At 70.6% G+C, this 115,343-nt stretch carries 83 protein-coding genes and 7 pseudogenes; 32 read left to right on the top strand and 58 right to left on the bottom strand.

Annotated elements, in window-relative coordinates; genetic code table 11:
- Positions 1-198, top strand: a 198-nt coding sequence (locus tag ABZ441_RS18720; protein ID WP_358974999.1) for a transposase, incomplete at its 5' end; no start/stop codon positions are given.
- 145 nt (positions 199-343) lie between these two features.
- Here the strand turns inward: ABZ441_RS18720 and ABZ441_RS18725 are convergent.
- From ABZ441_RS18725 to ABZ441_RS18740, 4 genes and pseudogenes are all read right to left on the bottom strand, one after another.
- On the bottom strand, positions 344-676 hold the full coding sequence (locus ABZ441_RS18725; RefSeq protein ID WP_358975002.1) for a hypothetical protein: 333 nt from the start codon (positions 674-676) through the stop codon (positions 344-346).
- A 174-nt stretch (positions 677-850) separates the two neighbouring features.
- On the bottom strand, positions 851-1,006 hold the full coding sequence (locus ABZ441_RS18730; RefSeq protein WP_358975004.1) for a hypothetical protein: 156 nt from the start codon (positions 1,004-1,006) through the stop codon (positions 851-853).
- 17 nt (positions 1,007-1,023) lie between these two features.
- Entirely contained in the window at positions 1,024-1,362 is a 339-nt protein-coding gene (locus ABZ441_RS18735; RefSeq protein ID WP_358975007.1) for a hypothetical protein, read from the bottom strand.
- Positions 1,363-1,582: 220 nt separating this feature from the next.
- Positions 1,583-2,230 (bottom strand): annotated as a pseudogene (locus ABZ441_RS18740) (recombinase family protein).
- Between the two features lie 375 nt (positions 2,231-2,605).
- On the opposite strand from ABZ441_RS18740, the gene ABZ441_RS18745 reads away from it, so the two are divergent.
- The 3 genes and pseudogenes from ABZ441_RS18745 to ABZ441_RS18755 form a co-directional block, all read left to right on the top strand.
- A complete protein-coding gene (locus tag ABZ441_RS18745; protein ID WP_358975009.1) occupies positions 2,606-4,096 on the top strand; it encodes a Mu transposase C-terminal domain-containing protein in 1,491 nt (496 codons plus the stop codon).
- A 59-nt stretch (positions 4,097-4,155) separates the two neighbouring features.
- Positions 4,156-4,560: pseudogene (locus ABZ441_RS18750) on the top strand (ATP-binding protein); the annotation flags it as partial.
- A 156-nt stretch (positions 4,561-4,716) separates the two neighbouring features.
- A pseudogene (locus tag ABZ441_RS18755) lies at positions 4,717-4,919 on the top strand (integrase core domain-containing protein); the annotation flags it as partial.
- Positions 4,920-4,965: 46 nt separating this feature from the next.
- Here the strand turns inward: ABZ441_RS18755 and ABZ441_RS18760 are convergent.
- Positions 4,966-5,133 (bottom strand): annotated as a pseudogene (locus ABZ441_RS18760) (IS5/IS1182 family transposase); the annotation flags it as partial.
- Positions 5,134-5,258: 125 nt separating this feature from the next.
- On the opposite strand from ABZ441_RS18760, the pseudogene ABZ441_RS18765 reads away from it, so the two are divergent.
- Positions 5,259-5,336: pseudogene (locus ABZ441_RS18765) on the top strand (anti-sigma factor antagonist); the annotation flags it as partial.
- Positions 5,337-5,487: 151 nt separating this feature from the next.
- Here the strand turns inward: ABZ441_RS18765 and ABZ441_RS18770 are convergent.
- The 3 genes from ABZ441_RS18770 to ABZ441_RS18780 all read right to left on the bottom strand — a co-directional run bounded on the left by ABZ441_RS18770 (position 5,488) and on the right by ABZ441_RS18780 (position 7,602).
- The gene (locus ABZ441_RS18770; RefSeq protein ID WP_358975012.1) at positions 5,488-6,504 is read right to left on the bottom strand and encodes a YihY/virulence factor BrkB family protein; all 1,017 of its coding nucleotides are present in this window, start codon (positions 6,502-6,504) and stop codon (positions 5,488-5,490) included.
- Positions 6,505-6,604: 100 nt separating this feature from the next.
- Positions 6,605-7,273, bottom strand: coding sequence for a DUF3618 domain-containing protein (locus ABZ441_RS18775; RefSeq protein ID WP_358975015.1), 669 nt, complete (start codon positions 7,271-7,273; stop codon positions 6,605-6,607).
- Positions 7,249-7,602: a phage holin family protein gene (locus tag ABZ441_RS18780; RefSeq protein ID WP_358975018.1), complete on the bottom strand. Its 354-nt coding sequence runs from the start codon at positions 7,600-7,602 to the stop codon at positions 7,249-7,251. Before ABZ441_RS18780 ends, ABZ441_RS18775 begins: the two co-directional genes overlap by 25 nt.
- Before the next feature lie 1,309 nt (positions 7,603-8,911).
- Here ABZ441_RS18780 and ABZ441_RS18785 point away from each other — a divergent pair.
- The 6 genes and pseudogenes from ABZ441_RS18785 to ABZ441_RS18810 form a co-directional block, all read left to right on the top strand.
- On the top strand, positions 8,912-10,303 hold the full coding sequence (locus tag ABZ441_RS18785) for a protein kinase (RefSeq protein ID WP_358975021.1): 1,392 nt from the start codon (positions 8,912-8,914) through the stop codon (positions 10,301-10,303).
- A gap of 391 nt (positions 10,304-10,694) precedes the next feature.
- Positions 10,695-11,087, top strand: coding sequence for a hypothetical protein (locus tag ABZ441_RS18790; RefSeq protein WP_358975024.1), 393 nt, complete (start codon positions 10,695-10,697; stop codon positions 11,085-11,087).
- Between the two features lie 145 nt (positions 11,088-11,232).
- Positions 11,233-12,789: an FAD-dependent oxidoreductase gene (locus ABZ441_RS18795; RefSeq protein ID WP_358975027.1), complete on the top strand. Its 1,557-nt coding sequence runs from the start codon at positions 11,233-11,235 to the stop codon at positions 12,787-12,789.
- Positions 12,790-13,112: 323 nt separating this feature from the next.
- Positions 13,113-13,439: a plasmid stabilization protein gene (locus ABZ441_RS18800; protein ID WP_358975030.1), complete on the top strand. Its 327-nt coding sequence runs from the start codon at positions 13,113-13,115 to the stop codon at positions 13,437-13,439.
- An 80-nt stretch (positions 13,440-13,519) separates the two neighbouring features.
- The gene (locus tag ABZ441_RS18805; protein ID WP_358975033.1) at positions 13,520-13,756 is read left to right on the top strand and encodes a hypothetical protein; all 237 of its coding nucleotides are present in this window, start codon (positions 13,520-13,522) and stop codon (positions 13,754-13,756) included.
- A pseudogene (locus ABZ441_RS18810) lies at positions 13,750-14,146 on the top strand (cytochrome P450); the annotation flags it as partial. The gene ABZ441_RS18805 and the pseudogene ABZ441_RS18810, both read left to right, overlap by 7 nt.
- Before the next feature lie 79 nt (positions 14,147-14,225).
- Here ABZ441_RS18810 and ABZ441_RS18815 read toward each other — a convergent pair.
- The 4 genes from ABZ441_RS18815 to ABZ441_RS18830 form a co-directional block, all read right to left on the bottom strand.
- Positions 14,226-15,410: a zinc-dependent alcohol dehydrogenase gene (locus ABZ441_RS18815; RefSeq protein WP_358975036.1), complete on the bottom strand. Its 1,185-nt coding sequence runs from the start codon at positions 15,408-15,410 to the stop codon at positions 14,226-14,228.
- 255 nt (positions 15,411-15,665) lie between these two features.
- The gene (locus ABZ441_RS18820; protein WP_358975039.1) at positions 15,666-16,190 is read right to left on the bottom strand and encodes a hypothetical protein; all 525 of its coding nucleotides are present in this window, start codon (positions 16,188-16,190) and stop codon (positions 15,666-15,668) included.
- 105 nt (positions 16,191-16,295) lie between these two features.
- Positions 16,296-16,832: an isochorismatase family cysteine hydrolase gene (locus ABZ441_RS18825; protein WP_358975042.1), complete on the bottom strand. Its 537-nt coding sequence runs from the start codon at positions 16,830-16,832 to the stop codon at positions 16,296-16,298.
- Positions 16,833-16,933: 101 nt separating this feature from the next.
- A complete protein-coding gene (locus ABZ441_RS18830) occupies positions 16,934-17,815 on the bottom strand; it encodes an SDR family oxidoreductase (protein ID WP_358975045.1) in 882 nt (293 codons plus the stop codon).
- Between the two features lie 959 nt (positions 17,816-18,774).
- Here ABZ441_RS18830 and ABZ441_RS18835 point away from each other — a divergent pair.
- Complete coding sequence (locus ABZ441_RS18835) at positions 18,775-23,940, top strand: DUF6531 domain-containing protein (protein WP_358975048.1); 5,166 nt, start codon at positions 18,775-18,777, stop codon at positions 23,938-23,940.
- Positions 23,941-24,068: 128 nt separating this feature from the next.
- Complete coding sequence (locus tag ABZ441_RS18840; RefSeq protein WP_358975051.1) at positions 24,069-24,473, top strand: hypothetical protein; 405 nt, start codon at positions 24,069-24,071, stop codon at positions 24,471-24,473.
- A gap of 248 nt (positions 24,474-24,721) precedes the next feature.
- Here the strand turns inward: ABZ441_RS18840 and ABZ441_RS18845 are convergent, their stop codons facing one another.
- The 4 genes from ABZ441_RS18845 to ABZ441_RS18860 form a co-directional block, all read right to left on the bottom strand.
- The gene (locus tag ABZ441_RS18845) at positions 24,722-25,582 is read right to left on the bottom strand and encodes a DUF3592 domain-containing protein (RefSeq protein WP_358975053.1); all 861 of its coding nucleotides are present in this window, start codon (positions 25,580-25,582) and stop codon (positions 24,722-24,724) included.
- A gap of 44 nt (positions 25,583-25,626) precedes the next feature.
- On the bottom strand, positions 25,627-26,724 hold the full coding sequence (locus ABZ441_RS18850; protein ID WP_358975055.1) for a DUF3592 domain-containing protein: 1,098 nt from the start codon (positions 26,722-26,724) through the stop codon (positions 25,627-25,629).
- A 308-nt stretch (positions 26,725-27,032) separates the two neighbouring features.
- A complete protein-coding gene (locus tag ABZ441_RS18855; RefSeq protein ID WP_358975057.1) occupies positions 27,033-27,251 on the bottom strand; it encodes an undecaprenyl diphosphate synthase family protein in 219 nt (72 codons plus the stop codon).
- A gap of 218 nt (positions 27,252-27,469) precedes the next feature.
- Positions 27,470-27,982, bottom strand: coding sequence for an SUKH-3 domain-containing protein (locus ABZ441_RS18860; protein ID WP_358975060.1), 513 nt, complete (start codon positions 27,980-27,982; stop codon positions 27,470-27,472).
- A 162-nt stretch (positions 27,983-28,144) separates the two neighbouring features.
- Between ABZ441_RS18860 and ABZ441_RS18865 the strand changes: the two genes are divergently transcribed.
- The 5 genes from ABZ441_RS18865 to ABZ441_RS18885 all read left to right on the top strand — a co-directional run bounded on the left by ABZ441_RS18865 (position 28,145) and on the right by ABZ441_RS18885 (position 34,745).
- Entirely contained in the window at positions 28,145-28,777 is a 633-nt protein-coding gene (locus tag ABZ441_RS18865) for a hypothetical protein (protein ID WP_358975062.1), read from the top strand.
- Positions 28,778-28,958: 181 nt separating this feature from the next.
- On the top strand, positions 28,959-31,010 hold the full coding sequence (locus tag ABZ441_RS18870) for an APC family permease (protein ID WP_358975065.1): 2,052 nt from the start codon (positions 28,959-28,961) through the stop codon (positions 31,008-31,010).
- 119 nt (positions 31,011-31,129) lie between these two features.
- Positions 31,130-31,354: a hypothetical protein gene (locus ABZ441_RS18875; protein ID WP_358975068.1), complete on the top strand. Its 225-nt coding sequence runs from the start codon at positions 31,130-31,132 to the stop codon at positions 31,352-31,354.
- 855 nt (positions 31,355-32,209) lie between these two features.
- Complete coding sequence (locus tag ABZ441_RS18880; protein ID WP_358975071.1) at positions 32,210-33,658, top strand: Gfo/Idh/MocA family oxidoreductase; 1,449 nt, start codon at positions 32,210-32,212, stop codon at positions 33,656-33,658.
- Positions 33,659-33,722: 64 nt separating this feature from the next.
- Positions 33,723-34,745, top strand: a complete 1,023-nt coding sequence (locus tag ABZ441_RS18885) for an NEW3 domain-containing protein (protein ID WP_358975074.1) — start codon at positions 33,723-33,725, stop codon at positions 34,743-34,745.
- 107 nt (positions 34,746-34,852) lie between these two features.
- Here the strand turns inward: ABZ441_RS18885 and ABZ441_RS18890 are convergent, their stop codons facing one another.
- Positions 34,853-35,602: a dienelactone hydrolase family protein gene (locus ABZ441_RS18890; protein ID WP_358975077.1), complete on the bottom strand. Its 750-nt coding sequence runs from the start codon at positions 35,600-35,602 to the stop codon at positions 34,853-34,855.
- Positions 35,603-35,711: 109 nt separating this feature from the next.
- Between ABZ441_RS18890 and ABZ441_RS18895 the strand changes: the two genes are divergently transcribed.
- Positions 35,712-36,194, top strand: coding sequence for a MarR family winged helix-turn-helix transcriptional regulator (locus ABZ441_RS18895; protein ID WP_358975080.1), 483 nt, complete (start codon positions 35,712-35,714; stop codon positions 36,192-36,194).
- A 42-nt stretch (positions 36,195-36,236) separates the two neighbouring features.
- Here the strand turns inward: ABZ441_RS18895 and ABZ441_RS18900 are convergent, their stop codons facing one another.
- The 13 genes from ABZ441_RS18900 to ABZ441_RS18960 form a co-directional block, all read right to left on the bottom strand.
- Positions 36,237-37,337 carry an alanine--glyoxylate aminotransferase family protein gene (locus ABZ441_RS18900; RefSeq protein WP_358975083.1) on the bottom strand — a complete coding sequence of 367 codons (1,101 nt, stop codon included), beginning with the start codon at positions 37,335-37,337 and terminating at the stop codon, positions 36,237-36,239.
- Positions 37,338-37,363: 26 nt separating this feature from the next.
- The gene (locus ABZ441_RS18905; protein WP_358975086.1) at positions 37,364-38,536 is read right to left on the bottom strand and encodes a phosphonoacetaldehyde reductase; all 1,173 of its coding nucleotides are present in this window, start codon (positions 38,534-38,536) and stop codon (positions 37,364-37,366) included.
- Positions 38,526-39,647: a phosphonopyruvate decarboxylase gene (gene aepY, locus ABZ441_RS18910; protein WP_358975089.1), complete on the bottom strand. Its 1,122-nt coding sequence runs from the start codon at positions 39,645-39,647 to the stop codon at positions 38,526-38,528. Before aepY ends, ABZ441_RS18905 begins: the two co-directional genes overlap by 11 nt.
- Positions 39,644-40,501, bottom strand: a complete 858-nt coding sequence (locus tag ABZ441_RS18915; RefSeq protein WP_358975091.1) for an isocitrate lyase/phosphoenolpyruvate mutase family protein — start codon at positions 40,499-40,501, stop codon at positions 39,644-39,646. Before ABZ441_RS18915 ends, aepY begins: the two co-directional genes overlap by 4 nt.
- On the bottom strand, positions 40,498-41,583 hold the full coding sequence (locus tag ABZ441_RS18920) for an Ldh family oxidoreductase (protein ID WP_358975094.1): 1,086 nt from the start codon (positions 41,581-41,583) through the stop codon (positions 40,498-40,500). The genes ABZ441_RS18915 and ABZ441_RS18920 overlap by 4 nt, the downstream gene beginning before the upstream one ends.
- Positions 41,583-42,695, bottom strand: a complete 1,113-nt coding sequence (locus ABZ441_RS18925) for a glycerate kinase (protein WP_358975097.1) — start codon at positions 42,693-42,695, stop codon at positions 41,583-41,585. The genes ABZ441_RS18920 and ABZ441_RS18925 overlap by 1 nt, the downstream gene beginning before the upstream one ends.
- 42 nt (positions 42,696-42,737) lie before the next feature.
- Complete coding sequence (locus ABZ441_RS18930; protein WP_358975101.1) at positions 42,738-43,622, bottom strand: TauD/TfdA family dioxygenase; 885 nt, start codon at positions 43,620-43,622, stop codon at positions 42,738-42,740.
- Between the two features lie 67 nt (positions 43,623-43,689).
- Entirely contained in the window at positions 43,690-44,739 is a 1,050-nt protein-coding gene (locus tag ABZ441_RS18935) for a FomB family phosphonate monophosphate kinase (RefSeq protein ID WP_358975104.1), read from the bottom strand.
- Positions 44,739-45,569 carry a hypothetical protein gene (locus ABZ441_RS18940; RefSeq protein ID WP_358975107.1) on the bottom strand — a complete coding sequence of 277 codons (831 nt, stop codon included), beginning with the start codon at positions 45,567-45,569 and terminating at the stop codon, positions 44,739-44,741. The genes ABZ441_RS18935 and ABZ441_RS18940 overlap by 1 nt, the downstream gene beginning before the upstream one ends.
- Before the next feature lie 50 nt (positions 45,570-45,619).
- Positions 45,620-46,423, bottom strand: a complete 804-nt coding sequence (locus ABZ441_RS18945; RefSeq protein WP_358975110.1) for an ABC transporter permease — start codon at positions 46,421-46,423, stop codon at positions 45,620-45,622.
- A gap of 11 nt (positions 46,424-46,434) precedes the next feature.
- Positions 46,435-47,235, bottom strand: a complete 801-nt coding sequence (locus tag ABZ441_RS18950; RefSeq protein ID WP_358975113.1) for an ABC transporter permease — start codon at positions 47,233-47,235, stop codon at positions 46,435-46,437.
- Positions 47,232-48,137, bottom strand: coding sequence for an ABC transporter ATP-binding protein (locus ABZ441_RS18955; protein WP_358975116.1), 906 nt, complete (start codon positions 48,135-48,137; stop codon positions 47,232-47,234). The genes ABZ441_RS18950 and ABZ441_RS18955 overlap by 4 nt, the downstream gene beginning before the upstream one ends.
- 361 nt (positions 48,138-48,498) lie before the next feature.
- Positions 48,499-49,581 (bottom strand): hypothetical protein, encoded by a 1,083-nt coding sequence (locus ABZ441_RS18960; RefSeq protein ID WP_358975118.1) that lies wholly within the window; start codon positions 49,579-49,581, stop codon positions 48,499-48,501.
- A 772-nt stretch (positions 49,582-50,353) separates the two neighbouring features.
- Here ABZ441_RS18960 and ABZ441_RS18965 point away from each other — a divergent pair.
- The gene (locus tag ABZ441_RS18965; protein ID WP_358975121.1) at positions 50,354-51,091 is read left to right on the top strand and encodes an SDR family oxidoreductase; all 738 of its coding nucleotides are present in this window, start codon (positions 50,354-50,356) and stop codon (positions 51,089-51,091) included.
- 200 nt (positions 51,092-51,291) lie between these two features.
- Here ABZ441_RS18965 and ABZ441_RS18970 read toward each other — a convergent pair whose 3' ends face one another.
- Positions 51,292-52,350, bottom strand: a complete 1,059-nt coding sequence (locus ABZ441_RS18970) for a vWA domain-containing protein (RefSeq protein WP_358975123.1) — start codon at positions 52,348-52,350, stop codon at positions 51,292-51,294.
- 88 nt (positions 52,351-52,438) lie between these two features.
- A complete protein-coding gene (locus tag ABZ441_RS18975; RefSeq protein WP_358975125.1) occupies positions 52,439-53,191 on the bottom strand; it encodes a class I SAM-dependent methyltransferase in 753 nt (250 codons plus the stop codon).
- Positions 53,192-53,462: 271 nt separating this feature from the next.
- Here ABZ441_RS18975 and ABZ441_RS18980 point away from each other — a divergent pair, with 271 nt between their 5' ends.
- Positions 53,463-54,185, top strand: coding sequence for a 4'-phosphopantetheinyl transferase superfamily protein (locus ABZ441_RS18980; RefSeq protein ID WP_358975128.1), 723 nt, complete (start codon positions 53,463-53,465; stop codon positions 54,183-54,185).
- A gap of 30 nt (positions 54,186-54,215) precedes the next feature.
- On the opposite strand, the gene ABZ441_RS18985 is transcribed toward ABZ441_RS18980, so the two are convergent.
- The 13 genes and pseudogenes from ABZ441_RS18985 to ABZ441_RS19045 form a co-directional block, all read right to left on the bottom strand.
- Positions 54,216-61,781 (bottom strand): amino acid adenylation domain-containing protein, encoded by a 7,566-nt coding sequence (locus ABZ441_RS18985; protein WP_358975131.1) that lies wholly within the window; start codon positions 61,779-61,781, stop codon positions 54,216-54,218.
- On the bottom strand, positions 61,778-76,318 hold the full coding sequence (locus tag ABZ441_RS18990; protein ID WP_358975134.1) for an amino acid adenylation domain-containing protein: 14,541 nt from the start codon (positions 76,316-76,318) through the stop codon (positions 61,778-61,780). Before ABZ441_RS18990 ends, ABZ441_RS18985 begins: the two co-directional genes overlap by 4 nt.
- A 392-nt stretch (positions 76,319-76,710) precedes the next feature.
- On the bottom strand, positions 76,711-76,929 hold the full coding sequence (locus ABZ441_RS18995; protein WP_358975137.1) for an MbtH family protein: 219 nt from the start codon (positions 76,927-76,929) through the stop codon (positions 76,711-76,713).
- Between the two features lie 531 nt (positions 76,930-77,460).
- A pseudogene (locus ABZ441_RS19000) lies at positions 77,461-77,697 on the bottom strand (MarR family transcriptional regulator); the annotation flags it as partial.
- Between the two features lie 182 nt (positions 77,698-77,879).
- Positions 77,880-78,374, bottom strand: a complete 495-nt coding sequence (locus tag ABZ441_RS19005; RefSeq protein WP_358975140.1) for a GNAT family N-acetyltransferase — start codon at positions 78,372-78,374, stop codon at positions 77,880-77,882.
- Between the two features lie 327 nt (positions 78,375-78,701).
- On the bottom strand, positions 78,702-81,497 hold the full coding sequence (locus tag ABZ441_RS19010) for a hypothetical protein (RefSeq protein ID WP_358975142.1): 2,796 nt from the start codon (positions 81,495-81,497) through the stop codon (positions 78,702-78,704).
- Positions 81,494-82,606, bottom strand: coding sequence for an AAA family ATPase (locus ABZ441_RS19015; RefSeq protein WP_358975145.1), 1,113 nt, complete (start codon positions 82,604-82,606; stop codon positions 81,494-81,496). The genes ABZ441_RS19010 and ABZ441_RS19015 overlap by 4 nt, the downstream gene beginning before the upstream one ends.
- A 52-nt stretch (positions 82,607-82,658) precedes the next feature.
- Entirely contained in the window at positions 82,659-84,077 is a 1,419-nt protein-coding gene (locus tag ABZ441_RS19020; RefSeq protein WP_358975148.1) for a VWA domain-containing protein, read from the bottom strand.
- Positions 84,074-85,465, bottom strand: coding sequence for a hypothetical protein (locus ABZ441_RS19025; protein ID WP_358975151.1), 1,392 nt, complete (start codon positions 85,463-85,465; stop codon positions 84,074-84,076). The genes ABZ441_RS19020 and ABZ441_RS19025 overlap by 4 nt, the downstream gene beginning before the upstream one ends.
- Entirely contained in the window at positions 85,465-85,983 is a 519-nt protein-coding gene (locus tag ABZ441_RS19030) for a hypothetical protein (protein ID WP_358975154.1), read from the bottom strand. Before ABZ441_RS19030 ends, ABZ441_RS19025 begins: the two co-directional genes overlap by 1 nt.
- A gap of 111 nt (positions 85,984-86,094) precedes the next feature.
- Positions 86,095-86,751, bottom strand: a complete 657-nt coding sequence (locus tag ABZ441_RS19035) for an alpha-ketoglutarate-dependent dioxygenase AlkB (protein ID WP_358975157.1) — start codon at positions 86,749-86,751, stop codon at positions 86,095-86,097.
- A 95-nt stretch (positions 86,752-86,846) separates the two neighbouring features.
- Positions 86,847-87,356 (bottom strand): methylated-DNA--[protein]-cysteine S-methyltransferase, encoded by a 510-nt coding sequence (locus ABZ441_RS19040; RefSeq protein WP_358975160.1) that lies wholly within the window; start codon positions 87,354-87,356, stop codon positions 86,847-86,849.
- Positions 87,357-87,383: 27 nt separating this feature from the next.
- Positions 87,384-88,880, bottom strand: coding sequence for an AlkA N-terminal domain-containing protein (locus tag ABZ441_RS19045; RefSeq protein WP_358975163.1), 1,497 nt, complete (start codon positions 88,878-88,880; stop codon positions 87,384-87,386).
- 132 nt (positions 88,881-89,012) lie between these two features.
- On the opposite strand from ABZ441_RS19045, the gene ABZ441_RS19050 reads away from it, so the two are divergent.
- Positions 89,013-89,492: a Fur family transcriptional regulator gene (locus tag ABZ441_RS19050; protein ID WP_358975166.1), complete on the top strand. Its 480-nt coding sequence runs from the start codon at positions 89,013-89,015 to the stop codon at positions 89,490-89,492.
- 13 nt (positions 89,493-89,505) lie between these two features.
- On the top strand, positions 89,506-90,951 hold the full coding sequence (locus ABZ441_RS19055) for a catalase (protein WP_358975169.1): 1,446 nt from the start codon (positions 89,506-89,508) through the stop codon (positions 90,949-90,951).
- 89 nt (positions 90,952-91,040) lie between these two features.
- On the opposite strand, the gene ABZ441_RS19060 is transcribed toward ABZ441_RS19055, so the two are convergent.
- Positions 91,041-91,418 (bottom strand): ankyrin repeat domain-containing protein, encoded by a 378-nt coding sequence (locus tag ABZ441_RS19060; RefSeq protein ID WP_358975172.1) that lies wholly within the window; start codon positions 91,416-91,418, stop codon positions 91,041-91,043.
- A 296-nt stretch (positions 91,419-91,714) separates the two neighbouring features.
- Here ABZ441_RS19060 and ABZ441_RS19065 point away from each other — a divergent pair, with 296 nt between their 5' ends.
- A complete protein-coding gene (locus ABZ441_RS19065; RefSeq protein WP_358975175.1) occupies positions 91,715-93,169 on the top strand; it encodes a sugar transferase in 1,455 nt (484 codons plus the stop codon).
- 72 nt (positions 93,170-93,241) lie between these two features.
- On the opposite strand, the gene ABZ441_RS19070 is transcribed toward ABZ441_RS19065, so the two are convergent.
- Positions 93,242-94,225 (bottom strand): GDP-L-fucose synthase, encoded by a 984-nt coding sequence (locus ABZ441_RS19070; protein ID WP_358975179.1) that lies wholly within the window; start codon positions 94,223-94,225, stop codon positions 93,242-93,244.
- Positions 94,226-94,336: 111 nt separating this feature from the next.
- On the opposite strand from ABZ441_RS19070, the gene gmd reads away from it, so the two are divergent.
- From gmd to ABZ441_RS19095, 5 genes are read left to right on the top strand one after another with little or no spacing between them, the layout of a single operon-like run.
- On the top strand, positions 94,337-95,350 hold the full coding sequence (gmd, locus tag ABZ441_RS19075; RefSeq protein ID WP_358975182.1) for a GDP-mannose 4,6-dehydratase: 1,014 nt from the start codon (positions 94,337-94,339) through the stop codon (positions 95,348-95,350).
- Complete coding sequence (locus tag ABZ441_RS19080) at positions 95,347-95,880, top strand: DNRLRE domain-containing protein (protein ID WP_358975185.1); 534 nt, start codon at positions 95,347-95,349, stop codon at positions 95,878-95,880. The genes gmd and ABZ441_RS19080 overlap by 4 nt, the downstream gene beginning before the upstream one ends.
- Positions 95,877-98,132, top strand: coding sequence for a LamG domain-containing protein (locus ABZ441_RS19085; RefSeq protein ID WP_358975188.1), 2,256 nt, complete (start codon positions 95,877-95,879; stop codon positions 98,130-98,132). Before ABZ441_RS19080 ends, ABZ441_RS19085 begins: the two co-directional genes overlap by 4 nt.
- The gene (locus tag ABZ441_RS19090) at positions 98,129-98,830 is read left to right on the top strand and encodes a hypothetical protein (protein WP_358975191.1); all 702 of its coding nucleotides are present in this window, start codon (positions 98,129-98,131) and stop codon (positions 98,828-98,830) included. Before ABZ441_RS19085 ends, ABZ441_RS19090 begins: the two co-directional genes overlap by 4 nt.
- Complete coding sequence (locus ABZ441_RS19095; protein WP_358975193.1) at positions 98,827-99,654, top strand: glycosyltransferase family 2 protein; 828 nt, start codon at positions 98,827-98,829, stop codon at positions 99,652-99,654. The genes ABZ441_RS19090 and ABZ441_RS19095 overlap by 4 nt, the downstream gene beginning before the upstream one ends.
- Before the next feature lie 12 nt (positions 99,655-99,666).
- On the opposite strand, the gene ABZ441_RS19100 is transcribed toward ABZ441_RS19095, so the two are convergent.
- Entirely contained in the window at positions 99,667-100,830 is a 1,164-nt protein-coding gene (locus ABZ441_RS19100; RefSeq protein WP_358975196.1) for a glycosyltransferase, read from the bottom strand.
- 108 nt (positions 100,831-100,938) lie between these two features.
- Between ABZ441_RS19100 and ABZ441_RS19105 the strand changes: the two genes are divergently transcribed.
- Positions 100,939-102,480, top strand: coding sequence for a hypothetical protein (locus ABZ441_RS19105; RefSeq protein WP_358975198.1), 1,542 nt, complete (start codon positions 100,939-100,941; stop codon positions 102,478-102,480).
- Here ABZ441_RS19105 and ABZ441_RS19110 read toward each other — a convergent pair.
- Genes ABZ441_RS19110 through ABZ441_RS19120 form a run of 3 tightly spaced genes read right to left on the bottom strand, consistent with a single transcriptional unit; the run spans position 102,449 to position 106,694 of the window.
- Entirely contained in the window at positions 102,449-103,693 is a 1,245-nt protein-coding gene (locus ABZ441_RS19110) for a hypothetical protein (RefSeq protein ID WP_358975201.1), read from the bottom strand. The genes ABZ441_RS19105 and ABZ441_RS19110 overlap by 32 nt on opposite strands.
- Positions 103,690-105,378 carry a lipopolysaccharide biosynthesis protein gene (locus ABZ441_RS19115; RefSeq protein WP_358975203.1) on the bottom strand — a complete coding sequence of 563 codons (1,689 nt, stop codon included), beginning with the start codon at positions 105,376-105,378 and terminating at the stop codon, positions 103,690-103,692. The genes ABZ441_RS19110 and ABZ441_RS19115 overlap by 4 nt, the downstream gene beginning before the upstream one ends.
- Positions 105,375-106,694, bottom strand: a complete 1,320-nt coding sequence (locus ABZ441_RS19120; RefSeq protein WP_358975206.1) for a glycosyltransferase — start codon at positions 106,692-106,694, stop codon at positions 105,375-105,377. Before ABZ441_RS19120 ends, ABZ441_RS19115 begins: the two co-directional genes overlap by 4 nt.
- 166 nt (positions 106,695-106,860) lie before the next feature.
- Here ABZ441_RS19120 and ABZ441_RS19125 point away from each other — a divergent pair, with 166 nt between their 5' ends.
- Entirely contained in the window at positions 106,861-107,310 is a 450-nt protein-coding gene (locus tag ABZ441_RS19125; protein ID WP_358975209.1) for an adenylyltransferase/cytidyltransferase family protein, read from the top strand.
- Here ABZ441_RS19125 and ABZ441_RS19130 read toward each other — a convergent pair.
- On the bottom strand, positions 107,279-108,010 hold the full coding sequence (locus ABZ441_RS19130) for a CDP-alcohol phosphatidyltransferase family protein (RefSeq protein ID WP_358975212.1): 732 nt from the start codon (positions 108,008-108,010) through the stop codon (positions 107,279-107,281). The genes ABZ441_RS19125 and ABZ441_RS19130 overlap by 32 nt on opposite strands.
- A 64-nt stretch (positions 108,011-108,074) precedes the next feature.
- Here ABZ441_RS19130 and ABZ441_RS19135 point away from each other — a divergent pair, with 64 nt between their 5' ends.
- A complete protein-coding gene (locus ABZ441_RS19135) occupies positions 108,075-108,803 on the top strand; it encodes a tyrosine-protein phosphatase (RefSeq protein WP_358975304.1) in 729 nt (242 codons plus the stop codon).
- A gap of 9 nt (positions 108,804-108,812) precedes the next feature.
- On the opposite strand, the gene mnhG is transcribed toward ABZ441_RS19135, so the two are convergent.
- Genes mnhG through ABZ441_RS19165 form a run of 6 tightly spaced genes read right to left on the bottom strand, consistent with a single transcriptional unit; the run spans position 108,813 to position 115,323 of the window.
- Positions 108,813-109,214, bottom strand: a complete 402-nt coding sequence (gene mnhG / locus ABZ441_RS19140; protein WP_358975214.1) for a monovalent cation/H(+) antiporter subunit G — start codon at positions 109,212-109,214, stop codon at positions 108,813-108,815.
- Complete coding sequence (locus ABZ441_RS19145; RefSeq protein WP_358975217.1) at positions 109,211-109,534, bottom strand: monovalent cation/H+ antiporter complex subunit F; 324 nt, start codon at positions 109,532-109,534, stop codon at positions 109,211-109,213. The genes mnhG and ABZ441_RS19145 overlap by 4 nt, the downstream gene beginning before the upstream one ends.
- On the bottom strand, positions 109,531-110,187 hold the full coding sequence (locus tag ABZ441_RS19150; RefSeq protein ID WP_358975220.1) for a Na+/H+ antiporter subunit E: 657 nt from the start codon (positions 110,185-110,187) through the stop codon (positions 109,531-109,533). The genes ABZ441_RS19145 and ABZ441_RS19150 overlap by 4 nt, the downstream gene beginning before the upstream one ends.
- On the bottom strand, positions 110,184-111,833 hold the full coding sequence (locus tag ABZ441_RS19155; RefSeq protein WP_358975222.1) for a Na+/H+ antiporter subunit D: 1,650 nt from the start codon (positions 111,831-111,833) through the stop codon (positions 110,184-110,186). The genes ABZ441_RS19150 and ABZ441_RS19155 overlap by 4 nt, the downstream gene beginning before the upstream one ends.
- Positions 111,830-112,423, bottom strand: a complete 594-nt coding sequence (locus ABZ441_RS19160) for a Na(+)/H(+) antiporter subunit C (protein WP_358975225.1) — start codon at positions 112,421-112,423, stop codon at positions 111,830-111,832. The genes ABZ441_RS19155 and ABZ441_RS19160 overlap by 4 nt, the downstream gene beginning before the upstream one ends.
- Entirely contained in the window at positions 112,420-115,323 is a 2,904-nt protein-coding gene (locus ABZ441_RS19165) for a Na+/H+ antiporter subunit A (protein ID WP_358975227.1), read from the bottom strand. The genes ABZ441_RS19160 and ABZ441_RS19165 overlap by 4 nt, the downstream gene beginning before the upstream one ends.
- Between the last annotated feature and the right edge of the window lie 20 nt (positions 115,324-115,343).

A 115,343-nucleotide genomic window follows, 5' to 3' on the forward strand; every position in this document is an offset into this window, starting at 1 on the left:
TGGATGCCGATGCTCGCCCTGACCGGCCAGGCCCGCCTCTGGGAACCCCGCCGACTACGGCTCCGCCTGTTCACCGCAGCCGGACAGCTCGTCACCACTGGCCGCCGGCGGATCCTCCGTCTGGCCCGGCACTGGCCCTGGACCGGCCACATCACCGCCGCCCTGGACCGGCTCACCCAACTGCCCGCCCCTGGCTGACCAGCAGATTCCCCGCCCCTTCGACAGCCACTCAACACCCGGAGCAGTGGAACCCGGCGCTACCCCGAGACGACACTCGGGCCCTCGGCCTGCACAGCTTCAGCCCACGGCACGAAAACGGTCCACCGACGCCGTCGGCGGACCGTCATGAAACTTCGAGGCTAAGCACCGGGCCGACCGGGTAGCCGCTCGGATATGCGCCGATCAGTTGGGGGAGAAAGGGACGTACGCGGCCTTCAAGACTGGCCATCCAGCCGCTGTTGCAGCCTGAACAGATCTTCAAGTAGACGGTGCCGATCCTGCCGCGCACCTCGTGCGTGGGCTCGCCGTCGTCGCCCAGGGCGACGTGGATACCGTCCGCGCCGGGCTCCAGATCTAAGCCGGCAATCTCGCCCTCCAGGGCGGCGCGGGTGAGCCATTGGGGGATGGCATCCTCCCTACTGTTGGCCGGATTGCCACAAAAGAAGCAGGCCGCCATCGTGGTCCTCTCTCAGGTTGGCTGGTGGATGAACGGGTTGCGCGCACAGTGTGCTAGCCGACCAAGATCAATCTCGCCGGGATTTCCTGTACCCCAACTACTCGCTCCCGGTCTCCTCGCGGCCGGGAGCGGCGGGGTCTTGGAGCGCGGACAGCACGGTTCACCACAGCATGGTCATCGACCCGTACGGTCGTCGGCCGGCGTGGCGTGCGCCTGGTCCTGCTCCTCGGCGTCGTCGCCGCCGTACGGCCCGAACGGTCCGATGTCCTCGGTGTCGCGGGAGCCCAGGACGAGCGCGCCGCCCTTCATGCGGTGCGGGTGCGGGATCACGAGTCACCTCCGATGGCCTAGTGGACGGACGCGGGTACCGGCGGCCGTCGGCTCGCCGCGGTGGTGCGGGGGAGGTGGAGTCCGGCGGCGGCGTCGGCGCAGGTGACGGCGCCGCCGTAGTCGGCGTCCGCGTACTCCTCCCTGGTGATCGGCTCGTAGTGCCGGGCCATCCAGGCGTGTGCCTGGGTTTCGGCCCGCCCCAGCGCCCGGTCGTCGGGGAGGCGTGCGGTGAGGTGGGCGTCGATGAGGCCGTACTGGTAGCGGTTCATCTCCCGCGGGTGCTGATCGATCCGCGTCCAGAGGTTCTCGGTGCGGCCGATCTTGACGCGCGGGTTGGGCCCGGCGATCTCCAGCACGTACAGCCGGTGCCCGACCGCGTGGCGAGGAGCTCGTCACCGATCCGGCTGCGGAGCCGGCGTTGCAGGCGTACGACGGGCGGGGGCAGCGGTGCCGGGGCGCCGGCCAGCAGGAGCGAGCGCGCTTCTGCCTGGAGACGCAGGAAGGAGGCACGGGCGGGCGCCCCCGGTGGCGGCAGGAGCCTCCTGTACTGGGCGGGCAGCGTGGGTGGCGAGGTCGTCATCGGCCGCCACCGGTGAGCTGCGCGGGAACGCGGGAGGTCCGCAGTTCCTTGAGGCCGGGGATGTGGTTGCAGAGGGTGCCGACGGAGACGCCGAGCAGGGCGGCGATGGTCTCGATGCTGTTCTCCGGGTTGGGCAGCATGTCGCGGGCGGCGCGCAGCAGCTTTTCGGTGACGACCGAAGGCCGGCCGCCGACGCGGCCGCGGGCCCGGGCTGCGGCCAGGCCCTCGTTGGTGCCCTGCACGATCAGCTCCCGGATGAACTCCGCGAGCGCTGCGAAGACGTGGAAGATGAGCCGGCCGCCGGGGGTGAGGGTGTCGAGCTTCTCGTGCAGCGAGGTGAACCCGATCCCGCGCGTGCGCAACTCGGCGACCATGTTCACCAGGTCCTGAAGCGAGCGCCCGTACCGGTCCAGCAACGGCACGACGAGAGTCTCCCCGGCCTCCAGGAAGGCGTGGCACGCCTTCAGCTCCGGCCGGGCGTCGTTCTTGCCCGACTTCTTCTCCTTGAAGATCCGCCGGCACCGCGCGAGGGTGAGCGCGTCGACCTACCGGTCCAGGTTCTGCCCGCCGGTCGACACCCGCGCGTAGCCGATGCGGATCTCACTCGGCCGCGCGGGGAAGGCGGCCAAGAGGTCGTCGTCCATGTCGAACACATCGGTCAGAGTAGTCACGCACGGCAGTGTGCCCTCAAGTAACCATCGTTTTCTGAGGAACGCCGGACGATCCCCCGAAGGGGCTCCAGAGCCTTCAACAACTCCCTCAGAAACCCCGGCCCGTCAGAAACTCCCGACCACCCTTTGATGAGGAAAACCGCCCCACTGCTAGCGCACCGACGGCCCATACGGGACCGGTTTGGGAGCGGTTCACCAGGTCGTGTGATGCGTCCAGGTGTTCGGGCATGAAGGGTTCTGCCATCACTGACACTTCCGGCATGGGACGGGTAACGGCGGAGACACGCCGGGTGGCGATCGAGCGGCTCCAGCAGCTGCGCGCGGACGAGGCACCTGACGGCCGCGCACGTGCGCACTGTCGCCGCGAGCCTGGATGTCTCGGAGCGCACCGTGTGGCGCTGGCTCTCCCCGCCGGGGACGGCCGGGCCCGCCGAGCGGCCCCGGTACATGCTGAGCGAGACCGACCGGGAGGCGTTCGCGTTCTACCGGGGCAACGTCGCCGCGGTGGTCCGCGCCCGCCGCGCGGTGACGGCGGGCGACGGCACGACGGCCGGGGCGCCAGTGCCCGAGTTCCTCGCCGCCGGGTGGGCGAGGGCGAGGACCGTTCCCGAGCGGACCTTGTACCGGGCATTCGCCACCGAGCTGCCTCCGGCCGAGCGGGCAGCGTGGAGGACCGGGGAGTCCGGCCGGCGCGCTGCCTCGGTGTACCTGCGCCGCCCCGACGCGCTGCGCGGCCGGTGCTGGGAGATGGACCACAAGCAGATTCCGCTGGTCGTGCTGCCGCCGAAGGGCAAGGCGATCTGCCCGTGGATAACGACCGTCGTCGACGACGGCACCCGGGCCCTGCTCGGCTGGGCCGTCGCCGTCACCCCGACGTCGGCGACGGTGTTCACCGCGATGCGCATGGCGATGCTGCACGAGCCGGACCTCTCACCGTTCGGCGCGGTGCCCGAGCGCGTACGGATCGACCGCGGCCTGGAGTTCGCCGCCGACGCGGTCAAGGCGTCACTCGGCACCCTGGCCGTTGTCGTGCACCGCCTGCCCGCCTTCACCCCCCACCGCAAGGGCAAGGTGGAGCGGCTGAACCTCACCATCGAACAGATGCTGATCTCCCAGCTCCCCGGCTTCACCGGCGGGCCGCGCGACACCGGCGGGAAGCTGTACGGGCCAGTGAAGGACTCGGTGGCCGCCAAGGAGGCGGCCGAGGGCCAGGACGACGGGCCGATGCGTATCGAGCGGTTCGTCGCCCGCTTTGTTGCCTGGGCCCGCTGGTACAACACCGAGCGCCCGCACCGGATGCTCGGGGGCCGTACCCCGCTCCAGGCGTGGACGGACGATCAGGCGCCGCTGCGGCGCATCGGTGCCGAGCAGCTGCGTCACCTCATGCTCGCCGGCACCGAGCGCGTCATCGCCAAGGACGGCATCAACTTCCGCTCCCTCGCGTACGTGGCGCCCGAGCTGTACGGGCGCGGAGGCCAACGGGTTCAGATCCGGTACATGCCGCACGACGACCGGACCATCGAGGTCTACGACGGGGCCAAGCACCTGTGCACGGCGTACCCGACTGGTCAGCTCACCCCCGCGCAGACCGATGAGTTCCGCGCGCACGCGTCCGCCGAGGCCAAGCGGCTGGGGGCGGAACGCAGCAAGGCGGCGAAGCGGGCCCGCCGTGAGCTCGCGGTGATGAACGGCGACGGCGCCGCCCCGGCGGAGTCCCGGCCGGTGACGGCGACCGACGGCCGGGCCCGCACCCAGCGCGACCGCGACCAGGCGCTCGCGGCCAGGGCGAGCACCACCCTGCTCGGACTGACCGACCCCACCGCCGACCCGGAGAGCTGATGCCGCGCCACTTCGTCGACCTGGACGGGGCCACCGCCCTGCCCACCGGCCACTTCCAGATGACCGCCCGCATCGTGGCCGACCTCATCAAGCACGCGGCGACCGGCGTCATCCACGGCCAGGCCGGCACCGGAAAGACCTTCGCCGTCGAATCCGCCCTGGAGGGCCTGGAGAACCTGCCGCCCGCGCAGCGGCCGAAGGTATGCCTGCTGACCTTCCCCTCCCGCCCGACCATGCGCCTGATCGCCGACCAACTCCTCAGCCAGCTCACCGGCACCGAGACACCCATGTCCCGCAACCGTTTCGACCTCACCACCAAGCTGACCAGCCTGCTCGCGGCCCCGATGCGCCTGGTCGTCGTGGACGAGGCCCAGCGGCTGAACGGCCACTGCATCGAGCTGCTGCGCCACCTGCACGACCACCCCAAGACCTGCTTCGCCCTGCTCTACGTCGGCGGTGACGGCTGCTGGGAAGTCCTCTCGCGCGAACCGATGCTCCGCTCGCGGGTCTTTCGCCGTCTGCCCTTCCAGCCGCTGAACCCGGCGAAGGTCCCCGCCCTCATGCGCCGCTACCACCCGATCTACCACGACGTCGACGACGAGCTGCTGCACTGCCGCACCGGTCAATGCTGGGACAACGCCTCGCTGAGTCGTTCTTCTCGACCATCAAACGCGAACTGCTCGGCACCTCCGCCTGGCCCAGACGGGCCGCCGCCCGCACCGCGATCTTCGATTTCATCGAGGGCTGGTACAACTTGCACCGACTGCACAGCAGCCTCGGCTACCTCAGCCCCGCCGACTACGAGAACGCACTCGCAGCCTGACCACCACACCAAAGGTGTCCGTCAAAGCGGAACAAGCTCAGAGGCAGGCGTAGGTGTCGCCGCAGCGCAGGTGGGCCAGGACGAGCAGGGCCTGTCGGCCGCAGGTCAGGCGCCGCCACCGGGAGCCGATCCGGCGGCGGTGACCTGCGAGAAGGCCGGAGAGGTGCTGCAGGGTGCGACTGGACAGATCGATGCCGGACGGGTAGACAAGCACGCGAAAGCTCCTGGCGGACTGGTGATCTTGGTCGTGAACCCGTCTACCAGGAGCTTTCTTCATGCCCGCCACCGGGGCTGCCAGTCCAACCCCTCGTCAAGTTGGAAGAGGCTCACTGTCTCACAGTGGACCTTTCGCAGGTCGGCTTCTGTGACTGCTCCGGGCTGAACGCGCTGCTTCTCGCCCGACAGCGTGCCGCCGACCAAGGCATCGCGATGACGGTGGCCGGGGTGTCCGCACCTGCCGTTGCCCGTGTCTTCGCCCCTCACCGGCGCTGGGCCGATCCTTGGCATTCCCGCGACAGCCTGAGCCGACCCCGCTTCGCAGCGCAGCGCCGCTCTCGCGTGGCCCCGCTCACTCACGCTGCGGCCGTTCGTCCGGCTCACCGCTTTCTGTGGCGGGGTGGGTGTGCTCTGCGGAGCGATGGTCCTCGTCGGTCCACTTCTTTGTGTCCCGCGGTTCGGCGTAGGGTTCCTTGTCGCTTGGGTGACCGCTGACGATGGCTCGTTCGCGTGCCATCTCGGCGTCGAACTCGAGACCCAGCAGGGCTGCCAGGTTCGTGATCCACAGCCAGACGAGGAAGATGATGACGCCGGCGAGGGCACCGTACGTCTTGTTGTAGGAGCCGAAGTTCGCGACGTAGATCGCGAAGCCGGCCGAGGCGACCATCCAGATAAGCAAGGCCAACAGGCTGCCCAGGGAGATGAACTTGAATCCGCGGCCCTTTGCGTTCGGTGCGGCCCAGTACAGGATGGCCAGCATGATGGCCACCAGCACCACGAGGACGGGCCACTTCGCGATGGACCAGACGGTCATGGCCGTATCCCCCACTCCCAACGCCGTGCCGATCTGGCGAGCCAGGCCCCCCGAGAGCACGACGATCAGCGCGCTGACACAGGCCAGGATCATCAGTACAAGAGTCAGGCCCACGCGCACGGGGAGGATCTTCCAGGCGGGGCGGCCCTCTGGCACGTCGTAGACGACGTTGGACGCGCGGATGAACGCGGCAATGTATCCAGAGGCTGACCACAGGGCGCCGAGCAAACCGACGATGGCCAGCACCGTGCTGGTCCCCCCGCTGGCCTGCAGCTGCGTGACCGCGTTGGTGATCACATCGCGTGCCGAGCCCGGCGCAAGCTTCTGAATGTTCTCCAGCACCGCTTTCGTGGCGGAGTCGCCTGCGATACCAAGCAAGGCCACCAGCACCAGCAGGGCGGGAAACAGAGCCAGGATGCCGTAGTACGTCAGCCCGGCCGCCCTGTCGGTGAGCTCGTCCCGCTTGAACTCCTTGACCGTGCGTTTGAGTACCTGCACCCAAGAGCTCTTACTGACCTGCGTCGGTGACTCGGGAGGTTTGCCGGACTGATGCATGACTGTGTACCCCTGTCCGAAGCGCTACTTACGGGACCCGCCCCGTCGGGCTCGAGCCGGCCTGATCCCCAGACGTCTGGGGGACCCGCTGCCCGCGGAATCACCCCTGGCTCGTTTGGTCGCGCGCCTCCCGGACGGCGTCGTGGCCGGCCTCGCGCAATCCTGTGGCAGCCTCCTGGCCGGACGTCTGAGCCTGCTCCTTGGTGGCTTCGGTGGCGTCTTGCGCCGTGCTCTTCACCGATTCCACGGCGTCCGTTGCCGGCTGGCGCATCCCTTCCTTCAAATCTTGGGCAACTTCCTGCGCTGTCTCCTTGGCGGGCTCGAGCAGTTCGTCGGAGTGCTCGCACAGCTGAGAGCCGATCCGCTTTTCTTCCTCCGACACCGGGAGCAGGGCTGCGGCAAGCATGCCGGCCCCGAACGCGATGATCCCAGCGGCCAGAGGGCTGCCTTGTGTCTGCTTGGTTACCTGACCTGGAGCTTCCTTCACGGACCGGCTGACCTCATCCGCGGTGTGACGGACCGTTTCTTGGGCATCACCGGCGCTCTGGGCGAGATCCTGCGCCTTCTGCCCGGGCTGTGCGCCCGTCGAGTGGTCGGCCGAGCCCATCACACGCTCCTTCACTCCAGTCAGCCGGTGTTGCGCAGCATGCGCCTTGCGTCGGGCTACCTTCTTCGGCGCCACCCTGTCCGCAAGGCGGTCCACGTCATGCGCCAGGCGCGCCCGGGTATCGTCCACGTCGGTCTTCAGTTCGTCCGGGTCCGTGCCCATCGGGCATCCTCCTTCAGCGTTTCCGCGGTCCTCTCCGGCTTCATCTGCACCGCGCGCAACCGTTTGCGGCCCATCACGAACAGGGCGCCGGCCACCAGTGCCCAGATCCCGGTCACGATGAGTGCGGCCCAGGCGAGGTCGACCACGTGCGCCAGGCCGAAGATCGCGGCCAGGCTGCCCATCAGCAGCGCCAGGTGCCCGACGTATCCGGAGCCGGCGAGCATGCCGCCGGCCTTGCCCGCGCGGGTCGCCTCCTGCTTGAGCTCGGCCTTCGCCAGTTCGATCTCCCCACGGACCAGCTGAGTCAGGTCGTCGCTGATATCGCCCACCAGTTCCCCGATCGAGGGGTCCGTTGACGGGGCCCGGTGGGACCCGGACCGAAAGCCGCCATGCTGGGTTGTTGCGTTGTTCGAAGGGAAGATGGCCACGAGATCGCCCCCTTACGGCTGTCGCGGATCGGGGTTCGGATACGGGTCCGTCACCGGAAGCGGTCCTGGCGGCGAAATAGACCCGCCATAGGACGGCGTGGGCTGCGCCTGCTCGAAGGAGTCGTCCGACGTGCTCGCCCCGCTTGTATACCCATCCGCGACAGCAGCGGACCGGCCATTGTCGCCAGCTGTCTCCGCGGATCGGTCACTCCGGTTCGCATCTGCGCCGTTACTCGCGGACTTCATACCTTTGCCAAGTCGAGCCGCCGCGAAACCCGCAAGAGCGGCCCCCGCAAGGAACACGCCGGGACGCCGGCGCGCGAAATCCTGGAGGTCACTGATGAGCCCTTGCGGACCCTGATCCTCCAGCCTTGCCGCCATGTCCTGGCCACGACCCGCTATCTGCCGTACTGCTTTCGTAGCGGGTGAACTTGGCTCACCGCTCTCCCCCATTGTGCGCAGCTCATCCGACAGCTGGCGGACGCTCCCTGCCAGGCGCCTCGTCTGGGTCTCCGCCTGATCTTGCAGTTGGTCACGCAGCTCGCCCGCCACATTCCGGACCTGCGACGAAGTTTCGCCCGCCACCTCATGCGCTCGCTCCTGGGCCACGCCGGCAACATCGGTGGCCTTGTCGCTCACGAGCCCGACGCCTTCACTTGCCTTCTTCTGGGCCGTCTGCCTCACTGCGGCAGTGTCATTGTCCGCACCATTCGTACCGCTGACGTCACTCAACGCTCCTCCTTGAATAGCATGCACCTGACAGCAATCTCTCAGGTTTTCCGCCATCACGTTCCATCATGACGAGCAATCCAGGATGCGCCACTGGCAGCGCCTTTGCGCTTGCCACCAAACCAATTGCGCATTCAATAAACACACCTGCCTCATTTCTGGGAATTCCCGCCTCAGACACGAAAGGCAGAGGCCAAACGTCCTTGAGCGCATAGCTGGGCCCTCCGGCTCGAGGGCAGGCGCAGCGGGAGGGCGGACAGCGCGCGAGCTTGTTGTGCCGGGCAAGAAGCCGGCATCGGCCGTTTCACCTGCTTCAAGCCGCATCACAGGGACGTGCGGATGACTGTTCAGTCGCTGCTGAGAGCGGCTGCGCCTGTGAATGCGCGAGGCTACTCCAGCTTCTGGCGGGTACCCGCGTCGCGGAGGCACGTTGTCACGGACTCACCAAGGGTGCGAGCCCTCCGATGCAGAGGGAGTGGGAATGAGGCTGCGCGACTTCGCTCAGGCCACGGCTTCCCGGTGTTCAGCAGAGGTGCTGAGCGGCCGGTACCGTTTGGACGACCGCCTCGGCTCGGGCGGCGCCGCGGACGTGCACCGCGGCTTCGATCTGCGGCTGAGACGACCGGTCGCAGTCAAGATTTTCCGGCCCGATGCGTACCTCGGCGGGAAGGAGGGCCTGGACAGCGAAGCGCTGATCTTGGCCCGGCTCCACCACCCCGGACTCGTTACCGCCTTCGACGCCGGGCAGCACGACGGGCGTGACTACCTGGTCATGCAACTGATCGAAGGCATCACGCTGAGGGAGCGCATCGCCCAGGGCCCGCTCACACCCAAGGTCGCTGCCTCACTCGGGGCCGCTGTCGCTCTGGCTCTGGGTCACGCACACGAAGCCGGGATCGTCCACCGCGACGTGAAACCCTCCAACATCCTCCTGGACCACGCCGACCACCCCCACCTGGCTGACTTCGGCATCTCACAGCTTCTGAACACCACCAGCCACACGGCAACCGACACACTCACCGGCACGCCCGCTTACCTTTCTCCCGAGCAGGTCCTCGGCCAGCCCATCGGCCGGCCCGTCGACATCTACGCCCTCGGCCTGGTACTCCTCGAATGCCTCACGGGAACGCTCGAGTACGAGGGCGTCCCCCTGGAGGCCGCGATCGCACGACTGCACCGTCCCCCCGTCCTGCCTCCTGAGCTCCCCGAACAACTGAGCCGCCTGCTGCGCAGAATGACGGCCCTGGACGAGCAGGACCGACCACCGGCCCGCGACTGCGCCCGCGAACTGCTCGCAGTGGCCGACACAGCAGCCGCCCCCCGTCCCCTCGTTCCATTGCCCCCCACCACGAGCCTCGTCGCTACACGACCGTCATCACGAACGGGCGGCCATACGCATCCCAACACCGGGCTACGCAAAGGGCACAACACCAGCCCACGCCCGCCCTCACGGAGGCGCACCGTCGCAGCCGGCACGGCCGTCGCACTCACCGCTGTCGTGGCGACCGCACTCGGCGTCACCGGCACCTCCGCACCGCAAGACGACGGTCGCACCGCAACCAGGGCCACGGGTACCCCCAGCGGCACGACGGACACTCCCGGCAACACGGGACAGAAAAGAGCGCCCGCCGCCTCGCCGACGACATCGTCCCTGGACCCCAGTGCCTCTGCCGACAAGCGCCCCGACGCATCCGCAGGCAACTCAGACAGGGCAACACAACCCGCACCAAGGAACAAGAACACTCCAAGGCCGCCAACGGCAAGTGACACGGCAACCCAACACCTTCCCCAGCCACCCGGGCAGGCAAAGAAGGCAGATACGGACGAGAGCAAGGCCCGAAAGAAGAACAAATCGGCGGCCCCGAAACGCTGACGCAACGCCCACCGAGAAAAAGCATCCCGACGAAGCCTTGAGGGATCGCCACCACCGTCTCGCTGGTCTGCCCCCTCGGCCGACAAGGGCTTCCGAGTGCCCCGTCGGCGGGCAAGGCGCTCCGGCACAGGCCGACGTGTACCTCTCCCCAGGATTAACAGATGCTCAGATCGCTTTCAGACCCGTACCGCCCTGGAGCGTTACGCCGTCGGCCCCTGCCCCGGTCGGGTAGAGCCAAAGCCCGGCCGGAAAGCGGGCAGCCAGTTGCACAGCGAGTACCGACCCGAGAAGCCTTAGAGTCCGGGCTACACGCCGGAGCAGCAGGCCGAGGTCGCCCGACCCCGCAGGGACGTCCTCGGCGTCAGCGCCACGGTCTTCACGGATCGTCGCCGTGGACGACCCGGTCCTGAATGTCATCCTCGCGGACCGGCGGCCCGCCGCGACGATCGTCGACTGCCCGGTGCACGACGGGAACCTGGCCCCGGCCCGGACCCTCGGCGCCGCCCACTCCTTGGAGCACGGCGCCGACCTGCTGGTCTTCCTCGATGTCGACTGTGTGCCCGATGAATGGCTCCTCGACCGCTACGCACCAGTGGCCCGCGATTCCACCCACCGGGCCTCCCTGCTCCGCGGTGCCGTCGCCTACCTGCCGCCCTCGGCCGTCTACCGCCTGACCGACCTGCGACACTCGCCGGGCTCCACCCCGGCCGTCCCGCCCTCGCGCCCTGCAAGACCCGCCAGGACACGGACCACAAGCTGTGCTGGCCCCTGTCCATCGCCGTGACCGCCGCCACCTGGCACGCCATCGGCGGCTGCAGCGAGGAATACGGGGGTACGCCGATACTCCCACGGGCGTACATGCACACCCATGTGGCCCCCGGGCCCGTCGCTGTCCGCATCTTCCCCACGGAATGAGGAACACGCACTGCATGAACGCACACCGCACCTCCGTCTCGCAACCGCTTCCGGGCCAGGATGAGTCGTACTGGATGGCCACGAGCCCGCCGACATCATTCCCGCCTCTTCCTGCGGACACGGAGACGGACGTGGTGGTCGTGGGAGGCGGTATCGCCGGGCTCAGCACCGCGTGGGAACTCGTCCGCACCGGGCTTCGTGTGGTCGTTCTGGAGGCCGACCGCATCGCCGCCGGCGTCACCGGCCACACCACCGCCAAGGTCTCCGCCCTGCACGGCCTGGTCTACGGCCGGCTCCTGCGTACCCGCGGCCTCGATGCCGCCCGTATGTACGCCCGTTCACAGCAAGGTGCCGTCGAGCGGATCTCCGCTGTCCGCGACGAGCTGGACATCGACTGCGCGTGGGAGCGACGCCCGGCCTTCACCTACACCACTCAGCCCGAGAACCGTTCTGCATTGCAGGCAGAGGCATCCGCAGCCCAGGATGCGGGGCTGGACGCCCGGTACGTCGAACAGACCGGGCTGCCCTTCGACGTGGCGGGAGCGGTGCAGGTCGAGGGACAGGCCCAGTTCCACCCCCGGGCCTATCTCCTCGCCTTGGCCGATGACTTCCGGGCGCACGGCGGGGTGATCCACGAGCGGAGCCGGGTGACGGGCCTGCACGAGGGGACCCCCTGCCGGGTCACTACCGAGGCCGGGCACACGGTGACCGCGCGGGACGTCGTCGTCGCCACCCACTATCCCGTCTTCGACCGGGCCCTGTTGTTCGCCCGCCTCTCACCGCGCCGGGAGCTCGTCGTCGCCGCGCCCCTTGCCGCTGACCAGGATCCGGCCGGCATGTACCTCACGCAGGACGACGGCAAACGGTCCGTACGCACCGCCCCCTACGGCGAGGACGGACAACGGCTGCTGATCGTGACCGGTGAGAGCTTCACCCCGGGTGAGGGCGACCCTGCCGCCGGCTTCGCGCGCCTCGACGCGTGGATGCACGCTCACTTCCCCGTGGGCGACACCGCCTACCGCTGGGCGGCCCAGGACAATGACGTCAGCGATACCGTGCCGATGATCGGCCGCTACCACCCGGGCGCCCGGCACACCTACGTCGCCACGGGCTTCGGTGGATGGGGCATGAGCGGCGGGGTGCTGGCCGGACAGCTCCTCACCCGGCTCATCCACGATGAGGAGCCGGTGTGGGCGGGTCTTTATGACCCGCGAAGGCTCTGGAGCGCGGTGCGCGAGGCCCCCGCTCTGCTGAAGCAACAGGCCGACGTGGCGCGTCATTTCGTGGGTGACCGCCTCGCCACCACCCACGTCGACTCGGTCGCCCAGATCGCCCCTGGTACGGGAGCGGTGGTACGGATCGACGGCAGCCGGTGCGCCGTCTACCGCGACGAGTCCGGTGCCGCGCACGCCGTCTCGGCCCGCTGCACCCACCTCGGCTGCCTGGTCGCCTTCAACGCGGCCGAGACAGCCTGGGAGTGCCCGTGTCACGGCTCCCGGTTCGCCACGGACGGATCGGTCCTCCAGGGCCCCGCCACCCAACCGCTCGCGCCTCGCAACCCGACGGAGTAACAGCGCCCTGCTCCGGCCGCCGATGGGCATCGCCTATGCGAGTGGGCTGCGCGGCGTCCACTTGCAGTGGAGCTGGGGCCCCACGGAGTGTTGCGCGGCAGGGGCCAATGGCCGCCCTCGCTGCACTGCGCGCCCGCAGCGGACTCCGTGTCCGACCGGTGGCCTCCTCATCCGTTCGGTCGCTGTCTGCTCGCACACCTACCAGGACTCCGCGTCAGATGGGACCACTCCGGATCCTGAATGAGAGGCCCACCGGAGGGTACGCCGAAGGTCGTCGGGCAGTCCGCCCGGTGGACCTCATCCGGGTCTGGAAGGAGTACGTCATGCCGCAGGGTTCCAGCAAGAAGCGTGAGCGTCAGTACGAGCACATCAAGGAAGGCGCGGAGAAGCGCGGCACCTCCGAGGGCCGTGCGAAGGAGATCGCCGCGCGCACCGTGAACAAGGAGCGGGCCCGTTCCGGCGAGTCGCAAACGGCCAGCAAGACTTCCACTCGGGACAAGAAATCCGCCTCGCAGCGCGGCGGCGAGCGCTCCCACACCAGCGCTCAGGGGCCGACAAAGGATCAGCTGTACGCGGAGGCCAAGAAGCGCAACATCGACGGCCGGTCATCCATGAACAAACAGCAACTGGCCAAGGCCCTCGGCCGTTGACCGACAAATGCAGCGTGCTCAGGGGCCGAGAGGCGAGCCCGCCGCCCCGGTCGGTGGGCGCCACGTGATCAGGAAGACCCGTGAGCACTCGCCATGCCAAGCACGAGCTCTCACAGGACGAGGAGCCTCCCACCGCGGCCGGCGAGGAGGTTCTGCACGAGGCGGAAGAGGCCGAGACGAGCGTGGCGGACGACGGAGGCCGGGCAGCAAGGATGGCGCGGGGGATGGCCCAGGGATACGCGTGGTTGCCCGATCGTCGTCGACGCAGCGGTAGCAAGCCGGTGCACTGTCGCCTCATGGGCAAGAACGCCTCCTGAACGTGCTGCGCCCGACGGTCGCCGTCACCTGATTCCTGAGCTTCGCCGCGCATGTCCTGCACCGCTGGCCCGAACACCGCAAGCTCCTCGCCGCCGGTGACGCGGCCTCCGCCCGCGCCTTCGCCCACGAGGTCCGGCGGTTCTACCCGTTCGCGCCCTTCGTCGGCGGTCTCGCCGCAGACGACCTGCTCTGGGACGGGCAGGACATTCCCGCCGGCAGCATGGTCCTGCTCGACCTGTACGGGCACAACCACGACCCGGATCTGGCCGAAGCCGTACACCTTCGACCCCGGCCGTTTCGTGGGTCGCGAGCCCGACCGCGACGAACTGGTGCCCCAAGGTGGAGGCGGCCCCGCCACCAACCACCGCTGCTTGGGGGAGGACGTCACGCTGGCCGGCCGCCCGCGGGATCCGCCGGAACCGCCCTGGTGACCGCGTGTCCGCGGCCAACCGATGGGCCGCCCCAGGCTCAGGGCTTGAGCAGCGTCTTGATCATTCCGTCTTCCTTGTCCTGGAACATCTGGTACGCCTTGGGGCCGTCTTCCAGCGTCATGTGGTGGGTGGCGAAGGCGTCGACGCCGAGCGGGTCCTCGTCGGTGAGTAGCGGCAGGAGGTCATCCACCCAGTGCTTCACATTGGCCTGCCCCATGCGGAGCTGGATCTGCTTGTCGAACATGGTCAGCAGCGGCATGGGGTCGACCGCGCCGCCATAGACGCCGACCACCGAGACGGTGCCCCCGCGCCGGACGATGTCGATCGCCGCGTAGAGGGCGTTGAGCCGGTCGATGCCGGCGCGGTCCATGAGCTTCTCGGCCATGACATCGGGCAGCAGGCCCACGCCCCATTGCACCGCCTTGGCCAGAGGCGCCCCGTGGGCCTCCATTCCCACGGCGTCGATGACGGCGTCCGTGCCACGCCCGTCGGTGAGGTCGCGGATTTTGTCGCCCAGATCCTTGCCGTACCGGCGCAGGTCGAGGGCCTTGACGCCGTCCGCGTGTGCGCGGCTCAGCCGCTCGGGTACTAGGTCCACCCCCACGACGAGGCTCGCTCCCCGGTGCAGCGCCATCCGGGCGGCCATGGCGCCGATGGGTCCGAGCCCCAGGACGGTTACCGTCCCGCCGGGCGGAATGTCGGCGTACTCCACGGCCTGCCAGGCGGTCGGCAGGACGTCGGAGAGGAAAACGAAACGATCGTCCGCAGGGCCTTCCGGCACCTTGATGGGCAAGGTGTTACCGAACGGCACCCGCAAGAACTCAGCTTGTCCCCCGGGCACTTGGCCGTAGAGCTTGCTGAAACCGAAGAGCGCCGCACCGGTGCCGCGCTCCTTGACCTGGGTGGTCTCGCACTGCGAATGCAGTCCACGGTCACACATGAAGCACTGCCCGCAGGAGACGTTGAACGGCACCACCACACGGTCGCCGGCCGACAGCTCGGTGACCTCTCGGCCGACCTCCTCGATGATTCCCATCGGTTCGTGCCCCAGGATGTCGCCGGGATCGAGGTAGGGCCCCAGGACCTCATACAGATGCAGATCGGATCCGCAGACACCCGTGGACGTCACCCGCACGATGACGTCGGTCGGATCCTTGAGCACAGGGTCGGGGACTGTCTCCACACGGACATCACGCTTGCCGTGCCAGGTGAGTGCACGCATCAGGGTCTCCTCCGGTAGCAGTGACGCTTGGTCTCCTGCGGGTCTCCCGTGAGGGCGACGCTATGCCTACGCACGGCCTGTACCAGCGGTCGATCCACAAGCGCAAAAGGCAAGCCACACGCCCTGGCTCGCCCGCACATCCACCCTAGGCACAGCCTGGCGGAACCGCACCCGCGCGATCCTCGTGCTGTCCGCACCGCCGCACATGGAGGCTTTCCGGCTCCCAGTCACGGCCATACCCGGGTGGTACTCACATCAGGTAGCTCGATCGAGGAGCCGCTGGCGAGGACCGTGCTCCCGTTCGCCCACCGCTCCGAGCAACGCCCAGGCGGTGATTTGGTTCGCGCTACCGACGGGCTCGCCAAGGCGTTCTTCGAGGCGGGGAAGCGCCTCGTAGGTGGGAAGCGTGGTGCAGCTGATGAACACGGCGCCGGCCCGCGGGTGATCTCCCCTGATGACGGTGTCCACCACGTGTCGTTCCTCCACGGCGTAGACGTCCTCGACCGCATCGAGCCCCAGCCCCGTGAGGGCCACGACGCCGACGCCGGAGGCGCCGAGGTAAGCGGCCAGCAGCCGATCGACCGGCTCCTGGTAAGGGTGAACCACCGCGAGTCGCCGGGCGCCGACAGCACGGAGCGCGTCGCTCACCGCTCCATTCGTCGTCACAACCCGCTGCGCGCCGTACGCCAGCATCGCTTCCCGCAGTGCCGGCCCCGGCCAGTAGGTCCGCCCTGCCGAGACGGGAGACGTGCTCCCGGTTGGGCCCCCGGTACAGGTCATCGTCCACTGAACATGCGGCGGAATTCACCGGCGCAGCTCCCCTGACGTGTGAAGGCATAGGAGGCACCCACCCCGACGTGTCGCCCTTCCGTAGTACGAAAGCATTCACAGCTTGACCTGATCCACGCTCATGAGATCCGCGCCCATGTTGCGCTCCATCATCTGGAGCGCGGCGTTCGCCAAGTCGTCGTGGATAGCCGCGACAGCATCCTGGACGACGATCACGTCCAGATGCCTGATGTGGGCATCGAGTGCGGAGTACAGCACGCACTGCTCGGTGACCTGACCCGAGAGGATTACCTCTTGCACGCCCAGTTGGGAAAGGAGATACGACAGGGGCGTCTCGTAGAAGATCGAGTGCCGGGCCTTGATGACGAAGAGTGATTCCTCATCGGGTCGAAGCGGCTCCACCAGCTCGGCATGCTGACCGGCGAGTGCGGTTTCGACGATCTCTCCGTGGTGGGAGCGCCATTCGCCGAAGTTGTCGTTGGCGTAGATCACCGGAACGCCCGCGGCCCTGGCCCACTCCAACAACCGGACGATGGCGGGCACGGCCTTCCGGACCCCGGGAAGAAGCAGGTCTGCGTCGGGGTGCTCGTACGTATTGATCATGTCGATGACGATGACCGCGCTTCTGCTCATGGACTGCTCGCCGCCCCGGGTGCGTCGCCCGGACCGTAGCTCGACGTCTGGCCCACGCCACCGCCTCCTCCTTCGCACCGGCGCCCTGCGCCCCGACCCGATCAAGGGAGCGGCGTGCCTCCGGTGGCGTTCATGATCTCCGCGGTGATGAAGCTCGCGTGCCCCGAAGCCAGGAACACATACGCGGGCGCCATCTCCGCGGGCTGAGCCGGCCGGCCCATCGGCGCCTGCTTGCCGAACTCCTTGGTGTCCGGCAGCGTCGCCGGGATCAGCGGCGTCCACACCGGCCCCGGAGCAACGGCGTTGACCCGGATGCCGTTCTCGACCAGCATCTGCGCGAGGCCCTGGGTGAACGTCACGATGGCGCCCTTGGTCATGGCGTAGTCGAGCAGGTGAGGGCTCGGCTTGTATGCCTGCACCGACGTGGTGTTGATGATCGACCCGCCCGAAGGAATGTGCGGCACGGCCATCTTGCACAGCCAGAACATGCCGTAGAGGTTCGTGCGCACCACCCGGTCGAACTGCTCCGTGGTGATGTCCCCGATGCCCTCAGGCTGGGACATCTGATACGCCGCGTTGTTCACCAGCACATCGATGCGCCCGAACTCCGCCACGGCCCGCTCGACGAGGCGACGGCACTGCTCCTCTTCCCGGATGTCGCACGGCACGGCCAGACCGCGGCGCCCCGCCTCCTCGACGAGGCGGGCTGTCTCCTTGGCGTCCTCCGCCTCCTCGGGCAGATACGTGAACAGCACGTCCGCGCCCTCGCGTGCGTAGGCCAGAGCGACTGCCCGCCCGATACCGGAGTCACCGCCGGTCACCACCGCTGCGCGGTTCTGCAGCAGCCCGCTCCCCCGGTAGGAATCCTCGCCGTGGTCAGGACGGGGATCCATCGGACCGGTCCAGCCCGGCGGCTCCTGGTCCTGCTGAGCGAACTCCGGCTGCGGGTGCTTGGTCGTCGGGTCCTGCGAGGTCTCACCCATCAGTACTGTTCCTTCCTCGGGTCCACTGTTTCCAGCTTGCGCCGCTCCTGACGGCGGCGCGAACGCCCACCGCTCGCGGTGCACGAACGGCGTGGACGCATGTCTCCGCAGCATCGCGTTTCCGTGATCCGCGGTTCCACACATGCGGGGCGAGGCATTCCAGTCCGTCGATCCCCTCCATGAGCATGTCGACACAGCCGTAAGCGGCGTTGGAGCGAGGCACGGGGTACCACCCTCGCAGTGGGTCCCGTCCCGACGGGCCACGGCTGTGGGCCGTTCCCTTCAGCACCTTGCCGTCGACGGTGATCGCTCGGCGCGTCCGACCCTGTCCCCAGCCGTCTCGCGCCGACTCATGAGGTAGGCACCGCCCGCCCGGTCGACGGCGTCACCAACGACAGTTGCCAACACCCGGCCGCCCACGGCCCGCGAAGCCACAGCGCCACTCAAAGCTCCAGTCGACAGCAGGCAAGGCCCGCGAACGAGGCGCACCTTTCACTCCCCGCCAGCCGCCACAACCACGCCGGCCTCCGAACAGAAACCCAGGCTTGGCCGGCTGCTCTCCGGGTGTTCAATTACCGCCTCCAGGACAGGACGGCGTGTTCACGCCAATCGCCCATCGGAGGGTGGCTGGTTGACCCCGCGACCAGGGAACACACCGGGAACCGTTCGGCGCGGCACATCGGGATCCAGCCCCATCCACCACCGTGCGTTAGTTCGATCCACTTTTGGATCAAGCATCACCCCGACTCCTTTCACGACTTACTCACGGGTGATGCACTGTGCGCACACAAGCGCGAAGACTCCTCACGACACTCCTGGCTCTGGCTCTCCTGGCCGTCGCAGGGGTCATCCCCTCCTGGGCATCCCCCGGAGGCCAACAGACCTCCATACCTCCATCGGCTGCCATACGGACGGCCGCGGCGAGAACCGCTTCGGGTCTCCCGAAGCCGCCCAAGGCCATGACGCTGGCCGAGAGACGCCAGCAGGTGAAGCGGGACCGGGGCGAGCTGTCGCCCATGCACAACTACATCGCCCCGCGCGCAGAAAAGCCGTCCGGCACACCGCAGCCCCGCCCCACCGAACCCGCCGACCGGGGCCCGGCCGCCAACAGATCGGCAACTCCGTTCGGTGCACAGGCAACAGGGAATCCCACGTGGGTCAGCGCGTACGCCACTGCTTACCCGGCGATGTTGTCGATCGGCGGGCAGTTGCAGCTGCCGACGGGCACGACGGCTTCCTCGGTATCCGGGATGTGGCTCTACGTCCGCGACGAGGCGGGGAACTTCGTCCTCCAGCAGGAGATCAAGCGCTCCACCGGTGACCCTTCGGGCCGCTTTCTCGACAACGGTGCCTGGTGCTACGGATGGTGGCCGGGCAACGCCTACCCCGCCGACCAGTGCTTCTGGTGGAGCGGCAGCGCGCTCGGGGGGCATCTCGAGGACGGTAAGAAGTACTACGCCTGGATCTTCCTCACTGGCACGGACGGGTCGTCGAGTCCGGGTGGAACCACCTCTCCCCTGGTGGAAGCCTTCTACACGCCCGACATCCCTGGGGCGCAGGCGGGCATCTGCACCTGCTACGCACAGGCCCACCGTGCGGACCCGGTCAACACGGCGACCGGCATGTTCTTCGAGCAGCTCACCGACGCCTCCCTGGTCGGCCCAGGTGTGCCCCTCGCCCTGGAACGCACCTACCGTTCCGACTCAGCCACGGCGGGCCTGCTGGGCCGCGGCTGGGCGACACCGTTCGACTCGAAGCTCACGGTCGCGACGGGGAAGGTCACCTACCGGGCGGACGACGGGGCGTCGTTCGTGTTCACACAGAACAGCGACGGGACGTACAAAGCCCCGGCCGGGTCGGCGGCCAAGCTGGTCAAAAGCACCAGTGACTACATCCTGACCACGCCCGATCACACCAAGCGGACCTTCACCAGCGGTGGTCAGCTCGTTTCCGTCGTGGACAAGGCCGGAAAGGGGCTGAACCTGACGTATGTGTCCGGCAAGCTCGCCTCCGTCAAGGACGCCGCCGGACGCACGACGACGTTCACGGTCGGCGCCGACGGGCTGCTGACCAAGGTGGCCCTGCCGGACACGACGTCGGTGTCCTACGGCTACACCGGTGGTCTGCTGACCTCGGTGACCGACCCCGCCGGAAAGACCTCTTCCTACGCGTATGACGCGAACAAGCGGCTGTCGTCCTACACCGACCCGGCGGGCGGCAAGGTCAGCAACACCTACGACACCGCGGGCCGGATCACTTCCCAAACCGACCAGAACACCAAGACGACCACGTTCACCTGGGACGGCCGTCGCGAGTCGCACACCACGGCGCCCGACGGCGGCGTGTGGACCGACGTGTACTCCGGCAACGTCCTCCTGTCGACCATCGACCCGTACGGCAAGAGCATCACCTACGACTACGACCGCAGGCTGCGGCCCGTGGGCATCACCGACCAGCGCGGCAACACCACGTCGATGACGTACGACAGCGCCGGGCGGATGCTCACGCGCAGTTCGCCCTCGGGGCTCGGCTACAAGGAGACCTGGACCTACGACACGTCGGGCAACATCACCAGCCACACCGACGGCCGCGGCAACAAGACCACGTACGCCTACAACACGTCCAACCAGCTGATGACGACCACCGACCCGCTCGCCGGCACCACCGCCTACACGTACACGGCACTCGGCGCCATACAGACGGTGAAGACGCCGCGGGGCAAGGTCACCACGTACGGCTACGACACTGCCGGGAACCGCACGTCGGTGACCACACCTCTGGGTGAGAAGGCGACGTTCACCTACGACGCGGCCGGGCGGATTCTGACGAAGAGGGACCCGCGCGGCAACGTCACCGGCGCCGACCCCGCCGCCTACACGACGACGTACGCCTACGACGGGCGAGGGCTGCTCAGCTCGGCCACCGACCCGCTGGGCCGCACCACGTCCTACACCTACAACGGTGCGGAACAGCTCCTCACCGCGAAGAACCCTGAGGGCGACACCACGGCATTCGCCTACGACGATGCCGGGCACCTGACCCGGACGACGGACGCGGCTGGCGAGTTCGTCACCCGCACCTACAGCGCCGCCGGGCACCTCGCCTCCGAGACGGACGCAGCCGGCAACAAGACCACCTACACCTACGACAAGGTGGGCCGCCTGCTCACCAGTGTCTCCCCGCGCGGCAACGTCACAGGCAATGACCCGGCCGCCTACACCACGAGCTACGCCTACGACGCCGCAGGGAACAGCGCCAAGGTCACGGGTCCCACCGGCGCGTTCACCACGACGACCTACGACGCGATCAACCGGCCTCTGGTGAACACCGACCAGCTGGGCCACACCACCGCCTACACGTACGACGCCAACGACAACGTCACCAAGGTCACCGACGCCGCAGGCAAGACGACCCTCTCCGTCTACGACAAGAACAACCAGCTCACCACCAGCACCAACCAGCTGAGCAAGACCAGCACCTACACCTACGACGCCGACGGCAACCTGCTCAGCAGCACCTCACCCCTGGGTAACAAGGAGAGCTGGACCTACGACGACGACGGCCGCCAGGCAACCGCCGTCGACCCGCGAGGCAACGCGGCCGGCGCCTCCCCCGCCCAGTACACCACCACCTACGACTACGACCCTGCGGGCAATCCGACCGCCGTCACCGACCCACTCGGCAACGTGACCAGAACCGAGTACGACGCCGTCGGAAAAGTCACCCGGAGCACCGACGCCGACCAGCGCGCCACCACCTACAGCTACAACAAGCTCGACCAGCTGACCACCGTCACCGCCCCCGGCGGCGCGGCCACCACCTACGGCTACGACACAGTCGGCAACGTCACCGGCCGGACCGACGCCAACAACCACGTCACCACTTACGGTTACGACGCGGCGCACCGCCTGACGTCGGTCACCGACCCGCTGGACCGGGCGACGACGTACGCGTACGACGCGGACAGCAATCCGGTCAAGGTGACGACGCCCCGCGGCTCAACCACCCGGACGTATGACGTCCGCGGCCTGGTCACCAAGATCGACTACTCGGACACCACGCCCGACGTCACCCTCGGCTACGACGACGCCGGACAGATGACCGCCCGTGCCAACGCGAAGGTATCCGAGGACTTCGTCTACAACGCGGTCGGCGACCTCACCAAGACCCGCGGCTTCGCCTACACCTACGACGCCGCCGGACAGATGCTCACCCGTAAGTACTCCGACGGCACCACCATCGGCTACACCTACGACAACGACGGCCGCACCGCCACCATGACGGCCGACGGCGCCACCACCACCTACACCTCCGACGCGGCAGGCAACCTCACCAAAACGGCGCTGCCCAACACGGAGACCGAGGAGCGCACCTACGACCGGGCGGGCCACGTCACCGCCGTCACGTCCGCCAAGGCGGGCACGACGGTCACCAAGACCGCCCTGACCCTCTCGGCGGCCGGCTTGCCCACCCGCGTCGACGTCACCCGGGCCGGAGTCGGCACCGGCGGCTACGACCAGACCTACGACACCGCAGGCCGCCTCACCTCCGGCTGCTACCCCCAGCCCTGGATCACCGGCTGCGCCGCCACCCGCACCACCTCCTACACCTACGACAAGGTCGGCAACCGCCTGACCTCCACCCTCGGCGCCACGTCCACCAGCTACACCTACGACGACGCCGACCAGCTCACCTCCACCACCACCGGGACCACCACCACCGCCTACGACTACGACGCAGAAGGCAACCAGACCACGGCCGGCGCCAACACCTTCACCTACGACCTCGCCGGACGGACCTCCGCCGCCACCGTCGCAGGCACCGACTACACCTACGACCACGACGCCAGCGGCAACCAAGTCGCCACCCTCAAGGACGCCACGGTCACCAGCCGCACCCAGTGGGATCCCAACGCCCCCCTGCCGATCCTCGCCACCGAGTACGACAGCGCCTGGACCATCAAACAGTCCTACCGCTACGACCCCCTCGGCCAGCCCGCCGCCACCAAAACCGGCACAGGCGCGGTCTTCTACTACCACCACGACACCCAAGGCTCCCCGCTCGACGTCACCAGCAGCACCGGCACCCTCCACCAGCGCTGGGCCTACGACCCCTACGGCACCCGCGTCCTGGGCACCGTCACCGGCGGCGCACCCTCAAGCACCCCCTCCTACACCGGCGCCCGCTACGAGACCACCACCGGCAACCTCGACCTCCACGCCCGCCAATACACCCCGGCCACCGGCCGCTTCACCAGCACCGACCCGGCTGCGCGCAGTGCCTCGACTCCCTACGTGTCGCCGTACGCCTACGCCGACAACAAGCCCACCCTGCTCACCGACCCCAGCGGCCGAACCCCCGAAGACCCGAACGACAGCGTCGACGGCATCGGCGACGTGCTGGGCATCTTCGGTGACGCCTTCGTCGACGTCGTCAAGTCACCGTTTATATTCCTCGGTGACGCGCAGGACGCCTTCACCGGTGAGAACGGCGGCGCCGGCGCCTTCCTCGACAAGTACCTCCCCGTCCGCCCCGCCTACCGCCTCTACCGCGCCGAATACATGCTCCGCCAACAAGGCTGCGACGCACTCGCCGACCTCTACGCCGAAGCAGCCGAAGAGCTGACCCAACAGCTCGCCGTCACGGGACTCGGAGGACTGACCGGGTGGCGCAAGGCGGCGGCATCGCCTCGTGGTGCGGCTGGAGCCACCGTGATGGGGGTTCCACCTGCCTCGTCGTTCACCTGGGCCGGCGGAAGCGTCCGCTACACAAGGACCGCCACGGCAATCGGAGACGATACGAACACGATTCAGAATCTGCTGCGGTCCAAGGGCGACTACGGGCACGACGTCATTGTGCACGGCAACGAACAGGGAGAATTCATCGTTGACGGCAAGATAACCCACCCGCAGCAGATCGCCGAACTGGTCAGAGAAAATCCGCATTACAACGGAGGCCCCATTCAGTTGGTCACCTGTCACGGCGCTTGCAAGGCGGCCGGTGAACTCTCCAAGGCTCTGGGTGGCGTGGAAGTGAGAAACGCGAGCGGTCATCAGGTAGATCTCCACCCCCGGACCGGAAAGGTTCGCGAGTGGCCTGAGGGAAGCCAGGGCGACCCGAGGTAAAATTCTCCGAAAACAGCTCAGGAGTATCCGTAAGGGTGCGTCCGGAACGAGACGCCGTGCGCACCCTTACGCACCAGCGTAAGCACACCTATCACCGCCTCCGGCGGTCCTGCTCAGGAAGCCGTCACATGCGCCAGGTCACCCCTCTCGGGTTTTTCAGCAGTATCTCCAACCAGTCCCGCTTCAGCGTTAATGCGGAGGACATCAAGAAACTCTCCGGACAGATTCCCGTACACGACTGCTCGCGCGTAGCGGAATACCTGAGAAGAGCTCCCGTGATCATCGCCCTCATGGGATATACGGAGGATGTCGTGGGCAAAAAGTTCGGCGTGATGGGTGGGTCCGCCATTCACAGTGACGGCACCTACTACTGGCGTCGCGACACTGCCGAGTATGTGGAGACCTACAGGACGGGACTGCCTTCTGGATTCATGGAGCATGGTGCGAGGATGCAGTGGAGCGTCCCCCATCTCAGCGATGCGGAAATTTTGGAGATCGATGATTTCTTCGAATCGCTTCGTACGCAGGGCTGAGTGGGAACGAGCCTGTTCCATCTGCAACCCCCACGGGCACCTCATGCCCCGACATCTGACCGGCGGGGTGTCGTGTCCTTTGGGAACAAGGGGCACGACACCTCAGCATGCGGCTGACCTGCGGATACCTACCTTCACAGTCCTCAACTGATCACTGTTGTTTTGCAACCGTCAGTTTTTACGACACCGAAAATCAGAACGTCCACGCGCACATGGAAGATACCTCCGCGCACAGCGCTTGTCCGGCCTCACAGCAGCACCACTCCGACGACGACTGCCGCCACGCCGAGGAGTAGCGCCACGACGCCGATGGCGGTGTCGAGTGCGCGGGATCGGTGTTCTGCGGCGAGGTTGAGGGTGAACACAGCGGGGTCGTTGGGCGTGTAATGAACTGTGATGTTGCGGCCGTAGGAGTTCGCCGGGTCAGGCAGCCCGTCGGTGCAGTACGCGGTGACGGCGGTGCCCTCGTGTGTGGTGAAGGTGATGACAGGCGTGTGGCCGGTACTGGTGTCGCCGTCCGCGTCGGTGCTGGTGTCCGTGAGCACGGCGACGACCCGGCCCTGAACAGGAGGACGGGAGGCCAGCCCATCGATACGGCGGCTCACCGCGCGTTCGCTCTGCGGCAGGTACCAGGCTCCGGACACGGTCCAGGGTCCTCCGAAGCCGACCAGGGCCCATGGCCAGGCCCAGTCGACCGACGCGAAGACCACCAGCCCGACGTAGATCAGGAAGAGTGCGAAGTTCGGCCGTCCGAGCCCGCGTCGGCCCGCCCAGAGGTCGCCGACGAAGTGGTGGGCGTGCGGTCTCCCGCTCGGATAGCGGACGCCGATCTCCCGGCCCGTCCAGGCCGCCGTGATCCTCTCCCCGTGGTCACCGTCGTTCGTCACGGTGAACTCCTGCCCGGTGGAGGGGTCCTGGAAGGAGACGACCACGGGTATCCCGTCGCGCTGCGAGCTTCCGTTCCGGGGCTCCCGCACCCGATCGATCCGCCCCATGACCCGAACCGCCCGCTGCGCCCGGGTCATCCCGGCCAACGACCGGGCATACCCGAGCAGCGCCAAGGTGCCGAACGCCCCGCACCACAGCGCCAGATATCCCTCCAGCCCCATATGTCTGCCTCTTTCTCCGTGAGATGCGTCCGACGCGGCGTTCGTCAGTGCGCCGGGGTGCGCCGCACCACCTGGCCCTGCGCGTCCGCCTCCAGCGATGCCGCTCCCTCGGCACCCGTCACACCGACCCTGACGGTGAGAGAGCCGGTGAGGCGCTCGACGGTGATCTGCCAGGTCTGCGGGGAACCGGCCCCCAGGCTGCTTCTCGCCTCCTCGACCAGGGCGGGGAAGCGGTCGTAGGGCAGGGAAGCCGGGTCGAACGACGGCGCCTGTGCGCCGGTGGGCGCGTACACGACCGACAGCAGCCGCTCCTGTACGACGACGGTGAGCGCCGAGTCCATGTCCGTTCCCTTGACGAGCGAGCTGACGGCCCGGCGTAGTTCACCCTTTTCGAGGAACGACTGGTTCGGGCCGAGGGTGACCGTGCCCGACGCCGACGACACCACCGTGGTCGACGAGGACGAGGAGGAGACCGACGGCCCGGCGACGGCGGGCGGCGGCGCGGAGGCGCTCCGGTCGAACAGGTCGGCGCGGAACAGCAGGATCACGCCGGCGGCGGCGAGCAGCAGGGAGAGCAGCGTGACGAAGCCGACGGCAGAGCCCTCGGGAGTCTCGCTCACCATGGCCGGGCCGGGTGCGGAGTCGACGCGGGCCCCGACCGCCCGCTCCTCCCACTCCGGTGTCGGCCTCTTCACGATCCTCACCCGGCACGGCCGGTCGGGCGGGTACCGGACCACCACGACGCCGCCCGGCCGGTAGTCGGCCAGGTCGACGAGGTTGATGTTCTGCGTGAACGCGACGCGGTAAGCCGGTACGCCGTCCGGCGCGACCGTCAGATCGAACCGCACCGCCACGTCGCTCGTCGCCTCACCCCCGACCGCCTCCAGGCTCTCGACCATCGCGAGCGCGGTGCGGGGCGCGACCGCCGCCTCCCGGGCCCGCCGCGGTGCGCCGGCGAGGAAGAGGAGCAGGCCGTAGACCATGGGCAGGACCAGCCCCGCGACGAACAGCGGCGCGTTCTCGATGACGCCGCCGACAACGAGAGCGGCCGGCGACGCCCCGACCACACCGCCCGTCAGAAACCCCCGTGCGAGGGCGACGGGGGTGTTGCGCGTGGGCGGCGCGCCCGTGGTCATCGTCATACGGGTGATTGTGCCGGGCTCGGGTGACGGTCGGTAGAACTTCAAGCACCCGCCGTCGGGCCTCTCTGCCGGGAACCACTTCGTCAGCGGAATGTGGTCGTGCGGACCTCTGTGCGGAACTCGTCCTGTACGCGCTCGCGGATCAACTTGGACACGCCGGTCCTCGGGTGTTGGTGGGTGGTGACTGGGCGGCTCCGAAGCGGGGTCGCGGCGGGTGTAGGTGTCGATGGCCTGCCACACAGGTGGGTGCGGGGGCGATCGGTGTCGGGCCAGGGAGCGTCGAGGAAGACGAGTTCCGCGTAGGTCGATTACCAGGGAGGGAAGTTGGAGGTGCGCTGTTCGCCTCCGGTGCGGATGAGCAGGTCAGGTGGCGGGGGATGTCGTCGGGGCCAATGGTTCCGGCGGTCACTTGGCGGGCGAGGGCACGCGCGGCTTGGGTGATTAGGCTGTGCCCGCCGTAGTCGATGCACATGTTCACTGTCAGTGCGGTGGCGCGTGACGTACTCGGTTTGGCGCAGGGCACTCACCAGGTCCGGTCAGGCTCAACCCGCGCACCACCGGGCGTCGGCCATAGGCCTTACCGAATTGTGGAGACGTCGAACGGCACCCGTGGGTCCCGGGTCGAGGGGTTCGCGTCATGAACACCATCGGGTACGGAGGGTAGTGATAACGGATCCGACGCCGCACCGAGGCCGAAGCCGGCAGGCACGAGAACCTGCTCCCACGCAGAGATTCCGGTCGGCACTCAGACGAAGTAGTCCTCGACGTCGTGCATCTCACTGCTCATCAGGGCCATCAACGCCTCGTACTTTCCCCACCCGAGGTAATACGCACCCGTGTGGTGCGAAAGGAAAAAGCGCCGCCTTTCGTCCATGAGCAGGGTGGATCCATCATAGGTGTCATACCCCACCGGAAAAATCCGCGCACCGAGGTCTCCGGCGAGTGCGGAGATCTCCTCGGCATCCCCCTTGAACACGAGATGCGGTGTGAAGATCGCGAAGTTCTCCGGTGCGGTGTCGACGACGGCCCGGAGGAACGCGTGCTCCCGGATGAAGGCGAGGGCAGGAACGGAAGGCTCGATTTCCACACCGTATGAACGGTATCGCTCAACAACGGCCGCAGTCACCGCAGATGACGCCCCTTCCCCGACGTCGCGGCCCGGGCACCACCCGGCTTCTGCCAGCCACGCCTCCACTTCTTCGACTGTGGAAAGAATCGGCACCGTACCCTTGCCCACCTGCGCCGCGGCATCGCTCAATTGGAAGTGGCGCGACCTGACGTCTCGTCGTGCACGGTGTCCCCGTTACGATCTGCGTGACCGCCCAGCATCATCCCCTCCGCCGCAGCCGGACGAGCCGGTGCGTGACGGCGATCGCGCAGATTCGGCTCGTGAGTGGCGGGACAGGCGGTGAGGAGTCGGATGAACAGTCTCGGTGATGAAGTTGAGGGTGAACACCCCAAGCCGCCGGTTCGGTTGGCAGTCGCACTCGGCGTAGTCGCTCTGGTGTTCTGCGGGGCCGCCGCAGCTGTGGTCGGCGCGCTGTGGTGGGCGGCCGATCGCGCGGAGTCGGATCTGTCGGACCAGGAGATGAACTGTTGCTGGGAGGAGGGAGCGACCTCTGCCTGGATGAGCGGACAGATGGGTATCCGCTTCCCGGAACACGCCTCGGACCGGCGCGCGGGCTACAAGGTCGGGCAGCGCTACGACACGGGACTGCTTTCCTTCGTCCTGCCGAGCGCAGAAGCTCAGACCTATACGGATCAACTCGTCCCGGACGGTATCGAAATGTTGGGGAACGCGCTCGTCAAGGAAAAGGACTACCGTCCTGCGGCCGCCTTCGCCCACCTCGGACTGCGGGAGCCGGAAACGTTCTCCCACGATCTGCGGAGGACCGGCCTCTGCCCCGAGGGACTCGATACCCCTGAAGGCGCACAGCTTCAGCGCTGCATCGACCTGTTCGTGCACGAGTTCAAGCCCGGCACCACGCGCATATACATCCGGTCGACCATCGAGCCGTCCGTGACACCGCCGTCGGCGGTCGCCGAGCCGTAGGCATGCGTGACACCCACCCGTCGTGCCCCGCTCCTCACCCCCCTCCGGGTCCGGTGGCAGGACATGCGGCACCGCGCGAACGGCGCCGACGGGTGGCAGGCCGAGCCCCCGGTCCGAGAGTTCTCCCCCGTCGGCTGCGCGCCAGCCGGGCTGCCGCGGGGAGCCGGTTTACGATCGCGGCGTGCCGACGGCTATCGAGATCGTCAAGCGTCTGGTCATCGGGCGTGCCCGGCGGAGTGAGGAACTGGGTGAGACGCTGCTGCCCAAGCGGCTCGCTCTGCCGATCTTCGCATCCGACCCGCTTTCCTCCGTGGCATACGCCACCCAGGAGATCCTGCTGGTCCTCACCCTGGGAGGACTGGCCTACCTTCACTTCACCCCGTGGATCGGGGCCGCCGTCGTCGCGCTGATGACGGTGGTGGTGCTCTCCTACCGGCAGGTCGTCCACGCCTACCCGAGCGGGGGCGGATCGTACGCGGTCGCCTCGGCCAACCTGGGCCCCTCCGCAGGTCTGGTCGTCGGGGCGTCGCTGCTGGTCGACTATGTGATGACCGTGGCAGTCTCCGTTGCCTCCGGGGTCGACAACATCATCTCCGCACTGCCTTCCCTGGCCGGGTACCGCGTGCTGATGGCGCTCGGCTTCGTGGCCCTGCTCACCGCGCTGAACCTTCGGGGCCTCCGGGAGTCGGGCCGTTTGTTCGCCGCGCCCACCTATCTCTTCATCGGCGGTGTGCTGATCATGATCGGCACCGGGCTGCTGCGTTACGTGCTGGGGGACGCCCCGGTCGCCGAGAGCGCGCGGTACGGCATCACCCCGCAGACGGGCGACCAGGGCCTGGCGGGGCTCGCGCTGGTGATGCTGGTGCTCCGCGCCTTCTCCAGCGGCTGTACGGCGCTGACGGGCGTGGAGGCGATCTCCAACGGGGTGTCCGCATTCCGCAAGCCCAAGGCCCGCAACGCCGCCAACACGCTCGCTGCCATGGGAGTCATCGCCGTGGTCCTGTTCGCGGGCGTGACCACGCTCGCGATCATCACCGACGTGCACATCGCCGACGACGCGTGCCGACTGACCGGACTGACCGACTGCGCCGGCTACACCCAGCGCACCGTCATCGCACAGCTCGCCGCGGCCGTCTTCGGCGGTTCGACCAGCTTCGGCTTCTACTACATCCAGGCAGTCACGGCCCTGATCCTGATCCTGGCGGCGAACACCGCCTTCAACGGCTTCCCCCTGCTCGCCTCGATCCTCGCCCAGGACAGCTACCTTCCGCGTCAGCTGCACAACCGCGGCGACCGGCTCGTCTTCTCCAACGGCATCATCGCCCTGGCAGTCGTCGCCGGGCTCCTGCTGTACGGCTTCCGGGCCGACGTCTCCAGCCTGATCCACCTCTACATCCTCGGCGTCTTCACCTCGTTCACCCTCTCCCAGACCGGCATGGTCCGGCACTGGAACCGCGCTCTGCGCGCCGAGACCGACCATGTACAGCGCCGTCGGCATCACCTGGCCCGGGCGGTCAACTGCACCGGTGCTCTCGTCACCGGGCTGGTTCTGGTCATCGTGCTGGCCACCAAGTTCACCGAGGGGGCGTGGCTGGCCGTCGTCGCCGCGACCGTACTGTGGCTGATGATGCGGGGCATCCGTCGGCAGTACGACAGGACCTCCGCGGAACTCGCCGTGACCGATCCGCGGCAGGACAGCGTCCCGCCCACGCGGGTCCTGGCCATCGTCCTCGTCGCCAGACTCCACCGGCCGACCCTCAGAGCCCTCGCCTACGCCCGCGCCTTCCGGCCCGACCACCTCGAAGCGGTCACCGTCGCGGTCGACCAGGAGTCCCTGGCCACTCTGCGCAGGCAGTGGCACGAGTTCGACATCCAGGTGCCTCTCCGGGTGCTTCGCTCGCCGTACCGGGAGATCACCAGACCGGCGGTGGAGTACGTGCGCTCGGTCCGCCGCGACGGACCTCATGACGTGATCGCCGTCTTCATCCCGGAGTACGTCGTCGGCCACTGGTGGGAGAACCTCCTCCACAACCAGACCGCCTTCTGGCTCAAGAGCCGTCTGCTCTTCACGCCCGGTGTCACCGTGACCAGCGTCCCCTGGCAGCTCTCCTCCGCGACCGGCACCCGTCGGCCCATCGCCCGAGCCCCCGGCTCGGTCCGCCGCGGAGAGCCTCCGAACGAGGCCGGGCACCCCACGGCACACGCCTCGTCACGACCTCCGGGCACGAAATGACCGACCACGGGAGCCCACCGGCCTCCGGGCAGCGGATTCGGCCGCGGAGGATCGGGCGCCGTAACGCGTATGGAGCAGAACACGGAGCGCGCCCCGTCGAGCTGAGAAAAAATTGGGCCATGACAAACGCCCCGATAGTCATCCACTCACCGAGCCCGTCGGGGGGACGGCTCGTCACGGTGCACATCAACGGTCGCGAAGAACGCCTCGGGATCGCGCACAGCGACCAGGAACTCATCGCCTTCCTCGCTGACGCGGGACTCGAGGACCCCGAGCGGGTCCTGGACAGCCGGGCCCTCATCACCTGGGAGGGCACCGCGGCCCACCGGTACACAGCGGCCTGAGCCGACCGGTCCGCGGTGGCGGAGGAAGGAGGCCGGACGCACTGCCGGTCGGTCCCCCGACGCCCCGGGGCCGAGGGGGCGTGGGGGCCTCGGGTGGGTCGGGCGCGGTCGACGACGTCGGGGGAAGCTGCGGGGCGGACCGCAGCAGACGGTGCGGCGGAATTCCGCCCGATGCCAAAGCGCACCGAAGGTACCGCGTCGTGGATGACGACGCCGGAGGGGGAATCTGCGCGCAGCGCGCGTAAGCCTGCCCCCGCGGGCTGGACGCCTCGCCCAGGGACTTCGGTGGGCTGCCCGTCCGGGGCGGACGCAGCTTCTGCCGGGGCCCGGCGCCTCGACGTCCGTGGCGGCCGACATCAGGTTGCCGTGGGAGTGGCTGACCCCGCCGCCAGGGGATCCGCGATCCTCGATGCGCGGATCTGACACCACGGCACCGCTCTACGCCGTTTCAGCACATATCTCGGCGCCGAAGCCGAGAACACGCGCGGCCGGTGGCCGGCTCGGGCCTTCGCGCCACCCGGTGCCACGAGGGACGTGCGTCGGGTCCACGGCAGGAGTGCAGTGCGAGTAGCGCGGAGGCGCCGGTCGCGACCATCACCGGCGTGGCATCGGCGCTGTTCCGCGACGTGTGTGCGAGCACGCCGAGAGGGCGCACCGGAAGGGCGCGAACTCGCGCAATTCACCGCGTAATACACGGGCGCCACCCCCGCGATGGACAGCTCTGACGCATCGCAGCCGAATGCTTGATTTTGTTCGTAACACCGTTCTTTCGAGCATCTATTGACACGCAACTGGCGTCACGGCCAGAGTCGTCCCCGCCAGTGCTGCCGGTCACGTATCGAGGAGTGTCTCGCCATGCCCGAAATTCCTGCCCTCTCACGCCGTTCGATGCTCGGAGGAACACTGGCCACGGGAGCCGTCGCGGCCGGCCTCGGCTCGGCCACCGGTGCGGCCGCGGCCACGAGCGGCGCGCCGTCGGCAGCGGGGGCGGAAGCCGCGGCCCCGGGCCGCCGTCCCGGCCAGAAGTCGATGATCAACGTGCCGTTCGAGGCGTACAGAACGGTCCGGGTCGGTGTGATCGGGCTCGGCAACCGGGGTTCCGGCATGACCACGGGGTGGTCCGTCATCCCCGGCTGTGTCGTCACGGCCGTCTGCGACATCCGCGCCGACCGCGCAGGGCGCACGGCCGACGGCCTGGTGGCCGACGGCAAGCCCCGCCCCGCGGAGTACGGCGGATCGGCGGACGCGTACGCCAAGATGCTGCGACGCGACGACATCGACCTCGTCTACATCGCCACGCCCTGGGAATTCCACTACGAACAGGGCAAGGCCGCACTCCTGGCCGGGAAGCACGTCGTCGTCGAGCTGCCCATCGCGACCGAGGTCAACGAACTGTGGGATCTCGTGGACACCTCGGAGCGCACCCGCAGGAACCTGATGCTGTCGGAGAACTGCAGCTACGGCCGTAACGAGCTGGCCATGCTCAAGATGGCACACGAGGGCCTGTTCGGTGACGTCACCAACGGTCACGGCGGCTACCTGCACGACCTGCGTGAACTGCTCTTCTCCGACACGTACTACACCGACGCGTGGCGCCGGCGCTGGCACACCCGCAGCACCGCCTCCTTCTACGCCATGCACGGCCTCGCGCCGATCGCCGCCGCCATGGACATCAACCGTGGCGACCGCATGACGACACTGAAGGCCACCGCGACCGCGCCGAAGGGGCTCGCCGACTACCGGGAGCGATTCGTCCCCAAGTCGCACCCCTCGTGGCGCGAGACCTACATCAACGGCGACCTGGTCAGCTGTGCGATAGAGACGGCCAAGGGCAGGACCATCAGGGCCGAGCACGACGTCAGCTCGCCCCGCCCCTACAGCCGCATCAACTCGCTCGCCGGCAGCCGCGGCATCTTCGAGGACTACGCGGGTACGTCGGCGACCGGCGGACGCATCTACGTCGAGCCCGACCACAGCGGTCACTCCTGGCGTGACTTCGACGCGTACCGCAAGGAGTTCGACCACTGGCTGTGGAAGGAGCTCGGCGACGAGGCCGAGAACGGCGGCCACGGCGGCATGGACTACATCCTGCAGTGGCGGACGGTGCAGCTCATGCGCGCGGGGCTGGTCCCCGACATCGACGTGTACGACTCTGCCTCCTGGTGCGCACCGGTCCCCCTCAGTGTCATGTCCCTGGAAAAGGACGGCCGTCCGGTCGCCGTCCCGGACTTCACCCGGGGCAGCTGGGTCAACCTCCGCTCCGGCCTCGACTCCCGCAGCACGGACATGCCCCCGGTCTCCTGACCCGGCGGCCCGGACCACCGGTCGCTCAGCCGCTCAGCCGCTTTGTCACCCGAAGGAGCAAGCAATGAGATCAGTACGACGCATCGGCCGGCTCAGATCCCTGGCGGTGGCGGTCACGGCGGCCGGGGCGACCGCCCTTCTCCCCGTCCAGGCGACGGCCGCCTCCGCCGAGATCCCGACCGAGGCCGCCGCCACCGAGGCCGCCGCCACCGAAGTGAACATCTCCCCCGTGGACCTCGACGGGCCGGCCATCTCCACCGTGAAGGTGACCGTCAAGAACACCGGTCCCCAGCGGCTCCGTTCACTCCAGGTCGCGTTCGCCGGGCCGACGGGCTGGGCCGTCCAGCCTGCCGTGCTCAGTGTGAACGGCTCATTCGCGAGCGGCGCCTCGGCCGACGCGTCGTTCCGGATCCAGGTCCCGGAGAAGCGCCCCGGCTTCGTCATCCGTACGTTCACGGCGACCGCGACCTACAAGGGCGGGGACGGCCGGGGCACGGCAACCGGCACCCGCACCGAACGCTCCGGGTCACCGCTGGCGAACCTGGCCGCGGCGTACAACAACGTGGCCGTCACCGACGAGTCCGACACCGGGCCGGGTGACTACGACGGCGAGGGCAACAGCTTCTCGGCACAGAAGCTGGCGGCGGTCGGTCTGACCCGCGGGACGAGGGTCGAAGCCCTGGGCGCCGAGCTGACCTGGCCCGACGTCGCAGCCGGCACCAAGGACAACGTGGCGGCCTCGGGGCAGGCGGTGAAGCTCTCGGGGAAGGGCAGCGCACTCGTCTTCCTCGGCTCGGGCGTCACGAGCGGCGCGACGGGCAAAGCCGGCGTCCACTACACCGACGGGTCGTCCAGCACCGGGACGTTCGGCTTTCCCAACTGGTCCTTCGACCCGGCCGACGCACACGGAGCGACGTTGGTGAAGTCGACCGACGGGCGCAACCGCCCGGACGGATACGGCAACGCCACCGTGAAGTACCGGGTCTTCGCCAACTCGATCCCGCTCGACCCGGACAGGACGGTCGACTTCGTGGTGCTGCCGGCGAACGCCGGCCTCCATGTCTTCGACATGGCGACGGCGCCGTGACGGCGTAGCTGCTGTCTTGACCGCTGCGGCGGTGCGGCGCAGTCAGCCGCACCGCCGCAGCGGCTACGGTCGCCGGACCCTCCCCGTTCCCGTACGACGCAGACGCGTCAGCTGTCGGCCAGGGTCCGGCGCAGAAGGGGCAGCAGCCGGTCCCAGTGGCGCTGCAGGGCGAAGGGGTTGAAGGCGTCGGTGTCCGACATGGTGTACCCGTGGACGGTGCCCGGGTAGATCTCGGAGATGTGGTCGACACCGGCGGCATCCAGGGCCTGGTCGAGTTCTCCGGCGGAATCGGACGTCATGTCGCCCTCGGCGAGGCCGAGGTGGACCCGGGCGGTGAGCTCGGGGAAGAGACGGTGCGGGCTGTCGGCCGCGTCGGTGACGAGAGAGGCCGGGTGGAATCCGGCGACGGCTGCCACCTGGCCGGGGTGAGCCGCCGCGGTGCGGATCGCCAGGGCGGCGCCCATGCAGTAGCCGATCGTGGCGACGGGCCCATCGCCGACCTCGGGCCGGGTGGTGAGGAAGCGGAGATAGGCGTCGGCGTCGCGCAGGACACGTTCGGTGGTATGCGCCTCGACGAAGGGCATCAGCCGGTCGACCACCGCAGGCCGGACCTCGTGCCCGATGTGCTCGGGAAGCTCGACGACAGGTGCCGGGCCGTGCCGGTAGTAGAGGTTGGGGACGAGTACGTAGTACCCGTGCTCGGCCAGCTCGCGGGCCCGCCTCTCCAACTCGGGCCTCACACCGAAGATGTCGGTGTACAGGAGGACCCCGGGGCGCCGTTCGCCGTGGTCGGGGCAGGCGGCGAAGGCGTCGGCCCAGCCGTCCGCGGTGGGGATCTGCACTGTCCTGATGGGCAAGATCTTCCTTCCTTGGAGTTCACTCCAACAACGTTAGCCGGGCTAACGTTTTTGGCGCGAGTGAACCTATACCGTTAGTCCGACTAACGCAACGGCTAGCATGGGTGCCATGACCGGGGCCGAAGGAAGAGACATACTCGACGAGGGCGCACGCAAGACGCCCGACCGGCTCAGCCGGCGGGCGAGTCGGCTTCTGTCGCAGCTGACCGTGAGGTCGGACCGGTTGATCACAGAGGGGCTCGCTCGGGCCGATGCCCGAAAGTGGCACTACGCCGTGCTCGCCTCACTCCAGGATCACGGGCCGGGCAGCCAGGCGGAGCTGAGCGGGCGCTCCGGCATCTACCGCAGCGACATCGTCGGGGTGCTGAACGAACTGTCCGAGCGTGATCTCATCGAGCGGGCGCCAGATCCCACCGACAGGCGTCGCAACATCATCACGATCTCCGACCGGGGTAGCCGCCACCTTCGCCTGCTCGACAAGGTCCTGGACGACCTCCACGACGAACTGCTCGCGCCGCTGGGTCCGGATGAGCGCGACCGGTTCGTACAGGTGCTCACCCGATTGCTGGACCACCACACCCGGATCTCCTGAGCCTCGAAGCGGCAGGACGCACCCGCAGGCCGGGCAACCGGGTCAGGGTACGTCCACCGGTTGCCCGGATGAACCCAGAACACGCCCGAGCGCATCCGCCGTCGCCTCGATCTCCGCCGCGTGGAACGCGCCCATGTGGCCGATGCGCACCGTGTTCTCCTTCCACGCGCTGCGCCCCAGGGCGACGAGGATCCCGTGGTCCCGTTCGAGCGTCCGGCGCACGCCGGACGCCCCTACGCCGTCGGGCAGGTGCACGGCCGTGACAGTGGGGGACGCGCACCAGGCGTCGGCGGCCGGTGTCATTCCCCGGTCGAGGAGCGACTTCCGCAAGGTGGCGGCTGTGGCACGGTGGCGGTCGAAGACGTGCTCCGGGCCTTCCGCCCGCAGCATGCCGACCGCCGCCAGGAGGCCCTGCAGTACCGTCACCGCCGGTGTGTAGGTGGTCGTGCCCTCCTCCACGGCCGCCGCCATGCGCGGGAAGTCGAAGTAGTAGCGTGGCTGTCCGCCCTCGTGGGCGACTCGCAGCGCCCTGCGGCTCGTCGCGATCAGGCTGAGGCCGGGCTGCGCCATCAGCGCCTTCTGGGTGACGGTGACAGCGACGTCGACACCCCAGTCGTCCATGTCGAAGCGCGCCGCGCCGACGCTGGAGACGCCGTCGACGAGGATCAGCGCGTCGCTCGACTCCCTTACGGCCAGGCATATGTCGCGCAGCGGGGCGAGGACTCCGGTCGACGTCTCGTTGTGGGTGAGCAGGACCGCCCGCACCGGGCCGGCCGCGCGCAGCGCTCCCAGCACGTCCGCCGCCGTCGGAGCGGTGCCCCAGGGGACCTGGTGAACGACGACGTCGGCACCGTAGCACCGGGCGATCTCGGCGAACCGGTCCCCGAAGTGGCCGGCCGACACGGCCAGCACGCGGTCACCGGGGGCCACGCAGTTGACGACGGCCGCCTCCATCCCGCCGGTGCCCGAGCAGGTGAACGGCAGGATGGGCGCACGGGTGCCGAAGAACGGGCGCAACCCGTCCAGCACTTCGGGCAGCAGCGCCCGGAACGCGTCGGAGCGGTGGCTGATGACCCCGTGGGCCGATGCCTCGGCGACTCGCGCCGGCACCGGCAGGGGGCCACTCGTGCGTACGTTGTTCACAACGGCAGGCTCCGGTTCCGCGCGGTTCACAGGTGGGCTGCCAGGTAGTCGGGAGCGTCGGCGGGGACCTGGACGGGCGTGTTGGACGACCTGGAGGACGACATGGCCTCCTGGAACAGGACGGGGACGTCGGCCCGTCGCACGCCGTAGGCCCCCAGCGTGTCGGGAAAGCCCGCGGCGGTGATCAGCGACCGAAGTGCCTGCCCCAGCCGGTCGGGTGAGTCGACCCCGAGGAAACCGGCCATCTTCCGCAGCCGTGCGCGGACGAACGGAGCGCCTCGCGGGTCCTGACACGCCGTCGCATCGGCCAGCGCGGACTCGCTCAGCGGGAACAGCCACGACAGACTCAGCACACAGGCAAGCCCGTGGGGGACGCCGAAGTGAACCGTCAGCGGGTAGGCGAAGGCATGCCCCACGGTGGTGCGCGTGAGGTCGATGGCCTGCCCCGCCTCGGTCGACAGAGTGCTCAGTACCTGCCGGTCGGATTCGCTGAACCCTCCCTCGGCACGGCGCAGCACGTCGGCGATCCCTACGGCCGCGGTCGCGGCCAGCTCACGTGACCGCGGTGTCGACCGGATCGACCAGTACGACTCCAGCGCGTGCGCGAGGGCGTCTAACGCACAGCTCGCGCTCACCTCCCACGGGCAGGAGTGCGTGAGCTCAGGGTCGACGAGGGCCACTGTCGCGCGCGCCGCCGCCAGGTCCAGCGACTGCTTGAGACCGTCGACGAAGACCGTGGCGAACTGGGTGACCTCACTGCCGGTCCCGGCCGTCGTGGGGATCAGCACCAGCGGCGTGTGGGCCGCGGCCCGGACGGGCGCGCGGGCGGCCAGCACGGCCCGTGCCCGGACGCGGTCGGCCGGCAGCAGCCGGATCAACTTGGCGGCGTCCATGGCCGAGCCACCGCCGATCCCCACGATCAGCTCGGGCTGCTGCGCCTCGCGCACCGCACAGCCCCTGATCACGTCGTCGAGGTCCGGATTCGGGCTGAAATCGGTGAACACACGCACATCGGGCGCGTCGATGCGGCTGAGGAACGACGTGCGGCTCAGGGCTCCGGCGCTGGCGACGACGAGCACCCGGCGAGCACCGAACGCCCGCAGTTCACGTTCGAAGGCATCGCTGGAACCCGGCCCCGTGACCAGCCGGGTGGGCGGGGCGTCGCATTCCTCGTCGAGGGTCAGCAGGTCAACGGCCATACGAGCTCCGCTTGAGGGTGAGCGATTCGCTGAACGTGCAGCGCAGCTCGAAGGGCGAGTGCCCGGACGTCACCCGGGGCGGGGTCTGGCCCGGACCGTCCAGGCCGATGCGCGCGACCACCAGGTGCGGTCCGGCGGTGTCCGAGATGTCCCGCATCGCGGCGTCGAGTCCGTCGGCCGTGTTCACCGTGCGCGCCGTCCGGTAGCCCACGGAACGGCCGAAGGCGTCCCAGTCCACCGTCGCCATGGTGCTCTGGGCGCCGGTCGACTCGTACGCCCCGTTGTCGAGGACGACGTGCGTGAGATTGGGCGGGGCGGCGGCGCCGGCCACGGCGGAGGAGCCCAGGTGCATGAGGGCCGCCCCGTCGCCGTCGATGACGACCGTGCGCAGATCGGGGTCGGCCAGGGCACTGCCGACGCCGAGGCTCAGAGCGTGACCCATGGAGCCCTGCATGTAGAAGTTGTCCGGCCGGTGCGCGACCGAGTACAACTCGCGGCTGATGAACCCCGTCGTCGCGTACACGGCCGCGTCACCGAGGTGCGGGGCGAGCGCGCTGAGCGCCTGTCTGCGGCCGAACGGGGCGGCGGCGGAGCGCACCGTCCCGGCGTCCACACCCACGGTGTTCTTGGGGACGAGGACGAAGGCCGGGCGGCCCTCGGCACGGCTGTGCTCCACCTGGTCGAGGACGTCCACGAGACCGTCGGGGGTGGGCGGGAGCGTCCACCGGTCGATGCCGAGGGCATCGAGCAGGCCGTGCTGGGACGCCCCCATGACGGCGTGCTGCGGCTCGTCGGCCTCCGGGTCCGGCCACCCGCGCAGGCTCATGAAGACCAGCGCGGGCACGCGGAAGGTCATGACGAGGGAGGTGAGCGGGTTGAGCAGGTTACCGAACCCGGAGTTCTGCAACATGACGGCCGACCGCGTGCCCGCCAGCTCCGCGCCGGTGGCCATGGCGAGCGCGGCCCCCTCGTTGGCGGCGGCCACGTAGCGGCCGCGGCCGCCCTGCCCCAGCAGGCTGATGGGCCCCTGGAAGAAGGAGCACGGCACGCCCGTGTAGAACTCCACGGAACGGCGGGCCAGTTCGTCGCAGAAGAAGGTCGGTTCGATCATGATTCGAGCGCGTTCCACGTGTCGACGTCCGTAAGGCGGAAGATCTCCTTCACCGGGGCGATGACGTCCTCGCTCGACGCCGAGTCCCCCGTCAGCCGGATCTCCAGCAGTACGTCCCGGACCGCCTGGACCGCGGCCCGCAGCCCCTGGTTGGCGTAGATGACCAACGACGCACCGGCCCGCGACGCCTCCTCGGTCTTCCACCGGTAATAGGTCGTGGGCACCACGACCACAGGGGTCCGCCGCTGCCAGTGCTCCAGGAACTCCTTTATCTCGTGCGGCTCCTGGGACTTGGAGTGGATCAGGATCGCGTCGGCGCCCGCGTCCGCGTACAGGTGGGCGCGGTTCAGCGCGTCCTCCATACCCGTACCGGCGATGAGGGCCTCGACCCGCGCCACGATCACGAACTCCGGGTTGCGCTGCGCCTCCTTGGCGACGCGGATGCGGGCGGCGAACTCCACCGGGTCCTCCAGCGTCTGGCCGACTGCCAGGAAGCTGTTCTTCTTCGGGAAGACCTTGTCCTCCAGGCAGATACCGGCGACACCGGCCGCCTCGTACCGCTGCACCGTGTACGCGATGTTCAGCCGGTTGCCGAACCCGGTGTCGCAGTCGGCCAGCACGGGCAGTGACGTCGACTGCACCATCCAGGCGGCTGCCTGCAGGTAGTCGGTCATCGTCAACAGGCTCATGTCGGGCAGCGCCCGGCTGGCCGAGGTCTCGAAGCTCGACGCCCAGACGACGTCGTACCCGGCTTCCTCCACCAGGCGGGCGGTCAGCCCGTCGTGCGCGCCGGCGGCCCGCGCCGCCTGCGGCGCTGCCAGGAGTTCCCTCAGGCGTGCGGATGTTGTGGTCATTCCAGTCCTCCGATGGACTCCAGGGGCTGCATATCCAGGGACACGGCGATGTCGCCGAGGTCCGCCACGACGGCGGGGCGCAGCGGAATGCCGTGCGCCCGCCGCTCGTCGGCCCGCTCGTATTCCTTCTCGCCCGGGATGAAGATGCGGTCCTGGCCCTCCGCCTTCTTCGCGTTGCGCAGCTCGTCGAACATGGCCGTTGTCTCGGCGCGGAAGGAGTCGAGGTCGATGAAGGCCTCGGCCCGGGCGCAGATCACCATGTGACCGAGCCCCGCCCCCTCGGGCCCGTACACGTGCCGGCCCCAGCTGGCCCCGGCCAGGGGGCCGCACAGGAGATCGGCGAGGAGACCCAGGCCGTAGCCCTTGTGCCCGCCGTGGTCCTCCCCGGCGCCGCCCAGCGGGAGCAGGGCGTACCCCTCCCGTGCTTTGAGTCCCTTGACCAGACTGGGGATGTCCGTCTCGGTACGGCCCTGGGGGTCGACGGCCCACCCCGGCAGCATCGGCCGCTCCTCGCGCTCCAGACGCTCCAGCTTTCCCCGCGGGACCGCGCTGGTCGCCGCGTCGTACAGGTAGGGCCGGGTCGGATGCGTGGGCAGAGCGAACGCGAGCGGATTCGTCCCGAACATGGGCTCCGCACCGTGCGTCGGCGCGACCTGCGGGGAGGCGTTGGTTGTGACGATGGTGAGCATGCCCTGTCGGGCCCCCTGCGCCGCGTAGTGGCCCGCGATGCCGAAGTGGTTGGAGCGCCGGACCGTGACCATCGCTATGGCGGTGTCCTGCGCCTTGCGCACCGCGAGATCGAGGGCGTGCAGCATCGCGGGCTGCCCCAGCCCGTTGCCCGCGTCGACGACCGCGCCGGCCGGGAAGTCGGACACCACGGTGGGTGTGGCGTCCGCCGCGATGGTGCCCTTGCGGATGCCCTCGACGTAGCGGCGCAGTCGGGCCACGCCGTGACTGTCGACCCCGTTCAGGTCGGCGGCGACCAGCACGCGCGCGACCTGGTCGGCGTCCTCGGGGCGGGCCCCGGCACGGCACATCGCCTCACGGACGAAATCGTGCAGACTCTCGTGGCTTGTCCTCATCAATTCACCTCACGGCTTCGCGTCTGGTGCGGTATTGCGGCTCGGCCCGCGTCTGCGAGCGCGAGGGCGGTGGTCTCGGGCCGGTCCGGCGCGCATTCAGGGGGGAGCACCAGACAGCGCGTGCCCGCCGGGAGTTCCTCGGGGGCGAGCAGGGTGCTCCCGGTGACCACCACGCAGGGAACGCCGTGCCGGGCAGCGAGCCGGGAGACGGCCAACGGCAGTTTGCCGTCCAGTGATCCGGCGTCGACCCGGCCCTCGGCCGTGATGACGAAGTCCGCGTCGGCGATCAGTTCGGGTACGCCGGCCAGGTCGAGCAAGCGGTCGCTGCCGGACTCCGCGCGGGCCCCGAAGACACTGAGCCCGGCCGGGGTGCCGCCCCCGGCTCCGTACCACGGCAGGTCCAGGAGATCCGGCCGGTCGGGGCGGACGGCTCGGGCCAAGCGGCCGAGCATCTCGCTGAACGCACCGACCTCCTGGGCGGCGATGCCCTTCTGCGGGCCGAAGCGCACCACGTTCTCCCGCAGCGGTGTGTGCACATCGCTCAGCACGCGCAGCCGCGCGCCCCGCAGCAGCGGATCGGCGTGGCGGGTGTCGGCGCCGACGACGTTCCGCAGCGCATCGGGGTACGCGTCGAGCACACGGCCGTCGTCGGCGTGGAACTCCACCCCGAGTGCGCCTAGCGCCCCGGCCCCCATGTCGAGGGTGGCGCTGCCGCCCGCCCCGACGACCACGGTACGGGCACCGGCGTGCAGCGCGTGGCGGATCAGCTGGCCCGTACCGCGGGTGGTGGCCCGCAGCGGGTCGCGTCGTGCGTCGGGTACGTGGCGCAGCCCGCTGGCCTCGGCCATCTCGATGAACGCGGTGCCGTCGGCGCCCAGTGCGTAGGTGGCACGAACGGTGCCGCCCAGCGGTCCGGCGACGTCGACAGGGACCTCCCGGCTCGCGGAGTGCCGCAGCCAGTGCCCGAGGCTGCCGTCGCCGCCGTCGGCCGCGGGCAGGACGTCGAGCGTCGCGGACGGGTGGGCGGCGCGCACGCCGCGTGCCAGTGCCTCGGCGACCGTGGCGGCCGTGAGGCTGCCACGCAGACAGTTGGGGACGATGAGAACGCGCACGGTCTCGCTCTTTCAGATTCGCCGGAAGGTGACGGGGGGTGCTCAGGCCGGTCGGCGGATCCAGGTGCGGAACAGCAGACGGGACCGGTCACCGTCGCCGTGGTCGGTGAACTCGGTGCGGCCGTGCAGAAGCCGCTTGTTGTTGAACACGGCGAGTTCACCGGGCTGTTGACGGTCCTGGCTGATCAGGGCCGGGTCCGCGAGCAACGCGTCGAGCGCGTCGAGGGCGGCGACCTGAGCCGCGGTGAGGTCGGGGACATCGGGGCGGGCGTGGCCGACCTCGATGTACTGCCTGAGGTAGGTGACACCGAGCGGGTCGCCCGGCACGTCACCGTCCGCGAACAGGACGGGCTTGAGTGTGGTGGGCGGCTCGCCCGGCGCCTCGTCCCCACGGCGGTCGAAGTGGAAGGGCTGCCGCAGCACGTCAAGCACCTCGGGCCGATCCTTCAGCTCACGTACGACGTCGCGTACGTGGACGAGCTGGAGCGCCCCGCCCAGGGCGGCCTGGTGCACGCACAGGAGCGTGAAGTAGTCCGGCACGGGGAGGGGCGCCTCGGCGCCGTCCGTGTGGAGGCTGCCCCCGAAGCGGGAGTCGGAGTAGCGGGTCGTGCGGCCCTCACCGATGCGGGTGCCCCGGTCCCGCACCTCGCGGAGCAGTTCGCCCGAGGCGTTCTGCGGCATGAGCTCACCGAACAGGCGGGATCCGGCCAGGAAGGCGCGGCGCAGTGCCTCCTCGTCGTCCGCGAGGCACTCGAAACCACCGAGCACCAGGATGCCGGGGCCGTCGTGCACATCGCGGGCGACGGCCTCCGCCACCTCTTCGCGCAGTTCGTCGGGGAGGTGGCTGGGGCCCTCGTCCTCGGGGTGGGCGAGCAGGCGGACGGACTCTTCACTCAGCTCGATCTTCACGCGGTCGAACGGGCGCAACGCGGTGTTCCCTTCATCATTGGCCTCGAGGAGTCAGGCCGGCCGAGCGGGCGGGCCTGTCGTGGACTCACGCGGCGGCCAGGGTGGACAGCACCGTGTCGCGCACGGACTCGTCGAGCATGTCGACGTTGGCACGGAAGCAACGGGCGCCGCCCACCAGACTCGTGGCCTGTGCGCGCATGTGCTCGTAGGTGCGGGTGTAGCGGTCCAGGTCGTTGCCGCAGTGCGTGTACAGGTCGTCCTTGAGGCCGTACATCGTGACCGCGGAGGAGAACTGGTCCAGGAACGCGGTCGCGGCCTGATCGGCAACGGGTTCCAGGCCCTGCGGGCGCCGCGGGTCGAAGTCCGCGATCACGATGTTGCGGATCGTGGCCTGCTTCACCGTGCGGCCCTCGAAGAGCTCATAGGGACTGGCGACGTAGTCACCGCTCTCGATGTGCGGGGTCAGATTCCGCCGCTCGATGATGTCGCGGAAGCAGTCGTCGGAACGGACCCGCATCGCGGAGTGCACTCCGTGGGCGACGCCGTCCTTGACGAGGGTGTGGGTGTTCGCAAGGAAGCTCGCGCCGCCGGCGCACGCCTGTGCCAGGAAGACCGTCTTGCCGCCTCCCTGACGGCCCAGCAGCAGCGTGCCCGTGCCGTCGCCCTGGGCGAATCCGGCTGCCTTGAGGTGCACGAAGCCGTGGTCGGCGGCGTGCATCGTGAGGATGTGCTTCACGAAGTACGGCCAGACGGTTTTCTCCAGGCGGCGGCCGAACACGTGGAAGCGGTTGCCGCGCGTGATCAGGTAGGCGGGGTCCCCGAAGAAGTGCACGAGGTAGAACCCGGTCCTGAACCGCTTGGACCGGAAGGTCCGGTCGGCCGCGGCCGCGAGGAGGGAGACGTCGTAGTCGTCCCGGTCCAGATCCACGCAGACGATCTCGTAGTCGGCCGCGGCGTCCGCCTCCGCGAAGTCGGCGAAGTACGAGAAGCCCGGGAAGTCCTCCATGTTGCTCATCAGACGGACCCGGACCGCGTTGAGGTCCAGGACGGCCGAGGAGCGGACGGTGACGTCCCGGCCCGCGAACGCGTCGGCCGGCACGACCGACTCGGCGACGGTGACCGTGGGCGTGCTCATCAGGCCTCCTTCTGGCGCAGGGCGATCCGGGTGCGCTTCAGGGCACGTGGCCACTCGTCCTCGGGAAGCGTCAGATGCCGCAGATCGGCGAGCCCGGGGTCACCGCGCATGATGAAGCACTCGGCTCCCTGCCGGGCGCACGCGACGAGCGCGTCGAGCTTGCCCTGCATCGCGCCGGAGGCGTCCCACTCGCTCTCCTTCCACACGTAGCGGTAGGCGTCTTCGGGGTGGTGCGCGTCGACGAGTTCCAGTACGTCGTCGCTGCCGGGGCCGCCGGTCAGTACCCCCGGGACGTCGGTGAGGGTGACGACGCGGGGAGCGGCGCCGAGCGCCCGGACCAGTACCTCCGGGGTCCGGTCGCTGGAGAAGGCCTCCAGTGACCCGTCCGGACGCAGCAGGCAGTCGCCGGACAGGACCGGCAGCACACCGGCGGCCAGCAATGCCCTGAGGGGCTCCTCGGCGACCGCGACGCCGTGCGGGTGCGTGGGGTCGACCGTGCTGAACGCCCCCAGTTGCAGCGGCAGTGCGCGCACCCCCATGTCGGTCAGCGCGCTCACCCACCGCCAGCGGACGCCCGAGGTGGCCTGCACGAACGGCAGCGGCGCGAACGGGTCCTCCGGGTCGAGTCCGCGCAGCGCCCCGTGGCCGAACGCTCCTCCGCCGGTGACCAGGACGATCCGGCCGGGGTAGGCACGGGCCAGGTCGGCGACGAGTGCGGCGTACGAGGCGAAGACCTTCTCGTCGAGGCTGCCGGGGCGGCTCTTGTCGGAGAAGAGGCTGCCGCCGATCTTCAGTACGAGGCTGCCGGGAGGCTGGGCGGTGCGCGTCAAGAGATGTTCCTTCCCCTTCGGGGCTTGCACGGGGGTCCGGTCGGCGGTGGTCATACCAGTTCCAGCGTGCCGAGCCGTCGGCTCAGCCGTTCGGAGCGGGCGAGCACCACCAGGGCGATGCCGAAGTACACCGCCGCCAGCACGAGTTCGGCGCCCGCCGACTGCACCGGCGAGTACGGGCGCCCGGCCACGGCGTCCTGCGCCATGGCGATGGCGTGTGCCATCGGGATCACCTGGGACAGGCCCTGCACCCAGCCGGGCAGCAGGGTGAGCGGGATCGCCGCACCGGTGGCGATGAGGAGGACCAGGTGAGCGGCGTTGGTGACGAAGTACATGTCGCGGAAACGGAGTCCGAGTGCGCCGATGATCAGCCCCAGACCCGCGCAGGACGTCGACGCGCACACGGCCGCCACGGCGATGGGCAACAGGATCGAGGGAGTGAGCGACAGGCCCAGGAACGCCCAGCCGCCGGACACTCCGAGGACCGCGACCAGCACTCCGTTGAGCGAGGTGGGGATCAGCCGTCCCAGCATGATCCAGAAACGGCCCGCAGGAGTGATCAGGAGGTGGGCCAGCGTCCCGAAGGCCCGCTCGTTGGCGACCGCCTGCGACGCGCCGTAGATGCCGGCCATCGCGGACGCCTGGATCGCCGTGCCCACGACGTAGAAGTCCGGGTCCTGGGCGCCGCTGTAGCGGCCCAGCAGGGAGAACGTCACGATCTGGAAGAAGGGTGACGCGATCATCATCACGAAGAACAACGGGGGCGACAGGAAGGTGATCAGGGCACGGTAGGAGAGGGCACCCCCCACCACTGTGACCCGCAGGCCGGCGACGAGCCTGCGCGCGGCGCTCATGCGGACGCTCCTCATATCAGGTTCAGGGTGGCGCGTCGGCGCACGGCGTCGTGCACCGTACGCAGGAAGAACAGGGCGAGCCCGAGGCAGGCCAGGCCGGTCACCGCGCACCACAGGATCTCCCGGCCCGGCGTGCCGGTTCCCGACATGGCGTGCCCGAGGGCACGGCCCGCCCAGGTCAGCGACAGGCCCTCGCTGAGCGGCCGGCACCACTGCGGCAGGAAGGCCACGGGAACCATCAGGCCGGAGAGGACCCAGACGGGGTACTCCAGCAGGTTCGTCAGGACCAGTGAGTTGCGGTACAGGATGAACGCGTTGGCCATGAGGAAGCCGAGACAGGCGTTGGCCAGTACGGCCACGACCAGGGCGGCGGCGAAGACGCCGGGCCGCGCGGGCACCACCGGGGTGTCGAACACGAGCCCGCCCAGCAGGAGCGTCACCGCCATGGAGATGACGCCCATGAGGGCGGTGGCCAGGCTGATGGCAAGGATGTTGACGGCCAGCGGGGTCGGCGCGACCACCACGGGCTCCAGGGTGCCGAAGCGGCGTTCCCGGCTCAGCCCACCGCCGGAGCCGAAGAGAGTGGACGTCCACATCCCCATCAGACCGGCCTGCACGGCCACGCCGGCCAGGGCGTCCGCGTCCTGGCGGTGCCCGACCATGACGAACTGGATCAGGGCGAAGGCCAGCGGCTGGACGAACACCGCGATGACGTAGAACTTGTACTGGAGCAGCATGCGCAGCTGAAAGACCCCGCACACCAGCAGAGTCCGCAGGTACAGAGTGCGGGCGCGTGTCCCGGTCGTTGTCACCGGGTGGCTCCGGCGGTGTCCGCCGGCTGGGACACGAGTGCGACGTAGGCGTCCTCGAGGGTCGGCTCGCGGGTGTCGACCCGCGTGATGAACCCGGGGCCGAGGATGCGCAGGAGATCCGGGACCATGGAGGCGGTGTCCTCGCACTGGACCTCGAGGACGTGCGAGGTGGGCGTGGACGTCACGGTGAGGTCGAGCACGCCGGGCAGGGCCCGCACCTCGTCGAGTGCCGCCGCGGGGACGTCACGGACCTCGACCGTCGCCACCGTGCGGTCGCCGACGCCCTTCTTGAGCGTGCCAGGGGTGTCGAGTGCGACGAGCCGCCCCTGCGCGATGACCGCGATGCGGTCGCACAACTCGTCGGCCTCGTACATGTAGTGCGTGGTGAGCAGGACGGTCGTGCCCTGGCCGGTCAGAGTCCCGATGGTGCTACGCAGATCCCTGGACGCCTCGGGATCCAGCCCGATGGTCGGTTCGTCCAGGAAGAGCACGCTCGGTTCGTTCAGCAGGCCTCGGGCGATGTGCAGCCGCTGGCGCATGCCGCGCGAGAACCCTTCCACGCGGTCGTCGGCCCGGTCGGCCAGGTCGACGGTCTCCAGGAGCTGGGCGAGGCGCAGGCGCTGGGCACGCCCGGTGATGCCGTGGAGTTCGGCGAAGTAGCGCAGGTTGTCGCGAGCGGAGAGCCGTTCGTACAGGCCCTTGTCCCCGCCGGCCACATAGCCGATCCGGCGGCGGATCTCCGTGGGGTGGCTGACCACGTCGTGGCCCAGGACGGTGGCCCGCCCGCTGGTCGGAAGCAGCAGAGTCGAGAGGATCTTGATCGTCGTGGACTTCCCGGCCCCGTTGGGACCCAGCAGCCCGAAGAGCTCGCCCTCGCCGATGTCGAACGAAACGCCTTTCACAGCCTGACGGTCGGTTCTTCCGTTCCGCCGGAAACGAAATTTCGAGGCGCCGGTGGTATAGGTGCGTGTGAGGTCTTCCACCTCTACTGCGGCCACGATACCTCCATTCGAATCGCTCTCCTGCCTCCTGCCACGGCCATCGTGGACAAAAGGCGGTGGTGCCCGGCCTGCAGATAACTGCGGCCGGGCACACCGTTACTTGGTGCAGCTGGTTCAGCCGGCCTTCACGGTCTTGACCGTGGACGACTTGACGATGATCTTGAACATTTTCAGCACCCCCCTCCCATGTGCGACGGGTTACTCGGAAATCCCGTCGAATGCGCCTTGCGGCACACACGACGGAAACCTGTGCAGGCAGCCGCTAATGATGAATGAGGCCTTGGCCGTCGAACTGCTCGATGGCGTCGAGGATCTGCTGCGACGTTTCCTCGTCGACGGGTGCGCCGACCGCTCGGGCGAACGCGTTCACCACGGCTTCGGGGCTCCTTCCGTCGAGCAGGAACCACAGCCGCAGAGCGTCTTCCGATACGTCGAAAGCCGAGTTCTGAATCGTCAGACCACATCCGTCGGCATAGCGGACCGGGACGTGGAATGGGCTACGTACCGGGCCGTTGCCTTCGATGCCGGAAAGCGTGACCTTTTCGGTCGGCTCGCGTTCCCAGAATTCCAGGAAGCAGGCACATCCGATCGCGTTGATCAGCCACAGGCGGGAGTGGACCGTCCGTACGATGCGGTCGGGGTCCATGTCCGGCGGCAGGCCGTTGTACTGGAGGTCCCAGTAGGTCCGGGTGAACTCCCGCAGCCTCGGCTCCCGGACGAGCTTGCGAAGGCGCAGCTTGTCGGAGACGTACACGTCACCGCATGCCGCCAGCAGGGCATCGGCGGCCATGTCCAGCGCGATCCCCGAAGCGCAGACGGCGGTGGGCAGATCCCGCACCTCGATCGCACCGAGGACGTCCTCGACGTATGCGCCGAGCAGGGCCATCGAGCGGGCCATCAGCACCTGTCGCAGCACCCCGGGATCGAGGTTCTTCCTGACCTCCTGGACGAAGGCGTCCGGTTTCAGGACGGCGCCCAGATGCGTACGGACCGCGAGTTTCAGCGCGCTCTCGTCCATATGCGTCTGCGAGCGCTCCTCGCCGATGGAGGTGAAAGCCCTGAAATTCTCGCTCAGTTCCCGGATTTCACCGATCGCGATCTGCTCGACATCCACCCGGATGCCGTCCCGCACGGGGTGGGACCTGCCTTTGGAAACCTCATCGACGAACACGTACACATCGACATCCGATGTCGAGGTCCCGAGACCGACCGAAAGGCTTCCCGCCATCACCGCTCCATGGCAGGAATCCCACAATCCATGGTCGCGGACCGCCGATTCGGCGGCATCGAAGTGAGTCTTCTCGAATCCGACCGGACCGACGTCCAGGCGGGCGATGGAGTTCACAGCATCGTCGTCGGCAACATTATTGGTGAACGAGACAGGCAAACCAGACATGACCCCCCCTTTCGCACCGCCTTCGGCGGGTGCCCACCGAGACTCCTTATCAGGATTCCGACCCCTCCGGCTGTCTCGGTGGTCACGATCTAAACACCAACCCCAGGCGTCGTCAACAGATCACTAACAGTTGTCTCGACGCTTGGTCCCACACCCCCTCACCAGCGCCATATTGATCCGAAACGCTTTGATTTCAGGCTCGTTGACGGTGTGTGAGTGAGTTGGAGGGGGATGCGCGGACCTGGCCCCCGGACGCATGGAGAGCACCCGGTTGTCCACCCCTACGCAGGGATTGAAGGCCGGTGCGAATGGAGGCATTCGCTCCGTTTCCAGGCGTGGACCGGAGCGCGCGTGACCGGCAGGTGAAACGGCGGGAGACGGCGGGAGACCGACGGCCGGGGCGCGCCTCCGTCCCGTCCGGCAGGTCACCGCCCTGGAGCGCATCCGTCTGTCCGGGGTCACGGGCAGCCGCCGCCTGAACGTGCACACCGGGGGCCAGAGGCCGCTTCATCGGCGAACGGGCAGTCGCGGTGACGAACTCGGCGCCGGGCCGGGCAGGTTCCTCCACCGCCGCCGATGTCGGCCCCAACCCCGACCCGACCCCACGGCCTCACCGTCCGATGCGGGCACCACACACGCCCGCCGCGTCGTGGCTGAGTGAACCCGATGATTCCTGATCGATAGTGTGCCCGTTGCAACGACCAGGAGGGCAGGAACAGCCATGCGAAACGTGACTGTGGTGACCGGGGCCGGCGGAGGGATCGGGGCGGCCGTCTCCGAGCGCCTGGCACAGGAAGGGCACCTCATCGGTGTCGCTTTCCGTGAATCGAGTGATGCCGCGCAAGCGGTTCTGGAGCGCGTGCGGCAAGCGGGTTCCGACGGGTTCGCGGTGCGCGCGGACATCACATCCGAGGACGATGTGGAGCGGCTCTTCGATGATGTCGCCGGTGCACTCGGTTCCGTGACCGGCCTCGTCAACAATGCGGGAATCACCGGCAAGTTGAGCGCGTTCGAGTCCACCTCCGTCGACGCGTTCCGCGAGGTGCTGGACACCAACGTCCTCGGCACCCTGCTGTGCTGCCGGAAGGCGGCCCGGGTGATGTCCATGACCGGCGGCGGATCCATCGTCAACGTGTCGTCCGCCGCGGCAACGCTGGGTTCGGCCGGTGAGTACGTGCACTACGCGGCCAGCAAGGCGGCCGTGGACGCCCTCACGATCGGTCTGTCCAAGGAACTCGCCGCGAGTGGCATCCGGGTCAACTCGGTGCAGCCGGGCACGGTGACGACCGGCATCCACGCCGCCATGGGCGACCCCGACCGCCCTCGACGCACCGCGGTCCGCGTCCCGATGAAACGCCCGGGCCGGCCCGACGAGATCGCGGAGGCCATCGCCTGGCTCCTCTCCGACAAGGCCTCCTTCACCACGGGTGCCGTGCTCCGGGTGGCCGGCGGAATCTAGCGCCGCGACTCCCCGCACATTCTCCCCGCCGTGGGACGGACGGGTGGAACCAGGACTCCCGCCCGACGGGGCCGGTCCGTGCCGCCGTCCGGCGTCCGCGCGGGCCGGGGACGGCCGGGGACGGCCGGGGCCCGGGGGATGGCCGGGGGCCCGCTCCCGGCACACCTCTGTGCCGTGGCACGTCACCCGGCCGTGCCTGATCAGAGCATGATGAGCAGACGTGTGTCGGCCTTGAGCTTCCTGTTCACCGAGCGGCTCTGCACGTAGACCTCCAGCTCGGGGTTGTTCCCGGCCTTCACGGAGACGGTTCCGTGGATGCCCGTGCCGAAGAGGAGGTTGCGCGCCGCGTCGCCCGTGTACGCGCGGTCGGTGTTCCTCTCGACCACGATGACTTCCTTGTCGGGCTGGACCTGGACCCGGGAGCCCAACTGGTAGTAGCAGGAACCCCGCTGGTAGGTCACGCCGGGGTGCGAGTCGACGAACGACCGGATCTCGGTCTCCTTGTCGACCTTCAGGAGGCGGTACTTGTCTGCCGAGACGGGTTCGAGGCTGGCCCGCACCTCGTCGACCGATATGTCCTGGCCCACGGCGAACAGGTTCTTCGTCCCTCGCACGCCCTGCTCGCGTCCCCGGAGGAAGCTGGTGGCGGCGGCGCGCACGGTACCGATGGCCTCCTCGACGCCTTCCTTGGAGTCCGCGTCCCAGATGGCGATGTTCCCCGCCGGGAAGCCGTAGTTCTGCGCGGTGCGCTTCGCCAGGGAGTTCGGAACGAGGATCGCGGAAGTCCAGTGCCCGGGAAGCGATCCCATCTTCGACGAGATCCTGTCGAGCCAGGGGCCGAGGACGGTCATGTCGCCGTCGTGCCGCCTGTCGCCGCCCGAGGCGTTCTCCTCGCCGTCCGTCACGACGATCTGGAGGAAGCTGTGCTCGCCGTACTCCTCCCAGATGTGGTCCAGGTCGTCCAAGGACTTCAGGGATGCCTCGATGAGGGCCGTGGCGCCGTTGTTCACCTTGTACAGGCCCCGCATGGACGGCAGGTGCTTCACGTCCATGTCCCAGACCAGGTTCTCCACCCTGTGGTCGAAGGAGTAGAGGCTGATCCGGGTCTCGTGACCGAGGCTGTCCGACTCGGCCTTCAGGCCCGCCACGAACTCGTCGACGACGCGGGTGAGCTGACCCTGGTGCGGCCGCATGGAACCCGAACAGTCCACTACCAGCGCGACGTGATTGACCTTGTGCTGGATCTTGTTGGCGGACACGTGTCCACTCCCTCCGAAGCTCCCCGAGTGATGTCTTCACCCTAGGAGGAGGCACTGACAGTCGCCCTGACGGCTGATCACGCGCCCGCTACGACCGCGCGTCGTCCATGCCGTGCGGCTTCTGCCAGACGGAGACGTGCGACCTGCTGGACGCGGTGAACGGCGCTTCGTCCCAGCCGGCCCAGCGCTCGGACAGTTCCAGGCCCGCGAGCTCGGCCATCAGATCGAGCTCGGACGGCCAGACGTACCGATGGGGTGAGACGAACGCCGAGCCCCGTCCCTCGGTGATCGTGTAGTGGTGCGAGACCACGTGCTGGCCGACCAGGTCGTACGTGTCGAAGCCGACGTGCCGGTCGCCGACGTGGAACGGGCGGGCCGTCTCGCCCGGTGGCAGACGCTGCAGGTCGGGGACGAACACCTCGATCACGAAGCGGCCTCCCGGCTCGAGGTGTCTCGCGGCGTTGCGGAAGCACGCGACCTGCTCGCCCTGGGAGAGCAGACAGGTGATGGCGTTGTACACGAGGTAGACCAGACCGAACGTGCCCGGCGCCCGGCAGACCGTCATGTCCCCGACGATCACGGACACCTCACCGCCGCGGAGCTTCCTGCCGAGCTCCTGGGCCATCGGCTTCGACTTCTCGATTCCGGCCACGCGCACGCCGCGCGCGCTCAGCGGAAGTGCGACGCGGCCGGTCCCGACGGCGAACTCCAGCGCTGCGCCGGACCCCGCACGGCGCTCGAGGAAGTCGACGGCGGGATCCAGGACTTCGGGTGCGTACATGTGCTCCGAGGACTCGTCGTAGCTCTGTGCCACCTGCTCGTTCCACACGTCACTGTTCATGACGTCGAAGACTTCCACGCCGCAGGACGCACGAGCCACCCTGTTTCGACGGCTGTCGGGTCGGCCGTGGGGCGGCGCCGTTCCTGTGGCCGGATGTCCGGCGCCCTCCCCGTGTCTCGGAGCCGGTCCGGTAACTTCTCAGGACATCGGGGGGACCAACTGGTTCACGCTACGGATCGACGTTCCGGATCGCACCACGGTGAGCGCGTGTGTGGCCGCGTGCCGGACGTGGGCAGCCACGGATCGTTGCCATGAGACAGCTGGAGACAGAGTGATCGAGCACATACTGCCTGCCGGGGTGCGGTTCGCCGAGGCCTTCGACGACGACCTGGATCCCGGGCTGTTTCCCGAGGAGGAGGCGCTGGTGGCTCGTGCCGTACAGAAGCGCCGTTCCGAGTTCGGCACGGTCCGGCGCTGCGCCCGCGCGGCGCTGGCCACGCTAGGGATCTCCCCTGCCCCTCTGCTGCCGGGCCGGCGTGGCGAGCCGCGCTGGCCCGCCGGGATCGTGGGCAGCATGACCCACTGCGTCGGATACCGGGGCGCGGTCGTCGCACGATCGGCGGCGTTCGTCTCCCTGGGGATCGACGCGGAACCCGACGAGCAACTGCCCCCGGACGTACTGTCCGTGGTGTCGCTCCCCGAGGAACGGGACCGCATGGACCGGCAGGCCCGAGAGGGCGAAGGCACCGCGGTCCATGCGGACAGACTGCTGTTCAGCGCGAAGGAGGCCGTGTTCAAGGCGTGGTACCCGCTGACGCGGAAGGAGCTGGACTTCACCGAGGCTTCGATCTCCTTCGCCTATGCCACGGCCCGCTCAGGCACCTTCGACGCCCGGCTGCTCGTGCCCGGCCCCGAGCTGGAGGGCCGCAGACTGGACGGCTTCACGGGGCGCTGGGCGGCTGATCAGGGGCTGGTGCTGACGGCGATCGCGGTGTCCACCGTGGCCTCGGCCCCCCGGGTCCCCCAGGGCCCGGGAGGCCGTGCCGCTGTCTGACCGTCCGCCCGCACTCCCCCGCACGGTCGGCTACGACATGGCCCGCGCCTCCCGCGGAGCGGGCAGGAAGCCTGTTCCGTGGAAGTAGGCCAGGTAGCGGGCCACCGTCTCGTCGGTCAGGGGCGGCAGGTGCACTCCGAGGACCGCCGCGGCCTTGGCGGTCCGGCTGGAGTCGAAGCCGCGGTGGTCCGTCGCCCCGTGCCGGGCCCGCCCCTCGTCGCCGAGGAACAGCTGCGCCGCGTTGTCGTGCTGCGCCGCGACGCGGGCCTGCCACAGGGGTGCCGGGACGGTGCGCAGTTCGTGGCCCAGACGGACGGCCGCCTCGAAGACCCGGTCCAGTCCCGGTGCGTCCGGGTTGGTGAGGTGATAGGTCTCGTCGCCGGTCGTGCCGGACGCGGAGAGGGCCACGACCGCCGCGCTGACGTGGTCCACGGGCACCCAGTCGGTCGACCCGTGTTCCAGGTCCGGCACGGCGCCCGCCTGGAGGCACCCCTTGATCAGCTGCCACAGCAGGTCACGGTCCTGGCAGGCGCCCGTGGTGCTGTCGCCGCTGATGCGGCCGGGCCGGTAGACGGTGACCGGCAGGCCGCGTTCGCGGGCCAGGCCGACGAGTTGCTCGGCGACCCACTTGCTCCGGGCATATCCGTCGGGCAGTCCGGACGGCGGCCCGGTCGGGGACGATTCCGTGATGACTGCGGCACCCGGGCCGGACACCGGGGCGTAGACGCCGGTGGTCGAGACGTAGTGCATGCCGGGTGAGGCGGAGTCGGCGAGCAACCGCAGCAGTTCCTCGGTGCCGCCCACGTTGGGGGCGCGGAGATCGTCGTACGCCGCGGCGAAGTTGACACGTGCGCCGTTGTGGATGACGGGGCCGAGGCGGCGGACCAGGGCGGTCCGGTCCTCGGGTGACAGGCCCAGGCCGGGGGCTGCGAGGTCTCCGGGCACGGGGCTGATCAGTGCCGCGTACCGGGGGTGCCACAGGCCGTAGTGCTCCAGGTTGGCACGCAGCCGGTGCGCGGCGTGCTGCTCGTCCTCGGCCCGTACGAGGCAGTCGACCGGCCCGTCGGTCGTCTCCATGAGGTCGCGCAGGAGGAAGGCGCCGAGGAAGCCGGATGCGCCGGTCAGGAGGGGCCGGGCGGAGGGGCGGGAGAGCCTCGGGGCGGGCACCGGAGCCGCGGACCGGCGCGTGATGTCCGCCGCCAGGCGGACCTCGGCGGAGAGGTCGGGTACGGCGGCCTCCTCCTGGCCCGCCTCCCCCGCCTCGCTCTCCAGGAGACGCGCGACGCCCTCCACGGTGGGCGCCGCGAACAGGGCACGCAGGGAGGGCCGTCGGCCGCACCGCTCCTCGATCCGCCGGGCGAGGGTGACGGCGAGCAGCGAGTGGCCGCCCAGGGCGAAGAAGTCGTCCGTGACACCCACGTCGGGTACCCCGAGCGTCTCCGCGAAGGCCTCGCACAGGGCGCGTTCGCGGGCGTTGCCGGGCGCGCGGCCCCCGGCCGGCACCGCCCGGCCGGGGGCGGGCAGGGCACTGCGGTCGGTCTTGCCGTTGGGGGTGACGGGCAGGGCGGCGAGCCGTACGTGGGCCGCGGGGATCATGTGGTCCGGCAGTGTGGCAGCGAGGTGTGCGCGCACCTCGGGCTCGTCCGGGCCCTCCACACCGTCGGCGGCCACGGTGTAGGCGACCAGCCGCCGGTCACCGGGCCGGTCCTCGCGGACGACGGCGCAGGCGGCGGCCACGCCGGGCAGGGCGGTGAGCGTGGCCTCGATCTCGCCGAGTTCGATGCGGAAGCCGCGGAGCTTGACCTGGTCGTCGACGCGGGAGACGTAGACGAGCTCCCCGTCGGCGGTCCAGCGCACCAGGTCTCCGGTGCGGTACATGCGGCCCCCCGCGCGGTCGAACGGGTCGGCCACGAAGCGGGACGCGGTCAGGGCGGCCCGGCCGTGGTACCCGCGGGCCACTCCCTCGCCGGATACGTAGAGTTCGCCGACGACGCCGGGCGGTACGGGGGACAGTCCGTGGTCCAGGACGTGGACGCGGGTGCCGTCGACGGGCACGCCGATGGGCACCGTACGGTCGGGGGCGCGGGGACCGTCCGCGTGCTGGAAGGCGCTCATGGTCGCGCAGACGGTGGTCTCGGTGGGTCCGTAGGCGTTGACGAGGAAGCGGTCCCCCGCCCAGGCGTGCACCAGGGCCGGCGTGCACGCCTCGCCGGCGAGGACCATCGTCGTCCCGGCGGGCAGGGAGCCCGGCTGCATGACCGCGAGGGCGGCGGGCGGCAGGGTGAGGTGGGTGACTCCACGCTCGCGTACCAGGGCGGCGAGCGCGGGGCCGGGGAGCAGGGCGTCGCGTTCGTCGATCTCCAGGCAGGCACCGGAGAGCAGCCCCATGCACAGTTCCCAGAACGCGGCGTCGAAGCTGACGGACGCCATGTGCAGCACTCGGCTTCCCGGGGTGACGCGCAGCCGCTCGCGCTGGGTCCTGGCCATGGCTCCGGCGCCGCGGTGGGTGACCACGACGCCCTTGGGGCGGCCGGTGGAGCCGGACGTGTAGATGACGTACGCCGGGTGCGCCGGGAGCAGGGCCGGGGTGGGACCCGCGGTGTGTGCGGGCGCCGGTGTGCCGGGGCCGAGGTCGTCGGTGTACAGGCAGGGCACCGGGGAGTCCGGGAGGCGGTCGCGGATGGCGGGTGTGGTGAGGAGCAGACCCGGCCGGGAGTCGTCGAGCATGTGGGACAGGCGCCGGGCCGGGTAGTCCGGGTCGAGCGGGACGTACGCCGCCCCGGCCTTGAGGACGCCGAGGAGGGCGACGACGAGGTCGTGGGTGCGGGGCAGGGCGACGGCCACCCGGTCCTCGGGGCCGATGCCCCGCGCCGTGAGGTGCCGGGCGAGGTGGCCGGCGCGGGCGTCGAGTTCGCCGTAGGTGAGGGTGGTGGATGCGTCGCGGACCGCCGGGGCGTTCGGGTTTCGTCGGGCCCGCTGCTCGAAGAGGGCCGGGACGGTCGCCTCCGGCAGGTCCTCCACGGGCCCGGTGCCCCAGGCTGCGAGGCGGGTGCGCTCGGCGGCGGTGAGCACGTCGTACCTGCTCAACGGGCGTTCGGGGTCGGTGGTCACGGCGTCGAGCAGCAGGACGAGCCGTTCGGCGAGGGCGCTGACCGTGGCCTCGTCGAAGAGTTCCGTCGCATAGTCGACGGCGGCCCGCATTCCGCTGGGCACGCCGTCGTCGTCGTAGGTCTCGGTGAAGGTGAAGGACAGGTCGAACTTGCTGACACCGGGGTCGAGGGCCACACCGCCGGTGGTGAGGCCCGGCAGGTCCACGGGGGCCGCGGGGGTGTGGTTCTGGAGCACGAGCATGGTCTGGAACAGCGGGTGGTGGTTCTGCGAGCGTGCGGGGTTGATCAGTTCCACCAGGCGCTCGAAGGGGACGTCCTGACGGGCGTACGCGGAGAGGTCGAAGTCCTTCACCCGGTGCAGGAGTTCGAGGAACGTGGGGTCGCCCTTGAGGTCCGTGCGCAGTACGAGTGTGTTGACGAAGAAGCCGACCAGGTCCGCGGCTGCCTCGTCGGTGCGTCCGGCGACGGCCGTGCCCAGCGGGATGTCGTCGCCCGCGCCGTGCCGGGAGAGGACGGCCGACAGGGCGGCCTGGAGCACCATGAAGACGCTGCAGCCGCCGGTGCGGGCGAGGTCCGCGATCCGCCGGGCGGTGGCGGGGTCGAGTGTGAAGTCGTGGGTGGCGCCGGTGTGCCGGGGCACTGCGGGTCGCGAGCGGTCCCAGGGCAGGTCGACCATCTCGGGCAGGCCGTCCAACGCCGCTTTCCAGTATGCCAGTTGGCGCGTGACGAGGCTCTCCGGGTCGTGCTCGTCGCCGAGCAGGCGGCGCTGCCAGAGGGTGTGGTCGGCGTAGTCGACGGGGAGTTCTGCCCACGCCGGTGCCTCGCCACGGAGACGGGCGCCGTAGGCGACACCGAGGTCACGGGCGAGGGGGGCCATGGACGAGCCGTCGGCGGCGATGTGGTGGATCACGAGGACGAGGACGTGGGCGTCCTCGGCCACGCGCAGCAGGGTCGCCCGGAGCGGGAGCCGGTGCTCGACGTCGATCGGTGTGCCCGCGACGGCTCTGATCCGGCCGGCGAGCCGGTCCTCGTCGACGGCTTCGACCGTGAACGGGAGCCGGATGTCGGCCGGGGCGATGATGTGCTGGTGCGGCCGGCTGTCGTGCTCGGGGAAGACGGTGCGCAGGGCCGCGTGCCGGTCGACGACGTCGCGGAGTGCCCGGCTCAGGATTTCCGTGTCGAGCGGTCCGTCGATGCGGAGGGCGAAGGGAATGTTGTAGGTGGCGCTGGGGCCTTCGAGGCGGTGGAGGAACCACAGGCGCTGCTGGGCGTAGGACAGCGGGAGTACGGGTGGGCGTTCCTGCGGCACGAGGGCCGAGCGGGCGGGACGGTCCGCGCCCTGGAGGGCGGTGGCGAGCGTGGCGACGGTGGGGTTCTCGAAGAGGGTGCGGATCTCGGTCTCGGTGTCCAGGGCTGTGCGGACACGGCCGACGAGGCGGGTGGCGAGCAGGCTGTGGCCGCCCAGGGCGAAGAAGCTGTCGTCCACGCCGACCCGGGCGACGCCCAGGACATCGGCGAACAGGCCGGCGAGGATCTCCTCGTGGGCGCCGCGTGGTGGGCGGCTCCCCGTGCCGGGCAGGGCGGCGGGAGCGGGCAGGGCGGCACGGTCGAGCTTGCCGTTGGTCGTCAGTGGCAGCTCGTCGAGCGGCTGGATGACGGCCGGCACCATGTAGGCGGGCAGCCTGCGTCCGAGGTGCGCGGCCAGCAGCTCCGGGTCCGGGGTGTGCCCGGGTGCCGGGACGACGTACGCGGTCAGGGTGCGGTCGCCGGGCAGGTCCTCACGGACCAGGACGCAGGCGGCGCGCACGGACGCGTCCGCGCGGAGCGCCGCCTCGATCTCGCCCGGTTCGATGCGGTGGCCGCGGAGCTTGATCTGCTGGTCGGCACGGGCCACGTGGTGCAGGGTGCCGTCGGTGTCCCGGCGCACGAGGTCGCCGGTGCGGTACATCCGCGTCCCGGTGCCGGCGAAGGGGTCGGCGACGAACCGGGTGGCGGTGAGGCCGGGGCGCCCCAGGTAACCGCGGGCGACGCCGGGGCCCGCGACGTACAACTCGCCCTCTGCGCCGGGTGGAACGGGCCGCATCGCCGCGTCCAGGGCGTAGGCGCGCATCCCGTCGAGCGGCCGGCCGATCGGGGGCACACCGGTGCGGGGCTCGCCGGGACGTACCCGATGGAGCGTGGCGAACGTGGTGCTCTCGGTGGGCCCGTAGACGTTCAGGTACGTGGTGCCGGGGTGTGCGGCGGCGAGGCCCTGGAGGACTCCGGGCGTGGCCGCCTCCCCTCCGGAGGCGACCAGGCGGAGCAGGCCGAGGGCGCCCGGGTCGGTCTCGGCGACGACGTCGAGGAGGGCCGTCGTCAGGAACGCGGCGGTCGCGCCGTACCGGGCGACGAGGTCGCGGAGTACGGCGGGCTGGAGGGCGCCCTCGGGTGCCACGACGACGCGCCCCCCGTTGAGGAGAGGGGCCCAGATCTCGAAGGTGGAGGCGTCGAAGACGTACGCGGAGTGCAGCAGCACGGCGTCGGCCGCACCGTCCCCCCACGTCCGGTCCGACGCGAGGGCGGTGATGTCGGCGTGGGTGACGCCGACGCCCTTGGGCAGGCCGGTGGAACCGGAGGTGAACATCACGTACGCCAGTCCCGCGCCGCCCGGGTCGGCGGGAAGGCATCCGGGGACGGCGGGCCCTCCCTCCCGGACGCGTCCCGCGCCGTCGACGGCCAGCACCCGCACGTCGGGTCCGAGCCGTCTCACCCACGGGTGTGTGCGGGTGGTTTCGTCGACCACCAGGACGCGCAGGGCGGCCACCTCGGCGACGCGGGTGAGCCGTTCGGCGGGCCAGTCCGGATCGAGCGGCACGTAGGCGGCGCCCGCGCGCAGGACGGCCAGGGACGCGGTGACCGTGGCGGCCGAGCGGCCCAGGAGGATGCCGACCCCGTCCTCGGCGCCGGTTCCCAGTCCCGTCAGGGCCCCCGCCAGGGCGTCCGCGTGTGCCTGGAGGCGCTCATAGGTCAGCTGCTCGCCGGCGCCGGTCACGGCTACCGCGTCCGGGTGCCGGACGGCATGCCTGGCCACCGCCTCCGCCACACCCGTATCCCCTGTCCCCGGCGGCAGTTCGGCACCGTACGCGTGGGCGAGCAGTGCCTCGCGCTCACCGTCCAGGAGGACGGGAACGGCGTCGGCGGGGCGGTCGAGGCCCTCCGCCATGGCGGTCAGCAGACGCCGGACACGGGCGACCGTGCGGGCCACCTCGTCGCGGTCGAGAACGGCGGTCCGGTAGCCGAAGGTGATGCGCAGGGCGGCGCCGGGAGCGACGGTGAGAGTGAGGGGATAGTGGGCCGCGTCCGTGCCGCTGAAGCCGGTGACGGCGAGGTCCGGCAGCGCCTGCTGCGCGGTGCGCAGGGCCTCGGCGTCCATCGGGTAGTTCTCGAACACGGCGAGTGTGTCGAAGAGTACGTCCAGTTCCGTGACGCCGCGTATCTCGGTCAGACCCACGTACTGATGGCCGAGGAGGCGGCTCTGTTCCTCCTGGAGGCGTGTCAGGAGCGCGGCGAGCGTCTCGCCGTGTGCCGGCCGGAGCCGGACCGGCACGGTGTTGATGAACAGGCCGACCATCGACTCGATGCCGGGGATCTCCGGCGGGCGGCCGGACACGGTGGTGCCGAACACGACGTCCCGGCGGCCGGTGCTGTAGGCGAGGACCAGGCCCCACGCACCCTGGACCAGGGTGTTGAGGGTGAGCCGGTGGGCGCGGGCCGTCTCACGCAGCCGGTGCGTCGTGGCCACGTCCAGGTCGAGGACCAGGGTGCCGGGCAGCTCGGCGGAGCCCGGCACGTCCGCGCCGCCGGACCCGGCGATCAGGGTGGGCGCCTCGATCCCGGACAGGGCGGTGCGCCAGGCGTCCAGGGCGGCAGTGCGGTCCTGCCGGGCCAGCCAGGCGAGGTAGGTGCGGTAGGGCACGGCGCGCGGCAGGGTGCTGTCGTCGCCCCCGTGCGCGTAGAGCTCGAACAGTTCACGCACGAGCAGGGGCATCGACCATCCGTCGAGCAGGATGTGATGGCTCGTCATGACGAGCCGGTGCCGCTCGGGAGCGGTCCGCACGAGTGTGAACCGCATCAGCGGCGGAGTGGTGAGGTCGAAGCGGCGAGTCCGGTCGGCGGCGAGGAACGCGGAGAGGCGCTCCTGTGCCGTGCCCGTACCGTCCGTCCCGGACAGGTCCAGCTCCTCCAGGGGCACCGGCACCTCGGCGGCGACGGCCTGCACGGGTTCGTCCAGATCCTCGTGGAGGAAGCCGACCCGGAGGTTGGCGTGCCGGCGCAGCAGGCCGCCGACGGCGGCGTGCAGGGCCGGGACACCGACGGGGCCTTCGAGGTCGAAGACGAACTGCGCGGTGTAGACGTCCACGGCGCGGGAGTCGTACAGCGCATGGAAGAGCATGCCTGCCTGCAAGGGCGTCAGCGGCAGTACGTCCTCCAGTCGGAAGCCGGTCACTTGCGTCCACCCCACCTGTTCTGAAGTCGGTCGATCTGGGCCTGGTCGAGTGAGACCAGGGGAAGGTCGGACGGCGTGCAGCCGCCCGCGTCGGGTCGTTCGGCGTGCTCGGCGACGGCGCGCAGAGCACGGGTGAAGGCGGCGGACAGCGACTCCATGTCCTCCTCCTTGAGAAGGTCGCTGGGCCAGGTCCAGCGGGTCACCAGTCGCGGACCGTCCGGCAGGTCCTCGGTGTGCGCGTTGATGTCGAGCACGTGGTGGACGGGCATGTCGGGGTCCTGGCTGCGCGGCCCACCGCCGTCGAGGAGTACGTCCCAGTCGGCGCCGTCGCCCCCGTCCGCCGTCCCTGACGCGGCGTACCGGCCCAGGTAGTTGAAGCCGATCTGGGGGGCGGGTGCGGTGGCCAGCAGAGGACGGGTGGCCGGGTTGAGACGGCGCAGCATCCCGTAGCCGACTCCGTGGTCGCGGATGGCACGCAGCTGCTCCTTGACACGTTTGAGGGCGCGTTCGACCAGTGCGGCGTCGAAGCGTCCGGGGTCGCGGGCGTCGACCGGTCCGGGGTCGAGCCGGACCGGGTAGAGGCTGGTGAACCAGCCGACCGTGCGGGAGAGGTCGAGGTGGTCGGCTATCTGTTCGCGGCCGTGGCCCTCCAGGTCGAGGAGGACGGCGGTGCCGGCCTGCCGGGAGCCGCCGAGGGCCGCGGAGCGTTCCGCGCGCCAGGAGCAGACGGCGAGTGCGAGGCCCGTGAGCAGGACGTCGTCCACTCCGGCGCGGTAGGCGGCGGGTGCGGTGGTGAGCAGGGACCTGGTCCATGTGGCGGGCAGATGGGTGACGAGGGTCCGCGTCCGGTCGGCGGTGTCCAGGTCGGCGTCGAGCGGCCGGTATCCCAGTTGCGGGTCGGGCGTGTTCAGCACCACCTGCCATGCCGGGAGTTCCGCCTCACGGTCCGGCTCCTGCGCCTGGGACGCCAGCAGCTGCGCCCACTGCCGGTAGGACGTGGTGGCCGGGGGCGGAGGTGCCGGCCGTTCACCGGTGGAGGCCGCCTTGACGACGCTCTGCCAGGCGGTGGCCACGTCGGTGGCGAGGATGCGCCAGGAGACCGCGTCGACGGCCAGGTGGTGCACGACGAGCAGGAGCCGCCCTCGGGCTCGGGGTCCGGCGTCGCACCAGACGGCCTCGACGACCTCCCCCTGCGCGGGCCGCAGCCGTCTGCGGGCCTGTTCGCCCGCCTCGGTGACGACGGCGCGTACGGCGTCGGCGTCGAGCCCCGCGACGTCGACCCGGGTGAAGCGGCGTCCCGCCGGCACGGCGCCGGGCGGCAGGGCCTCGAGGGCGGGTGTGCCGTCGGCCGACCGGGTGGTCCGCAGGCGGAGCATGTCGTGCTGGTCGATGAGGAGTTGGAGGGTGGCTACGAGGGATTCCCGGTCGGCTCCCGCGGGCGTGCGCAGCACCCCGGACTGGTTGTAGCCGTCGGTGGTGCCGGGCCGTTCGAGGAACCAGGCGGCGATGGGCGTCGCGGGCATCTCGCCGGTGCCCTGCCCGGCCGGCGCGGGGGTCCTTCCGCCCAGCTCGGTGGCGACGGCCGCGATGGCCCCGGGTGTGCGGTGGACGAACACATCGCGCGGGGTGACGCCCAGCCCTGCCTCGCGGGCGCGGCTGACGAGCTGGATGGAGAGGATGCTGTCGCCACCGAGCGCGAAGAAGTCGTCGTCGGCCCGTACGGCGGGAGCACGCAGGACGGAGGCGAACACCTCGCACAGGACGCCTTCCTGCGGGGTGCGCGGCTCTCCCCCCGGCCGGGCGGCGGCGGGGCGCTCCGGGGCGGGCATGGCGCTCCGGTCGGTCTTGCCGTTGGGCAGCAGCGGCAGCGCGTCGAGGGGGACGAAGACCGCGGGGACCATGTACGGCGGCAGGGCCGACATCATCCGGGCGCGCAGCTCGCCGTCGGTGAGGGGCGCGGCACCACCGGCCGTGTCGGCGACGGTGTAGGCGACCAGTCTCCGCTCGCCGGGCCGGTCCTCGCGTACGAGGACGCAGGCGGCGGCGATGCCGTCGAGGGCGGTGAGAGCGCCTTCGATCTCGCCCGGTTCGATGCGGAAGCCATGCAGCTTGACCTGGTCGTCCACGCGGGAGACGTAGGTGAGCAGACCGTCGGCATCTCGGCGGACGAGGTCACCGGTGCGGTACATGCGGCTGCCGCGGGGACCGTAGGGATCGGCGACGAAGCGCGCGGCGGTCAGGCCGGGGCGGCCCAGGTAGCCGCGCGCGAGGCCGCCGCCCGCGATGTGGAGCTCGCCGGTCACGCCCGGCGGCACCGGCCGCAGGGCACTGTCCAGGACGTAGGCGCGGGTGTTGTCGACGGGACGGCCGAGCGGCACGGTCCCCTCGCCCGCCGGGAGGTCCGCCTCCCCGCGGCGGTGGTGGTGGGCGGTGGCGTCGATCGTCGTCTCGGTGGGCCCGTACAGGTTGTGGACCTCGGCCTGCCAGGCCCGTCCGACGCGCTCGGCCAGGGACCGGGGCAGGGGCTCACCGCCGCACAGCACGGCCCGCAGCGTGGCGGGGGCATCGTCGGGAGCGGTCTCGGTGAGGACGGCCGAGAGGTGCGAGGGCACGAACTGGGCGAGGGTCACGCCCGCGTCGCGCATGCGGGCCAGCAGCCCCGCCGGGTCGTGGTTGAGGAGCGGCGGCACGGGGCAGGTGGAGCCCCCGTGCAGGAGCGGCAGCCAGGTCTCCCAGACCGAGGCGTCGAAGCTCGGCGAGGTACGGGCGATGACCCGGTCCTCGTCGGTGAGGCCGAGGTGGTCCGCCATCCACGCCATGTGGTTGGTCAGGGAGGCGTGGGTGACGACGACGCCCTTGGGGCGTCCGGTGGAGCCCGAGGTGTAGATGACGTACGCCGCGTCGCGCGGATCCGGCGTGGTGGGCGGCGGGGCCGCGTGCCCGGCCGGCCGGGCGGCCCGGTCGAGGGCGAGGCAGGGTACGGACGCGGTGTACCGCGCGGCACGTGCGGTGTCATGGGTGAGGAGCAGTGCCGGGCGGGCGTCGTCGAGGATGTGGGCGATACGCGCCTTCGGGTACTCCAGGTCGACCGGCAGGCAGGCGGCCCCCGTCTTGACCACCGCCAGCATCGCGACGACCTGGTCGGCGGTGCCTTCCAGGGCGAGGGCGACGAGATCGCCGCGGCCGATGCCCCTGCCGTGCAGGTGGTGCGCCAGATCGTCGGAGAGCGCGTCGAGTTCGCCGAAGGTGAGCCGGCGGGTGCCGTCCAGCACTGCGGTCGCCGCGGGGGTCCGGGCGCACTGGGCCCGGAATCCCTCGGGCGCCGTACGTGCCGCCACCGGCCGTACGCGGCCGTGCGCGGCACGGTCGAGTTCCAGCCGCTCGGCCGTGTCCAGGACGTCGACGGTGTGCACGCGCCGGCCGGGGTCGGCCGCGAGCGAGGCGAGCAGGCGGGTGAGCCGGGCGGCCAGGGCGTGCGCGGTGGCGTGGGCGAAGAGCTCGGTGGAGAACTCCAGTACGCCGTCGAGACCGGCCGGCCTCCCTGTGCCGTCGTGCTTCTCGGTGAAGGTGAAGGTCAGGTCGAACTTGCTGATGCCGGTGCGCACGGGCTGCCCCGTGACCGTGAGACCCGGCAGGTCGACCACCGCGTCCGCGTGGTTCTGGAGGACGAGCATGGTCTGGAACAGCGGGTGGTGGTTCTGGGCCCGGACCGGGTCGAGGGCGTCCACCAGCCGCTCGAACGGCACGTCCTGGTGGGCGTAGGCCGCGAGGTCGAACTCCCGTACACGGTCGAGCACTTCGTGGAAGGAGGGGTCCCCGCTCAGGTCGGTGCGCAGGACGAGGGTGTTGACGAAGAAGCCCACCAGGTCGTCGAGGGCCTCGTCGGTGCGTCCGGCCACGGCGGTGCCGAGAGGGATGTCCTCACCCGCGCCGTGCCGGGAGAGGAGCACCGAGAGCGCCGCTTGGAGCACCATGAAGAGGCTGCAGCCGCGGGCGCGGGCGAGTCCCGCCAGGGCCCGGTGGGTGTCCGCGTCGACGGGGAAGGCGAACGCGTCACCGCGGTGCGCCGTCACGGCCGGCCGGGGGTGGTCGTAGGGCAGGTCGAGCAGGTCGGGGGCGCCCGCGAGCGCGGTGCGCCAGAAGTCCAGCTGGCGGGCCGCCTGCCCGGCCGGGTCGTCCTCGTCACCGAGCAGGGCGCGCTGCCAGAGCGTGTAGTCGGCGTACTGGACGCGGAGTTCCGTCCAGGGGGGTTCCACGCCCTCGGTGCGGGCCCGGTAGGCCGTGCCCAGGTCGCGGGCGAGTGGGGCGAGGGACCAGCCGTCGCCCGCGATGTGGTGGACGACCAGCACGAGGACGTGGTCGTCGGCGCCCAGCCGCAGGAGCCGGGCTCGTACGGGCATGTCCGTGCTCACGTCGAAGGTGTGCGCCACCTCGGCGCCGAGGACCTCGTCGAGACGGTCGGCAGGGGTGGCGCGGGGTGTCAGGTCGAGGTCGGCGCCGTCGGCGTCGAGGACGAGCTGGCGCGCCACGCCGTCGGTCTCGGGGAAGACGGTGCGCAGGCTCTCATGGCGTTCGACGACGTCCGCGAGGGCGCTCTCCAGGGCTTCGGCGTCGAGCGGTCCGTGCAGACGGAGCACGAGCGGCACGTTGTACGTGGCGCTGGGTCCCTCGAACCGGTTGAGGAACCACAGGCGTTGCTGCGCGAAGGACAGCGGCATCGGATCGGGGCGGGTCCCGGTGCGCTCCAGGGGGCTCCTGGCCGCTTCGGCGCTGTCCAGTGCGGCGGCCAGCCCCGCCGGCGTGGGGTGTTCGAAGAGGGCCTTGACCTGTACCTCCGCTCCGAGCGCGGTGCGGATGCGCGCGGCGAGGCGGGTGGCGAGCAGCGAGTGTCCGCCCAGGGCGAAGAAGTCGTCGTCGGCGCCCGCCCCGTCGAGACCGAGCACGTCCGCGAAGAGTCCGCGGAGGATCTCCTCACGGACGGAGCGCGCGGACCGTCCGCGGACCGGAGCCTGGTGCTCGGGGGCGGGCAGAGCGCCGCGGTCCACCTTCCCGTTGAGGGTCAGGGGCAGCGCGTCGAGCAGGACGAACGCGGAGGGCACCATGTAGGCGGGCAGGGACCGGCCGACGGCCCGGGCGAGGTCGCCGGGTTCGGGGCGCGTGCCGCCCGCGGGCACCACGTAGGAGACCAGTCGCCGGTCGCCGGGGGTGTCCTCGCGGACGACGGCGAAGGAGTCGGCCACGCCCTCGCAGCAGGCGAGCACGCCCTCGATCTCGCCGAGTTCGATGCGGTACCCGCGCAGCTTCACCTGCCCGTCGGCGCGGTTCACGTACGCGATCTGCCCGTCAGCGGTCCATCGGACGAGGTCGCCGGTGCGGTACATGCGCCCGCCCGCCGGGTCGAACGGGTCGGCCACGAAGCGCGTGGCGGTCAGGCCCGGCAGCCCGGTGTACCCGCGTGCCACACCGGGGCCGGCCAGATAGAGCTCCCCCACGACTCCCGGCGGTACGGCGCTCAAGGCTCCGTCGAGGACGTATCCGCGCATGCCGTCCAGGGGCCGGCCGATGGGCGGGGGGCCGGACGGCAGGCCGGCCGTCACGTCGTAACGGGTGGCGAAGGTGGTGGTCTCGGTGGGCCCGTACACGTGGAGGACCCGTATGCCCGGCGCGGTGCCGGCGACCCGCTGCATCGCGTCCGGCGAGGCCAGTTCCCCGCCCGCGCAGACGAGCCGGAGGCCGGTGAAGGCGCCGGGATCGGTCTCGGCGATCACGTTGAACAGAGCCGTCGTGAGGAACACGGCGGTCACTCCGTGCTCCTGGACGGCCTCGCCGAGGACGCGGGCCTCCAGGACGCCCTCGGGTGCGACGACGATCCGGCCGCCGTGCAGGAGGGGCGCCCAGATCTCGAACGTGGAGGCGTCGAAGACGTACGCCGAATGCATCAGGACGGCGTCGGCGGCGCCGTCGCTCCAGGCGGAGTCGGCGGCGAGCGCGGCCACGTCGGCGTGGGTGACGCCGACGCCCTTGGGCAGGCCGGTCGAGCCGGAGGTGAACATCACGTAGGCGAGCGCGTCCGGGCCCGGCACGGCGGCGGGGCGGCGCGGCCGCTCGGGTGCGCCCCGCAGTACGCGGCCGGCCCGGTCCACGACCACGACGGGCACCCGTCGGGCTGTCTCGGTCACCCAGGGGGAGGCGAAGGCCTCCTCGTCGACGACGAGGACGCGCACCGCCGCCACCCCGGCCGCCTGGTCGAGCCGTTCCCGGGGCCAGCGCGCGTCCAGCGGGACGTAGGCGCCCGCCGCGCGGACCACGCCCAGGGACACCGCCACGACGGCCGGTGCCCGGGTGAGCAGCACGCCGATCCCGGCCTCGGGGCCCACGCCGAGACCGGCCAGGGCGTGGGCGAGACGGTCGGATACCTCGTCCAGTTCGGTGTAGGTGAGAGTGGCGTCGTCGCCGGTCACGGCGACGGCGCCCGGTGTGCGGCGCGCCCGGGCGGCGAAGAGTGCGGGCAGGGTGGCGTCCGCGGGCAGGGCGCGGCCGGTGCCCCAGCGCGTGACACGGGCCTGCTCGTCCGGTGTCAGCAGGCCGTAGCCCGCGAGCGGAAGGCCGGGGTCGGCGGCCACCTGTTCCAGGAGTCGGACCAGGCGGGTGGCGAGGGTTTCGACGGTGGCCCGGTCGAAGAGGGCGGTGGCGTACTCGATCCCGGCGCCGAGGCCGCCCGCGGCCCGTTCCTCGGTGAAGGCGAAGGTGAGGTCGAACTTGCTCAGGCCGTTGTGGACGAGCCGGTCCTCGACGGTGAGTGCCGGCATGTCGGGGCGGTCGGTCTCCTGGTTCTGCAGGACCAGCATGGTCTGGAAGAGCGGGTGGTGGTTGCGCGCCCGGACGGGATTGACACTCTCGACGAGCCGCTCGAAGGGCACGTCCTGGTGTGCGTAGGCGGCCAGGTCGAACTCGCGTACACGCACGAGGAGTTCCCGGAAGGTCGGGTGGCCGGACAGGTCCGCGCGAAGGACGAGCGTGTTGACGAAGAATCCGACCAGGTCCTCGAGCGCCTCGTCCGTGCGGCCTGCGACGGGCGAGCCCAGCGGGATGTCGTCGCCCGCGCCGTGCCGGTGCAGCAGGGTGGCGACCGCCGCCTGGAGCACCATGAAGAGACTGCTGCCCGACTCGGCCGCCAGCCGCAGGAGTCGCGCGTGGACGGGTGGCGGCACCGCGAAGGTGTGGACGGCCCCTCTCGGGTCGGTGGTGACCGGACGCGGCCGGTCCAGCGGCAGGTCGATCAGGCCGGGCAGACCCGCCAGGGCGGCGTGCCAGTGGTCGAGTTGCCGCCGCAGCAGGCTCTCCGGCGCATCACCGTCGCCCAGGACCGCGTGCTGCCAGAGGGCGTAGTCGGCGTACTGGAGGGGATCGCCGTTCGCGGTTCCGGGGTCCCGGCCCTCGAGCCGGGCGCGGTAGGCGTCGCCGAGATGACGGGCGAGCGGGGCGAGGGACCAGCCGTCGCCCGCGATGTGGTGCAGGACGAGCACCAGGACGTGGTGGGCGGGCGCGGAGCGCAGCAGCCGGGCGCGCAGCGGCGGGTCCACGACGACGTCGAACGGCTCGCGCACCGCGGCCAGAACGGCTTCCTCCACGTCGCCGGGGGCCATGGCCACGACGGGCAGGCCGGGCACGGCGGTGTCGACCGGGAGAATCAACTGATGGGGTACGCCGTCCTGTTCGGGGAACAGCGTGCGCAACGCCTCGTGGCGCCGCACGACGTCGCGCAGGGCGGCCCGCAGGGCGTCGGTGTCCAGGGGGCCGTCGAGTTCGAGTACGAGCGGAATGTTGTAGGCGGAGCTGGGGCCTTCGAGCCTGTTGAGGAACCACAGGCGCTGCTGTGCGAAGGACAGCGGCAGCGGATCGGGCCGCTGCGCCACGGGCACCACGGGCGGGCGGGCGCTTCCCTGCGTGTCGAGGACGCGGGCCAGGCCCGCGACGGTCGGGTGCTCGAAGAGGGTGCGTACGGCGATCTCGGCGCCCAGGACGGCGCGGACGCGGCTGACGACACGCATCGCGAGGAGCGAGTGCCCTCCGAGGTCGAAGAAGCTGTCGTGCGGGGCGACGTGGGGCCGTTGCAGGACGTCGGCGAAGATTCCGGCGAGCAGATCCTCCGGGAGGGTGCGACGCCCCGGCCCGGCCGGGGCGTCGCCACCCGGCCCGGGCTCGGGCAGGGCACGCCGGTCCACCTTGCCGTTGGGCAGGAGGGGGAGCTCGTCCAGGAGGACCACGGCGCCGGGCACCATGTAGTGCGGAAGGGTCTCGGCGAGGGCGTCGCGCAGGGCGGCGGGGCGCGGGGCCGGGTCGCCGGAGACCGCGTAGGCGACGAGCCGGCGCCGGCCGGGAGCGTCCTCGCGGATCACGGCGCAGGCGGCCGTGACGCCGGGCCCGGCCAGGAGCGCTGCCTCGACCTCCCCCAGTTCGATGCGGAAGCCCCGGAGTTTGACCTGGTCGTCGGCGCGGGCGACGTAGTCGAGCTGACCGTGCCGGTTCCACCGCACGAGGTCGCCCGTCCGGTACATGCGGGCGCCGTTGGCGTCGAAGGGGTCGGCCACGAAGCGTGCGGCGGTAGGACCCGGGCGGTTCAGGTAGCCGCGGGCGAGGTTGGGGCCCGACAGGTACAGCTCCCCGGTGACGCCGGGAGGTACGGGCCGCAGCCGGCCGTCGAGGACGTAGGCGCGCGTGGTGTCGACGGGGAGTCCGATCGGCACGGTCTCGGACGGCGGGCGGCCGTCCTCCCGTCCGTCGGCGTCCGGGCCGACGACGCGGTGGGCGGTCGCGTCGATGGTGGCCTCGGTCGGGCCGTAGAGGTTGTGCACGTCGGCCTGCCACAGCTCGGCGACGTCGCGGGCGAGTGCACGCGGCAGCGGCTCGCCGCCGCACAGGACGGCGCGCAGGGCGGGAAGCGGTGCGGCGTGTGCTGCCTCGGTGAGGACGAGGGCAAGGTGCGAGGGCACGAACTGGCAGACGGTGACGCCGAATCGGCTCATCCAGGAGACGAGGGTGCCCGGTTCCCGGTTGGCTTCGTGCGGCAGCACACAGACTTCGGCGCCGTTCATCAGCGGGAGCCACAGCTCCCACCCGGAGGCGTCGAAACTGTTGGAGGTGCGCGCGAGGACGCGGTCGTCCGGTGTGACGGACAGGTAGCGCGCCATCCAGGCCATGTGGCCGGCCAGGGCCTCGTGCGTCACGACCACGCCCTTGGGGCGGCCGGTGGAGCCGGAGGTGTGGATGACGTACGCGGGGTCAGCCGGGTGCGGGGTGTCCGGCACGGCCGTGGTGTCCCCCGTGGGCCGGGCGGCCGGGCCGTCGAGGACGAGCCACGGTACGCCGCACTCGGGCAGGTCCTTGTGGACGTCGGTGGTGGTGAGCAGGAGTACGGGCCGGGCGTCGTCGAGCATGTGCCGGATGCGGGCGGGCGGATACTGCGGGTCCACGGGCAGGTAGGCGGCACCGGCCCGCAATACGGCCAGCATGGCGACGACGGTGTCCACGGACGGCGGCACGGCGAGCGCCACCCGGTCCTCACGGCCCGCGCCCCGGTCGCGCAGGACCTGGGCGAGGGCGTCGGCGCGGGAGTCGAGCTCGGCGTAGGTGAGGCTCGTGTGCGCGTCGCGGACAGCGACGGCGCGGGGGGTGCGCGCGGCCCACTCCCGGACCGCTCCAGGAGCGGTGGGGGCGGGCAGCGGGAGCTCGGCGCCGCGTCCCCGGCGAAGGACGCGGTCACGCTCGCCCGGCGTCAGGGGGTCGAGGTCGCCGATCGTACGGTCGGGGTCGGCCACGGCCTGGGTGAGGACGCGCGCGAAGCGGGCGCACAGGGCGCGGGCCGTGTCGGCCTCGAAGAGGTCGGTGGCGTATTCCAGGTATCCCCCGATGCCGCCGGGGGCTTCGAGACTCCCGCGGACCTGGGTGCTCCCGGGGGCTTCGGTCGTCCCGGAGGCTTCGGCGGTCCCGGGGGCTTCGGCGGTCCCGGAGGCTTCGGCGGTCCCGGGGGCTTCGGCGGATCCGGTGAATTCGGTGAATTCGGTCAGCGAGAACGTCAGGTCGAACTTGCTGACCCCGGTGTGCCGGGAACGGTCGCGTGCGATGACGCCGGGGAGATCGAGCTCCGCCCGCTCCTGGTTCTGGAGGACCAGCATGGTCTGGAACAAAGGGTGGTGGTCGCCGGACCGCTCGGGGTTGACCGCCTCCACGATCCGTTCGAAGGGTACGTCGCCGTGGCTGAAGGCGGTGATGTCGAACTCCCGCACCCTTTGCAGCAGTTCGCGGAAGGTCGGGTCGCCGGAGACATCCGTGCGCAGGACGACGGTGTTGACGAAGAACCCGACCAGGTCATCGAGTGCCTCGTCGGTGCGCCCGGCCACCGCGGCGCCCAGCGTGATATCGGTGCCGGCACCATGGGCGTGCAGCGTCACGGCCAGGGCAGCCTGCAGCACCATGAACGGGGTGCATCCCGTGGCGCGGGCGAGCCGGACGAGCTCGGCGTGAGCGGGCTCGGGCAGCTCGAAGGGGACCGCGTCGCCCCGGTGACCGGCGACGGCCGGGCGGGGGCGGTCGAGAGGCAGGTCGAGCAGGTCGGGGGCGCCGCGCAGCGCCTCCTGCCAGAAGGCGAGCTGGCGTGCGGCCAGGCTGTCCGGGTCGTCGGCGTCACCGAGCAGCCGGCGCTGCCAGAGCGTGTAGTCGGCGTACTGCACGCGCAGTTCGGGCCAGTCGGGCGTGTCCGTGCCGGAGACCCTGGCGCGGTAGGCGGCGCCGAGGTCACGGCTGAGCGGAGCGAGCGACCAGCCGTCGGCGACGACGTGGTGGAGGACGAGCAGCAGGATGTGGTGGTCGGGGCCCGGGCGGAGCAGATGGGCGCGTACACCGAGGTCGCCCGTGAGGTCGAAGGGCGCCGCGGACAGGCGGCGCACGGTCGCCTCGGCCCAGACCTCGGCACTCTCCCCGGCCGGCGCGAGCTCCACACCGAGGGGGACGAGGACCTCGGCATCGGATGCGTCGAGTACGTTCTGGCGGGCTACCCCGTCGTGCTCGGCGAAGACGGTGCGCAGGCTCTCGTGCCGGACGACGACGTCGGCCAGGGCACCACGCAGGGCGTCGGTGTCCAGCGCGCCCTCGAGTTCGAGGACGAACGGGATCGTGTAGGTGTCGCCGGGGCCCTCGGCGCGATTGAGGAACCAGAGGCGCTGCTGCGCGTAGGAGAGCGGTACCGCCTCGGGCCGGTGCTGCGGGGTGAGGGCCGGCCGGGCCGTGGCGGCGGTGTCGAGGGCGGTGGCGAGGGCGGCCACCGTGGGGTTGTCGAAGAGGGTGCGCATGCCTGCCTCCGCCCCCAGGGCGGCCCGCACCCTTCCGGTGAGGCGGGTGGCGAGCAGGGAATGGCCGCCCAGGGAGAAGAAGTTGTCGTCGATGCCGACGGACGCGACTCCCAGGACGTCGGCGAACAGGCCGGCCAGGACTTCCTCGTAGGCCGTGCGCGGTGCCCTGCCGGTGGTGGCGACGGCGCGAGGGGCCGGCAGCGCCTGGCGGTCGACCTTGCCGTTGGGGTTCAGTGGCAGCGCGTCGAGCCGGACGAACGCGGAGGGCACCATGTAGGCGGGCAGAGCGCGCCCTGTGCGGCGGGCCAGGGCCGCGCCGTCCGGCCGGGCGCCGGGTGTTCCCACGACATAGGCGACGAGCCGCCGGTCGCCGGGTATGTCCTCGCGGACCAGGACGCAGGCGGCCCGCACGTCCGGATCGGCGAGCAGGGTGTTCTCGATCTCGGCGGGTTCGATGCGGAATCCGCGGAGCTTGACCTGCCCGTCCACGCGTCCGACGTACTCGATGTCTCCGCGCGCGGTCCAGCGCACGAGGTCACCGGTGCGGTACATGCGGCCACCGCGGGCGTCGTAGGGATCGGCGACGAACCGGGAGGCGGTCAGCGCCGGCCGGCCCTGGTAGCCGCGGGCGACGCCGTCCCCGCTCACGTAGAGCTCGCCCACGACACCGACGGGCAACAGGGCGAGTTCCGCGTCGAGCACGTGGAGGCGCATCCCGTCGAAGGCCCGTCCGATGGGCGGCACACCCGGCCTGCCTGGGGAGACCCGGTGGCGGGTGGCGAAGGTCGTGGTCTCCGTCGGCCCGTACACGTGCAGGACGCGCGCGCGGGGCGCGGTCGCGGCCACCCGCTGCATCAGGTCCGGGGTCGCGGACTCGCCGCCCGCGGCGACCAGGCGCAGCCCGCCGAACGCGGCGGGGTCGGCCTCGGCCACCACGTTGAACAGAGCCGTCGTCAGGAACAGCGCCGTCACTCCGTGCCGGTCCACCACGTCCCTGAGGGTCGGCGCCTCGAGTACGCCGCCCGGTGCGACGACGACACGGCCTCCGTTCAGGAGCGGCACCCAGATCTCGAAGGTGGCGGCGTCGAACACGTAGGCCGAGTGGTGCAGCACCGCCTCGCACGCTCCGTCGGACCAGGTGGTGTCGGCGGCGAGTGCGAGGACGTCGGCGTGCGTGACGCCGACGCCCTTGGGCAGACCGGTGGAGCCGGAGGTGAACATCACGTAGGCGAGCCGGTCGGTGCGGGTCACACCCGGCGGCTGTCTCCGCCGTCGCGGAGCACCGCGCACGACGGCGCCGCGACCGTCCAGGACGATGACCGGCAGGGCCGCCGCTGCTGCCGCCTCCACCCAGGGCCGGCCGGCGCCGGCCTCGTCCACCACCAGGGCACGGACGCGGGCCACTTCGGCGACGCGGTCGAGCCGCTCCGCGGGCCAGGCCGCGTCCATGGGTACGTACGCGGCCCCCGAACCGACCGTGCCGAGTGTGGCGGACACCACGGCCGCCGAGCGGCCCATGAGGACACCGACGCCGTCCTCGGCACCGATCCCCCAGCCGGCCAGCGCACCGGCGAGGTCGCCCGCCGTCCGCTCCAGCTCCCGGTACGAGAGCGTGACGGCGCCCTCCACCACCGCCGGGGCGCCGGGGGTCAGGCGGGCCTGAACACCGAATGCCTCCGCCAGACCGGAGCCGGCGGTGCGCTTCGGCAGGACGGCTCCGCGCCCCTGGGCGAGCAGGTCCCTCGCGGCGGTGTCGTCGAGGAAGGGCAGGTCGCGGAGGGGTGTGTCGGCTTCCGCGCCGGCCAGAGCCGTCAGGAAGGGGACGAGGGCCTGCTGGAGCAGTTGTACGTCGTCGGGGTGGTAGAGCTCCGGGTTGGCGTCGAATCCGATCAACGGACCGTTTTCCTCGGCCCGTTCGGAGACGAAGAGGGAGACGTCGTCGACCGGGCCGATGGACAGGACGCGGGAGGCGGCGGGACTGCCGGCGAAGTCGAGGTCGTAGTCGTAGCCCATGATGTTGACGACGACGTCGGTCAGATGTGCCGCGTCGTCGGCCATGTTCAGTTCGCGGGCCAACTGCTCACGGGAGAACCGTCGGTGGCGCAGGGCTCCGCCCATCTCCGCGGCAACGGCCCGCACGAGGGCGCCGACCGTCATGTCGGCGGTGACGCCGATGCGCAGCGGCAGGATGTTGGCGGTCATCCCGACGATGTGGCGCAGCCCGCCGTGACGGCCGTTGGAGGCGAGGCCGACCGTGATGTCCTGGGCCCCGGTGACCCGGCCGACGTAGGCGGCGACCGCACTCACGAGTACGGCGGTCCACCTGGTGCGGTTCTCGGCGGCGAGTCCGCGCAGGTCGTCGAGGACGGAGACGGGCAGGGTCTCCCCGCTGTGCATCCGGACGTCCGCTCCGGCGGGCACGGCCGACGTCGCCGCCGCGTCGGTGCGCCGGCGGACCAGCGCGGCGCCGCCGCGCGTGTACGCGTCGTCGCCGGCTCCGGCGGAGACCCCCGCGCCGTCGGCCGCCCGGTCGGCGAACCTGTCGCACCAGTAGGCGCGGTCGGCCTCGAAGCGGTCCGACTCGCGATAGGCCTCTTCGTCGGCGATGAGGTCGCGCAGGGGCGCGGCGGGCAGCGCGGCCGTGGCGAGGTCCTCGCCGCGCACGGCGCGCCCGTAGAGGTCGGCCACGGTGCGGCCGAACACCGCGCCGCCGAGGCCGTCGACGGCGATGTGGTGGAAGCGGACGTACCAGTAGTGCAGCCGCGGCCCCAGGCGCAGCAGGGCGAAGTGGTGGCGCGGCGCGTCCAGCCGGTCGACGGCCGACATGTCGTCGGCCATGTAACGCTCGGCCGCGGCCACGGGATCGTCGGCGCCGGACAGATCGGCCAGGCGGAGCCGGCTGGTTTCTTCCGCCGAGCGGGAAGCGACGTACTGGTACACCGTCTCGCCGCGGGTGACGAACTCGAGGCGGAGACTGTCGCACAGCGCGACGGCCCGGTTCAGGGCCGCGTCGAACAATTCCTCGTCGAGGCCGCCGTGGATCTCGAAGCATTCCCCGATGTTGTATTTGGGACTGTCCGGGTCGACGAGTTGCCCGTACCAGACGCCCTGCTGGGCCGTACTCAGTTCGAGGAAATCTTCCGCGACCACATGCGCCTGAAGGGGCGGAAGAGAACTGTTTTCCTGCATGCCGGTCCACACCTTTGGGGAGAGATTTCGGGGACGGTGAAGAGGGCCGGGTGAATCCGGCCACACCAATGCACCGATCATCGGTGCCGGGGCAGACGAAAGCCGCGTGGGGAGCTCCACGGCACTCATGGTTTCAGGTGCGATCAGGCACCGTACGGGAACATGCCTTCTCGGCAGGAGCCGCATCGCCTTCGCACATCGAAGGCGGCCAGGAGTAAGCCCGTCGACGGTTCATGAGTTCCACAGGAAAGCAGAATGAGCAAGGTCGATCGAGTCACGACAGTTATCGTGCGCGCCTGATCGATTCCGCTCGAACTCGAACGGAATCGATCAGACGGGAGCGTCGGCCCGGCACTCGACCTGGGAAGCCTCCTCGACGAACCGCCGCCGGCCTAGCCGGCCTCGACCTCCATCGCACGCACCAGACCCGCGGGCCGCATATCGGTCCAGGCGCCCTCGATCACGTCGAGACACTCCTGACGCGACCCTTCCGGCCCGTCGGCGCGCCAGCCGCCCGGAACGTCGATATGCGCGGGCCACAAGGAGTACTGGCCCTCGTCGTTCACCAACGCCACGAACCGCCCCGACTCGTCATCGAAAGGATTGGTCACGTCCGTCCCCCCACTTGTTCTCACTCTTTCCATGACACGTTCATCAGCCATGCCCGGGCGCACCGCTTCGGTCCTTTCCGCGGCACACCACCGAACCCCCGGCCCCGCGACGCGGTTAACCGGTCACATGGAACGGGGATACGTAACGTCTCCATACCACCGACATGCCTGCACCTGATCCAGGGTCAACCCGACGTCACCCGTTCACGTCAATCACATTAGAGGACCCGCGGCCACGAACGGCGTGTATTCGCCTGATTACTTACGAGCAGCCGAGTGCGCGCGACGGAGTGCGCCCGCCTGCGGAATATGCCAATCCATGCTGTTCGAAGAAAATCAGCCACCCCATGTCCTTATGGTGCCGGTAGAACTTGATATGAACCAGACATTTTCGGATAGCCGCTGGCGTACGCCCGCGTACTTTCGCCGTATGCGGAGGTCGCGCCAAGCTCCCGTGCGCCGGTTACGCGCCCCTGCTGTCCGCAGGCCACCACACGCACCCGCCGTGGCCGGTCGGGATTCGGCCGCGGCTCAGGAAGGGCCGTCCGGCTTCGTGCCGGGCTTCGCGTGGAGTACCTCGCGGGCCTGTTCCGCCGCGCGGGCGATGTTCTCGGCGACGAAGTCGAGGAACCGGGCGATGTTCTCGAGGCGGCCGGCTGCCGGAGTACCGGGGCCGAGGACACCGACGCCCTGCCGTGCGGTCTCGATGATCTGCGCGGTGGTACGAGCACTGGCGATCATCGACTGGTACCAGATGTCGTCGTCGACGAAGAGACCCAACCCGCGAAGGCCCGTCACAGCCGTCCCCCGATGGCTGCGGCGGGCCTTCGCCTGCGACGGTCTCGCCTGCTGCCGGCGTTCCGGTCCCTCACGAGCGGGCCCGGTCAGGTCCGACGGTCCGCTCGCACGTCATCAGGCCCCCGGACACTCCCCGGCGGCGAGCAGGGTTCTCACAGCAGGAGGTCGCGCCGGTACCACGTGCCCGGCGCGCCGCCGAGATCAGCCGGGTCGGCCGGGCCGACCGGGACGAACCCGGCCCTGGTCAGTACCTTCCCGGACGCGGCGTTGTCGTGGGCGGCGGCCGCCCGCAGTGTGCGCAGGCCGTGCGTCGCTGCGGCCATCCAGCACAACTCCCGGATGGTCGCGGTCGCCACGCCGCGGCCGGTGACCCGCTCCGCGACCCGGTAGCCGAGTCTGGCCGTGCCGTCCTCCAGGTCGTACAGGTTGAACCTGCCGAGTACCGAGCCGTCCTCGGCGACGAGCACGTAGAACGCGCAGACGCCGCTTTCCTGCTCGTCCAACAAGGCGCTGTACCGGTCGGCGAACCTGTCGAAGAAGTCGTCGCCGCGGTCGGAGACCGAGGAGGCGAAATAGGTGCGGTTCGCCAGCTCGAAGGCCAGGACCGCCGGGGCGTGCTCGGCGTGCAACCGCTTCAGCTCGGGCATTGCGCGACTCTACCCAGCTCGCGCGCTGAGGCCACCTGGGTTTCCGCCGGCCGGCGGCCGGCGGCCACACTGCGTGCCCCGCTTCGCCTTCCTCGGGACACTGGAGGGGCGTGTGACGGCCTGGGCCGGCGCCGCAGGGGCACTGGCCCGGCCGGCTGCCACCGCAGCTCGATCGCCGTGACGCCGTCCGGTTCGCGAAGGGAGCGGTGATCGTCGGCGGCGTCACACACCGGCCTCTTCGTGCACGCGCTGCCGGGCGCCACCCGGCGCTTCGTCGTCCGACCGTCCGCCGGGCCGCCCGTGCCCCCTCACCTCATGCAGCAGCCGTCACGATCCCGCCAGCAGCGCCTCCAGTGCCACCGCTGTCTCGGGGTGGCGGCCGTCGAGGACCGCGCCCGAGGGTGCGGACACCTCCGCCTCCCAGGTGCCCTCCCAGCCCAGCAGCTCCGCCACGCTGTCGCACGTGTCCGGGTGCGCGGCGAGCAGGACGGCGCGACCGGCCGTGACGCCTCCGGCAGCCGCCGTGACGGGTTCTTCCGGGGCGGCCTGCCACGGCGCGACCCACCCGTCCAGCGCCGCGAGGCGGCCGGGGAAGACACGTCCGGCCTCACGAATCAGCAGAGGGGCCAGGTCGGCGCCCTCCGAGCGCAGAGTGGTGATCAGCGTCGGCAGCCAGGGCAGCAGCACCGGATCCGGCAGCCGTGCGAAGGCCTTCGAGACCGCCTCCACGACGAAGTCCGCCAGTTGCGGGACCGGCTCGAGCGCATGCAGGAATCCGCTGAGATAGCGCGGATAGGCGGGCACCACCAGCGGGTCGGCCAGCAGTTCGTCGCACCGCTGCCGCAACTCGCCCCGGGACAGCTGTCCGAGATGCACTTGGGCCGCCCACAGCAGGGCCACCCTGGAGGGCTCCTGCGGGTGCGACTGGGCGAAGGCGAGCTCCAGCTGGGTCCGGTCGCAGCCGAGCGACAGGGCCAGGCTCTCCATGCTGAAGAGGAATCCCAGCATCGCGGCGACCTGGCGCACGGTCGCGTCCTCGTCGGTGAAAGCCGTCGGCAGGAGAGTGCAGTAGTGCGCGTACCCCGTCTTGGCGAAGGACTCGATCCACGACGGCAGCACCGGCCGGCTGATCCGGTAGTACGCCAGGAGCCGGCGCACCCGGCGCAGGACCTCCGGCGCCCCGTCGACGCTGCGCTCGGTGGCGAGCACCTCGAGGGCCCGGGTGCCGAGTTCGTCGGCGAGGCGGCCGCTGCGCAGATGCAGCACGGCGTCCTCGACGGCCGCGAGGACCTGCGCCGTGGTGGCGTTCGGGGCGTACGCGGCACGGCGCAGGCGCTGCTCCAGGACCTGCTCGATGCTGACGCCCTCGTAACCGAGCTCGATGAGCGCCCGCTGATGCGTGCCCAGTGCCAGGTCCCAGGACTCCTGCACCGACTGCTTGCCGAGCTCCCGCTCGCCCATGATCGGCCGTGCGGCGCCGTGCGGCATCAGATGGCGCAGCATCCACAGCACGTCGGAGCACTGCCGCAGTTCCGGTTGGGAGGTCATGTCGAGCAGGGCCCGCTGCACACCGCGCTGCTGCAGCTTGAGGTTGAGCGGGGCCAGGCGGTCGTGCACGTCGCGGGCCAGGGGCGGCAGCGCGTCGTAACCGACCCTGCCGATCCGGTCGCCCCCCATCAGGATCTCCACGAGGCGGCGGACGTCACGCCTGCCCGGCACGGTCTCCTTCTCGATGCAGGTGACCGCCGCGTCCTGGAAGTCGTACGGGGTGGGCCTGGCCCGGTCCCGCATACCGGCCAGCAGGATCGACGTCTCGAAGACGGCGATGGCGTCGGCGGTGGAGGCGAGGTAGCCGTTTCGGCGGGCGGAGCGCACGATCTCCACGGACCAGCCGAGGAGTTCGGCCTCGTCCAGCCGGTCGAGGGCGGGTGGGCTCTGCAGGAAGCCGGAGAGCTTGTCGGAGGTGACCTCCGCGCCCACGGGACCGGCCATCGCGGCGGCCTTCCTCGGCTTCGCCGCCTTCTTCACGCCATCCTGGCCGGCGAGCCGGAACGGCTGGACCCGGGTGCGCTTGAGGTTCTTGGACCACTGGGTGGCGGCGATCGACACGGATCCGGCCGCCAGTCCGAACTGCGCCTCGATCGCCGCGTGGCTGGACGGGATCAGGCCGTACTGCCAGGTGCTCTCGCTCGTCGGGCTGATCTCGAAGGTGTCGCTGCCGTGGACACCGAACTCCTCGACCCGGCTGGACGCGTGGAACGCGCCGCAGACGTAGAGGCAGTCCTCGGGGTCGGTGCCCGTCGCGGCGAGGTGCTCACGCATCCGGGTCCACATGTAGCGCTCGCGGTCCTCGTCCACCCGGACCCGGCCCGTGTCCCCCGGGGCCAGGCGGCGGAAAAGGCTGCCGATGAGAAGCATGACCTGGCGGTAGGTGTCGTGGTCGCTGTCGCCGAGGGGCAGCTCGACGTACTGGTGCCACCACTCCGACCAGTGCCGCACGCGGCCGTGGTGCAGGAGGTGCTCCTCGAGTTCGGCGAAGCGTGGCCGCAGGTCTCCGATCTCCACCCCGACGGCGTCACCGTGCAGCGCCGCCTCCTCCTCGGCGGGCCGGTCGTCCGGGCCGGTGGGCTCCGTCCCGCCCGCCTGCCACTGGAACACGTGGTCGGAGGACCGGTCCACGAGGACCAGTTCGACGCCCGGGGTGTCCAAGGCGTAGGAGATGGCCTGGTATTCGGCTGACGCCTCGGTGATCGGGGCCACGACCGACAGGGGTGCCCAGTCCGCGGGGAAGCCCTTGACCTCGCTCGCGAAGGCCTGGACGGCGACCGGCAGCCGGCAGTTTCGGAGCTCCGACAGCAGGGGTGCCATGTCCTCGCACAGCTCCAGATACACCACCTTCGGCTGCTTCTCCCGCAACCGCCGTGCCATGGCGACCGCCGACGCGGGCGAGTGGTGGCAGACGGGGAAGATCTCCAGGGGCTCGCGTACGGCGCGGTCGACATCGTCGACGATGCCGAGGAGGATCCCCTGCAGTGCGTCCGGGCCGTCGGCGAACTCCGTTGCGGCCTCCTGCAGTTGTGTTCTCAGCGCCTCGAAGGGTGTCCCCTCGCTCCGGGCACTCATGACAGGGTGGCGATCGCGTCGCGGCCGCCCTCCAGGAACTCCGGCCAGCTGCCGCCCTCCTCCTTGCTGCGCGGCTCGACGACGCCGTGCAGGTACTTGTTGAGGATGGCGAGGTCCTCGGGTTCGCGCCGCGCCAGAGATCCGACGAGCGAGGAGGCGAGGGTGCGGGCGGTCAGCGCGCGTTCGCCGAAGAAGTTGCTGTGCAGGATCGCGTCCTCCAGTACACCGATCTGCTCGGCGCTCGACAACGCGGACTCCAGCTTCTCGTCGTCGCTGCCGGCCGCGGCGGCGGAGGCCCGCAGGTCGGCGAAGCTCTGCAGCAGTACGTCCAGGAGGGTCGGCGGCACGTCCAGCTCGATCTGATGGCGGCGCAGCAGTTCCTCGGTGCGGAAGCGGACGATCTCCGCCTCGCTCTTCTTGTTCGTCACGACCGGTATGCGGACGAAGTTGAAGCGGCGCTTGAGCGCGGAGGACAGGTCGTTGACCCCGCGGTCGCGGCTGTTGGCCGTGGCGATGACCGAGAAACCGGGCTTGGCGAAGACGATGTTGTCGCTGTCCATCTCCGGGACCGAGATGTACTTCTCCGACAGGATCGAGATCAGTGCGTCCTGGACGTCGCTGGTGGAACGGGTCAGCTCCTCGAAGCGGCCGATCGCCCCGGTCTCCATCGCGGTCATGATCGGTGAAGGGATCATCGACTCCCGCGACTGGCCCTTGGAGATCACCATCGACACGTTCCACGAGTACTTGATGTGGTCCTCGGTGGTGCCGGCCGTCCCCTGCACCACCAGGGTGGAGTTACGGGAGACGGCTGCGGAGAGCAGCTCCGCCAGCCAGCTCTTGCCCGTGCCGGGGTCCCCGATGAGCAGCAGGCCCCGGTCGGAGGCCAGCGTGACGATGGAGCGCTCGACGAAGCTGCGGTCTCCGTACCACTTCTGGGAGATCTCCCGGTCGAGGCCGTCGGAGCGCTCGGATCCGAGGATGAACAGGCGGACCATCTTCGGCGACAGCCGCCAGGAGAACGGCTTGGGGCCGTCGTCGACGGACTCCAGCCAGTCGAGCTCCTCGGCGTACTTGATCTCGGCGGGGGCGCGCAACAGGTCGGACATGTGTGGGGCCTTTCTGAGGGTTCGGGTTCGACTGCACCGGTGCCGAGAGGCTTCAGGTGAGGAAGGTCTTGAGCTCGTGGACGAGCTTGCGGATGTGGCCGGACAGCACGGGCGTCCCCTGGTCCTTGAAACGCTCCCGGAACCACGGGTTGACGCTGGCGCGGCCGGAGCTGGTCACGGAGCCGACCGGGATGAACTTGGCGCCGGAGCGGTGGATGGCGGCCATGCTCTCGAACAGGGGCTCGGTCTGCCATTCGTAGAAGTCCGAGATCCACACCACGACCGTGTTGCGGGGTTCGGCGATCTTCGGCTGGGCCAGTGCCATGGCGACGGTGCCGTCGGTGCCGCCCCCCAGGTTGGTGCGCAGCAGGGTCTCGAACGGATCGTGCACCCACGGAGTGAGGTCGAGGGCCTGGGTGTCGTACGCGATGAGGTGGACGTCCACCTTGGGCAGGCCCGCGAAGATCGAGGCGAGGATGGTGCAGTTGACCATCGAGTCCACCATCGAGCCCGACTGGTCCACGACGACGATCAGCCGTTGCGGCGTCGTCCTGCGCGCGGTGTGGCGGTAGAACAGCCGGTCGACGTAGAGGCGTTCCTCTTCGGGGCTCCAGTTGGTGAGGTTCTTCCAGATCGTGCGGTCGAGGTCCAGGTTGCGGAACACCCGCTTCGGCGGGACCGAACGGTCCAGGGCGCCGACGGTCGACTTCTCCACCTGTGTGCGCAGTACCTCGGCGACCTCGTCGACGAAGCGGCGGATCAGGGACTTGGCGTTGGCCAGAGCCACACCGGACAGGTTGTCCTTGTCCCGCAGCAGTTGCTCGATCAGCGACATGCTCGGCGTCAGCCGACCGGCCAGCTGGGGATCGGCGAGCACTTCGCGCAGCCTCATCCGTTTGACGAGGCCGGCCTCGATGGAGCCGAGCCCGATCTCCGGGATGAGACGGCTGAGGTCGGGGGTCCTTCCGCCGCCGCCCGTGCCGGTCGGGCTGACGCCCGTGCCTCCGGCGCGTCCGCCGCGCAGCTCGCCGGGCCTGCAGCCGAGCGCGCGCTCCAGCCAGCCCGCGTCGGACTGCCACCGTGACAGCTGCCCTGCGGTGACGGTGCCGGGCGGGGAGTGGAAGACGTTCAGCAGGACCTTCGAAACGAGTGCGGCGCGCCGCACCTCGGCGGCCCGGTCGCGGGTGTCGCCGACCACGCCTTCATCGTCGGCGTCGTCCTCCGGCACCATCAGACCGTCGAACTCGGCGGCCAGTTCGGGGTGGCGCTGCACCACGGAGTCGACCGACGCCTGCGGATCCAGCAGCTTGGCCGGCAGGCCGATGTCCTCGACCACCGCGAGGCTCGCGGATTCCAGGGCCGCCTGCTCCTCGTGGTCGAAGAGGCGGGCGAGCAGGCGCCAGTACATGACCTGGCGGCGGTTGTCGTGCGAGGTCTCTCCGGTCACCTCGGGACTCTGTCGTCCGGTCATTTGCGCAGCAGCCTTCCCGCGCGCTCGCTCAGCACCTTGGCGGCATCGGTTGCGGCCTTCTCCGCCTTGACGCCGGCCTTGTCCGTCGTCCCCCCGGCCCACGCACCGGCGTGCAGGGAGGTCACCTTCTTCCGCACCGTGGTCTCGACGGCCAGGGGCTGCACGCCGAACGCGCCGGCGTCCCACCGGATCAGCGCGATGCACGCGCCGGACCTGGCGACGGCCTCGGGGGTGAGGGGCCCGGCAGCCGGTATGCGGTCGGTGTCCACGGCCAGGTCGAAGCCGGCGACGGTGAAGGTCACTCGGCCGTCGTCATCCGTCCGGACGGTGTAGCCCTCCAGGAAGACGGGCACGGCGATGCGCGCCGGGTGCCGGTCCAGGGGGGCGGTGCGCGGGGCGGTCGCGGTGGGCAGGGCCACACGGGCGGTGGCGAACGCATCGGCCGGCTCTCCCGCGCGTGCGTGCTCGTCGCTCCAGAGGAGGTCACCCTCCGCGGTGACCGGCATACCGGTGAGCTCCATGGAGCGGCCCTCACCGGCTGCGGCGAGGAGCGACATGTGCGGGCGCATCAGCTGCCAGATACCGGCCCCGACGACCGTGTCGGGCTTGGGCACCGAGACGCCGGCGCGCACGAGCCGGGGCGCCGAGCCGTCCGCGGGCTCGAACACCGCGTGGACCTGTGCCTGTGCTGCGGTCGCGTGCTCGGTCACGTCGACACCGAGGGGCAGCAGGCGTCCGTCGACGGTACCGACGGCCGGCGTGGCCGCCGCGCCGGGCACCGTCAGCAGCATGCCGCGCGACCAGAGGTCGGCCCATCGGCGCAGTGGGAACCGCTCCAGCGACGCACCGGGGCAGGACGCGGCGAGTTCGGCGGCGAAGCCGTCGAGGAGGGCCGCGAGGCGTCGCAGGGACGGGTCGGGGAGCATCGCGGAGACGACCTCGGCGGCCCCGGACACCACCTCGTGGTCGAGTCCCTGCCATCCGCAGCGCGCCAGGTCGGACAGCCACGCGCGGGCGGCCGTCAGCAGATTGACCGCCGGCTGTCCGGCGGCCACGAGGACGGCATCCGCCCCGCGCCGGCGGCCGGCCGCTTCGTCGGCACGGTTCAGCAGGGCGTCGTGGACCGAGCCGAGCAGCGCGGTCCGTGCGGCGGCGAGAGCCACGAAGTGGTCCTCGTCCGCTGCTCCGGCGGCCGCCTTCGCGGCCGCTTCGGAGACCCTGGCGGCCAGTGGCGTCCCGGTCACGGCGTCGGCGAGCCGTGACGGGCCGGAGGCTTCGGCCGGCCGGGGCCGGAGCAGACCCGTGACGAGGGCCTGGTCGAAGGCGTCGACGGCGGCCAGGGCTTCGTCCAGACCGTCGACGGGCCCGGCGAGCAGATCGGCGCGCATCACGCCACCGCCCGGGTCGGCGGGAAGAACTGCATCTCGGGCAACGGGGCTGTGGACGGCGCGTGTTCGAGATAGGCAAGGTGGCGCAGGAACCGGCTGAAGACGGACGCGGCGGCTTTCGTCGTGTCCATCTGCGGACGGGTGCTCCTCATGGCCGAGGCCAGTCCGGCACCGTCCGTGTCGCCCTCGGGGACGTCGGCCTTCAGATACCGGACGACACGCGGGGCACCGTACTGCAGGACCGCCTCGTTGATGAGGGCGCCTATGTGGTTGCAGAACGATCCGCGCGCACCGCCGCAGGGCCGGTTGTTGTTGGTGCTGCAGGCGAACGCGAAGCTGCCCGTGGCGACGGACGACACGTAGACACGTCCGATGTCCGATCCGCTGGACACCACACCCTGCAGGCGTCCGTCCGCCAGCTCGACGAACGGAACCTTGGCGAGCTTGCGCGGCCGCGCGGGTGGTACCACCCGTGCCGTGCTCGACCTCTCCCAATCGGACAACGCGCCATCTCCCATGCACAACTAAGTGGTCGTTCCCGCCGGGTCGGCGGAACACGACTGAACCTACTGGGCGCCACTGACAGCGATCCCGTCGCAGCTGGGAGGGGAGAAGGGCGGCCGCTGCGGCTACGCGAGACCGGTGACCCGCATCGTGATGTTCAGCCGCCCGGAGTTCAGCCCGGTGGCCGGGTCACCGGTGCCCTCCCGGACCTTGGGCACACCGTGGTAGGCGAAGCGTGAGGGGCCGCCGAGGACGAACAGGTCTCCCGAGAGGAGTTCGACGTCGGTGTACGGCTTGGTGCGGGTCTCCGTGTTGCCCACGCGGAAGACGCAGGCGTCGCCGACGGACAGGGAGACGACCGGTGCGGACGATCGCTCGTCCTTGTCCTGGTGCATGCCCATCCGGGCCTGCCCGTCGTAGAAGTTGATGAGCGCGGTGTCCGGGGTGTAGTCCCGCGCGGCCTCCTCGTCGCCGTATGCCTCCAGGAGGGCGCGGCGTCCGAGCCGGAGCATCCAGTCCGGGAAGGCGGCGACCCTGCGGCCGTTCACGTCGTCCGCCGTGCGGGAGTACGCGTACGGCTGCCAGTGCCAGCCGACGCACACGGTCTGTACGGACATGACGCCGCCGCGCGGCAGGCGGGTGTGCCGGATCGGGACGGGCCCGGTGGCCCAGGCGCGGCAGGCGGTCACCAGCTTTCGCTGCTCGTCGAGGGTGAGCCAGCCGGGTACGTGCCAGGCTCCCGGGGCGACTTCCGTGGCGGGGCGGGGGATCAGGGCGTTCACGGAGAGGTGCGGTCGGTGGAGGTGGTCATGGGGCGGCTCTCCTGGGAGACGGGGCGGGTCACCGGACATCCTGGCGGTCACGTCGCACGGTGCGGTCAGGCATTCGGGCGGCGGCTCTCCAGATCCAGCAGCTGCCGCTTGCGGTCGAGACCGCCCGCGTAGCCGGCCAGGGCACCGTTCGCGCCGATCACACGGTGGCAGGGGCGCACGACCAGCAGCGGGTTGGCGCCGATCGCGGTGCCCACCGAGCGCACCGCGGCGCGCGGCGCCCCGATCCGCGCCGCGATCTCGCCGTAGCTGAGCGTGGTTCCGTACGGGATGGCCTCCAGGGCAGCCCACACCCGACGCCGGAAGTCCGTGCCGCGCCCGGCGGCGTACTCGATGCCGAACTCGGTGCGGCTGCCGGCGAAGTACGCGCGCAGTTCGGCGGCGATCACGGCGAACGCGTCCGCGCTCTCCGTCCAGCCGTCCCTGACCGTCGCGCCGCCCTTCTGGCCGGGTACGGAGAGTGAGGCCAGGGCGGTGCCGCCCTGCGCGGTGGGTGACTCCTCGCCGACCAGCAGCAGTTCGCCCAGCGGGCTGTCCATCGTGGTGTGCAGCGTCATCGTTCCTGTCCCTTCCGGGGTCATCGTTCAGATCCCTCCCGCCGAAGCGGTGCGACGGCGGTCGGCCGCCTCGTTCCAGAAGTAGTGCATGGCGTAGGTGCGCCAGGGCCGCCATGCCTCTGCGTCCACCGCCTCGACACCTGCGTGTCGCATCCCCGCGCGGACCGCCGTATCGCCGGTCAGCAGGACGTCCGGGTCGCCGAGCGCCCGCATCCGGACGTATCGGGCCGTCCATGGCCCGACGCCCCGCAGACCGAGCAGTTCCTTCTCGGCCCGGTCCCGGTCCGCGCCCGGGTCGAGGCGGATCCGGCCCTCGGCGAGGGCCGCGGCGACGCCGCGCAGGGCGGTCCGTCGCGAGTCCGGCATCCCCAGCCCGGCCAGACCCGCCTCTGCCAGGGTGCCGGGTTCGGGGAACGTGCGGGTGAGGCCGCCGCTGGGCACCCGGAGCGGCGTGCCGTACGCCGCCACCAGCGCGCTGCCGAGCCGGCGCCCCGCCGCTACGGAGACCTGCCCGCCGAGGACCGCCCGGAGGGCCACTTCGTGGACGTCGGCGGCGCCGGGTGCCCGCAGCCCCGGCTTACGGGCGACGAGCGGGGCCAGTGCGGCATCGGCGCCGAGGCGCTCCGCGACGGCGTGGGGGTCGGCGTCGAGGTCGAAGAGGCGGCGCATCCGCTGCGTGGCGGTCGTCAGGTCGCTCAGATCGCTCAGCTGCAGCCTGCATTCAAGCCAGCCCCCGCCGGTGCTCTCGCGGACCTCGGCGATGCCTGTGCCGTGGGGCAGGCGCAGGGTCCGCCGGTAGGTGCGGTCGCCGCGCTCGCCGGCCATCTCCTCGATGCCGTCGAGGGCGCGGACCGCGAGGTGGTCGAAGACCTCGGCGGCTGCGTACGGTCCCCGGTGGGCGAGTCGCAGCGGCACTCCCCCGCCGCCGTCCGCGATGCCGACGGAGCCGAATCGGGAGGCGCGGCCGGGACGGGTGGCGCGCAGCTCTCCGGGGGTGAGCGCGTAGATCTCCCGCACCGTGTCGTTGAACTGCCGCACGCTGGCGAAGCCGGAGGCGAACGCGATCTCGGCGGCCTGCAGGGTGGTGGTCTGCAGCAGGACCCGCGCCGTGTGGGCCCGCTGGGCGCGGGCGAGCGCGATGGGCCCCGCGCCGACCTCTGCGTTCAGCTGGCGCTGCACCTGGCGGGCGCTGTATCCGAGACGCGCGGCCAGCCCGGCGACGCCCTCACGGTCGACGACCCCGTCGCCGATCAGCCGCATCGCCCGGCCCACCAGGTCCGCGCGCACGTTCCAGCCGGCGGAGCCGGGGACCGCGTCGGGGCGGCAGCGCCGGCAGGCACGGAATCCGTCGCTCTGGGCGGCGGCCGCAGTCGGGAAGAACGTCACGTTCCGGCGGTGGGGCGTGGTGGCGGGACAGCTCGGGCGGCAGTAGATGCCGGTCGTGGACACGGCGAAGAAGAACTCTCCGTCGAACCGGGCATCGCGGCTGGTCACCGCCTCGTATCTGCTGTCGTCGCTGGTCATGCCTCCAGGGTGCGGCATCGTGCCCAGCGGTGCTGGCGGGTTTCGGACGGCACGTTTCAGAGATTTGATCGATCACAGTTCTCTTACGTGTCTTTGATTGGAATCATTCCAGAAAAGTGGTTGACTGCGTGTGTGATCGAAACCGAGGCCAGGACACTCCTGCGCGGAGCGTCATTGCGAGTGACCCGCCCCAGGGTCGCCGTGCTCTCGGCGGTCCACGAGGCCCCGCACTCCGATGTCAGTACCCTCCTCACCCTGGTACGAACACGCATCGGCGCGGTCTCGACCCAAGCCGTCTACGACGTACTCAAGACGCTCGTCGGCGCCGGACTGGCCCGGCGGATCGACCTGCCGAATTCCCCGGCACGGTATGAGGGACAGTCCGGGAACAACCATCAGCACGTGGTCTGCCGCTCCTGCGGCACGATCGCCGACGTCGATGTCCCGCCGGGCGCTCCGCGTCTCGAGGCGCCCCAGAATCACGGGTTCAGCGTCGACCACGTAGAGGTGACGTACTGGGGCCTGTGCCCCGGATGTCGGGCCGAGCGCGGTCGGCGGGATCCGGAGTCGGTGCACCGAAGTTTTCACAAAGAGGAGCAGGAAAATTTCTGACAACACGAAGCCGATGACCACTGCCGCCGGCGCACCGGTCGCGAACAACGAGAACGCCGTCACGGCCGGCCCCCGCGGGCCGATGCTGCTCCAGGACGTCTGGTTCCTCGAGAAGCTGGCCCACTTCAGCCGTGAGGTCATCCCCGAGCGTCGTATGCACGCCAAGGGATCCGGCGCCTTCGGCACCTTCAAGGTGACGCAGGACATCACCCGGTACTCCAGGGCCGCACTGTTCTCCGAGGTCGGCAAGGAGACCGAGCTCTTCGCCCGGTTCTCGACCGTCGCAGGTGAGCGCGGCGCGGCCGACGCGGAGCGCGACATCCGTGGCTTCGCCCTCCGCTTCTACACCGAGGAGGGCAACTGGGATGTCGTCGGCAACAACACGCCGGTGTTCTTCCACCGCGACCCCCACCACTTCCCCGACCTGAACCGCGCCGTGAAGCGCGACCCGCGCACCAACCTGCGCTCGGCGGAGAACAACTGGGACTTCTGGACCAACCTCCCCGAGGCCCTGCACCAGATCACCATCGTGATGTCGGACCGCGGCATCCCCGACGGCTACCGCCACATGCACGGCTTCGGCTCGCACACCTACTCGTTCGTCAACGAGAGCAACGAGCGCTTCTGGGTGAAGTTCCACTTCCGTACGCAGCAGGGCATCAAGAACCTGACCGACGAGGAGGCCGCCGCGGTCGTAGCCGCCGACCGCGAGTCCTCCCAGGCGGACCTGTTCGACGCCATCGAGCGCGGTGACCACCCGAAGTGGACGTTCTACATCCAGGTCATGCCGGAAGCGGACGCGGCGACGTACCGATACCACCCGTTCGACCTCACCAAGGTCTGGTCCAAGAAGGACTACCCGCTCATCGAGGTCGGCGAGTTCGAGCTCAACCGCAACCCGGAGAACTACTTCGCCGACGTGGAGCAGGCCGCCTTCACCCCGGCCAACCTCGTTCCCGGCGTGGGTGCGTCGCCCGACCGCATGCTGCAGGGCCGGCTGTTCTCGTACGGTGACGCCGCGCGCTACCGCGTCGGTGTCAACCACCATCAGATCCCGGTGAACCAGCCCCGCGGCGCGAAGAACGTCAACACCTACCACCGCGACGGCCAGCTGCGCGTGGACGGCAACCAGGGCGCCGTGCCCGGCTACACGCCGAACAGCTACGGCCGCTGGGCGGAGCAGCCGCAGTTCGCGGAGCCGGGTCTGGCGCTGGACGGTGCCGCGGCCGACCGGTTCGACTACCGCGAGGACGACGACAACTACTTCGAGCAGCCGGGGAACCTGTTCCGGGCGATGACGCCGGAGGAGCAGGACGCCCTGTTCGGCAACACCGCCCGCGCCATCGACGGCGCCTCGAAGGCCACGATCGAGCGCCACATCGGTCACTGCACGCAGGCCGACCCGGCCTACGGCGAGGGTGTGCGCAAGGCCATCGAGGCCCTGCAGAGCGCCGAGTAGTCCTGGTCGAAGACCGCAGCACGAGGGGCCCCGGGCAACGCGACATCGCGTCGCCCGGGGCCCCTCGTGCTGCGGTGAGACCCGCGCGGCTATTCCAGCAGTGCTGTCCTCCCGAACATCTCGGCCGTGGCCCGCGCGCTGGGTGTCCCCGCGTCGAGGTCCGCGCCCGCGGCGGTCAGCACCGCGACGATCGCGTCCTCGCCCTTGAACAGGGCCCCCGCGACAGGTGACTGGTCCCGGCCGTTGCGCCGGTCGACGTCGGCACCGCGTCCGACGAGCGCCCGCACCGTCTCCGTCTGCCCGTGGTAGGCGGCGAGCATGAGGGCCGTGTTGCCCTCCTGGTCCTGGACGTCGACCGGCAGCCCGTGGTCGAAGAACTCCAGCAGCTCCTGCGTACGGCCCTGCCTGGCCAGATCCATCACGATCGCGACGAGCCGGCGGGTCTGTTCCTCGGAAAGCGGTTCCATGCCCTCAGGCTAAGGGCACCCCCTGCGGGCACCGGCCCGGCGCGACGCGGATCACACGGCCCGCGGTGTCTGAACTTCACGAGAACTCCAGCGAAATGGCACGTGTGTGGATATCGTGCACGAGCGAGGGCGCATCCGTCAGTCCATGGGATCGGCGGATGCGCCCCGTTTGTGGGGATGCAACTGTGGCTGGGGGGTTCATGGGGCATGTCGAAATACCCGAATCGGATATATCCGGGCCTGTCGGGCTCGCGGGGGCACCACGACCGCGTACCGCCGGGTCCCGGAACCGCACGATGGCTCCGGAGCACGTGTGGAGACCACCGACGACCGTTGAGCGCGACCACACGGAGCGACCGCGGGCGAGGACCAAGCCCGATCCGCGTGTGCCCTTCCTCATCCTGACGGATCTGCTGGGACTGGGAGTTCCCGCCTGGCTCGTGCTGCGGGCCGGCGATCAGCCGGGGCCGTGGGCCGCCGCGGCGACCGCGGCGCTGGTGTGGACCTGCGTGCGCACGGCGCGCGGGCGGTACGCGCCTCAGCTGCCCGTGGAAGGCGTAGGGACGGTGTACAGCCCCGTCGGCGACTGGCTCGTACTCGTCGGGGCGCTGGCGGTGCTGCTGGCCGCGACGGGCGGGGGCCTCGACCCGGCGACCGCCGTCACGGCCCTGGTCCCCGGTCTGGCCCTGGCCGTCCTGGCCGGAGCCGCGGGCCGGCTGCTGCGGACCGCGGGGCGGCGGGGAACCCGCAGGGTCCTGGTGGTGGGTGAGGCAGCGGGCCTGGACCGGGCGGTGAAGCTGCTCAACTCCCGTGAGGGACACCCGTACTCGGCGGTGGCCGTGGTCCCGGTGGGTCCGGTGGCACCGGACTGCGGGACACCGGTGCCGGGACGGCTGGCGCCCGAACCCGCCGACGACGACGTGACCACGGTGCTCGGCGGCGCCTTCGCCCACGACGCGGACCTGGTCCTCGTCGCGCCCGGTCCACAGCTCGGTGAGGACCGGCTGCGCCGGCTGGCGTGGGGGCTGCACGACGGCGGGCTGGCCCTCTGCGTGCTCTCGGACCTGTCGGGGGTCGCCGCACCCAGGGTGCGGCCGGTCTCCGCGGCCGGCCTGACGCTGCTGCACGTCGCACCACCTCTGCGGCGCGGCCCGCAGGCCGTACTCAAGACCGTCGTGGACCGGGCCTGTGCCGCCCTCGGACTGCTGGTCCTCTCCCCCCTGTTCTTCGGGGTGGCCCTCGCGGTGCGGTTCTCTTCGCCCGGCCCGGTGTTCCACCGTCAGACCCGTCACGGCCGGCACAACAGGCCGTTCGTCATGTGGAAGTTCCGCACGATGGTGGCGGACGCGGAGTCCCTCAAGGAGCAGCTCGCGGCTGCGAACGAGAGCGAGGGCCCCATGTTCAAGATCCGCCGCGATCCCCGGGTGACCCGCATCGGCCACGCCCTGCGCCGGACGTCCGTGGACGAGCTCCCCCAGCTCCTCAACGTGCTGCGGGGTGACATGTCCCTGGTAGGCCCACGCCCACCGCTCCCGGAGGAGGTCTCGCGCTACGACGAGAGGGAGCTGCGTCGACTGGCGGTGCGCCCGGGCCTCACCGGCCTGTGGCAGGTCAGCGGCCGCTCGGACCTGTCATGGCAGGAGGCGGTGTCGCTGGACCTCTGGTACGTCGACAACTGGTCGGTGGCCGGCGACATGGGGCTGCTGGCCCGGACGGTGCGCGCGGTCACCGACGGCCGCGGGGCGTACTGAGACGTGGTGGGGGGACACCTGGGGGGTCGCGTGCACGGGTTCAGGACGTACCGCGGCCGTCCGGCCGCACGGTCAGCTCCGAGGGGTCTGGCTGCCGAGCCACCACGCGTACGTGCGGGCGATGCCGTCCCGCAGGGTGATCTGCGGCTTGAAGCCGAGGGAGGACAGCCGGGAGACGTCGAGGAGCTTGCGCGGAGTGCCGTCGGGCTTCGAGGTGTCCCAGACGATGGTGCCCTGATACTCCGTCACCTCTTTTACGGTATCGGCGAGTTCGCGGATGGTGAGGTCCGCGCCGCACCCGACGTTGACAGGCTCGTCCCCGTCGTAGGTCTCCAGCAGCCGCACACAGGCGGCGGCGAGATCGTCGACGTGGAGGAACTCACGGCGGGGGCTGCCGGATCCCCACAGGGTGACCTCGTGGGCCCCGTCCCGCTTCGCCTCGTGGAAGCGGCGGATCAGAGCGGGCAGCACATGCGAGGTCTCCAGGTCGAAGTTGTCCCCGGGGCCGTAGAGGTTGGTGGGCATGGCGCTGATGTACGCGGCGCCGTACTGCCGGCGGTAGGACTGGATCTGCACGATCCCGGCGATCTTGGCCAGCGCGTAGGCCTCGTTGGTCGGCTCCAGCGGGCCCGTGAGCAGAGCGTCCTCACGGATCGGCTGCGGGGCGTGCTTGGGGTAGATGCACGACGAGCCGAGGAAGAGCAGCCGCTGGATGCCGGCGGCGTGCGCGCCGGCGATCACGGAGAGCTGGATGCGGAGGTTGTCCTCCAGGAACTCCACCGGACGCGTGCTGTTGGCCATGATCCCGCCCACCTTGGCGGCGGCCAGCACGACGGCGTCCGGGCGGGCTTCGCGCAGGAACGCCTCGGTCGGTGCCGCCTCGCGCAGATCGAGTGCGTCGCGGCCGCGGGTGATCACCTCGTGCCCGTCGGCGGTGAGGCGGCGCACCAGGGCCGAACCGACGAGACCTCGGTGGCCCGCGACGAATATGCGGGCTCCTGGACGCAGCAGGGGATGGGCGGATTCCCGGGCCGGGCCGGGGGTTTCAGTCGTCATGGCTCGGATTCTGCCAGCCGCCCGGTGCCCGGGTGACCCTTTGCCGCATTCCACTCAGATCATGAAATTTCGCACAAACCGCCCCAAGGGCGACCACAGAAGGGGGGAGTCATGGCAAAGACCGCACTCATCACCGGCGTGACCGGCCAGGACGGTTCGTACCTGTCGGAGCTGCTGCTCGAGAAGGGGTACACGGTCCACGGGCTGATCCGGCGTTCGTCGAGCTTCAATACGGAGCGGATCGACCACATCTACCAGGGGCCCGAGGAGGCGAACCGCTCCTTCGTGCTCCATCACGCCGATCTCTCCGACGGTGTGGCGCTGGTGAACCTGCTGCGCGACATACAGCCGGACGAGGTCTACAACCTGGGTGCCCAGTCCCATGTCCGGGTGTCCTTCGACGCACCGCTGTACACCGGTGACGTCACCGGCCTGGGCACCGTCCGGCTGCTGGAGGCGGTCCGCGCGAGCGGGATCGACACCCGCGTCTACCAGGCGTCGTCGTCCGAGATGTTCGGCGCGAGCCCGCCCCCGCAGAACGAGAAGACCCCGTTCCACCCGCGCAGCCCGTACAGCGTGGCCAAGGTCTACTCGTACTGGGCGACGGTCAACTACCGTGAGGCGTACGGGATGTTCGCGACCAACGGCATCCTCTTCAACCACGAGTCCCCGCGCCGGGGCGAGACCTTCGTGACCCGCAAGATCACCCGCGGGGTGGCCAGGATCAAGGCGGGCCTCCAGGACCGGCTGCACCTGGGCAACCTGGACGCCGTACGCGACTGGGGGTACGCCCCCGAGTACGTGGAGGCGATGTGGCGGATGCTCCAGTGCGACACCCCCGACGACTACGTGGTGGCCACGGGCGAGGGGGTCAGCGTGCGGCAGTTCCTCGAGTACGCCTTCGAGCACGCGGGCCTCGACTGGGCGGAGCACGTCCGCTACGACCCGAAGTACGAGCGCCCCAGCGAGGTCGACGCGCTGATCGGTGACGCGTCGAAGGCGGAGCAGCTCCTCGGCTGGAAGCCGGAGGTGAAGTCGCGGGAGCTGGCCCGGATCATGGTGGACGCGGACATCCGGCTGTTGAGCGACCAGCTCACGGGAACCGCGGTCCGGGTGGACCGATGAGCGGGCCAGGATGTCTCGGACGCACCCGGGGCGGCGTCCTCGCGGCCCCGGGGACGCCCGGGGCCGCCTCGGTCACCGCTCCCCCGGCGGGCACGACCTGCAACGACGGCCGGCTCGCCCCGCGGGGCACCACGGCCTCCCTGAGCCGTCGGCGGTGCACGCTGCCGTCCGCTCCGGCCGGCCGGGTGCTCAGGAGCGCTCGGCTCACCTTCCGTACCTCGTCGGACTCGACGGCGGGTTCGGCCGACAGCCACAGCATCGTGCCGGTCTCCGGCGCGTGGACCGAGTCGGCGGTCACCCACGACACCCGGCGGGCGCTCTCCACGTCCGTGCCGGGGACCATGACCGGCGCGTCCGCAGCCTCCACCGACCACTCGGCGGACCTGGACGCGACGGCACTGGACGGGGCCCTCGGCTCCGTCACCTCACTCGCCCTGGCCAGCAGCGGGACGGACAGTCTCCGCATCTGGTCGAGCGAGGCAACCGCGGCCCAGCGGCCGCAGCTCGTCCTCACCTTCGGAGATGAATGATGAACGGAAGCACAGGGCGGAGACATGGGGGGAGCGGCCGTGTGCGGGCCGCGTCCGCCGCGCTCTGCCTGTTCGCCGGAGCCCTGACCGCGACAGCGGCCGGGGCCTCCCCGGCGGCGGCGCTCACACCGCCGGTGTCCCTCACGGCGGACGACCTCACCACCTGGCAGACCAACGGCATCGTCTGGTCGATGGCCGCGACGGACGGGGTCGTCTACGCCGGCGGCACCTTCTCCACCGTCCGGCCGCCGGACGCGCCGGCGGGCACCTCGGAACAGCCCGCGGTCAACTTCGCGGCGTTCGACGCGGCGACGGGAGCCCCGACGGGGTGCAGCCTGTCGTTCACGCTGTCCTCGGGGACGGCGACCGTACGGGCCCTCGCGCTCTCCCCGGACGGCGGGACCCTGTACGCCGGAGGACAGTTCGGCGCGGTGAACGGGGTGGGCGTCAGCAACATCGCGGCCATCGACACGGCGACCTGCACGCCGCGCCAGAACTTCAAGATCGCGGTCTCGGCGACGGTACGGGCCCTGGACGTCACAGCGGACACCGTCTACCTGGCCGGTGACTTCAACAGCGTGGGCGGCCAGACCCGGAACAAGTTCGCCGCGGTCACCACCGGCGCGGGCCTTCTGCCGTGGACCGCCAACGCGGACGAGGTGGCCAGGGCGGTCCAGGTGACCCCGGACGGGCAGCACGTGGCGCTCGGCGGTGACTTCCTCACCGTGAACGGTGTCACCTCGCACGCCCTCGCCGTGGTCGACGCCACCACGGGCGCGCTCACCAAGAGCTACCCGGGCTTCATCCCCACCACCTCGACGGTGCAGGACCTCACGACGGACGCGACCGGGTTGTACACCGCCAACGAGGGCACCGGCGGCGGGGTGTTCGACGGCCGGATCGCCATCGACCTCGACGACTACCAGCAACGCTGGCGGGACACCTGCCTGGGCGCCACCCAGGCCGTGCTGGTGCACTCGGGCGTGCTGTACAGCGGAAGCCACGCCCACGACTGCGCCAGCATGGGCGGGTTCCCCGACCAGCCGCGCAAGCACCTGCTGGCCCAGTCCGTGGACGACCCGACGCTGCTGCCCTGGTTCCCCGACACGAACGACGGCATCGGTGAGCCGGTCGGGCCTCGGGTCATGACGCAGACCGACAAGGGCGGCCGTCACTACCTGTGGGTCGGCGGAGAGTTCACCACCGTGAACGGCGCCGGCCAGCAGGGGCTGACCCGGTTCGCCGACGGCCCGGACACCGGTGCACCCTGGGTGCCCAACGTCAGCCTGTCCACGGTCACCCCGGGTCGGATCGACGTCCAGTGGCAGACCAGCTTCGACACCGACGACGGGGAGCTGACGTACCGGATCTACAAGGACGGTGCGAGCACGCCCGTGCACACCGTGACGGGTTACTCGCTCTTCTGGGACCGTCCGCAGCTGAAGTGGACCGACACCGACGTGGCGGTGGGCGAGACGCACTCGTACCGCGTCACCGCGAGCGACGGCACCAACACCAGTGCCAAGTCCCCCGCGCAGTCGGCGACCGTGGCCGCGTCGACGCAGGGCTACCCGGCGCGGGTCCTGTCGGACGGTGCCTCGCTCTACTGGCGCTACGACGAGGGCACGTCCACCTTCGCGGCGGACACCACCGGCGGGATGAACAACGGCTTCCTGCGCAACGCGCCCGCCTACCGGCAGACCCCTGCCGCGATCGCGGGCGACTCGACGGCCATCGGGTTCGACGGCGCCGCCGAATACGCCTACAGCAACAAGCTGCATGCCCAGCCCGTCCGTTTCTCCGTGGAGACCTGGATCAAGACCACCACCACCCGTGGCGGCAAGGTCATCGGGTTCGGCAATCTGACCATGCAGAACAGCACGCGCTTCGACAAGCACGTGTACATGGCCAACGACGGGCGGCTGGTCTTCGGTGTCAACAGCGGCGGCCGGCGCACGGTGACCACGGCCGGGGCCTACAACGACGGCGCCTGGCACCATGTCGTCGCCACCCAGGGCACCGGCGGCATGAGGCTGTACGTCGACGGGCAGCTGCGTGCGTCGAATCTCCTCTACACCGGCAACGAGAGCTACCCCGGCTACTGGAGGGTCGGCGGGGACAACCTGAGCAACTGGGCCAATCGCCCGACCAGCAACTTCTTCGCCGGTCAGATCGACGAGACCGCCGTCTACCCGACCGCCCTGAGCGCTTCCCAGGTCAGCGCGCACTACGCCCTGAGGACCGGTGCATGAGATACCCGTTCCTGGCCGGTGCCGCCGTCGCTCTCGCGACGGCGGTACTGGCCGCCTGCGGCTCGTCCGGCGGGTCCGGCGACGGGGGCACGGGGGCCGCGGCGGGCAGCAAGCCGTCCGCGGCGGCCTCCGCCACACCCTCCGTGGCCGGTCCGGCGGCCGGGACGACGGCCCCGAAGCCCCAGAAGTCCAGCGACGCTCCCAAGGCGCCCGCAAGGGAGCTCACCCCGGCCACGGGATCCTTCACCGAGAAGCAGAAGGAGTATCTGACCGACCGCGTGCCCAAGGGGATGGACCCCGCCGCGGTGCTCCAGACGGGGCAGGAGACCTGCGACCGGCTCCGGTACCTGGTCAAGGCCGACCGGGACATCGCCGTCGGCGCGATCGTCTCGGGCGAGGTCGCGGACGCGAAGCCGGCCGTCGCCCATCTCTGCCCCCGGCACCAGGACCTCGTGGACGAGGCCGCACTCGGTTACCCCGACGGCACCTACGAGGGAGCGAAGGTCCGGCCGGGACGGTACCGGGCCGCCTCCCCGACCACGGCGTGCGGTTGGCAGCTGACCGGGGCCGGCGGCAAGGAACTGGACTCGGGCTCCTCCACCTCCGGGAAGCAGGTGGAGATCACCGTCCCGGAGTCCGCCCGCACCTTCACCTCCACAGGCTGCTACGCCTGGCTGCCTCAAGGAGACAACGGATGAGCAAGCTGCCGATCGCTGTCGCGATCCCCACGAAGAACGAGGGACTGAACATCGCCGAGGCGGTGAAGTCGGTCCTCGGCCACTTCGAGGCGGTCGTCGTGGTGGACTCCCACAGCACCGACGACACGGCGAAGATCGCCGAGGAGTGCGGGGCCGAAGTGGTCACGTACACCTGGGACGGAGGGCATCCGCGCAAGAAGCAGTGGTGCCTGGAGAACGTCCGTACCGATCTGGACTGGATCCTGCTGCTGGACGGTGACGAGCGGCTCAGCCCCGGGCTGCTCGCGGAACTGCGGAGGATCTTCGCCGACGAGGACACCCCGAAGCCGGCGGCGTACGACATACCGCTGGGTTACTGGTTCTCGGGGAAGCGGCTCCGGCACGGCTACACGATCCGCAAGCGGTCCCTGACCGACAGGACCCGGTGCTACTACCCGGAGGTCGGTGACCTCGCGGCACCCGGGATCGGTGAGGTCGAGGGGCACTACCAGCCGGTCGCCACGACGGCCGAGGCACTGAGCAACCCCATCGAGCACCAGGACCTGGACCCGGTCACCGCCTGGTTCGAACGGCACAACCGCTACTCGGACTGGGAGGCGTGGCTGGAGCACCACCCCGAGGTCAAGGAGCAGGTGCGGAAGGTGAAGTCCCGCCAGGGGCAGCTCTTCCACAAGGCACCGTTCAAGCCACTGGTGTCCTTCGCCTACATGTACGTCTACCGGAAGGGGTTCCTGGACGGCCGCGCCGGATTCGACTTCGCACTGGCGATGAGCTTCTACCGCTGGCAGATCGCCCTCAAGTCCCGCGAGAAACCTGTGCGTTGATCAGCCGAGCTCTCACCCTCGCCTCCGGCGGACCACGTCCTCGTAGGTCCGCCGGAGTGTGGCGGTGACGGCCTCGATGGTGAACTGGTCGTTGACCAGCTGCCAGGCGGCCTTGCCCGCCTGCTCGGCGGCCTCCGGCTCGAGCAGCTCCAGGATCGCGTCGGCGACCTTACGGGCGTTGGCCGCGTCCTCGCCGACCCTGCTGTCGATGACCCGGCCCGCACCGGCACCCGACACGTCGGGGCCCTGCCCGCAGGTGCGGGTGATGACGACCGGGGTGCCGACCGACATCGCCTCCAGGACCGAGACCGGGAACGGCTCCTCGATCGCCGGCAGCACGTACACATCGGCTTCGCGTCCGGCGGCGAGGACCTCGTCGTGCTCCAGCGGGCCCACATGGTCGAGGGAGTCCGTGACACCCAGCTTCCGGGCGAGGGCGAGGGTGCCGGCCAGTGCGCCGGTGTCGGGGCCGGCCAGCACGAAGCGGGCGTCCGGGTGCCGGGCGAGGACGTGCGGCATCGCGGCTATGAAGTCCTCGGGCCGCTTGCGCTCCTGGATGCGGGCGAGGTACAGCACGGTCGGCGGGCGGCCGGGGCCGCGGGCGGGCTTGCGCTCCTGCGGGCGGACACCGTTGACCAGCCGTACGGTACGGGTGAGCGGTACGGGAGCTGCGACGGCGTTCACATCCACCCGCTCCATCTCGGTGAGGTGCAGGACGGCGTCGGCCTCGCGCAGCACCTTGCGGACCCCGAGGACGTCGGTGAGCTGGGCGACCCTCTTCTCGGTGGGGTCGATCATGCCGTGGGTCTGGACGACCAGGGGTGTACGGGTCGCGAGCGCGAGGAGCGCCGCCGGCAGGGTCACCAGGTCCCGCATCAGGTGGACGTGTACGAGGTCGGCGCCGCGCATCATGCGGCGTGCGGTGCGCAGCAGCGCGGCGGAGGTGATGCCGCTGACCTCGAACATCGGGAGCAGGTGCCGTGCCTGGAAGAGGTGGACGGGAACTCCCTCCACATGGCTGGGCAGTTCGCCGCCGGGGAAGCCGTCGCCGAGGGCCATGACGCGTGCGTCGTCGCCGTTCGCCCGCTGGACCTTGGAGAGGTTGAACGCCACCCGGGTCGGCCCGCCGAAGGCGTGGTCCGGAGTGTGGAGCGTGACAACGTGCAGGACTTTCACCAGAGTTCCCCTCGACTGCGGCCAATAATTCACAGGGTAGTCATCGCGCCCCCTCAAGTGGGCTGATTCGTTAGAGTGTTCAGCGGTTCACCGATCCCGGGGGGGCGCATGACGTCGGTGCACACATCGGCGCAGGAGCAGGCCGCCCGCTCGATCGCGCGTCCGGGGTGGGCACAGGCCCGGAGCGGCTTCCCTGAGTCGGCCGAGCGGCCGATCGTCTGGTCGATGCTGTCGCGTGCCCTGTCCGTGCCGCTCATCCTCGGCCTGGTGTTCTTCCTGCCCGCGGTGATCGCCGCCCAGCCGGGCAGCGGGGTCCGGGACACCGCGTACTGGCTCCAGCTGGTGCTGACCTGCTATGCGGGGGCCCGGCTGGCGACGATGATCCTCTCCACCCGGCGGAGGCTGCTCCAGGGCGTCTTCTGGATGTTCGTGTACATCGCGATGGGCGTGGCGCCGTTCGCCCAGGTCGTGATCGGGCAGACGCCGACGCCGATGGTGGGACCCCGCCAGGACCTGATCACGGCCACGGCGATGGTCCTCGTGGGGTGTGCCGCCTTCGACCTGGGGGCGCTGCTGGCCTCACGGCGCCCGCTGCGGCGGCGTACGCCCTCCACGCGGAGCCCGGGCCAAGGACCGGCCGTGGCGCATCCGCTGCGGCTGCGACTGCTGGTGCTGCTCGCGTTCGCGGCGAGCGCGTTCTACGTGATGAAGCTGGGCGGGCCCTCGGTCTTCTTCTCCAGCCGGCAGGAGATCAACGAGACCGTCGCGGCGAGCGGGGTGGTCTCGGAAGGGTCCAATGTCGGCTCTGCGTTCGTCAAGGGCTTCGGCCAGGTCCCGGCGCTGCTGGCGCTGCTCTTCTACACCCGCCGCCTGGCGACTTCCTACCGGGCCCGGCGCACCCCGTCGACGGCGGTGGTGTGGGTGGCGCTGGTGGCGCTGAACCTCGTGGTGAACAACCCGGTGTCGAACGCCCGTTACTGGTTCCTGACGGTGCTGATGGCCTTCGTGTTCACCGCGTTCCCGAGCAGTGCGGCCATCTACCGCGTGGTGCTGGCGACGGGGGTGGTGGGGGCACTGGTGGTGTTCCCGTACGCCGACAAGTTCCGGTACGACGACGAAGCGCAGCGGCCCGCACAGTCGGCCTCGGTCTTCGAACCTCTGGTGACCAAGGACTACGACCAGATGGTGATGTTCGCCAACACCATCTCGTGGGTCGACACCCGGGGCCACACCTACGGCCGCCAACTGAGCGGATCCGCGCTGTTCTTCGTGCCGCGCGCGGTGTGGAGCGGGAAGCCGGAGGACACCGGGGTCCGGGTCGGGCAGTGGATGGGGCTGCGGATGACCAACCTCTCGGCCCCGCTGTGGACCGAGTTCTGGGTCGACTTCGGCGCCTCCGGGGTGATCGGCGGGCTCGCACTGATCGGTTACGCGGTGGCGCGCACCGACCGCCGGTACGCGCTGGCTGTCACCCGGGCGGGGCCCGGCCCCGGGAGTGTGCTGGCCGTCGCCGCGCCGCTGATCGCCGGATACACCTTCATCCTGTTGCGCGGCCCGCTCCTGCAGGCGGCGGGAAAACTGGCCATCGCCGCGCTGTGTCTGCTGCTGATCAGCACGTTCAAGGAGCAGAGGGCAGCGCGTCGGCGGTGACGGCCTCGTCGGGCGCCGGCTTTCGCCGCCGGATCCGGGCCACCCTGGTCCAGGTGGCGGCGGCCTTGCAGACCGATCCCAGGCACAGCCCCCAGGCGGCCCCGGGAACACCGCCGAGGACGTAGCCGCCGGCCATCAGGGCCACGGCGGTGAGCGAAAAGACCACCTGGATGCTCAGCGTCGTACGCGGGTCGAGCATGCGCAGGGCGAGCAGTCCGCAGGTGCCGGCGGCCATCGCCGCGTACTGACTGCCGGTCGCCGGGAGCAGGGCGGCGGCCGTCGGCCAGGTGTCACCGAGGAGTTCGCGCCCCGCCCGCTCGGGCAGCAGGGCCAGCGCGGTGGCCCAGAGGGCGGCGGTGGCGGCGAGGACGGCCGCGAGCCCCGCGGTGGCCCGTACCCGGCGCCGCTCGTCACCGATCCGGCCGAGCAGCGGCGGGCCGAAGGACGTGGCGGAGGTGAACAGCACGTTGAGCGGCCCGAACAGGGTGGTCGCTCCGCGCAGCGCGCCGACCAGGAGCGGGTTGCCGACGGCTCCGAGGCCGAGGACGGAGAGCTGGCCGGTCGCGTTGCCGACACCGAATTCGACGACGAAGCGCTGTCCGAGGTGACCGCGGCGGAGCATCGGGCGCAGCAGCAGCGGGGCCCCGGCCGTCGAACGGTGCAGCAGTACGGCGGACAGCACGAGGGCGGGCACGGCGGAGAGTCCCCAGACGAGGATCAGCCGGGCGGGGGCCGCTCCGTAGCCCTGGGCGGACAGGGCGCCGAGCACGCAGCCCAGTCTCAGCAGATCGGCGCCCAGAGCGAGATGGGGCCGCTGGAGAGTGGCGAAGGCGTAGCGCAGGGCGTCCTGTCCCAGCACGACCGGCAGGACGGCACCGAGCATCACGAGGGCGCGGGCGGTGTCCCCCGGGACGAACAGGCAGACGGCGGCGAGCAGGCCGCCCAGGGCGGCTGAGGCCCCCGCCGTGAACACGACGGCCGAGCGACAGGCGCCCCGGATGTCCTCACCGGCGCCGCGCCGCAGGACCAGCGGCTGCCCGGTGTAGGCGCCGGAGACGCCCAGCAGCACGGTGAAGACGAGGTAGACGGCGGAGAAGCGGGCGAAGTCGGCCACGGTGGAGAGCCGGGCGGCGGCCACGAGCACCAGGATGTTGGTGAGCGCCGCCACACCCTGGTCCGCGACCGAGCAGAGGATCGCGGTGCGGGCTCTCACCGGCGCGCCCCCGGGAGGGTGAAGGAGCGCAGCCCCATGGTCTCGTCGGGGTTCCCGGTGAGCTCCGGTGCGTCCGCCTCGACGGCCGGGGCGCCCGGTCCGGGTCCTCCGCGCCGCCGGCCGGACGCGGACCGGCGTTCGCCCCGTCCCAGCCTGCCCCGGCCGGTGTGGAGCAGGGCGCCGAGCACCTGCCCTCCGGACGCACTGATGATCTCCCGGATGCGTTCGAGGTCGCTGCGGTGGACCTCGCGCGGGTCGCAGACGATCATGACGCCCTCGACCCGGTCGACGAGCGCGACCGCGTCGGCGTACGACAGCACCGGCGGAGCGAGGACGATCACCACGGCGCCGGGGCGGTCGGCCTCGGCGACGATCCGCGCGACGGACGCGGAGGTCAGGGCGCGCGGCACGTTGTCCGCGGTGGTCCCGGCCACCAGGGCGAACGCGCCGGAGCCCGGCACGTCCACGTTGCAGCGGCCGCCCGCCGGCCAGGCGCGGTCGCCCTCCTCGGCGGCCCAGCTCGGCGGCCGGACCTCGTGGGCGGCGGGCCCGAGGTCACGGGCCAGGGACGGGGTGCGCAGATCGGCCTCGACGAGCAGGACGTCGCGGCCCATCTCGGCGAAGGCCGCCGCCAGGTTGACCGCCGCGGCGGACGCGGCGGCGTTGTCCCCGCGCGGGGCGGTCACCAGGAGCCGGCGCCGCTCCGCGAACGACGGGTCGTAGGCGAGCCGGAAGGCCACCGCGCGGTACTCCTCGGCGAGCCGCGAACCGCTGCGGCCGATCGCGAGGAGGGTGCCCGCGGTGGCACGTTCCCTGGGCAGGGTGCCGAGCAGCGGCGCCCCGAGGGAGCGGACGAGCTCCCGGGGGGAGCGGACGGCCGGGTCGAAGACGAGACGTACCCAGGACAGCAGCAGTCCGAGGGCGAGACCGACGACCGCTCCCAGCCCGAGGAGCAGCGGCAGCCCGGCACCGGCGGGCCCGGTGGGGGCGACGGGCTTCTTGTTGAGGTAGCCGGGGGTGGTGTCGAGTGCCTTGAGCTCGGAGATCTTCCGGCTCAGCTCGGAGATGGAGACGATGATGTTGGCGCGTGCGCTGCTGACGTCGTCCGCGGCGTCGACCCCGGTGCGTTCCTCCAGCAGGTCGCGCTTCTCCTCCAGCGGATCGAGCTGGGCGCGGTAGCCGTTCGCCATGTTGTCGATGCTCTCCTGGGTCCGCGCCTTGCGGTGCGCCAGATAGGCGTTGGCCAGGGCCTCGGCGCGGGCTCGCGCCTGCTCGGGGGTGGCGCCGGTGTAGGAGAAGCGGAGGGTGAGGGTGTTGGGCGGGTTGGTCACCTGGAGGCCGGCGAGCAGCTTCCGGGCGGTGACGTCGTCGCCCTTCTTCAGCAGGGTTCCGGCGGCCAGGTCACCCACGGTGTCGCTGACCGCGGTCTGCCGTTCGGAGCCGATGTTGATGCCCTTGTCGGCGGACGCTCCGGTGGCGAAGGGGTCGGCGGTCGCGGAGCGCACCTGCACCTCGCCGTTGGCCGTGTAGGTGTCGTCGCCGCTGAGCGCGAGGAACCCGCCGCCGAGCAGCCCCGCGACGACACCCGCGGCGAGCAGGGCGCGGTAGCGCAGGAGCTGGCGGAACTGGTCGCGCAGCAGCGCTGGTTCGTCCTGGTCGTCCAGGGGACGGATCTGGTGCGTCATCGGCTTGCTCCCCCTTGTGATTCCCCGGTGTGCTCGGCCCCGGTCCGCGTGTCCCCGGCCCGTTCGTCGCCGGCCCGCGTGTCCCCGGCCCGTTCGTCGCCGGCCCGCGTGGCGCCGCCCGGTGCGTCACCGAGCGCCTCGGCGAGCAGGGCGTCGAAGCGGGCGAGGCCCGCCTCCCTGCTCAGGTGCTGGGCGACGTACCGCGGACCATGTGCTCCCAGCGACTCGGCCGCCGCGGGGTCGGCGACCAGCCGGCGTACGGCGGCGAGGAGTCCGGCCGGGTCCTCGGGGGCCACGAGGACCCCCGCGCCCGAGCGGCGCACCTCGTCGGCCGTACCGCCCGCGTCGGCCACGGAGGCGACGACAGGTCGTCCGGATACGAAGTACGAGGTCAACTTGGACGGCACGCTCATGTCGAGCACGGAGGCCCGCTGGGTCACCGCCAGGACGTCGGCGGCGGCGAGCACATCGGTGAAGTCGTCCGCGCCGGCGGGCGGGAGGAAGTCGAGGTTGGGCAGACCGGCGGCCCGCTCGCGCAGCCCGTCACGCTGGTTGCCGTCGCCCATCAGGACGACCCGGATGTCCGGGGCCAGCCGCGCCATGCCGACCAGGACGTCCAGCCCCTGCTTGAGGCCCATGTTGCCGGAGTGCAGCAGTACGGGGGTGCCCTCGGCCCATCCGAGCCTGGCCCGGGTGGCGGCACGATCGGCCGAAGGGCTCTGTACGTGAGTCCAGTTGGGGACGACGCGGATGCGGCCGGGGTCCACGCCGAGGGCGGTCACGCCTTCCACGAAGCTCTCGTGGATGACCCCGACGAGGGCGGCTCCGCGCAGTGCGTGGCGCTCCGCCTTCGCGGCGACCACCGCCGCCCTGCCTCCCCCGCGGATGCCGCTCTGAGCGGCGGCGGCGCCCATCAGGTCCTGGACGACGGGTATGTGGGGGACGCCGTGGCGGCGGGCGAGCCGGGCGCCGATCACGCCGCCCGCGAGGCTCGGCATCTGGGAGACCACCGCGTCGGGGCGGCCTGGCGGTGGGGCGAGGATGCCGTGCACCAGGACAGAAGCCTCGAACGCGGCTCTGCGCAGCGCGGTCTGGCGGGGCGGCACGTAATGGCGCCGCCGGTGCACTCGGACTCCCTCGCGACTCTCCTCCCTGCGCCACACCCCCCGGTAGTGGTCGTCCACGCGCCAGGCGGGGTAGTGCGGCATACCGGTCAGTACCTGGGTCCTCGCCCCGGACGCCGCCCAGTGCTCGGCGAGCTGGGTGGCGTACGGCCCTATGCCCGTCAGCTCGGGGGCGTAGTTGGTGGAGACCACGAGAAGGTGGCAGTTTTCGAACGGTCTCTGATGCTCAGCAGCGGACAACGGATGATCGCCTTCCCCCCGGAACAGCCTCTTGTCCGAGCTTATCCGTTCACGGGTTGCACAAGTGTTCTTCACAGTAAGGTCGTTGAACCAGTTCCACCGTGGGGGGAGAGAACGGATGGTGCAGCACAGGGTCGGTTATGCGCCGGGGGTGTACGACCTGTTCCACGTCGGCCACCTCAACATCCTGCGACATGCCCGCAGCCAGTGCGACTACCTGGTGGCCGGAGTGGTCTCCGACGAGATGGCCGCACTGGCCAAGGGCCACACTCCGGTGATCCCGCTGGCCGAACGGCTGGAGATCGTGCGCAGCGTGCGGTACGTGGACGCGGCGTTCGTGGAGACCGTTCCGGACAAGGTCGAGACATGGCAACAGGTCCGCTTCGACGTCATCTTCAAGGGCGACGACTGGCGGGGCACCGAGAAGGGTGAGCGCCTGGAGCGGGACTTCGCCGCCGTCGGGGTGGAGGTCGTCTACTTCCCCTACACGGTGCACACGTCCAGCACCCAGCTGCGCCGGGCGCTGGACGTGCTCGTCAGCCGGCCCGGAGCCCTTTCAGCTCCCTGAACCACTTGACCAGGAACGCGACCAGGAACACGGCGTGCACGGCCGCGAGTGCGGCGTACCCGGCCCGGAAGGCGCCGGGTGCGCCGAGCAGCAGGAAGACCAGGCAGAAGACCCCGTAGTCCGCGGGCAGCAGCGCCACCGCCCTCACCCGGGACACCGGAGCCGCGGGGCCCGTGGCCGCCGGCACCGTGCCGGCCGCCGCCTTGCCGAGCTGCTCCCGGAGCAGTCCGGCACAGAAGGTCAGCACGGCGACGAACAGGAAGCCGAGCGGCAGCAGGAGCCACCCGTCGCCGGGCAGGGCGCCGAAGCGGTGGAACGCGATCAGTACGGCGCTGTGGACGAGGATCATCTTCGCGCAGTCCACGACGTGATCGAGCCACTCACCGTCCGGCCCGCCGCGTCCGGTCAGCCGGGCCAGCTGCCCGTCGGCCGAGTCGAAGGCGAAGCCGACGGCCAGGCCGGCATACACAGCCGCTCCCAGCCACCAGGACGGCTCGACGAGCGCGATCCCCGCGATCGAGGTGAACGTGAACAAAGCACTGACCACAGTCACTTGATTGGGAGTCAGCCCCGCGCGATACGCGCCCGCCGCGAGCAGACGCCCGGCCGGCCTGTTCACGTACCGCGAGTAGAGCGAGACACCCTTGGACGACTTCTGTGCACCGCGCAATTCGCGCAGCACCGTACCCGTACCCGACATACGCCCCCCAGCGCCCGGTGGTTCCCCGCCGCATCATCGCAGAAATAGTGTGTGCGGCGTGGAGATACCTGGACGCATCACGTTCGACAGACTGCACAACTTCCGTGACCTGGGCGGTCATCGGTGCTCGGAGGGCCGCTCGGTCCGCCGTGGTCTGCTGTACCGCTCGGACTCCCTCGCCAAGCTCGAAGGGTGCGACTGGAACCGCTTCCTCGCCCTCGGTGTGCGGACCGTCATCGACCTGCGCTACCCGTGGGAGATCGCGGCCAGGGGCCGGGTTCCCGCCGGTGGGCAGTTCACCTACCTCAATCTGAGCATCGAGCACCGCCCGTACGACCAGGCGGCGATCGATCCGGAGCTCGATCCGTGGCGCCATCTCGCCGACCGTTACGCGGAGGTCGCCGAGGACGGGGCCGCCGAACTGCGGCAGGCACTGGAGACCGTCGCGGGGAGCGCGGGGCCCCTCGTCTTCCACTGTGCGTCCGGCAAGGACCGCACCGGTCTGCTGGCCGCCCTGATCCTGTCGCTGCTCGGCGTCGACGAGGACGGCGTGGCCGAGGACTTCGCCCTCACCGAGGCGGCCACCGATCGGCTGATCGCAGACTGGGCGGCCCTCCACGGCGGACGCACACCGCTGTGGCCTGGCTACGGGCGGGCGCCCGAGGAGGTCATCAGGCTGTTCCTCGCGGACCTGACAGCCGCGCACGGTTCGGTCCAGGGGTACGTCACCGGCCGGCTCGGCGTCACCGACGCCACCGTGGGCGCTCTGCGTGACAGGCTGCTCGACGGCTGACGGCCGGTGTCAGCCTCGCTCGGGCCCGCTGTCGGACTCCGGCCGCTCCCCGGTTTCCTGCCCGGGTTCGGTGAGCTGCGCGTCCAGGTCGTCGAACAGCAGCTCGCCGCGCTCGATCTGTCCCGTCCGGTACGCCGACCGCGCCACGAGGTGGGAGGCCACCGGGCTGGTCATGAGCTGGAAGAAACCGATGAGCGCGAGCGTCGCGAAGTCCATGCCGCCGCGCAGCCTCAGCGCGACCCCGGCCAGTACGAGGAGCAGCCCCAGGGTCTGCGGTTTGGTCGCCGCGTGACTGCGCGACAGGACGTCGGGCAGCTTCAGCATGCCGACCACGCCGAGGAGGCAGATGGCCGCGCCGAGGAAGACCAGCACCGCCCCGGCCGTGTCCGTGATCTGGAGCCAGACGCTCATTTCCGCTCCTCCTTCCGTGCGGGCCCGCGTCGCGGCAGCGGCTTGTCGCGTACGGCGATGAACCGGGCGATGCCGACCGAGCCGGTGAAGCCGAGGAACGCGAGCACCAGCATGATCGGGAAGTAGAACGAGTCACGGGCGAAAGCCGACTTGGCGCCCAGACCCGCGATCGTCACGGCGGCGAACACGTCGAGGCCGATGGCCCGGTCCAGCATCGAGGGGCCGCGGCTGATGCGGAAGAGCAGCAGCGCTCCGGCCACGACGACCAACACGACGGCGGCGCTGATCAGCACCCGGTCGACGGTCTCGGGAACACTCATGCCCCCTCCTTTCCGGTGTCGGAACCCGTGTCGGAACCGCTGTCGGACCCTGGGACCGGTGGCGGCGGCTCGGACACCCGGGTGATCTCGTCGGAGGTGCCGAACGCCCGGACCGTCAGCTCCTCCAGCTTCCAGACGGAACGCCGGACCGCGTCCAGCTCCGCCGACCGGTCGGCGTCCAGGACGTGCAGGAAGAGCGTGGCCGTGGCCCTGCGCACCTCGACCACGGACCCGCCCGGCACGTTGGACACGCTGACGGCCGTCGCGGCGAGCATCAGGTCGCTGCGGCAGCGCAGGGGTACGGCGATGACGGCCGGCCGGTGCGGGTGGCCGGCGAAGATCTGCCGGGTGACCTTCACACCCGAGGTGTACATGTCGTAGAGCAGATAGGCGGCGAGCCGCACGATGCCCCACGGGTGCAGCCGCAGCCCCAGATCGACCTGCGGCAGCGGGAACGCCAGGCAGACGGCGACCGCGACGACCGCTCCGGTGACGACGTTGGCCCAGGTCAGGGTGGACCACAGCAGGACCCAGATCAGGGTGAGCCAGGCGATCAGCGGGAGGTCGAGGACGCGGCGCCGACGGCCCGCGAACTCGACGCTGAAGGGCGGCAGGTCGGGGTTGCGGTACGACAGGGTGATCAGACGCCTCACCGGCCGAGCACCTCCTCCACATAGGGCCGCCGCGCGATGAGTTCGGCTGCCGAGCGGTCGGTGAAGGCCGTGAGCGGACCGGCCAGGACGGTGAAGGCGAGGCCGAGCAGGACGGTGCCCGCGGTGGCGGCCGTCATGGCCCGGGGCGGCCGGACCGTGGTGGTGACGGCCCGCCCCTGGAGGGTGGCGGCCACGCCCCGGCCGACCGGGGCCGGCCCCACCCCCTCGTCGCCCGTGCCGGGGACGCGGTCGGGCCCGGCGTCGGGATCGTCGTCGTCGCTGTCGTCGGCGGTCTCCAGGATGGTGCCGTAGGCGGCCTGGCCCGGTGGCTCGGTGCGCCAGAAGGCCAGGTTCCAGATCTTGGCCATCACGTACAGGGTGAGCAGGCTCGTCACGGTCGCGCCGGCGACGAGCACCCAGGCCCAGACACTGCCGTCCGCGACGCCGGCGCGCATGAGTCCGAGTTTCCCGATGAAGCCGGAGAGCGGTGGGATCCCCGCGAAGTTCATCGCGGGGACGAAGAAGAGGAGCGCGAGGAGCGGAGCCGCCTTGGCCATTCCGCCGAGCCGGGTGAGTTCGTTGGTGCCGCCCCGTCGTTCGATGAGTCCCGCGACGAGGAAGAGGCTCGTCTGGACGGTGATGTGGTGGGCCACGTAGAAGATCGCGCCTCCGTACGCCTCACGCGTGGCGAGACCGATTCCGAAGACCATGTAGCCGATGTGGCTGATGAGGGTGAAGGAGAACAGCCGCTTCAGGTCGGTCTGGGCGACCGCCCCGAGAATGCCCACGATCATCGAGGCGAGGGCGACGGCCATCAGCAGGTCGCCGAGCCGGTTCCCCGGGAAGAGGAGCGTCTCCACCCGCAGCATGCAGTAGATGCCGACCTTCGTCAGCAGGCCCGCGAACACGGCGGTGACGGGCGCGGGCGCGGTCGGGTAGGAGTCGGGGAGCCAGGCGGCGAGGGGGAAGACGGCGGCCTTGATGGCGAAGACGGTGAGCAGCATCGCCTGGATCAGGGTCTGCACGCCGAGGGGGAGATCGGGCAGCCGGACGGCGAGTTGGGCGAAGTTGGTCGTGCCGGAGGCGGCGTAGGTCATGGCGATCGCCGTGAGGAAGAGCATCGAGGAGAACAGCGAAATGATCACGTAGGTGGAGCCCGCCCGGATCCGGGGGCCGGTCCCGCCGAGCGTGAGCAGCACGAAGCTCGCGACCAGCATGATCTCGAAGCCGACGTAGAGGTTGACGAGGTCGCCCGCGATGAAGGTGAGGGAGACCCCGGCGACCAGGATGAGGTAGGCGGGGTGGAAGACGGCGACCGGGGTCTCCTTGTCCCGGTCCGCCATGCCCTGGCCGAGCGAGTAGACCAGGACGGCGAGGGTGACCGCCGAGGAGACGGTCAGCATCAGGCCGGACAGACGGTCGGCGACCAGCGTGATGCCGAGCGGCGGGGCAAAGTCGCCGAGGTGCACGGAGAGCGGCCCCTGCCGGTCCGCTGCGATCATCAGGGTCACCGAGAGGCAGAGGACGGCGCTGAGCACGGCGACGCTGATGAAGCGCTGGAAGCGGGCGAGTCTGGTGCCGAAGGCGAGGCTCAGCCCGGTGGCGCAGAGCGGCAGCAGGACCGGCAGCGGAACGAGCGCGTTCATCCGGCGGCTCCTCGGTCGGCGTCCTTGTCGTTCACGTAGTCCTCCGGGTCGGCTCCGAGCACGTCGTGCCACAGGTCGCCACCGGCATCCCGGCCCCGGGCCTGCAGGGCGCGGTCGGCACGCAGCCTGGCGCGCAGCCGGTGGCGTTCCTGGCGGTAGCGCGCACGGTCCTTCCTCGTTCTTCCGGGCTCGGACCGGTACTCCTGACGGAGTTCGGCCCGCTCCCCCAGTACCTCGGCGCGCAGGAAGATGCGCCGGTCCTCCAGGTCGTCGTGGACCTCGTCCGTGCCGGTGAGCTGGTAGCTGCGGTAGGCCATCGCGAGCAGGAAGGCCGTGGTGGCGAGCGTGATGACGATCGCGGTGAGGGCGACGGCCTGGGGCAGCGGGTCGGTGACCCGGCGCAGTGGCACGCCGTAGAGCAGGGGAGCCGCGCCCGCCGTGCCGGTCGACGAGAGGACCAGCAGGTTGATGCCGTTGCCCGCGATCACCGCGCCGAGCAGGATGCGGGTGAGCGGACGGGTGAGCATGAGGATGCCGCCTACGGCGCAGAGGACGGCGGCCGTCGCGAGGAGCGAGAAGCTCATGGTCATCGGTTCGGCTCCCCCGTCCCGGCGTCCGGCGCGGGTGTCAGTGCGCCCGCCGCCCGCTCGATCTGCCGGTCGACCTTGGCACCCAGGGCCCGCACGATGTCCAGGACCACGCCGAGCACCAGCAGGTAGACACCGAAGTCGAAGAGGAGCGACGTGCTCAGGTGGTAGTCCCCGAACAGGGGCAGATGCCCGTGGTAGGTCCAGGCGTGCAGCACCGTCCCCTCGGCGAGGCCGCCCAGCGCGACCGCCGTGGACAGGAAGAGTCCCAGCCCGGTGAAGAGGCCGGGCTGTAGCGGCGCGGCCTCGGCGAGCTCGAATCTGCCGCCGGCCAGGTAACGGGTGATGAGGCCGAGTCCCGCGACGAGTCCGGCGACGAAGCCGCCGCCCGGCATGTTCTCCGCGCAGAACAGCAGATACAGGGAGAGCACCAGGATGGGGTGGAAGAGCAGTCGGCCCACCACCTCGAAGACGACGGACCGGTGCTCGGGCGCCAGGGTCGATCCGGCTGCCAGCCAACTGCGTTCGGGCGCCGTGTCGTCGCCCTGCGGGAGTCCGGTCAGCTGTTGGCGCTGCAGCGTCCAGGCGGTCTCTCCCCGCAGTTCCTCCCTGTTCATCGAGGTCTCGCCGCGGCGGTGCAGGTAGATGAGGCTGGTCACTCCGATCGCCGCCGCCGCGAGGACGGCCGACTCGCCCATCGTGTCCCAGGCCCGCAGGTCGACCAGGATGGTGGCCACCACGTCCTTGAGGCCGTGGTGGGCGACCTCCTCCACCATGGCGGCGCCCGCGGGCTCGGCCACGCGTGCGGCGCCCGCCACCCAGACGGCCACGCCCACCGTCGCCGCGGCGCCCAGCGCCACGGGAATCCGCAGTGCCCGCCGCCAGGTGCCGATGGACTCCTCGAAGCGCACCGGCATCCGGCGCAGAACCAGCACGAACACGATCATCGACACGGTCTCGACGCAGAACTGGGTGAGCGCCAGATCGGGCGCGCCCTGAACGACGAAGAGCAGCGCCGCCCCGTAACCCGTCAGTCCGGCCAGGACGACGGCCTTCATCCGGCGGCTGACGGTCAGACAGGAGAGCGCGGCAGCGCAGGTCAGCAGGGCCACCGCGCCCTGGAGCGGGGCGTCCCACACCCGGGGGGCGATCGCTCCTTCCCAGGGGCGGTCCGTGACGAGGACCGCCAGCTGGCCGGCCAGCATCACCATCAGGGTGATGGCCAGGTAACCGGACAGGGAACCGCGCTGGACGAATCCGGTGATCTGGAGGGCGACCCGTTCCAGGCCGAGCAGGAGGTGCCCGAAGACGCTGTCCGCGGTGGGCCAGGCGACGCGCCGGGAGAACCGGATGATCCTCGACCGTCCCGCGAAGAGCACGGCGCCCCCCGCCCACGTGAGGGCGGACAGCAGCAGGACGAGGCCGAAGCCGTGCCACAGCGCGAGGTGGTAGGGGTGGGCGGGAGCCGGATAGACGTCGGCGTAGGCGGCGAAGAGGCGGTCCGTCCATCCGACGCCGGGACCGAGCACCAGCCCGGCGACGGCGAGCACGGCGGGCGGGGCCAGGAGGGCGGCGCCGACGCGGTGGACGGGAGTGCCGGCGACGTCCGGCTTGCGGGCGAACGCTCCCCATACGAAGCGGAGGGTGTAGGCGACGGTCAGCGCCGAGCCGACGACGATGACGGCCAGTATCCAGCGATCGGCCGTGTCACCGTGGAGCAATGCGTCGAGGGCTGCCTCCTTGGCCGCGAATCCGAGGAACGGCGGCAGGGCGGCCATGGATGCGGCGGCGAGCACCGCGACCGTACAGACGTACGGCATGGTGCGGCCGAGGCCGGACAGCTTGCGCAGGTCACGGGTTCCCGTCGCGTGGTCCACGATGCCGGTGACGAGGAACAGCGCGGCCTTGAAGAGGGCGTGCGCGAGGATCATCGCCACGGCGGCGAGCGCGGCGTTCCGGTTGCCCGCCCCGGCGAGCACGGTGAGAAAGCCGAGCTGGCTGACGGTGCCGTAGGCGAGGACGAGCTTCAGGTCGTTCAGGCGCAGGGCGCGCCAGCCGCCGAGGAGCATGGTCGCTCCTCCCAGCACCAGGACGACCGGCCGCCAGAGCGGGACGTCGGCGAAGGCGGGAGCGAGCCGCGCCACCAGGTAGACACCGGCCTTGACCATGGCCGCGGCGTGCAGGTAGGCGCTGACGGGGGTGGGAGCGGCCATGGCGTTCGGAAGCCACAGGCTGAAGGGCCAGATCGCCGACTTGGACAGGGCTCCGCACAGCACGAGGACGACGGCCACGGACACCGCGAGCGTCGTCTCCGGGGGGTCGGCCACGATCGCGGAGATCCGGTAGGTGCCCGCCGCCTCACCGAGGATCAGGAAGCCGACCAGCATGGCGAGGCCACCGAGGGTGGTGACCGTGAGCGCCTGGAGCGCGGAGCGCCGGTTCTTCTTGAGTTCGCTGCCGTGCCCGATCAGCAGGTAGGAGAAGACCGTGGTCAGTTCCCAGAACACGTAGAGGGAGATCAGGTCGTCGGCGAGGACGAGGGCGAGCATGGCGCCGGCGAAGGCCAGCAGGTTCCCGGCGAAGGGGGCCAGCCGAGGCGAGTCGTCGGTGAAGTAGAAGGCGCAGTACAGCAGGACGAGCATGCCCACGCCCGCAGCGAGCAGCACCATCAGCTCAGCGAGCGCGTCCAGGCGCAGATCGACCGACACGTCGTACGTGGCGATCCACTGCCACGACCACGTGACGGCCCGGCCGTCCTCAGTACCGCTCCACTCGGTGACCGCCCACACCGTGGTGGCCGCCGGCGGCAGCGCGAGGACCACGAAGGCGTTCCTGCCGAACCGCCGCACCAGCGGCACCGCGCACGCCGCGAGCACGAAATGGCAGACGATGAGTACGATCACGACGGGTGTTCCGGAACAAA

It is taken from the genome of Streptomyces sp. NPDC005752, from assembly GCF_040630715.1.
Classification (GTDB): Bacteria; Actinomycetota; Actinomycetes; order Streptomycetales; family Streptomycetaceae; genus Streptomyces.

What these genes read in the sequence shown, in the direction of transcription:
- ABZ441_RS18915 (WP_358975091.1), bottom strand. Translation starts at nt 40,501, where the DNA reads ATGACCACAACATCCGCACGCCTGAGGGAACTCCTGGCAGCGCCGCAG.
- ABZ441_RS18885 (WP_358975074.1), top strand. Translation starts at nt 33,723, where the DNA reads ATGAGATCAGTACGACGCATCGGCCGGCTCAGATCCCTGGCGGTGGCG.
- ABZ441_RS19030 (WP_358975154.1), bottom strand. Translation starts at nt 85,983, where the DNA reads ATGGGAGATGGCGCGTTGTCCGATTGGGAGAGGTCGAGCACGGCACGG.
- ABZ441_RS19025 (WP_358975151.1), bottom strand. Translation starts at nt 85,465, where the DNA reads ATGCGCGCCGATCTGCTCGCCGGGCCCGTCGACGGTCTGGACGAAGCC.
- ABZ441_RS19080 (WP_358975185.1), top strand. Translation starts at nt 95,347, where the DNA reads ATGAGCGGGCCAGGATGTCTCGGACGCACCCGGGGCGGCGTCCTCGCG.
- ABZ441_RS18920 (WP_358975094.1), bottom strand. Translation starts at nt 41,583, where the DNA reads ATGAGGACAAGCCACGAGAGTCTGCACGATTTCGTCCGTGAGGCGATG.
- ABZ441_RS18865 (WP_358975062.1), top strand. Translation starts at nt 28,145, where the DNA reads ATGAACAGTCTCGGTGATGAAGTTGAGGGTGAACACCCCAAGCCGCCG.
- ABZ441_RS18880 (WP_358975071.1), top strand. Translation starts at nt 32,210, where the DNA reads ATGCCCGAAATTCCTGCCCTCTCACGCCGTTCGATGCTCGGAGGAACA.
- ABZ441_RS18795 (WP_358975027.1), top strand. Translation starts at nt 11,233, where the DNA reads ATGAACGCACACCGCACCTCCGTCTCGCAACCGCTTCCGGGCCAGGAT.
- ABZ441_RS19155 (WP_358975222.1), bottom strand. Translation starts at nt 111,833, where the DNA reads ATGAACGCGCTCGTTCCGCTGCCGGTCCTGCTGCCGCTCTGCGCCACC.
- aepY (WP_358975089.1), bottom strand. Translation starts at nt 39,647, where the DNA reads ATGATCGAACCGACCTTCTTCTGCGACGAACTGGCCCGCCGTTCCGTG.
- ABZ441_RS19055 (WP_358975169.1), top strand. Translation starts at nt 89,506, where the DNA reads ATGACCACTGCCGCCGGCGCACCGGTCGCGAACAACGAGAACGCCGTC.
- ABZ441_RS18815 (WP_358975036.1), bottom strand. Translation starts at nt 15,410, where the DNA reads ATGCGTGCACTCACCTGGCACGGCAAGCGTGATGTCCGTGTGGAGACA.
- ABZ441_RS19015 (WP_358975145.1), bottom strand. Translation starts at nt 82,606, where the DNA reads ATGTCCGACCTGTTGCGCGCCCCCGCCGAGATCAAGTACGCCGAGGAG.
- ABZ441_RS18820 (WP_358975039.1), bottom strand. Translation starts at nt 16,190, where the DNA reads ATGACCTGTACCGGGGGCCCAACCGGGAGCACGTCTCCCGTCTCGGCA.
- ABZ441_RS18850 (WP_358975055.1), bottom strand. Translation starts at nt 26,724, where the DNA reads ATGACGATGACCACGGGCGCGCCGCCCACGCGCAACACCCCCGTCGCC.
- ABZ441_RS19095 (WP_358975193.1), top strand. Translation starts at nt 98,827, where the DNA reads ATGAGCAAGCTGCCGATCGCTGTCGCGATCCCCACGAAGAACGAGGGA.
- ABZ441_RS19065 (WP_358975175.1), top strand. Translation starts at nt 91,715, where the DNA reads ATGGCTCCGGAGCACGTGTGGAGACCACCGACGACCGTTGAGCGCGAC.
- ABZ441_RS18895 (WP_358975080.1), top strand. Translation starts at nt 35,712, where the DNA reads ATGACCGGGGCCGAAGGAAGAGACATACTCGACGAGGGCGCACGCAAG.
- ABZ441_RS18935 (WP_358975104.1), bottom strand. Translation starts at nt 44,739, where the DNA reads ATGAGCACGCCCACGGTCACCGTCGCCGAGTCGGTCGTGCCGGCCGAC.
- ABZ441_RS19130 (WP_358975212.1), bottom strand. Translation starts at nt 108,010, where the DNA reads ATGTCGGGTACGGGTACGGTGCTGCGCGAATTGCGCGGTGCACAGAAG.
- ABZ441_RS18785 (WP_358975021.1), top strand. Translation starts at nt 8,912, where the DNA reads ATGAGGCTGCGCGACTTCGCTCAGGCCACGGCTTCCCGGTGTTCAGCA.
- ABZ441_RS19060 (WP_358975172.1), bottom strand. Translation starts at nt 91,418, where the DNA reads ATGGAACCGCTTTCCGAGGAACAGACCCGCCGGCTCGTCGCGATCGTG.
- ABZ441_RS18875 (WP_358975068.1), top strand. Translation starts at nt 31,130, where the DNA reads ATGACAAACGCCCCGATAGTCATCCACTCACCGAGCCCGTCGGGGGGA.
- ABZ441_RS18830 (WP_358975045.1), bottom strand. Translation starts at nt 17,815, where the DNA reads ATGGGTGAGACCTCGCAGGACCCGACGACCAAGCACCCGCAGCCGGAG.
- gmd (WP_358975182.1), top strand. Translation starts at nt 94,337, where the DNA reads ATGGCAAAGACCGCACTCATCACCGGCGTGACCGGCCAGGACGGTTCG.
- ABZ441_RS18965 (WP_358975121.1), top strand. Translation starts at nt 50,354, where the DNA reads ATGCGAAACGTGACTGTGGTGACCGGGGCCGGCGGAGGGATCGGGGCG.
- ABZ441_RS19160 (WP_358975225.1), bottom strand. Translation starts at nt 112,423, where the DNA reads ATGACCATGAGCTTCTCGCTCCTCGCGACGGCCGCCGTCCTCTGCGCC.
- ABZ441_RS18990 (WP_358975134.1), bottom strand. Translation starts at nt 76,318, where the DNA reads ATGCAGGAAAACAGTTCTCTTCCGCCCCTTCAGGCGCATGTGGTCGCG.
- ABZ441_RS18725 (WP_358975002.1), bottom strand. Translation starts at nt 676, where the DNA reads ATGGCGGCCTGCTTCTTTTGTGGCAATCCGGCCAACAGTAGGGAGGAT.
- ABZ441_RS19125 (WP_358975209.1), top strand. Translation starts at nt 106,861, where the DNA reads ATGGTGCAGCACAGGGTCGGTTATGCGCCGGGGGTGTACGACCTGTTC.
- ABZ441_RS19115 (WP_358975203.1), bottom strand. Translation starts at nt 105,378, where the DNA reads ATGACGCACCAGATCCGTCCCCTGGACGACCAGGACGAACCAGCGCTG.
- ABZ441_RS19005 (WP_358975140.1), bottom strand. Translation starts at nt 78,374, where the DNA reads ATGCCCGAGCTGAAGCGGTTGCACGCCGAGCACGCCCCGGCGGTCCTG.
- ABZ441_RS19145 (WP_358975217.1), bottom strand. Translation starts at nt 109,534, where the DNA reads ATGAGTGTTCCCGAGACCGTCGACCGGGTGCTGATCAGCGCCGCCGTC.
- mnhG (WP_358975214.1), bottom strand. Translation starts at nt 109,214, where the DNA reads ATGAGCGTCTGGCTCCAGATCACGGACACGGCCGGGGCGGTGCTGGTC.
- ABZ441_RS18775 (WP_358975015.1), bottom strand. Translation starts at nt 7,273, where the DNA reads ATGGGCACGGACCCGGACGAACTGAAGACCGACGTGGACGATACCCGG.
- ABZ441_RS19090 (WP_358975191.1), top strand. Translation starts at nt 98,129, where the DNA reads ATGAGATACCCGTTCCTGGCCGGTGCCGCCGTCGCTCTCGCGACGGCG.
- ABZ441_RS18905 (WP_358975086.1), bottom strand. Translation starts at nt 38,536, where the DNA reads ATGGCCGTTGACCTGCTGACCCTCGACGAGGAATGCGACGCCCCGCCC.
- ABZ441_RS19040 (WP_358975160.1), bottom strand. Translation starts at nt 87,356, where the DNA reads ATGACGCTGCACACCACGATGGACAGCCCGCTGGGCGAACTGCTGCTG.
- ABZ441_RS18800 (WP_358975030.1), top strand. Translation starts at nt 13,113, where the DNA reads ATGCCGCAGGGTTCCAGCAAGAAGCGTGAGCGTCAGTACGAGCACATC.
- ABZ441_RS19070 (WP_358975179.1), bottom strand. Translation starts at nt 94,225, where the DNA reads ATGACGACTGAAACCCCCGGCCCGGCCCGGGAATCCGCCCATCCCCTG.
- ABZ441_RS19105 (WP_358975198.1), top strand. Translation starts at nt 100,939, where the DNA reads ATGACGTCGGTGCACACATCGGCGCAGGAGCAGGCCGCCCGCTCGATC.
- ABZ441_RS19020 (WP_358975148.1), bottom strand. Translation starts at nt 84,077, where the DNA reads ATGACCGGACGACAGAGTCCCGAGGTGACCGGAGAGACCTCGCACGAC.
- ABZ441_RS19045 (WP_358975163.1), bottom strand. Translation starts at nt 88,880, where the DNA reads ATGACCAGCGACGACAGCAGATACGAGGCGGTGACCAGCCGCGATGCC.
- ABZ441_RS18835 (WP_358975048.1), top strand. Translation starts at nt 18,775, where the DNA reads ATGACGCTGGCCGAGAGACGCCAGCAGGTGAAGCGGGACCGGGGCGAG.
- ABZ441_RS18770 (WP_358975012.1), bottom strand. Translation starts at nt 6,504, where the DNA reads ATGCATCAGTCCGGCAAACCTCCCGAGTCACCGACGCAGGTCAGTAAG.
- ABZ441_RS18825 (WP_358975042.1), bottom strand. Translation starts at nt 16,832, where the DNA reads ATGAGCAGAAGCGCGGTCATCGTCATCGACATGATCAATACGTACGAG.
- ABZ441_RS19010 (WP_358975142.1), bottom strand. Translation starts at nt 81,497, where the DNA reads ATGAGTGCCCGGAGCGAGGGGACACCCTTCGAGGCGCTGAGAACACAA.
- ABZ441_RS18975 (WP_358975125.1), bottom strand. Translation starts at nt 53,191, where the DNA reads ATGAACAGTGACGTGTGGAACGAGCAGGTGGCACAGAGCTACGACGAG.
- ABZ441_RS18945 (WP_358975110.1), bottom strand. Translation starts at nt 46,423, where the DNA reads ATGAGCGCCGCGCGCAGGCTCGTCGCCGGCCTGCGGGTCACAGTGGTG.
- ABZ441_RS18845 (WP_358975053.1), bottom strand. Translation starts at nt 25,582, where the DNA reads ATGGGGCTGGAGGGATATCTGGCGCTGTGGTGCGGGGCGTTCGGCACC.
- ABZ441_RS18840 (WP_358975051.1), top strand. Translation starts at nt 24,069, where the DNA reads ATGCGCCAGGTCACCCCTCTCGGGTTTTTCAGCAGTATCTCCAACCAG.
- ABZ441_RS19085 (WP_358975188.1), top strand. Translation starts at nt 95,877, where the DNA reads ATGATGAACGGAAGCACAGGGCGGAGACATGGGGGGAGCGGCCGTGTG.